Origin of the sequence: Campylobacter sp. JH23 (assembly GCF_017846595.1) — a bacterium.
GTDB classification, from domain to species: Bacteria; Campylobacterota; Campylobacteria; order Campylobacterales; family Campylobacteraceae; genus Campylobacter_D; species Campylobacter_D coli.
Window position 1 is genome coordinate 129,507 of record NZ_JAEQBP010000004.1, and the last position, 115,343, is coordinate 244,849.

Annotated in this window: 113 protein-coding genes (2 of these 113 cut by a window edge); 75 read left to right on the top strand and 38 right to left on the bottom strand. The window is 31.1% G+C overall.

Annotation, left to right across the window (positions count from 1 at the left end; all coding sequences use genetic code 11):
• From metF to luxS, 5 genes are all read right to left on the bottom strand, one after another.
• On the bottom strand, positions 1-758 hold the 5' portion of the coding sequence (metF, locus tag KAR88_RS05070; protein WP_192801300.1) for a methylenetetrahydrofolate reductase [NAD(P)H]. Its footprint begins 91 nt before the window's first position; only the first 758 of its 849 coding nucleotides appear in the window; the start codon lies at positions 756-758; its stop codon lies beyond the left edge, outside the window.
• A gap of 9 nt (positions 759-767) precedes the next feature.
• The gene (metE, locus tag KAR88_RS05075) at positions 768-3,032 is read right to left on the bottom strand and encodes a 5-methyltetrahydropteroyltriglutamate--homocysteine S-methyltransferase (RefSeq protein WP_057037217.1); all 2,265 of its coding nucleotides are present in this window, start codon (positions 3,030-3,032) and stop codon (positions 768-770) included.
• A gap of 22 nt (positions 3,033-3,054) precedes the next feature.
• Positions 3,055-3,825 (bottom strand): MetQ/NlpA family ABC transporter substrate-binding protein, encoded by a 771-nt coding sequence (locus KAR88_RS05080; protein WP_002781303.1) that lies wholly within the window; start codon positions 3,823-3,825, stop codon positions 3,055-3,057.
• Positions 3,826-3,838: 13 nt separating this feature from the next.
• Positions 3,839-4,831 carry an isopenicillin N synthase family oxygenase gene (locus KAR88_RS05085; RefSeq protein ID WP_002829553.1) on the bottom strand — a complete coding sequence of 331 codons (993 nt, stop codon included), beginning with the start codon at positions 4,829-4,831 and terminating at the stop codon, positions 3,839-3,841.
• A gap of 315 nt (positions 4,832-5,146) precedes the next feature.
• Positions 5,147-5,641, bottom strand: a complete 495-nt coding sequence (gene luxS, locus KAR88_RS05090) for an S-ribosylhomocysteine lyase (RefSeq protein ID WP_002786475.1) — start codon at positions 5,639-5,641, stop codon at positions 5,147-5,149.
• 114 nt (positions 5,642-5,755) lie between these two features.
• Here luxS and gatB point away from each other — a divergent pair, with 114 nt between their 5' ends.
• Genes gatB through KAR88_RS05105 form a run of 3 tightly spaced genes read left to right on the top strand, consistent with a single transcriptional unit; the run spans position 5,756 to position 9,263 of the window.
• On the top strand, positions 5,756-7,174 hold the full coding sequence (gene gatB / locus KAR88_RS05095) for an Asp-tRNA(Asn)/Glu-tRNA(Gln) amidotransferase subunit GatB (protein WP_002786474.1): 1,419 nt from the start codon (positions 5,756-5,758) through the stop codon (positions 7,172-7,174).
• Positions 7,174-8,073, top strand: a complete 900-nt coding sequence (locus KAR88_RS05100; RefSeq protein ID WP_002777349.1) for an NAD(P)H-dependent glycerol-3-phosphate dehydrogenase — start codon at positions 7,174-7,176, stop codon at positions 8,071-8,073. Before gatB ends, KAR88_RS05100 begins: the two co-directional genes overlap by 1 nt.
• Before the next feature lie 8 nt (positions 8,074-8,081).
• Complete coding sequence (locus tag KAR88_RS05105) at positions 8,082-9,263, top strand: metal-dependent hydrolase (protein WP_002786473.1); 1,182 nt, start codon at positions 8,082-8,084, stop codon at positions 9,261-9,263.
• 2 nt (positions 9,264-9,265) lie between these two features.
• On the opposite strand, the gene KAR88_RS05110 is transcribed toward KAR88_RS05105, so the two are convergent.
• Complete coding sequence (locus KAR88_RS05110) at positions 9,266-10,792, bottom strand: inorganic phosphate transporter (protein WP_002777345.1); 1,527 nt, start codon at positions 10,790-10,792, stop codon at positions 9,266-9,268.
• A 143-nt stretch (positions 10,793-10,935) separates the two neighbouring features.
• On the opposite strand from KAR88_RS05110, the gene KAR88_RS05115 reads away from it, so the two are divergent.
• Positions 10,936-11,739: an inverse autotransporter beta-barrel domain-containing protein gene (locus KAR88_RS05115; RefSeq protein ID WP_002777344.1), complete on the top strand. Its 804-nt coding sequence runs from the start codon at positions 10,936-10,938 to the stop codon at positions 11,737-11,739.
• Here KAR88_RS05115 and KAR88_RS05120 read toward each other — a convergent pair.
• The gene (locus tag KAR88_RS05120) at positions 11,736-13,112 is read right to left on the bottom strand and encodes a cation:dicarboxylase symporter family transporter (RefSeq protein ID WP_002777343.1); all 1,377 of its coding nucleotides are present in this window, start codon (positions 13,110-13,112) and stop codon (positions 11,736-11,738) included. The two genes, KAR88_RS05115 and KAR88_RS05120, sit on opposite strands and share 4 nt — an antisense overlap.
• Positions 13,113-13,368: 256 nt before the next feature.
• On the opposite strand from KAR88_RS05120, the gene cetC reads away from it, so the two are divergent.
• The 17 genes from cetC (at position 13,369) to argS (ending at position 30,795) form a co-directional block, all read left to right on the top strand.
• Positions 13,369-13,863: an energy taxis response protein CetC gene (gene cetC, locus KAR88_RS05125; protein ID WP_002777342.1), complete on the top strand. Its 495-nt coding sequence runs from the start codon at positions 13,369-13,371 to the stop codon at positions 13,861-13,863.
• A 120-nt stretch (positions 13,864-13,983) separates the two neighbouring features.
• On the top strand, positions 13,984-15,363 hold the full coding sequence (gene cetA / locus KAR88_RS05130; RefSeq protein ID WP_002788358.1) for a bipartate energy taxis response protein CetA: 1,380 nt from the start codon (positions 13,984-13,986) through the stop codon (positions 15,361-15,363).
• A gap of 17 nt (positions 15,364-15,380) precedes the next feature.
• Positions 15,381-15,878, top strand: a complete 498-nt coding sequence (gene cetB / locus KAR88_RS05135) for a bipartate energy taxis response protein CetB (protein WP_002823048.1) — start codon at positions 15,381-15,383, stop codon at positions 15,876-15,878.
• 86 nt (positions 15,879-15,964) lie between these two features.
• Positions 15,965-17,824 (top strand): tRNA uridine-5-carboxymethylaminomethyl(34) synthesis enzyme MnmG, encoded by a 1,860-nt coding sequence (mnmG, locus tag KAR88_RS05140; protein ID WP_002784393.1) that lies wholly within the window; start codon positions 15,965-15,967, stop codon positions 17,822-17,824.
• Positions 17,824-19,092: an arsenic transporter gene (locus KAR88_RS05145; protein WP_002777331.1), complete on the top strand. Its 1,269-nt coding sequence runs from the start codon at positions 17,824-17,826 to the stop codon at positions 19,090-19,092. The genes mnmG and KAR88_RS05145 overlap by 1 nt, the downstream gene beginning before the upstream one ends.
• Before the next feature lie 89 nt (positions 19,093-19,181).
• Positions 19,182-19,685: a ubiquinol-cytochrome c reductase iron-sulfur subunit gene (gene petA / locus KAR88_RS05150; protein WP_002780564.1), complete on the top strand. Its 504-nt coding sequence runs from the start codon at positions 19,182-19,184 to the stop codon at positions 19,683-19,685.
• A 1-nt stretch (position 19,686) separates the two neighbouring features.
• On the top strand, positions 19,687-20,937 hold the full coding sequence (locus KAR88_RS05155) for a cytochrome bc complex cytochrome b subunit (protein WP_002794481.1): 1,251 nt from the start codon (positions 19,687-19,689) through the stop codon (positions 20,935-20,937).
• Positions 20,934-22,058 (top strand): c-type cytochrome, encoded by a 1,125-nt coding sequence (locus KAR88_RS05160; protein WP_002777327.1) that lies wholly within the window; start codon positions 20,934-20,936, stop codon positions 22,056-22,058. The genes KAR88_RS05155 and KAR88_RS05160 overlap by 4 nt, the downstream gene beginning before the upstream one ends.
• Positions 22,059-22,184: 126 nt before the next feature.
• Positions 22,185-23,348 carry a cyclopropane-fatty-acyl-phospholipid synthase family protein gene (locus KAR88_RS05165; RefSeq protein WP_002777326.1) on the top strand — a complete coding sequence of 388 codons (1,164 nt, stop codon included), beginning with the start codon at positions 22,185-22,187 and terminating at the stop codon, positions 23,346-23,348.
• A 116-nt stretch (positions 23,349-23,464) separates the two neighbouring features.
• The gene (gene rpsB / locus KAR88_RS05170; protein WP_002801001.1) at positions 23,465-24,256 is read left to right on the top strand and encodes a 30S ribosomal protein S2; all 792 of its coding nucleotides are present in this window, start codon (positions 23,465-23,467) and stop codon (positions 24,254-24,256) included.
• Complete coding sequence (gene tsf, locus KAR88_RS05175; RefSeq protein WP_192801384.1) at positions 24,256-25,329, top strand: translation elongation factor Ts; 1,074 nt, start codon at positions 24,256-24,258, stop codon at positions 25,327-25,329. Before rpsB ends, tsf begins: the two co-directional genes overlap by 1 nt.
• Before the next feature lie 9 nt (positions 25,330-25,338).
• Positions 25,339-25,974, top strand: coding sequence for an ABC transporter ATP-binding protein (locus KAR88_RS05180; protein ID WP_002825316.1), 636 nt, complete (start codon positions 25,339-25,341; stop codon positions 25,972-25,974).
• Positions 25,961-26,728, top strand: a complete 768-nt coding sequence (fliR, locus tag KAR88_RS05185; RefSeq protein ID WP_002825317.1) for a flagellar biosynthetic protein FliR — start codon at positions 25,961-25,963, stop codon at positions 26,726-26,728. Before KAR88_RS05180 ends, fliR begins: the two co-directional genes overlap by 14 nt.
• A gap of 55 nt (positions 26,729-26,783) precedes the next feature.
• Positions 26,784-28,337 (top strand): hypothetical protein, encoded by a 1,554-nt coding sequence (locus tag KAR88_RS05190; RefSeq protein WP_192801306.1) that lies wholly within the window; start codon positions 26,784-26,786, stop codon positions 28,335-28,337.
• Positions 28,334-28,951, top strand: a complete 618-nt coding sequence (gene gmk, locus KAR88_RS05195; protein WP_002777315.1) for a guanylate kinase — start codon at positions 28,334-28,336, stop codon at positions 28,949-28,951. Before KAR88_RS05190 ends, gmk begins: the two co-directional genes overlap by 4 nt.
• A gap of 1 nt (position 28,952) precedes the next feature.
• Positions 28,953-29,192: a twin-arginine translocase TatA/TatE family subunit gene (locus tag KAR88_RS05200; protein ID WP_002777313.1), complete on the top strand. Its 240-nt coding sequence runs from the start codon at positions 28,953-28,955 to the stop codon at positions 29,190-29,192.
• A 10-nt stretch (positions 29,193-29,202) separates the two neighbouring features.
• Positions 29,203-30,795: an arginine--tRNA ligase gene (gene argS / locus KAR88_RS05205; protein WP_002834620.1), complete on the top strand. Its 1,593-nt coding sequence runs from the start codon at positions 29,203-29,205 to the stop codon at positions 30,793-30,795.
• A gap of 17 nt (positions 30,796-30,812) precedes the next feature.
• Here argS and KAR88_RS05210 read toward each other — a convergent pair whose 3' ends face one another.
• Together KAR88_RS05210 and KAR88_RS05215 are read right to left on the bottom strand one after the other, a co-directional pair.
• On the bottom strand, positions 30,813-31,121 hold the full coding sequence (locus KAR88_RS05210) for a multidrug efflux SMR transporter (RefSeq protein ID WP_002777309.1): 309 nt from the start codon (positions 31,119-31,121) through the stop codon (positions 30,813-30,815).
• The gene (locus KAR88_RS05215) at positions 31,121-31,462 is read right to left on the bottom strand and encodes a multidrug efflux SMR transporter (protein WP_002777281.1); all 342 of its coding nucleotides are present in this window, start codon (positions 31,460-31,462) and stop codon (positions 31,121-31,123) included. The genes KAR88_RS05210 and KAR88_RS05215 overlap by 1 nt, the downstream gene beginning before the upstream one ends.
• 108 nt (positions 31,463-31,570) lie before the next feature.
• Between KAR88_RS05215 and KAR88_RS05220 the strand changes: the two genes are divergently transcribed.
• The 5 genes from KAR88_RS05220 (at position 31,571) to KAR88_RS05240 (ending at position 35,306) form a co-directional block, all read left to right on the top strand.
• A complete protein-coding gene (locus KAR88_RS05220) occupies positions 31,571-32,278 on the top strand; it encodes a YebC/PmpR family DNA-binding transcriptional regulator (protein WP_002791250.1) in 708 nt (235 codons plus the stop codon).
• A 9-nt stretch (positions 32,279-32,287) separates the two neighbouring features.
• Positions 32,288-32,770: a peptidylprolyl isomerase gene (locus KAR88_RS05225; protein WP_002825322.1), complete on the top strand. Its 483-nt coding sequence runs from the start codon at positions 32,288-32,290 to the stop codon at positions 32,768-32,770.
• 163 nt (positions 32,771-32,933) lie between these two features.
• Entirely contained in the window at positions 32,934-34,385 is a 1,452-nt protein-coding gene (locus KAR88_RS05230; RefSeq protein WP_192801305.1) for a DUF3373 family protein, read from the top strand.
• A 10-nt stretch (positions 34,386-34,395) separates the two neighbouring features.
• Positions 34,396-34,623 (top strand): hypothetical protein, encoded by a 228-nt coding sequence (locus KAR88_RS05235; protein ID WP_002822505.1) that lies wholly within the window; start codon positions 34,396-34,398, stop codon positions 34,621-34,623.
• Positions 34,624-34,703: 80 nt separating this feature from the next.
• Positions 34,704-35,306, top strand: a complete 603-nt coding sequence (locus KAR88_RS05240) for a DedA family protein (protein ID WP_192801433.1) — start codon at positions 34,704-34,706, stop codon at positions 35,304-35,306.
• Here KAR88_RS05240 and KAR88_RS05245 read toward each other — a convergent pair.
• Complete coding sequence (locus KAR88_RS05245; RefSeq protein WP_192801303.1) at positions 35,303-36,226, bottom strand: NAD(P)-binding domain-containing protein; 924 nt, start codon at positions 36,224-36,226, stop codon at positions 35,303-35,305. The two genes, KAR88_RS05240 and KAR88_RS05245, sit on opposite strands and share 4 nt — an antisense overlap.
• A gap of 65 nt (positions 36,227-36,291) precedes the next feature.
• On the opposite strand from KAR88_RS05245, the gene KAR88_RS05250 reads away from it, so the two are divergent.
• The 6 genes from KAR88_RS05250 to KAR88_RS05275 all read left to right on the top strand — a co-directional run bounded on the left by KAR88_RS05250 (position 36,292) and on the right by KAR88_RS05275 (position 41,218).
• Positions 36,292-37,068 carry a threonine/serine exporter ThrE family protein gene (locus tag KAR88_RS05250; protein ID WP_002822510.1) on the top strand — a complete coding sequence of 259 codons (777 nt, stop codon included), beginning with the start codon at positions 36,292-36,294 and terminating at the stop codon, positions 37,066-37,068.
• A complete protein-coding gene (locus KAR88_RS05255) occupies positions 37,065-37,559 on the top strand; it encodes a threonine/serine exporter family protein (protein WP_057032634.1) in 495 nt (164 codons plus the stop codon). Before KAR88_RS05250 ends, KAR88_RS05255 begins: the two co-directional genes overlap by 4 nt.
• A gap of 57 nt (positions 37,560-37,616) precedes the next feature.
• Positions 37,617-37,886: a zf-TFIIB domain-containing protein gene (locus KAR88_RS05260; RefSeq protein ID WP_002777256.1), complete on the top strand. Its 270-nt coding sequence runs from the start codon at positions 37,617-37,619 to the stop codon at positions 37,884-37,886.
• A 74-nt stretch (positions 37,887-37,960) separates the two neighbouring features.
• On the top strand, positions 37,961-38,902 hold the full coding sequence (czcD, locus tag KAR88_RS05265) for a CDF family cation-efflux transporter CzcD (RefSeq protein ID WP_002783007.1): 942 nt from the start codon (positions 37,961-37,963) through the stop codon (positions 38,900-38,902).
• Positions 38,892-39,095 carry a heavy-metal-associated domain-containing protein gene (locus KAR88_RS05270; RefSeq protein ID WP_192801302.1) on the top strand — a complete coding sequence of 68 codons (204 nt, stop codon included), beginning with the start codon at positions 38,892-38,894 and terminating at the stop codon, positions 39,093-39,095. The genes czcD and KAR88_RS05270 overlap by 11 nt, the downstream gene beginning before the upstream one ends.
• Complete coding sequence (locus KAR88_RS05275) at positions 39,095-41,218, top strand: cation-translocating P-type ATPase (protein WP_058001837.1); 2,124 nt, start codon at positions 39,095-39,097, stop codon at positions 41,216-41,218. The genes KAR88_RS05270 and KAR88_RS05275 overlap by 1 nt, the downstream gene beginning before the upstream one ends.
• Before the next feature lie 11 nt (positions 41,219-41,229).
• Here KAR88_RS05275 and KAR88_RS05280 read toward each other — a convergent pair whose 3' ends face one another.
• Together KAR88_RS05280 and rho are read right to left on the bottom strand one after the other, a co-directional pair.
• A complete protein-coding gene (locus tag KAR88_RS05280; protein ID WP_002787752.1) occupies positions 41,230-42,786 on the bottom strand; it encodes a DNA polymerase III subunit gamma/tau in 1,557 nt (518 codons plus the stop codon).
• 2 nt (positions 42,787-42,788) lie between these two features.
• Entirely contained in the window at positions 42,789-44,087 is a 1,299-nt protein-coding gene (gene rho, locus KAR88_RS05285; protein ID WP_002780613.1) for a transcription termination factor Rho, read from the bottom strand.
• 112 nt (positions 44,088-44,199) lie between these two features.
• Between rho and KAR88_RS05290 the strand changes: the two genes are divergently transcribed.
• Positions 44,200-46,563, top strand: a complete 2,364-nt coding sequence (locus KAR88_RS05290) for a heavy metal translocating P-type ATPase (RefSeq protein WP_134162853.1) — start codon at positions 44,200-44,202, stop codon at positions 46,561-46,563.
• Entirely contained in the window at positions 46,556-46,756 is a 201-nt protein-coding gene (locus KAR88_RS05295; RefSeq protein WP_002777240.1) for a cbb3-type cytochrome oxidase assembly protein, read from the top strand. Before KAR88_RS05290 ends, KAR88_RS05295 begins: the two co-directional genes overlap by 8 nt.
• A 29-nt stretch (positions 46,757-46,785) precedes the next feature.
• Here the strand turns inward: KAR88_RS05295 and KAR88_RS05300 are convergent, their stop codons facing one another.
• The gene (locus KAR88_RS05300) at positions 46,786-47,085 is read right to left on the bottom strand and encodes a cytochrome c (protein WP_002777238.1); all 300 of its coding nucleotides are present in this window, start codon (positions 47,083-47,085) and stop codon (positions 46,786-46,788) included.
• A 76-nt stretch (positions 47,086-47,161) separates the two neighbouring features.
• On the opposite strand from KAR88_RS05300, the gene KAR88_RS05305 reads away from it, so the two are divergent.
• The 5 genes from KAR88_RS05305 to KAR88_RS05325 are packed head-to-tail and all read left to right on the top strand — an operon-like array spanning position 47,162 to position 52,076.
• On the top strand, positions 47,162-47,725 hold the full coding sequence (locus tag KAR88_RS05305; protein WP_002820231.1) for an HAD family hydrolase: 564 nt from the start codon (positions 47,162-47,164) through the stop codon (positions 47,723-47,725).
• Positions 47,722-48,675, top strand: a complete 954-nt coding sequence (rfaD, locus tag KAR88_RS05310; protein ID WP_002796912.1) for an ADP-glyceromanno-heptose 6-epimerase — start codon at positions 47,722-47,724, stop codon at positions 48,673-48,675. Before KAR88_RS05305 ends, rfaD begins: the two co-directional genes overlap by 4 nt.
• Positions 48,668-50,053 (top strand): D-glycero-beta-D-manno-heptose-7-phosphate kinase, encoded by a 1,386-nt coding sequence (rfaE1, locus tag KAR88_RS05315; protein ID WP_192801871.1) that lies wholly within the window; start codon positions 48,668-48,670, stop codon positions 50,051-50,053. Before rfaD ends, rfaE1 begins: the two co-directional genes overlap by 8 nt.
• A complete protein-coding gene (gmhA, locus tag KAR88_RS05320; protein WP_002780618.1) occupies positions 50,050-50,610 on the top strand; it encodes a D-sedoheptulose 7-phosphate isomerase in 561 nt (186 codons plus the stop codon). Before rfaE1 ends, gmhA begins: the two co-directional genes overlap by 4 nt.
• An 11-nt stretch (positions 50,611-50,621) precedes the next feature.
• Positions 50,622-52,076, top strand: a complete 1,455-nt coding sequence (locus tag KAR88_RS05325) for a hypothetical protein (RefSeq protein ID WP_052779191.1) — start codon at positions 50,622-50,624, stop codon at positions 52,074-52,076.
• Here the strand turns inward: KAR88_RS05325 and waaF are convergent.
• Positions 52,059-53,003, bottom strand: coding sequence for a lipopolysaccharide heptosyltransferase II (waaF, locus tag KAR88_RS05330; protein WP_052779190.1), 945 nt, complete (start codon positions 53,001-53,003; stop codon positions 52,059-52,061). The two genes, KAR88_RS05325 and waaF, sit on opposite strands and share 18 nt — an antisense overlap.
• 58 nt (positions 53,004-53,061) lie before the next feature.
• Between waaF and KAR88_RS05335 the strand changes: the two genes are divergently transcribed.
• Positions 53,062-53,877, top strand: a complete 816-nt coding sequence (locus KAR88_RS05335) for a glycosyltransferase family 2 protein (protein ID WP_052779189.1) — start codon at positions 53,062-53,064, stop codon at positions 53,875-53,877.
• A gap of 18 nt (positions 53,878-53,895) precedes the next feature.
• On the opposite strand, the gene KAR88_RS05340 is transcribed toward KAR88_RS05335, so the two are convergent.
• The 3 genes from KAR88_RS05340 to KAR88_RS05350 form a co-directional block, all read right to left on the bottom strand.
• The gene (locus KAR88_RS05340; RefSeq protein WP_002796922.1) at positions 53,896-54,312 is read right to left on the bottom strand and encodes an adenylyltransferase/cytidyltransferase family protein; all 417 of its coding nucleotides are present in this window, start codon (positions 54,310-54,312) and stop codon (positions 53,896-53,898) included.
• Positions 54,313-54,314: 2 nt separating this feature from the next.
• Entirely contained in the window at positions 54,315-55,364 is a 1,050-nt protein-coding gene (locus KAR88_RS05345; protein WP_002804034.1) for an asparagine synthase C-terminal domain-containing protein, read from the bottom strand.
• A gap of 118 nt (positions 55,365-55,482) precedes the next feature.
• Positions 55,483-56,664 carry a CDP-glycerol glycerophosphotransferase family protein gene (locus KAR88_RS05350; RefSeq protein WP_192801332.1) on the bottom strand — a complete coding sequence of 394 codons (1,182 nt, stop codon included), beginning with the start codon at positions 56,662-56,664 and terminating at the stop codon, positions 55,483-55,485.
• A 127-nt stretch (positions 56,665-56,791) separates the two neighbouring features.
• Here KAR88_RS05350 and KAR88_RS05355 point away from each other — a divergent pair, with 127 nt between their 5' ends.
• Complete coding sequence (locus KAR88_RS05355) at positions 56,792-57,991, top strand: glycosyltransferase family 8 protein (RefSeq protein ID WP_002797725.1); 1,200 nt, start codon at positions 56,792-56,794, stop codon at positions 57,989-57,991.
• Here KAR88_RS05355 and KAR88_RS05360 read toward each other — a convergent pair.
• Genes KAR88_RS05360 through waaC form a run of 4 tightly spaced genes read right to left on the bottom strand, consistent with a single transcriptional unit; the run spans position 57,988 to position 62,495 of the window.
• The gene (locus KAR88_RS05360) at positions 57,988-59,040 is read right to left on the bottom strand and encodes a glycosyltransferase family 4 protein (protein WP_002791222.1); all 1,053 of its coding nucleotides are present in this window, start codon (positions 59,038-59,040) and stop codon (positions 57,988-57,990) included. The genes KAR88_RS05355 and KAR88_RS05360 overlap by 4 nt on opposite strands.
• Positions 59,037-60,590 (bottom strand): glycosyltransferase, encoded by a 1,554-nt coding sequence (locus tag KAR88_RS05365; RefSeq protein ID WP_134191438.1) that lies wholly within the window; start codon positions 60,588-60,590, stop codon positions 59,037-59,039. The genes KAR88_RS05360 and KAR88_RS05365 overlap by 4 nt, the downstream gene beginning before the upstream one ends.
• Positions 60,587-61,474, bottom strand: a complete 888-nt coding sequence (locus KAR88_RS05370) for a lipid A biosynthesis lauroyl acyltransferase (protein ID WP_002786301.1) — start codon at positions 61,472-61,474, stop codon at positions 60,587-60,589. The genes KAR88_RS05365 and KAR88_RS05370 overlap by 4 nt, the downstream gene beginning before the upstream one ends.
• Complete coding sequence (gene waaC, locus KAR88_RS05375; RefSeq protein WP_002787741.1) at positions 61,467-62,495, bottom strand: lipopolysaccharide heptosyltransferase I; 1,029 nt, start codon at positions 62,493-62,495, stop codon at positions 61,467-61,469. The genes KAR88_RS05370 and waaC overlap by 8 nt, the downstream gene beginning before the upstream one ends.
• A gap of 64 nt (positions 62,496-62,559) precedes the next feature.
• Here waaC and KAR88_RS05380 point away from each other — a divergent pair, with 64 nt between their 5' ends.
• The 17 genes from KAR88_RS05380 (at position 62,560) to pssA (ending at position 81,481) form a co-directional block, all read left to right on the top strand.
• Positions 62,560-63,351: a 3'-5' exonuclease gene (locus KAR88_RS05380; protein ID WP_031263840.1), complete on the top strand. Its 792-nt coding sequence runs from the start codon at positions 62,560-62,562 to the stop codon at positions 63,349-63,351.
• A gap of 56 nt (positions 63,352-63,407) precedes the next feature.
• On the top strand, positions 63,408-64,394 hold the full coding sequence (galE, locus tag KAR88_RS05385) for a UDP-glucose 4-epimerase GalE (RefSeq protein WP_002787739.1): 987 nt from the start codon (positions 63,408-63,410) through the stop codon (positions 64,392-64,394).
• Positions 64,388-66,088 carry an ATP-binding cassette domain-containing protein gene (locus KAR88_RS05390; RefSeq protein WP_002787738.1) on the top strand — a complete coding sequence of 567 codons (1,701 nt, stop codon included), beginning with the start codon at positions 64,388-64,390 and terminating at the stop codon, positions 66,086-66,088. Before galE ends, KAR88_RS05390 begins: the two co-directional genes overlap by 7 nt.
• On the top strand, positions 66,085-67,161 hold the full coding sequence (locus KAR88_RS05395; protein ID WP_002787737.1) for a glycosyltransferase: 1,077 nt from the start codon (positions 66,085-66,087) through the stop codon (positions 67,159-67,161). The genes KAR88_RS05390 and KAR88_RS05395 overlap by 4 nt, the downstream gene beginning before the upstream one ends.
• Entirely contained in the window at positions 67,154-68,083 is a 930-nt protein-coding gene (locus KAR88_RS05400; RefSeq protein ID WP_002777213.1) for a glycosyltransferase family 2 protein, read from the top strand. Before KAR88_RS05395 ends, KAR88_RS05400 begins: the two co-directional genes overlap by 8 nt.
• Positions 68,071-69,168, top strand: coding sequence for a glycosyltransferase (locus KAR88_RS05405; protein ID WP_002777212.1), 1,098 nt, complete (start codon positions 68,071-68,073; stop codon positions 69,166-69,168). The genes KAR88_RS05400 and KAR88_RS05405 overlap by 13 nt, the downstream gene beginning before the upstream one ends.
• 3 nt (positions 69,169-69,171) lie before the next feature.
• A complete protein-coding gene (locus KAR88_RS05410) occupies positions 69,172-71,316 on the top strand; it encodes an STT3 domain-containing protein (RefSeq protein WP_002780646.1) in 2,145 nt (714 codons plus the stop codon).
• A gap of 11 nt (positions 71,317-71,327) precedes the next feature.
• Complete coding sequence (gene pglA, locus KAR88_RS05415) at positions 71,328-72,458, top strand: N,N'-diacetylbacillosaminyl-diphospho-undecaprenol alpha-1,3-N-acetylgalactosaminyltransferase (RefSeq protein ID WP_002777209.1); 1,131 nt, start codon at positions 71,328-71,330, stop codon at positions 72,456-72,458.
• Positions 72,451-73,053, top strand: coding sequence for an undecaprenyl phosphate N,N'-diacetylbacillosamine 1-phosphate transferase (gene pglC / locus KAR88_RS05420; protein ID WP_002777206.1), 603 nt, complete (start codon positions 72,451-72,453; stop codon positions 73,051-73,053). Before pglA ends, pglC begins: the two co-directional genes overlap by 8 nt.
• On the top strand, positions 73,040-73,627 hold the full coding sequence (gene pglD, locus KAR88_RS05425; protein WP_002780649.1) for a UDP-N-acetylbacillosamine N-acetyltransferase: 588 nt from the start codon (positions 73,040-73,042) through the stop codon (positions 73,625-73,627). The genes pglC and pglD overlap by 14 nt, the downstream gene beginning before the upstream one ends.
• Before the next feature lie 154 nt (positions 73,628-73,781).
• A complete protein-coding gene (gene pglE / locus KAR88_RS05430; protein ID WP_002777202.1) occupies positions 73,782-74,942 on the top strand; it encodes a UDP-N-acetylbacillosamine transaminase in 1,161 nt (386 codons plus the stop codon).
• Between the two features lie 2 nt (positions 74,943-74,944).
• Complete coding sequence (pglF, locus tag KAR88_RS05435; protein ID WP_002777199.1) at positions 74,945-76,717, top strand: UDP-N-acetylglucosamine 4,6-dehydratase (configuration-retaining); 1,773 nt, start codon at positions 74,945-74,947, stop codon at positions 76,715-76,717.
• A gap of 214 nt (positions 76,718-76,931) precedes the next feature.
• Positions 76,932-77,324, top strand: a complete 393-nt coding sequence (locus tag KAR88_RS05440; protein ID WP_002777196.1) for a chemotaxis response regulator CheY — start codon at positions 76,932-76,934, stop codon at positions 77,322-77,324.
• A 13-nt stretch (positions 77,325-77,337) separates the two neighbouring features.
• Entirely contained in the window at positions 77,338-78,186 is an 849-nt protein-coding gene (locus KAR88_RS05445) for a 50S ribosomal protein L11 methyltransferase (RefSeq protein WP_002777195.1), read from the top strand.
• Positions 78,186-80,132 (top strand): ATP-dependent zinc metalloprotease FtsH, encoded by a 1,947-nt coding sequence (gene ftsH, locus KAR88_RS05450; protein ID WP_002780655.1) that lies wholly within the window; start codon positions 78,186-78,188, stop codon positions 80,130-80,132. Before KAR88_RS05445 ends, ftsH begins: the two co-directional genes overlap by 1 nt.
• Positions 80,132-80,746 (top strand): phosphatidylserine decarboxylase, encoded by a 615-nt coding sequence (locus tag KAR88_RS05455; RefSeq protein ID WP_002790132.1) that lies wholly within the window; start codon positions 80,132-80,134, stop codon positions 80,744-80,746. The genes ftsH and KAR88_RS05455 overlap by 1 nt, the downstream gene beginning before the upstream one ends.
• 9 nt (positions 80,747-80,755) lie before the next feature.
• The gene (pssA, locus tag KAR88_RS05460; protein ID WP_002777189.1) at positions 80,756-81,481 is read left to right on the top strand and encodes a CDP-diacylglycerol--serine O-phosphatidyltransferase; all 726 of its coding nucleotides are present in this window, start codon (positions 80,756-80,758) and stop codon (positions 81,479-81,481) included.
• Here the strand turns inward: pssA and KAR88_RS05465 are convergent.
• Positions 81,478-82,275, bottom strand: coding sequence for a ferritin-like domain-containing protein (locus KAR88_RS05465; RefSeq protein WP_002783701.1), 798 nt, complete (start codon positions 82,273-82,275; stop codon positions 81,478-81,480). The genes pssA and KAR88_RS05465 overlap by 4 nt on opposite strands.
• A gap of 163 nt (positions 82,276-82,438) precedes the next feature.
• Between KAR88_RS05465 and KAR88_RS05470 the strand changes: the two genes are divergently transcribed.
• Both KAR88_RS05470 and KAR88_RS05475 read left to right on the top strand, forming a co-directional pair.
• On the top strand, positions 82,439-82,795 hold the full coding sequence (locus KAR88_RS05470) for a methionine-R-sulfoxide reductase (protein ID WP_002782179.1): 357 nt from the start codon (positions 82,439-82,441) through the stop codon (positions 82,793-82,795).
• Between the two features lie 3 nt (positions 82,796-82,798).
• Entirely contained in the window at positions 82,799-83,437 is a 639-nt protein-coding gene (locus KAR88_RS05475; RefSeq protein ID WP_002777185.1) for a MarC family protein, read from the top strand.
• A gap of 85 nt (positions 83,438-83,522) precedes the next feature.
• On the opposite strand, the gene aat is transcribed toward KAR88_RS05475, so the two are convergent.
• Genes aat through sstT form a run of 13 tightly spaced genes read right to left on the bottom strand, consistent with a single transcriptional unit; the run spans position 83,523 to position 95,751 of the window.
• Positions 83,523-84,176 carry a leucyl/phenylalanyl-tRNA--protein transferase gene (aat, locus tag KAR88_RS05480; RefSeq protein WP_002777184.1) on the bottom strand — a complete coding sequence of 218 codons (654 nt, stop codon included), beginning with the start codon at positions 84,174-84,176 and terminating at the stop codon, positions 83,523-83,525.
• Positions 84,151-86,268, bottom strand: coding sequence for an AAA family ATPase (locus KAR88_RS05485; protein ID WP_002777183.1), 2,118 nt, complete (start codon positions 86,266-86,268; stop codon positions 84,151-84,153). The genes aat and KAR88_RS05485 overlap by 26 nt, the downstream gene beginning before the upstream one ends.
• Positions 86,265-86,555, bottom strand: a complete 291-nt coding sequence (locus tag KAR88_RS05490) for an ATP-dependent Clp protease adaptor ClpS (protein WP_002777182.1) — start codon at positions 86,553-86,555, stop codon at positions 86,265-86,267. The genes KAR88_RS05485 and KAR88_RS05490 overlap by 4 nt, the downstream gene beginning before the upstream one ends.
• On the bottom strand, positions 86,555-87,160 hold the full coding sequence (locus tag KAR88_RS05495) for a TlpA disulfide reductase family protein (RefSeq protein WP_002777181.1): 606 nt from the start codon (positions 87,158-87,160) through the stop codon (positions 86,555-86,557). The genes KAR88_RS05490 and KAR88_RS05495 overlap by 1 nt, the downstream gene beginning before the upstream one ends.
• Positions 87,161-87,169: 9 nt before the next feature.
• Positions 87,170-87,622 (bottom strand): SsrA-binding protein SmpB, encoded by a 453-nt coding sequence (gene smpB / locus KAR88_RS05500; RefSeq protein WP_002777180.1) that lies wholly within the window; start codon positions 87,620-87,622, stop codon positions 87,170-87,172.
• Complete coding sequence (locus KAR88_RS05505; protein WP_002843227.1) at positions 87,619-88,389, bottom strand: 4-(cytidine 5'-diphospho)-2-C-methyl-D-erythritol kinase; 771 nt, start codon at positions 88,387-88,389, stop codon at positions 87,619-87,621. The genes smpB and KAR88_RS05505 overlap by 4 nt, the downstream gene beginning before the upstream one ends.
• Positions 88,386-88,613 carry a carbon storage regulator CsrA gene (csrA, locus tag KAR88_RS05510; protein ID WP_002777178.1) on the bottom strand — a complete coding sequence of 76 codons (228 nt, stop codon included), beginning with the start codon at positions 88,611-88,613 and terminating at the stop codon, positions 88,386-88,388. The genes KAR88_RS05505 and csrA overlap by 4 nt, the downstream gene beginning before the upstream one ends.
• Positions 88,607-89,425, bottom strand: a complete 819-nt coding sequence (gene truB / locus KAR88_RS05515) for a tRNA pseudouridine(55) synthase TruB (protein WP_002777177.1) — start codon at positions 89,423-89,425, stop codon at positions 88,607-88,609. The genes csrA and truB overlap by 7 nt, the downstream gene beginning before the upstream one ends.
• Entirely contained in the window at positions 89,422-91,482 is a 2,061-nt protein-coding gene (locus KAR88_RS05520) for a UvrD-helicase domain-containing protein (protein ID WP_192801281.1), read from the bottom strand. The genes truB and KAR88_RS05520 overlap by 4 nt, the downstream gene beginning before the upstream one ends.
• On the bottom strand, positions 91,479-91,916 hold the full coding sequence (locus KAR88_RS05525) for a hypothetical protein (protein WP_002777175.1): 438 nt from the start codon (positions 91,914-91,916) through the stop codon (positions 91,479-91,481). The genes KAR88_RS05520 and KAR88_RS05525 overlap by 4 nt, the downstream gene beginning before the upstream one ends.
• A complete protein-coding gene (locus tag KAR88_RS05530; RefSeq protein WP_192801280.1) occupies positions 91,916-93,631 on the bottom strand; it encodes a M3 family oligoendopeptidase in 1,716 nt (571 codons plus the stop codon). The genes KAR88_RS05525 and KAR88_RS05530 overlap by 1 nt, the downstream gene beginning before the upstream one ends.
• Positions 93,632-93,640: 9 nt before the next feature.
• Positions 93,641-94,522 carry an aspartate carbamoyltransferase catalytic subunit gene (locus KAR88_RS05535; RefSeq protein ID WP_002777170.1) on the bottom strand — a complete coding sequence of 294 codons (882 nt, stop codon included), beginning with the start codon at positions 94,520-94,522 and terminating at the stop codon, positions 93,641-93,643.
• A 5-nt stretch (positions 94,523-94,527) separates the two neighbouring features.
• The gene (gene sstT, locus KAR88_RS05540; RefSeq protein WP_002777168.1) at positions 94,528-95,751 is read right to left on the bottom strand and encodes a serine/threonine transporter SstT; all 1,224 of its coding nucleotides are present in this window, start codon (positions 95,749-95,751) and stop codon (positions 94,528-94,530) included.
• Between the two features lie 151 nt (positions 95,752-95,902).
• Here sstT and metK point away from each other — a divergent pair, with 151 nt between their 5' ends.
• Together metK and KAR88_RS05550 are read left to right on the top strand one after the other, a co-directional pair.
• Complete coding sequence (gene metK, locus KAR88_RS05545) at positions 95,903-97,102, top strand: methionine adenosyltransferase (protein ID WP_002777165.1); 1,200 nt, start codon at positions 95,903-95,905, stop codon at positions 97,100-97,102.
• 211 nt (positions 97,103-97,313) lie between these two features.
• Positions 97,314-97,472, top strand: coding sequence for a hypothetical protein (locus tag KAR88_RS05550; RefSeq protein ID WP_002782163.1), 159 nt, complete (start codon positions 97,314-97,316; stop codon positions 97,470-97,472).
• On the opposite strand, the gene KAR88_RS05555 is transcribed toward KAR88_RS05550, so the two are convergent.
• The 3 genes from KAR88_RS05555 to KAR88_RS05565 all read right to left on the bottom strand — a co-directional run bounded on the left by KAR88_RS05555 (position 97,469) and on the right by KAR88_RS05565 (position 100,959).
• Positions 97,469-98,659 carry a hypothetical protein gene (locus tag KAR88_RS05555; protein ID WP_023890823.1) on the bottom strand — a complete coding sequence of 397 codons (1,191 nt, stop codon included), beginning with the start codon at positions 98,657-98,659 and terminating at the stop codon, positions 97,469-97,471. The two genes, KAR88_RS05550 and KAR88_RS05555, sit on opposite strands and share 4 nt — an antisense overlap.
• 77 nt (positions 98,660-98,736) lie before the next feature.
• On the bottom strand, positions 98,737-99,498 hold the full coding sequence (locus tag KAR88_RS05560; protein WP_002803772.1) for an SDR family oxidoreductase: 762 nt from the start codon (positions 99,496-99,498) through the stop codon (positions 98,737-98,739).
• Positions 99,499-99,639: 141 nt separating this feature from the next.
• A complete protein-coding gene (locus tag KAR88_RS05565; RefSeq protein ID WP_002783373.1) occupies positions 99,640-100,959 on the bottom strand; it encodes an apolipoprotein N-acyltransferase in 1,320 nt (439 codons plus the stop codon).
• Between KAR88_RS05565 and yajC the strand changes: the two genes are divergently transcribed.
• The 13 genes in view from yajC to thiD are tightly spaced (at most 9 nt apart) and all read left to right on the top strand, a layout consistent with a single transcriptional unit that may run on beyond the window.
• Positions 100,932-101,204, top strand: coding sequence for a preprotein translocase subunit YajC (yajC, locus tag KAR88_RS05570; protein ID WP_002777154.1), 273 nt, complete (start codon positions 100,932-100,934; stop codon positions 101,202-101,204). The genes KAR88_RS05565 and yajC overlap by 28 nt on opposite strands.
• Positions 101,197-102,777: a protein translocase subunit SecD gene (gene secD / locus KAR88_RS05575; protein ID WP_002799251.1), complete on the top strand. Its 1,581-nt coding sequence runs from the start codon at positions 101,197-101,199 to the stop codon at positions 102,775-102,777. The genes yajC and secD overlap by 8 nt, the downstream gene beginning before the upstream one ends.
• The gene (secF, locus tag KAR88_RS05580) at positions 102,777-103,748 is read left to right on the top strand and encodes a protein translocase subunit SecF (RefSeq protein ID WP_002777148.1); all 972 of its coding nucleotides are present in this window, start codon (positions 102,777-102,779) and stop codon (positions 103,746-103,748) included. Before secD ends, secF begins: the two co-directional genes overlap by 1 nt.
• A gap of 9 nt (positions 103,749-103,757) precedes the next feature.
• Positions 103,758-106,190 carry a leucine--tRNA ligase gene (gene leuS, locus KAR88_RS05585; protein ID WP_002786348.1) on the top strand — a complete coding sequence of 811 codons (2,433 nt, stop codon included), beginning with the start codon at positions 103,758-103,760 and terminating at the stop codon, positions 106,188-106,190.
• Complete coding sequence (gene lptE / locus KAR88_RS05590; protein ID WP_002777144.1) at positions 106,187-106,699, top strand: LPS assembly lipoprotein LptE; 513 nt, start codon at positions 106,187-106,189, stop codon at positions 106,697-106,699. The genes leuS and lptE overlap by 4 nt, the downstream gene beginning before the upstream one ends.
• On the top strand, positions 106,683-108,086 hold the full coding sequence (locus KAR88_RS05595; RefSeq protein ID WP_038847409.1) for a hypothetical protein: 1,404 nt from the start codon (positions 106,683-106,685) through the stop codon (positions 108,084-108,086). Before lptE ends, KAR88_RS05595 begins: the two co-directional genes overlap by 17 nt.
• Positions 108,058-109,245 (top strand): Mur ligase family protein, encoded by a 1,188-nt coding sequence (locus tag KAR88_RS05600; protein WP_038852022.1) that lies wholly within the window; start codon positions 108,058-108,060, stop codon positions 109,243-109,245. The genes KAR88_RS05595 and KAR88_RS05600 overlap by 29 nt, the downstream gene beginning before the upstream one ends.
• Positions 109,232-110,134, top strand: a complete 903-nt coding sequence (locus tag KAR88_RS05605) for a M23 family metallopeptidase (RefSeq protein ID WP_002777140.1) — start codon at positions 109,232-109,234, stop codon at positions 110,132-110,134. The genes KAR88_RS05600 and KAR88_RS05605 overlap by 14 nt, the downstream gene beginning before the upstream one ends.
• Positions 110,071-110,466, top strand: a complete 396-nt coding sequence (locus tag KAR88_RS05610; RefSeq protein ID WP_002791735.1) for a polymer-forming cytoskeletal protein — start codon at positions 110,071-110,073, stop codon at positions 110,464-110,466. The genes KAR88_RS05605 and KAR88_RS05610 overlap by 64 nt, the downstream gene beginning before the upstream one ends.
• Positions 110,466-113,402, top strand: coding sequence for a DEAD/DEAH box helicase (locus KAR88_RS05615; RefSeq protein WP_002787911.1), 2,937 nt, complete (start codon positions 110,466-110,468; stop codon positions 113,400-113,402). Before KAR88_RS05610 ends, KAR88_RS05615 begins: the two co-directional genes overlap by 1 nt.
• Positions 113,403-113,405: 3 nt before the next feature.
• Positions 113,406-114,167, top strand: a complete 762-nt coding sequence (locus KAR88_RS05620; RefSeq protein WP_025431509.1) for an ATP-binding protein — start codon at positions 113,406-113,408, stop codon at positions 114,165-114,167.
• Entirely contained in the window at positions 114,164-114,847 is a 684-nt protein-coding gene (locus KAR88_RS05625; protein WP_192801295.1) for a 3-methyladenine DNA glycosylase, read from the top strand. The genes KAR88_RS05620 and KAR88_RS05625 overlap by 4 nt, the downstream gene beginning before the upstream one ends.
• Positions 114,847-115,343: the 5' portion of a bifunctional hydroxymethylpyrimidine kinase/phosphomethylpyrimidine kinase gene (thiD, locus tag KAR88_RS05630; RefSeq protein ID WP_002786353.1), read on the top strand. The gene runs 316 nt beyond the window's last position; the window shows 497 of its 813 coding nt (coding positions 1-497); the start codon lies at positions 114,847-114,849; the stop codon falls past the right edge of the window. Before KAR88_RS05625 ends, thiD begins: the two co-directional genes overlap by 1 nt.

Here is a 115,343-nt window from a genome sequence, read left to right on the forward strand (position 1 = left end):
CCATCCACCCCGCTAGTAATCAAATCTACAATTTGATCTATGGCATAAGCAATTCCAGCATCTTCTAAGGCTAAAGTATTGTTTTCGTATTTTTCTAAAATTTTGGCAAATTTAGGTGGAATTTTAGCTCCGCAAAGCTGTGAAATTTTTAATACTTGTCTTTTGTTTGTAATAGGCATAATGCCTGCATAAATAGGAATATTAATACCCGCTAAAGCACAATTTTGCTTAAAAGTGTAAAAATCTTCATTATCGTAGAAAAGTTGAGTGATGAGTTTGTCTGTGCCTGCATCAACTTTATTTTTAAGATGGTGTATATCTTCTATAAAATTTCGAGATTCGTTGTGTTTTTCAGGATAACAAGCCGCATAAATTTCAAATTCTCCTTGCTTTTGGATAAAAGAGATCAAATCACTTGCATAAGAAAAATCTTTACTTTTTTCCAAATCATTACATACATCCCCTCTTAAAGCAAGAATTTTATCAAGTTGTCTTTCTTTGCATTCTTGAAGTATGCTTATAATTTTTTCCTTACTAGAATGAATGCAAGGTAGGTGCACTATGCTAGGAATTTTATATTCTTCTTGAATTAAGCTTGCTGTTTCTAGGGTATTTTTTGAATTTATAGAGCCGCCAGCACCAAAAGTTACACTGATGAAGTTAGGACTTAATTGTCCTAAATCATCTAAAATTGCATTAAGATTCTTAATGTTTTCATCTCTTCTTGGTGGAAAAATTTCAAAAGAAAAGCTACACATAAAACCCCCTTATAATTTCTCTCTTATTTTTTGTGTGGCAATAACTAAATTTTTAAGAGCAGCTACAACTTCTTCATAACCCCTTGTTTTAAGTCCGCAGTCTGGATTGATCCAAATTTGCTCTTTAGGCAATTTGTTAAGAATTTTTTCTATGGTTGAGCTTATTTCTTCCACGCTAGGCACCCTAGGGCTATGTATATCATAAACTCCTGGTCCAACTTCAGTTTGAAAGTTAACAGCTTTTAGGGTATCTAAAAGATTGAGATTTGATCTTGAAGCTTCAAAAGATATTACATCTGCATCCATTGCATCAATTTCTTTTAAGATATCGCTAAATTCGCTATAACACATATGGGTATGAATTTGTGTTTTGGTTTTTACTCCGCTATGTACAAGATTGAAAGCAGGAATCGCCCAATCTAAATATTCACTATGCCAATCGCTTTTTCTTAAAGGCAGTTTTTCTCTTAGAGCCGCTTCATCAATTTGTATGATTTTAATGCCCGCATTTTCAAGATCTAAAACTTCATCTCTTAAAGCTAAAGCTATTTGCTCGGTGCTTTCTTTTAGGCTGATGTCTTCTCTTGGGAAAGACCAATTGAGTATAGTCACAGGACCTGTTAGCATACCTTTTACGATTTTTTTACTCAAGCTTTGAGCAAATTTAGACCATGCTAGAGTGATAGGTTTTGTGCGTGATACATCGCCCCAAATTACAGGTGGTTTTACGCATCTTGTTCCATAGCTTTGAACCCAGCCATTTTGAGTAAATAAAAAGCCTTTTAAATTTTCTCCAAAATATTCCACCATATCATTTCTTTCAAATTCCCCATGCACTAAAACATCAAGTCCTATTTCTTCTTGAATTTGGATACATTCTTTAATTTTTTGTTGATTGAATTCAGTATAGTTTTGCGCTGAAATTTTTTCTTGTTTAAAAGCAAGACGATTAGAGCGTACATCAGCACTTTGAGGAAATGATCCTATGGTTGTGGTTGGTAAAACAGGAAGTTCTAAAAATTCTTTTTGAATTTGGATACGCTCTTTAAATTCAGGCTTTCTTACAAAATCTTCTTTTTTTAGAGTTTGAAGTCTAGCTTTTACTTTTTCATCTAAACGATTAGGAATATTTTTAAAGAGTTCTTGATTGGCTTTAAAAAGAGGATTTTCTTCATTGCTATTTATGATAGCTTTTAAGTCTTGTAATTCTTTAAGTTTTTCTTTTGCAAAAGAGAAAAGTTTAAGATAACTTGAATCTAATTTAGTTTCAAATTCTGTGCTATAAGGAACGTGCAAGAGTGAACACGAGGTATTTATAACTATATTTTGAGTGTATTTTTGAAGTTCTTTGATAAGTTTTAAGCTTTTTGCGTAATCATTAGCATAGATATTTTTACCATTTACTATACCTGCAAAAAGTATTTTGTCGTTAGCAAAACCATGTTTTTGGATTAAATTTAAACTTTCTTTGCTTTCTACAAAATCAAGCCCCAAAGCATCAAAATCACTTTCTAGAAGTTTAGTATAAATATCTCTTAAATCTCCAAAATAGCTTTGAAGCAAGATTTTAACTTCTCCCTTGTGTTTTAAAAGTTCTTTGTAAAATTCTTCAAATAAAGCAATATCTTCTTGATTTAAATCATAAACTAAATAAGGTTCATCAAGTTCTAACCATGCTACCCCTAATGAATTAAGCTTTTTAAGAAGTTCAATGTATGCTTGTAAAAGCTTGTCTTTAGCGAGTTGTTTAGTATTTTCATCTTTAAAGGCTATGAGTTTAAAGAGGGTAAAAATTCCCACTAAAACAGGTTTTGTTTCTATGCCAAGCTCTTTTGCTTCAAGGTATTCTTTAAAAATTTTATCTCCACTTAAAGCTATAATACTTGCATCATCACACTCAGGTACTAAATAATGATAGTTTGTATTAAACCATTTTTTCATTGCTAGAGCTATGGTATCTCCATTTTTTCCTTGATAACCACGACTTTGTGCAAAATACTCATCTAAAGGATCTAAATTTAAATCTTTATAGCGTTTTGGAGTGATATTAAAAAGCACAGCCGCATCTAGTACATTATCATACAACGAAAAATCATTGCTAGGAATGAAATCAATCCCCGCATTTTGGATATCTTTCCAATGTCTAGCTCTTAAATTTTTAGCAGTTTCTAAAAGCTCTTCTTTAGAACTTTGAGCTTTAAAATATTTTTCAATAGCAAATTTTAATTCCCTATTTGCACCTATTCTTGGGTAAGAAATGATTGAATTTTTCATATTGTTCTCCTTTGTTGTTAAATTAAAAAGTAGGGATTAAAGCACCCTGATATTTTTCTTCTATAAAATTTTTAACTTCATCACTTTGTAAAGCTTTGACTAAGGCTTTGATTTTATCAAGCTCTTCATTTCCTGCTTTAACGGCGATGATATTGCCATATTCGCTATATTTATTTTCTGTATAAAGCCCGTCTTTTATAGGATTTAAGCCCGATAAAATTGCAAAATTACTATTGATAAGAGAGTAATCTACATCATCTAAACTTCTTGTAAGTTGGGCATCTTTTAATTCTACAAATTTAAGATTTTTAGGATTTTTTACGATATCCAAAGGCGTAACAAGTTCGCTATCTTTAATCTCGATTAATCCCGCACTTGCTACTATGCGTAAAGCACGACTTTCATTTGTAGGATTGTTAGGTATTGATATACTTGCCCCTGTTTTAGGTTGAAATTCTTTATGTTTTTTAGAATATACCGCCATAGGTTCGATATGAATACTAGCAACTTTTACAAGATGAGTGCCTTGTCTTTGATTAAATTCTTTCAAATAAGGTTCATGCTGAAAATAATTTGCATCAAGTTCGCCATTTTCCACCATAATATTAGGAATCACCCCATCATTAAATTCGTAAATTTTTAAATCATAACCTTGCTTTTGAAGAGTAGGTTTGATAAACTTTAAAATGTCTGCATGTGGGACAACTGAAGAACCTACTTTAAGTTCTTCATTAGCCCAGGCAAAGCCTGTAAAAAGAGTTGCTATGCAAAAAGCTTTTGCAAATATAGTCATTATTCCCTCCTTTTTATGCGAAACTGAATTTTTCTATTAAATCGCTGTGATAAATGCGTGCTACATCAGGATGTGAGCGTATCATTCTTTTAAAATAGTTGCTAGCAACATTTCTTAAAAGTGGATTTTTTGGATCTGTATCCACGCCCTTGCTTTCTTGGACAAGTTCAGGATTTAATGGAAAAATAGGAATATCTTTATCAAGCTGCACTCCAAGGAAATAAGCTATACTAAAGCGTTCTTTAGGGCTTAAATTTACTCGGTGTATAGTAGCTTTTAGATAACCATTAGTGGCTAATTCTAAAAATTCTCCTATATTAACCACAACACTACCTTCAAGTGGAGGAACACTAATCCATTGATCGTCTATGAAAGCCTCAAGTCCGTTTTGCTCTTCTTGAAAAACAAAGGTAATAAGTCCACCATCTTTGTGTGGTCCTACTCCTCGAGAGGCATCTTTGGAGCTTTTTGGATAGTGTATGATTTTACAATGTTCATAAGAATTTTCACCATAGAGTTTACCAAAGGCATCGCTAGGCAGATCAAGAGCTTCGGCAAATGCTTGTAAAATTTTTAAACAAGCGTTTCTTGTTTGTTCGTGCCAAGCTAAAAATATTTCTTTAAGTTCAGGAATTTCATCAGGCCATAAATTTGGACCTTCTAATCTTTGCCATAGGGGCGAATTTAAATCCCATTTTAAAGCTTTTCTTTCTGTGCCTATGTCAATTTGTTCTCTATAATCTTTTTCTCCAGCAGTATATTCAAAGCCTTCGCTTGTATAACCTCTAAATTGAGGCGAATGCACCATGGAAATAAGTTCTTTAGAGCTTCTAGGAAGATTGAAAAAATCTTTACTAAGTTTAAATAATTTTTCATTTAAATTTTTATCGATACCGTGATTGATAAGATAAAAAAAACCTACATTTGAAGTAACTTCTCTTAGATTTTTAAGAAAGGCACTTTTGTCTTTTTCATAAATCTTTAAATCAAGTACAGGTAAATTCATTTTCTCTCCTTAAAATTATATTTAAGGATAAGAAGATATCTTAATGTTTAGATTTTGTTTCGTAAGATTTAACTAAAAATTAGGATTTTAAGTTGTGTTTTGAAAAAAATAAACTTTTTGACTTTTCTACACATTATATCTCCTTATCCACCTTTTGGGCCTTTGGAAACATAATGTTAAAGCCAAAGGACGCACTAGATATTACACATCTGGCACATCAGTTTCATTTTTTCTCCTTAGAAAGTTAAATTCTGCACATTGTATAAAAAAATATATTAAAAAAAGCTTAGTCCTTAGAAATTTAAGGACTAATTTTTAGATATTTTCAAGTTTTAATTCTTCGTTGTTCATTATGCCTATGGTAGAATTTAAAACTTTTTGTGCAATTTCTTTTGCTTCATCCAAAGAATGCATAGCACAAGTTCCACATTGATAGATATTGAGTTCAGGAATTTGACTTTGATCGCTCACATTTAAAATATCTTTCATTGAGGCTTCCCAAGCTTTAGCAACACTTTTTTCATCAGGTGTGCCAATTAAACTCATATAAAAACCTGTGCGACATCCCATAGGCGAAATGTCGATGATTTCAACCAAATCCGAATTTAAATGATCTCTCATAAAACCTGCAAATAAGTGTTCTAGTGTATGCGTACCTTTTTCACTCATGATGTCTTTATTGGGTATGCAAAAACGCAAGTCAAATACGCTAATATCATCGCCTTTTGGTGTCTTCATTGTTTTAGCTAAACGCACAGCGGGTGCTGGCATTTTGGTATGATCTACTTTAAAACTATCAAGTAATGGCATTTTAACTCCTTTGTATATAAATTATTTTATAGATTATAACATTTAAAAATAATATTTAAAGCCTTTCTAAAAGAAAAAAGGATAAAATAAAGCATTAAAATTCAAGGAAAATCAATGTTTGAAGTAGTTATAGGACTTGAAGTACATACTCAACTAAACACCAAAACAAAAATATTTTGCTCATGCGCAACTTCTTTTGGAGAAGCTCCAAATACAAATGTTTGTCCCACTTGTTTGGCTTTACCGGGTGCTTTACCTGTTTTAAATGAAGAAGCGGTAAAAAAGGCCATCGCTTTTGGGAAAGCGGTAAATGCTACTATAAACAAAAAAAGTGTTTTTAATAGAAAAAATTATTTTTATCCAGATTTGCCCAAAGCTTATCAAATTTCACAATTTGATATTCCTATAGTAGAAAAAGGTGAGCTTTTTATCAATATAAATGGCGAAAATAAACGCATAGGTATTACAAGAGCGCATTTAGAAGAAGATGCGGGTAAAAATATCCACGAAAATAATTATTCTAAAGTAGATTTAAACCGCGCAGGAACTCCTTTGCTTGAAATTGTAAGCGAACCTGAACTTAGAAGCAGTGATGAAGCAGTGGCGTATCTTAAAAAACTTCATTCTATCATACGTTTTTTAGATATTTCTGATGCAAATATGCAAGAGGGAAGTTTTAGATGTGATGCTAATGTAAGTATAAGACCAAAGGGCGATACTAAGCTTTACACTAGAGTAGAGATTAAAAATCTTAATTCTTTCCGTTTTATCCAAAAAGCTATAGAATATGAGGTAAAAAGACAAAGTGAGGCTTGGGAAGATGGAACTTACGAACAAGAAGTAGTTCAAGAAACCAGACTTTTTGATACAACAAATTTAGTTACAAGAAGTATGCGTGGTAAAGAAGAAGCGGCAGAATATCGCTATTTTCCAGATCCTGATTTGTTGCCTGTTTTATTAAAAGATGAGTTTTTGGATATTAAAATCCCTGAACTTCCTGATGAGAAGAAAGCACGCTTTATAGACGAGCTTGGTATAAAAGAAAGTGATGCTGAGGTTTTAATCAGTTCTTTAGAAATGAGTCGTTTTTTTGAAAGTTTGATTGCTTTAAATTTAAATCCTAAGCTTTGTGTAAATTGGTTAAATACTGAACTTATGGGACTTTTAAAAGGGGAATTAACGATAGAAAATTCCCCAGTAGATGCGATCAAACTTGGTACCTTAATCAAACGCATAGAAGAGGGTGTGATCAGTGCAAAAGCAGCAAAGGATGTTTTAGCTCATGTTTTTGAAAATCCAGATATGGATATTGATGAAACGATTGAAAAGTTAGGGCTTAAGCAGGTTAGCGATGATTCAGCTATCGAAGCAGTAATTGAGCAAATTTTAAATGCCAATGCTGATAAGGTTGCAGAGTATAAAAGCGGGAAGGATAAGCTCTTTGGTTTCTTTGTAGGGCAGACTATGAAAGAAGGTAAGGGAGCCTTTAATCCTAACAAAGTCAATGAAATTTTAAAAGCAAAGTTGGGCTGATGAGCAAAATTGCAATCATCGGCGCAGGAAAATGGGGCAGTGCTTTATACAGTGCTTTAAGTATTAATAATACTTGTTTTATGACTTCTCGCACACAGCGAGATTTGCCTTATTTTGTGAGTTTAGAGCAGGCTTTGAATTGTGAATATTTGGTTTTTGCTTTAAGCTCTCAAGGAATTTATTCTTGGCTTAAACAAAATTTTGTTAACAAGGGTCAAAAAATTCTTATCGCTTCTAAGGGTATAGATACTTCAACTTGTAAGTTTTTAGATGAAATTTTTAGCGAATTTATAGATAGAGATAAGCTATGTGTTTTAAGCGGTCCTTCTTTTGCAGCCGAAGTAATGCAAAATCTTCCTTGTGCTTTAGTTGTAAGTGGGATAAAAGAAGAATTATGTAAAAAATTTGCAAGTTTTTTTCCAGATTTTATTAAAGTATATACAGATGATGATGTGCGCGGTGCTGAAATTTGTGGCGCTTATAAAAATGTTTTAGCCATTGCTAGCGGTATAAGCGATGGTTTAGGACTTGGAAATAATGCAAGGGCTTCTTTGATTTCTAGAGGTCTTATTGAAATGCATCGTTTTGGTAAATTTTTTGGAGCTAAGGAAGAAACTTTCTTGGGGCTTGGGGGCGCAGGAGATTTATTTTTAACTGCAACTAGTGTACTGTCAAGAAATTATCGCGTGGGTTTGGCTTTGGCAAAAGAAAAAAAACTCGATGATATTTTACAGGAATTAGGTGAGGTGGCAGAGGGGGTAAAAACAGCCTATGCTATAGCAAAGATTTCAAAAGATAAAGCAATTTATACACCTATTGTAAATGAAATAGTACAGATCTTGCAAGGAAAAAATGTTAAACAAGCAGTACAAAATTTATTAAAAACAAAGGATAATTAGGAGTTTCAATGCTGATTAAAAATGCTAAAATTTATGGTGAAAATTTACAAGATCTTTTAATTAAAGATGGAAAGATAGTAAAAATAGGCGCAAATTTAGACGATAATGATGAAGTATTAGATGCTCAAGGAATGACTTTATTGCCATCCTTTGTAGATTTATGTGTAAATTTAAAAAATGATAAATTCTCCCTAAGCAATCTAGAACTTTTAGAAAAGGAGTGTTTAAGAGGAGGGGTTGGTGCTATAATCTTGCGTGATTGCATGGATTTTGATGAAGAAAGCTTTTCGCTTTTTTTGCAGAATTTAAAAACTAGAAAGATTCAAATTTTTCCAAGTATTTGTGCTTTAGACAAACAAGGCAAGCTTAAGAATTTAGCTACGCTTTTTAACAAAGGTGCACATGCTCTAGAACTTAAGAGTTCGAGTAATGCAAATATTTTGCGTGTAGGTATGCAATATGCTTTAATGAAAGAAAAAAGTATTTTTGTAAAATGTCATGATGAGAATTTTGATGATAATGGCGTGATGAATGATTGTGAGACAGGTTTTGAATTAGGTCTTGCAGGCATGAGCGCAGTAGCTGAAAGTAGTGAAGTAGCAAAGATTCAAGAAATAGCTAAATTTTATGGTGTTAAAGTGATTTTTGATCTGCTCAGTCTTAAGCGTTCTATAGAGCTTTTAGAGGATGAAAATTTAAAACTTATCAGCATACATCATTTAATCAAAGATGATAGTGCATGTGCTGGATTTAATACAGCAGCAAAACTCAATCCACCTTTAAGAAGCAAAGAAGATAAAGAAAGTTTGAAACAAGCTTTAAAACAAGGAAAGATAGACTTCTTAAGTTCTTTACATAGCGCAAAGTCTATTTCTTTAAAAGATCTAGCTTTTGATGAGGCGGCTTTTGGCATTCATAGTGTATGTGAATTTATGAGCCTTTGTTATACTTTTCTTATCAAAGAAGATCTTCTAACTTGGCAAAATCTTTGCAAAGCAACAAGCCAAAATCCAAGTGAATTTTTAGGTTTAAATAGTGGAATTATAGAAGTTGGTAAGGAAGCAAATTTGGTTCTTTTTGATCAAAATGAAGAAATTTCTGCTCCAAAAAGCTCACTTTATGCAAATGACAAACTTTTTGGAAAGGTTAAATTACATCTTGTAAAGGGTGAAAAAATAATTTTAAATTAAGCTTAAAGTCCTAAGCTTAATTTAAATCCTAGGAATACAAGTGCTGCCATTATCCCAGCGGCTGGCAAAGTAATAATCCAAGCTAAACCTATAGGTTTCATCATCATCCAATTTGCATTTTTATTATATACCCCTATACCCAAAACTGCACCGATTAAAATATGTGTTGAGCTTACTGGAATTCCAAATTGAGTTGCTAAAAGTATGACTATACTTGCTCCAAGTTCTGCACTAAATCCTGTGGTAGGGCGTATAGAAGCTAGCTTAGAACCCACAGTGGTAATTACTTCTTTTCCTAAAAACCAAAGTCCTATAACCAAAGCGACTCCAAACATAGCTAGAGCAGCAAAAGGTACGGGAGAATTTGCATTGATAGTACCGTTTTTAAGAACATCTAAAATCGCAGCAAAAGGGCCAATAGCATTAGCTATATCATTAGCCCCATGAGAGAAAGCAAAACTAGAAGCGGTAAAAATTTGAAACCAAGCAAAAAGTCTATCGGTCGTTTTGTTTAATTCGGTTTTTTTAACAATCTTTACTATGGCAAAGGTTACAACATAGCTTATGGTTCCTACAATTCCTATAATCCAAAAATTTTGCAAAATATCTAAAGTGCTAACATTATTTAAACCTTTAAATAAAAACATAGCAGCAATTATAGCAGCTCCAATGCAAGCGATAATAGGCATATGTGTTTTTAAAACAGAATAAATATCTATATTTTTTTCTTTTTCTTTAAATTCTTTGATTTGATTTTTATAGAAGCTATTTTCTTGTCCTTCATCCTCTAAGGCTATGGCTGAGAGTTCTTTGATTTGCTCTTCCATACTTTTGGTTTTAAGATTTAAAAAATAATTTTCTTTAAATTTCTTTCTTTCTTTTTTTAAATTTTTTAATTCTTCGCCAAGTTTCTCTGAGGGTTTGAGTATTTTTTTATCTATATAAGAGTAGATGATATAAGCTACAAGTCCTCCTAAAAGAGGTGAAATCACCCAAGATACAGCAATCCTTACTATTTCGCTCCATTTAACCATGGATAAGGTTTGTGATCCATCAAATTTTAAAAGCCCCATCATGATACTAGCTCCAACTATACCACCAATGATACTATGTGTAGTAGATACAGGCAAGCCTTTTTTTGTGGCGATAAAAATCCAAACACCCGAGCTTAAAAGAGCGGCTAGCATGATAGCAACAAAAAGCATAGGATCAAATTGTTCAGGAAATATAACTATTCCACTGCGTATAGTTTTGGTTACTTCAGCCCCTGCAAAAATAGCACCGCTGAGTTCAAAAACAGCTGCTATGATCAAAGCTTGTTTTATGGTTACGGTTTTAGCTCCCACACTAGTACCAAAAGAATTTGCTACATCATTTCCGCCTATGTTAAATGCCATAAATATGCCAAAAATGGAAGCGAGTATAAAGAGTATGAGTTGGTGCTGGGAGATATAGCCAAATCCCCAAATGATAAATGCGATTACGCTAATGGTAAAGATGATAAATGCGATAAGATTATCTTTTTGCATAAAGTTAAGCCTTTTTTAACTTTAATTATACCCTTATAATCCTGAATTTGCAAATTTTAGAGCTCTTATTCTCTGTAGCTAATTTTTATTTATTTTAATTTTCTATAATGAAAAATAAATAAATTATAATTTTAGGAAAAGTGATGAAAAGTATTTTATATATGCTTATACTTTTTTTCTCTTTGCTAAATGCCGATGAGTTAGATAATGCCTTAAAAAATAATCAAAATAAATGGCAAAAATTTAATTATCAAGCTACCCAAAAAGCACCGACAATAAAGGAAGAAAATATTGATTTTAAAAGTGCTTTAAATGGTATATTATCTAATGTATTAGAAAATAAAAATGGTATTGATAAAACGGATGGAAATTTAGATTTTCAAAATGAAAATGTGCAAATTAAAAATTTAAACTCGCTTTATGAGGGGGAGAATAATTCTTTGCTTTTTCAAAAAGAATTTTATGCTACACAAGATAGTTATAATTATTCAGGTGGTTTAATCAATCGTTATGAGAAAGATGATTTTTTATTGGGTATAAATGGCTTTATTGATGGGCAAAAAGAGCAAAAAGAAAGTAAAAGCTTTGGAGCTGAATTGGGTTATTATCAATTTGTAAAAGCTTATAGTAATTATTATGTTCCAAATGAAGCAGATGAAAATTTGCAGTTTGGAGTAAGTTTTACTATACCATCTTATAGTGCTTTTATCTTTGATATCAGCAAGGATAGTGAGAAGATAAATTATCAAGTGTCGTATTCGCCCTATAGTGTTTTGAGTTTAAAAATATTACGCCGTGATTTTAGTGCAAATGAAGCTATTGACGATACTGTTTTGCAGGTGGGTTTTAGTTTCAATTTTAATGAGAGCTTTGTGAAGCAACTTAGAAAAAAGGATAATGCCTTGCAAGAAGTTAATCGTTATGACTTCTTGCAAAGGGTGCGTTAATGCATACCAGCATTGTGGAATTTTTCTGGATTATCTAGAGCGTAGCGGAATTTTCCCCAGTCAATTTGCTTATCCCATATTGCTACGATTAAAGCTGCAACTGAATTTCCACAAAGATTTCCAACCGCTCTCATTTCTGACATAAATTTATCAACCCCTAAAAGAACTCCTATCGCAGCTACAGGTAAAACTTGTGCTAAAGTTGCATTTGCTTCAGAAATTTCCATATTGCCTAAAGCGGCTAGAGTACTTCCAAGAACAATAAATCCTGATCCTGTAACACCTACTGCACCTTTTGAAGCTATCATCAAGACTATTAGAATACTTATTTCATGAGCTAAGCTTAAATTTACATTGAAAGCTTGAGCTAAGAAAATCAAACTCATAGCTAGGTATATATTGGTACAATCAAGATTAAAACTATAACCTGTTGGTAAAACAAGTCCGACAGTGGCCTTAGAAAGACCTGCTTTTTCAAGTTTTCTCATCAAAGGAGCAAGAGCGGATTCGCTAGAGCTTGTTGCAAATACTATAAGTACTTCTCTAGAAATAAAGCGCATAAATTTAAATATATTGACTTTTGCAAAATAACAAATTAAACCTAAAATTCCAAAAATAAAAATAAGACATGATACAAGCATAACTAGTAATAAATATGCAAGATTAATTAAAGAGCCTAAACCGTATTGGGCTATAAGTACCGCCATAGCCGAAAAAGCAGCAACTGGACTAAAATACATGATAACTTGTAAAATTTTAAAGACAAAGTTTTGAATTACTTCAAGAACTCTTTGAATAGCTTGTCTATCTTCTATTCTCATTAAAGAAATAATAAGAGCTGTAATGATAGCAATAACTAAAACTTGCATAGTTTTGCCCTCGGTAAAAGGAGTTATGATATCCCTTGGCATAGCATCTTGTAAAATATGCATGATCTCTGAACTTGCACTTACTTCAGTTGTTTGAGAAATGTATTTTTGCACGCTTGTAGTATCAAGTTGTTTTGGATCAAGATTCATCCCGTGACCAGGTTGCATTATGTTTGCCATAAAAATACCTAAAGCAAGCGCTAAGGTACTTACAACTTCAAAATAAATAACTGCTTTAGCACCTATACTTCCAACTTTTTTAAGGCTTTCAAGGCTAATGATACCTAAAACTAGGGTAACAAAAATAATAGGACCAATAAGAACTTTTAAAGCGCTTATAAAATAATCAACTCCAGGTTTACTCGCTATAGCCATTTCTTTATTTACATAGCCAAGCACAATGCCTGCAACAATACCTACAATAACCCAAAAACCCAAACTTTTAAACATGCGTTTATATAATGGAGGTTTTCTTTCTGCAAAGGTTTGACTTAAAGTTTCCAAAATAACTCCTTATAATTCCACTTTTAGAGATTAAGTTAATTCTAAAAGTTTAGCAAAAAATAAATAGAACATAGTTTAAATAATTAAAACAAGTTTTTAGTAAAATCAATTTTTTTAATCGTGTTACTAAATTTCTCAATTATTATGATTTTATTTATCTCATTAAATATCATAATTAATTTATTTATTTTTTATTATAAATAAATTATAATAATTTGAAATTATATTTAAAATTTTAAGGAATTAAAATTAAACTATGGAAGAAATATTCTTAGCAAAAGATGCTCTTATCACATCCAAGACTGATCTTAAGGGAAATATCATTTATGCCAATAATGACTTTTTAAAATACGCAGGTTATAAAGTTGATGAACTTTTGTATAAATCTCATAATATAGTAAGACATGAAGATATGCCACGCACTGTATTTAAATGTCTTTGGGATTATATTCAAAAAGGAGATGAAATTTTTGCATTTGTGAAAAATAAAGCCAAAGATGGTAATTTTTACTGGGTTTTTGCAAATGTAAGTGCTTCATTTGATGCTAATGGAAATATCATCAATTATTATTCTGTTCGTCGTGCACCCAATAGAAAATCTATTTCTATAATTGAAGAAGTTTATAAAATTTTACTTGAAAAAGAGAAAAAATCAGGTATTAATGCTGGAGTTTCAGCTTTAATGGATATTGTAAGTTCTTATAAAATGACTTACAATGAGCTTATTTTTAACTTACAAGAAAATAATTAAAATAAGATATATCTAATCTTTATTATTATATAATCTTCTACTAAAAATTAAATCAGTGCATCGTTAAAGTATTGTTTTGATTTATGATTTCAAAAAATTTTCAATAAAAGGGGTAAATTTATGGTGAAAAATGGATTATTATTAACTATTTTTCTAAGCATTATTGGTATTTTAGGTGCTATTTTTTTTCATATTTATGTTGGAGTGATAATTTTTATTTTAATCGCTGTTTTAATGATTTATTTGTTTAGACAACACAAAGATGAGCAAATAATGATAGATAAACTTTTGGTTCTTTGTAGAGAGTTAAAAGAGGGTAATTTCGACAATAGAATCATCTATGTAAAAACAAAAAGCAAAAAATTAGCCGAAATAGCAGATAATCTTAACAATACTATTGATGGGCTAGAAGCTTACTTAAGGGAAATTAATACGTCTATTTCTTGTTCTCAAAAAGGTGAATTTTATCGCAAGGCTTTACCTGAAGGTTTAAAAGGAATTTTTGCTCATAATATCGAATTTATAAATAAAGCTTTAGCAAACATAGAAGTGACAGCAAGATCTACTTTTAAAAATGCTTTATCAAGAACTTTAATGGATTTAAGCCTTGGAAATCAAAATAAAGATATGTCTCAAATTTCTAGCTCATTAAATCAAGATATTAGTATGATGAAAAATGTATATGATACAGTTGATGCCATTTCTCATACAGCTACAGAAAATGGCTCAGAAGTGGATTCTTTACAAAGTGCTATGGGTTCTTTAATGGATGTTGTAAATTCAAGCAAGGAAACAGTGCAAACTTTTGTGGCTAATTCTCAAAATATCACTTCAGTGGTTGAAGTAATACGTGATATAGCTGATCAAACCAATCTTCTAGCTTTAAATGCTGCTATTGAAGCTGCGCGTGCAGGAGAGCATGGTAGAGGATTTGCTGTTGTGGCTGATGAGGTTAGAAAATTAGCAGAAAGGACTCAAAGATCTACAAGTGAAATTTCTATTGCAATTCAGACTATGCAACAAGATTTTGTAAATATCCAAAGTGGCAGTGAGCAAGTTTTTAACATTGTTAGTGAATCTGAAGAAAGAATTAATAAATTTTCTCAAGCTTTTAAACGTCTAGAAGAAAATAGTAGTGCTCTTGGTGTTAATTTTGGATCCTTTGCAAAGAGATTGATTTTATCTGTGGTTAAAATCGATCATATTCTTTATAAATCAAATATATATTTAAATTTAAATGGGGCTCAAAATTTCAATCTTGAAAGTGTAGATCCAATTTCTAATCTTTGTCAAGATGAGAGAGCTCAAGGTGTTATTAATGAGCTTAGTTCTGAAACTGAGTTAAATTTAGCTAAAGAATTTATAAAAGATAACGCTAAAAAAGCAATAGAAGAATCAAGTCAAGATTATATCGATCAAAAAGCTTATGATGCGATTGTAAATGATATTAAATCACTAGAGCAAAGAAGTGCTGAAATCTTAGCAAAATTAAAAATATAAATTAAGAGGGTGGGAAAATGTCAAGAGAAATTTTTTTGCAAGAAGATAGTTTAATTACTTCTAAAACAGATTTAAAAGGTAGAATAGTTTATGCAAATGATGATTTTTTAAAATATGCAGGTTATACCATGGGTGAAGTTTTAAATAAACCTCATAACATAGTAAGACATGAAGAGATGCCAAAAACTGTTTTTAAATATTTATGGGATTATATGAGAGAGGGTAAGGAAATTTTTGCTTACGTAAAAAACAAAACCAAAGATAATAATTATTATTGGGTTTTTGCAAATGTAACTCCATCAATAGATATTAATAATAATATCATAGGCTATTATTCCGTTCGTCGTATGCCAAATAAAAGCGCTATTTCTACGATAGAAAGCCTTTATAGTGATCTTCTAAGAGTAGAACAACAACAAGGTTTAAATAAGGGTGTTGAGATGCTTAAAAATTTTTGCAAAGATGCAGATAAAACTTATAATGAGTTAATTTTCTCTCTTCAAGAAACTAGATAATTTTTTGTTAGACTTAAAACGAGTTTGTTTTAAGTCTAAGTATTATATAATCTTTCTTTTAATAATTCACATTTTTAAGGCAAAATATGTTTGATGTCATTGTTATAGGTGGCGGACATGCGGGTGTTGAAGCAAGTGCTGCTGCTGCTAGAATGGGTAAAAAAACCTTACTTTTAACTACATTGATTGAGCAAATAGGAGCAGCAAGTTGTAATCCGGCTATAGGAGGGCTTGCAAAAGGACATTTGGTAAAAGAACTTGATGCCATGGGTGGTCTTATGGGTGAAATCACCGATGAAGCAGGGATACAATTTCGCATTTTAAATGAAAGTAAGGGTGTTGCGGTGCGAGGAAGTAGGGCGCAAATTGATATGGATAAATATCGTATCGTTGCACGCAATAAGCTTTTAAAGCTTAAGAATTTAGAAATTTCTCAAGAGCAAGTATGCGAATTGATTTATGAAAATGGTAGCGTTGTAGGGGTTAAAACCAATCTTCAAAATACTTATGAAGCGAAGAAAGTGATCTTAACTACAGGGACTTTTTTAAACGGACTTATCCATGTGGGGGAAAATAAACTTACAGCGGGTAGGGTAGGGGAGCTTGCCTCTGTGAATTTGGGTCAGAATTTATTAAGTACTAGCTTAAAAATGGGTAGACTAAAAACAGGGACTTGCCCAAGAGTGGATGCTAAGAGTATTGATTTTGATGTATTAGAAATTCAATACGGCGATCAAAACCCTAAAGCTTTTAGCTTTAGAACAAAAAATTTTAATCCTATACAACTTCCTTGTTATATCGCACGCACTAATACAACTACACATGAGATTATTAAGAATAATTTTTATCGTGCTCCACTTTTTACGGGACAGATTGAAGGTGTGGGGCCAAGATATTGTCCTTCTATAGAAGATAAAATCAATCGTTTTAGCGACAAAGAAAGTCATCATCTTTTTATAGAGCCTCAAACTATCGATGCGACGGAGTATTATATTAACGGTTTTTCTACTTCTTTACCTTATGAAGTACAAACTCAAATGTTACGCTCAGTAAAAGGTTTTGAAGAGGCTAAAATTACACGCTTTGGCTATGCTATAGAATATGATTATATAGAACCAACGGAGCTTTATCATACTCTAGAAACAAAAAAAATTAAAAATCTTTATTGCGCAGGACAAATTAATGGCACTACAGGATATGAAGAAGCAGCGGCTCAAGGTTTTATGGCAGGAGTGAATGCTGTTTTAGCTTTGGATAATAAAGAACCTTTTATTTTGCGTAGAGATGAAGCTTATATCGGTGTTTTGATTGATGATTTAGTCATTAAAGGCACAAAAGAGCCTTATAGAATGTTTACTTCAAGGGCTGAATTTAGACTGCTTTTAAGAGAAGAAAATGCCATCGTAAGACTTGGAAAGTATGGTAAAGAGTTGGGTCTTTTAGAAGATGAGTCTTATCAGTTTATAGAAAATATTCGTTTAAATACTCAAAAAGGACTTGAATTACTTCTTGAAAAAGAATTTACTCCAAATACTGAAAATAATGCCTTTCTAGCGAGTATAGGAGAGGAAAAAATCACTTCCATAGTCAATTTGCAAAAAATTGTCGCAAGATCGAGTTTTGATATAGAAAAGCTAAAAAAATTAAATACGATTTTTGAGAATATGGATGAGTATTCTTTAAGAGAAATTTTAAATGAGGCTAAATATTATCATTATATCGCTATGCAAAAATCACAAGTTGAAAAAATGAAAAATTTAATTGATATGAAAATTCCAAGTGATTTTGATTTTACAAGTGTGAGTGGATTGAGTAATGAGGTTGTAGAAAAACTTCAAAAACATAAGCCTTTAACGCTTTTTGCAGCGAGTGAGATCAGTGGGATTACCCCTGCGGCTTTAGATATTTTACAAATTTATATAAAAATGCAAAAGAAAAAATCTTAATGCTTGCCAGTGTAATTTTTATAATTACCTTGATTTTACTTTTTTGGCGTCCGTGGAATTTGCCTTTATGGTTGATTGCTATTTTTGGGGCTTTGTTTGCATTTATTTTTAAGCTGGTTAATTTAGAGGATGCTTCTTTTGTTTTTGATCTTGTTTGGGATAGCTCCTTAACACTTGTGGGCTTGATTATACTTTCCTTTAGCTTGGAAGTGTTAGGGTTTTTTAGCTTTATAGCTATAAGAATTTTGCGCCTTTCAAAACTTAAAAATTCTCATGCAATTCACACTAAAAAATTAATGCTTTTTATGCTCGCTTTTGTTTTTTGTCTTTCGGCTTTATTTGGAAATGATGGAGCTATTTTAATCATTACGCCTATTGTACTTGCGCTTTTTTCAACTCTTAAAAATTATAAAGAAAGCGCTATCTTAAGTGCATTTTTACTCAGTGTTTCTTTTTTGTGCGATGCAAGTTCAAATGCTTTAATTATCTCAAATTTGACAAATATTATTACAGCTAATTATTTTAATCTTGATTTTTTAGAATTCGCTAAGACTATGTTTTTGCCTAATTTATTTGTGCTATTGTCTACTATTATAATGGTATTTTTGATTTTTGCAAAAATATTACCTAAGGGGCTTGAAATCAATATTTCATCAAATGATTGTATTTCGGTAAAGCTTTTTATTTTTTGTGTTATTTATTTAATATTTTTTGTATCAAGTTTTTTTATAGGAGAAATTTATAACTTAAATGCTAGTTTTTTTGCTGTAAGCGGCGCTTTACTCTTTTGGTTTTTTGTTTGTTTTTTAAAAAAAAGAGAGGCATTGAAAATTATCAAAAATGTACCTTGGGGTATTTTTGCTTTTAGTTTTGGACTCTATATGGTGGTTTTTGCCTTACATAAAGTTGGAATCAGCGATATTTTAATTTTTATCTATGATATTTTGGCTCAAAATGCAATTACTGCTATTTTTGGAACAGGGTTTATCTCGGCTTTTCTTTCTTCTGTATTTAATAATCTGCCTATGGCATTGATTGGCGATTTGGCTTTAAAAAATTTTCCTCAAAGTATGGTTTATGCACATCTTTTAGGAGTTAATATAGGACCAAAACTTACTCCCATAGGTTCTTTAGCTACCTTGCTTTGGTTGGGACTTTTAGCAAAAAAAGGTATAGAAATTTCTTTTTGGAAGTATTGTAAATTTGGTTTTTTAATCACTTTACCAGTACTTACTTGTTCACTTTTTGCACTTGTTTTACAATATTAAAACAAAACTTAGTAAACAAAGAAAAAATTTATTTTATTTTAGATACACTAATAATTTGGTTAAAAATAAAAAAACGAAAGGACAAAGTTATGGCTACATCTGAAAGTAGACGAAGCTTTATGGGTTTTGCATTTGGAACAGTAGCTGCTGTAGGCGGTGTTTTTTCACTTGTTGCGGTGAAAAAAACTTGGGATCCGCTTCCAAGTGTTAAAGCTGCGGGTTTTACTACAGTAGATTTATCAGGAATGCAAGATGGAGAGCTTAGAACTATAGAATGGCGTAAAAAGCCTATTTTTATCTTAAAAAAAGATCCAAATATGGAAAAGGATACAAAGCGAGATGTTGTGGTAGATAATGCTGCATATACTGTTGTTATAGGACTTTGTACTCATTTGGGTTGTATTCCTGCTTATCACGCAAGTGAGCAACTTTTTAAATGTGCCTGTCATGGTGGTGAATTTGATACAAGTGGAAAAAATACCTTTGGGCCTCCTCCAAGACCTCTTGATATACCTCCTTTTAAAATAGATGGAACCAAACTTGTTCTAGGTGAAGAAGGTCCAGAATACAAAAAAATGACGGAGGAAGCTTAATATGGCGCATATTAGAAAGGCTAATGGGCTAGTGGATTGGCTTGATCAAAGACTAGCAGTACATAAATTACTTGATGTTTTAATGGTAAAATATTGGATTCCAAAGCAAATCAATTTTCTTTGGGCAATGGGAGTTATTTTAACTACTCTTTTTACTGTGCTTTTTATTACAGGGCTTTTGCTTGTTATGTATTATAAGCCTGATACTGCTCTTGCTTTTGATAGTGTAAATAAAACTATCATGCAGGAAGTGGAATATGGTTGGCTTTGGCGTCATATGCACGGTGTTGCCGCTTCGGTTATCTTCTTAATTATCTATATTCATATGCTAACAGGAATTTATTATGGTTCTTATAAGCGTGGTAGAGAGATGATTTGGGTAAGCGGTATGCTACTTTTTGTAGTATTCTCTGCCGAAGCTTTTAGTGGATATATGCTTCCTTGGGGACAAATGAGTTATTGGGCAGCTCAAGTTATTACTAATCTTTTTGGTGGAATTCCACTTATTGGACCTGAGCTTGTTATTTGGATTCGTGGTGATTATGCAGTTTCTGATCCAACTTTGACAAGATTTTTTATGCTTCATGTATGTTTACTTCCTATAGTAATCATTGCTATCATAGCATTCCACTTTTATTCTTTAAGAATTCCTCATGTAAATAATGAAATTGCTGAAGAATTAGATTTTGATTTAGAAGCTGAAAAATACATGGCAGGTGATACAAAAGGTTCTAAAGTAATTCCTTTTTGGCCAGGATTTTTATCTAAAGACTTTATGTATATTTGTCTTTTTATGATTTTCTTTTTCTATTTGGTAAGTTTTAAATTTAGTTTTGCAATGGATCCTATCAACTTTGATCCAGCTAATGCACTTAAAACCCCAGCACATATTTATCCTGAGTGGTATTTCTTGTGGAGTTATGAAGTTTTAAGAGGATTTTTCTTTGATATTGCAGGTATTAAAGCTTTTGATATAGGTTTGGCTGCTTTTGGTATCGCACAAATTATTTTCTTCTTGCTTCCTTGGCTTGATAGAAGTGATGTAGTTAAACCTGCTCATGAACGACCTTTATTTTTTATTTGGTTTTGGGTATTGCTTATAGATCTCATAGTTTTAACTATTTATGGAAAATTACCTCCAACAGGTGTAAATGCTTGGGTTGGTTTTTATGCTTCTATAATATTTTTACTTTTATTTATAGTCGTTTTACCTGTAATAACTATCATGGAAAGAAAAGGAGCTAAGCAATGAGAGAGCTAAAAATATTTTTAGTAGTAGTAGTTTTTACTGCTCTTGTTTATTGGGGAGTTGAGCCTTATGCTCACTCTGTAATGAAACCCCATGTTGCTCCTGCTAATTTTGATTATGCAGCAGAAGATACAGCTTATGCTAAAGGTATTATAGCAGAAAAAGAAATAGCTTTAGAAGATGCGAAAAAATCAAATGACGCAAAAAGAATAGAAAGTGCTCAAAAAGATCTAGATAAGGCTAAAGAAAATTTAGCTAAAGTAGAAGAGCTTTGGGCAGATGTTGCAAAAATTGATTTTACTAAAGGAAACGCCGCAAAAGGCAAGGAGTTCTTTAATAATAATTGTTTTGCATGTCATGGCGTTAAAGAAGATGATATAGCAGCAAATATTACAGATTCTTCTTTAGGTGTAATTCCACCAGATCTTAGCTCAGCAGGTGTTATTTTTGATGAGAAGTTTTTAGCTGCTTTGATCATGAATCCTGCTCTTGCTTTGAAGGTAGATCATAAATTTGGTGATGCTTTCATTATGACTGCTTACAATAGTGAGGTTTCAGGAGATAGTGAAGAGCTTGTAAATGCAAATATAGCCGATGTTATTGCTTATTTAAAAGAAGTAGGTCTTAAATTTGAAGCTAAGGAAAATGCTACAATTAAACAAGAGGCAGAGCTTAAGTACTCAAAAATTGAAGACGCTAACGAGAAATCAGCTTTAGTTGAAAAAGAAATTGCTTTTGCTAAAGATAAAAGTACTTTTATAGAAGCTTGTGGTCGTTGTCATGATATTAAGTATGATAATTTCTTTACCCCATCTAACCATAATGACTTGGCAAATTATTTAGGTTCGGTTCCACCTGATCTTTCTATGATGATTAGATCTCGCGGGGAGCAATACTTGCATGATTTTATCAATAATACTCAAAAACTTCTTCCAGGAACTGCTATGCCAAGAGTAGGTTTAACAGAAGATGCACAAGTTAAAGTTGTTTCTTATCTTGAAAAAGTGGGCGATAGCAAAAAAGAAGAAAGAGAAAGCACAGGAATTTATATAATGATATTCTTTGTAATTCTAAGTATTTTTGCTATAGGCTGGAAGCGTTCTGTTTGGTCTAAACTACATTAATATTATAAAATTTTTGCCACTATTTTACATCTGTGGCAAAAATCCTTCTTTTCTTCGATTTTATTAAATTTTAAACCTAATTAAGAGATACTATCAAATAATAATTTTTATTAATTGGAGTATATCATGCTTGAAAAACAAATGATTAAATTTATTCTTTCAAAATGGAATTATGGAAATTTTAGAATTGTATTTTGGGATCAAGAAGAATTTTATGTGGGCAATCAACCTGCTAAATTTTCTTTAATTTTCAAAGAAAAAATACCTTTGTTAAAATTATTTAGTGATACGAGTTTAGTTTTTGCAAAACATTATATGGAGTCCAAGTTAGAAATAGAGGGTGATTATGATGAAATAGCTAAAGTTTTGTATTATTTTTCCAATAAACGTTTTTTAAAAAATAAAGAAGATATCTTGAGTAAAATAGCCCAAAAAGAAGAAAGTAAAAACATCAAAAGTCATTATGATATAGGCAATGATTTTTATAGGCTTTGGCTTGATGATACGATGAGTTATTCTTGCGCTTATTTTAAGACTTCTAGCGATACTCTTTATGAAGCTCAAATCAACAAAATAGAGCATACTCTTAAAAAACTCGATTTAAAACCTAACGAAAAGCTTTTGGATATAGGTTGTGGTTGGGGTTGGCTTTCTATTATGGCGGCACAAAAATATGGAGTTAAGGTTGTTGGAGTTACTATTTCAGAAGAGCAATGCAAGAAAGCCCAAGAAAGAGTAAGAGAGCTTAAGCTTGAAGATAGAGTGGAGATAAGACTTCAAAATTATCAAGATTTAGAATTTGAGGATTATTTTGATAAGGTTGTTTCAGTGGGAATGTTTGAACATGTGGGTAAAGAAAATTTAGGACTTTATTTCATGAAGGCAAAACAAGTATTAAAACCAGGAGGTTCTATGCTTTTGCATTCAATTTTGGCAATGTTTGAAGGAAAAACTAATGCTTGGATAGATAAATATATTTTTCCAGGAGGTTATTTGCCATCGTTAAGAGAGGTTGTAAGTGCTATGAGTGAGTGGGATTTTCATCTTCTTTTGGCAGAAAGCTTGAGAATACACTATGCTAAAACTTTAGATATATGGAGTGAGAATTTTAATCAAGTATTACCTCAAGTCAGAGAAAAATATGATGAAGAATTTGTAAGAATGTGGGATCTGTATCTTCGTTCTTGTGCTTCTGCATTTCGCGTTGGAAGTGTAGATTTGTTTCAATTTTTAATTACGAAAGAAATCAATAATAATCTTAGCCTTACTAAAGAGTATATTTATAAGTAAATACTAAACTTAAATTTGATATAATTTTAGCTTCATTTCACACGCATCAAGTCCTTTTAGCTTGTTTTATAGATAAGGGATGCGGAGGAATAAAGCTAAATTATAAGGAGAAACTCATGGTAAGTATGAGAGATTTATTGGAATGTGGTGTACACTTTGGACACCAAACAAGACGCTGGAATCCAAAAATGAAAAAATTTATTTTTGGTGAGAGAAAAGGTATTTATGTAATAGACTTACAAAAAACTTTGAGATATTTTAGATATACCTACAATATCGTTCGCGATGCTGCTGCTGAAGGAAAAACTATACTTTTTGTTGGTACAAAAAAGCAAGCTGGTGGAGCGATTAAAGAATACGCTGAAAAATGCGGTATGCCTTATGTAAATCATAGATGGCTTGGCGGTATGATGACAAATTTTGGTACTATTCGCCAATCAATTAGAAAATTAGAAGTAATTGAAAAAATGGAAGAAGATGGAAGTATTAAGCTTTTAACTAAAAAAGAGGCTTTAATGCTTACAAGAAAAAAAGAAAAATTATTAGCTTATTTAGGTGGAATTCGTTATATGAAAACTCAACCTGATATGATTTTCGTTATAGATACAGTAAAAGAAAAAATTGCAGTTCAAGAAGCAAATAGATTAAAAATTCCTGTAGTAGCTCCACTAGATACAAACTGCGATCCTGATCTTGTAACTTATCCTATCCCAGGAAATGATGATGCAATTCGTTCAGTTCAACTTTTCTGCCAAGAAATGGCTGAAGCTATCAATGAAGGAAAAGCATTAAGAGAACAAGATGGTGAAGCTTTACCAAGTGAAGAAAAAGAAATCACAGAAGAAGAGAAAAAAGAAGTTTTAGACGAAGCAATGAGCGAAGAAGATTTTAATGGGGAGCAAGAATAATGGCTGAAATTACTGCTGCAATGGTAAAAGAACTCCGCGAAAGCACAGGCGCGGGGATGATGGATTGTAAAAATGCTTTAAGTGAAACAAATGGAGACTTTGACAAAGCAGTTCAACTTTTAAGAGAAAAGGGTTTGGGTAAAGCCGCTAAGAAAGCTGATAGACTTGCTGCTGAAGGTTTGGTAAGTGTTAAAGTAAGTGATGATTTTACAAGTGCAACGGTAAGTGAAATTAATTCAGAAACAGATTTTGTGGCTAAAAATGATCAATTTATCGCATTAACAAAAGATACGACAGCACATATACAAAATAATAGCCTACAAAGTGTTGAAGAACTTCATTCTAGTACAATCAATGGCATAAAATTTGAAGAATATTTAAAAAGTCAAATTGCAACTATCGGTGAAAACTTAGTTGTAAGAAGATTTGCTAGTTTAAAAGCAGGTGCAAATGGTGTAGTAAATGGGTATATCCATACCAATGGTCGTGTGGGTGTTATCATCGCTGCAGCTTGTGATAATGCTGAAGTAGCAAATAAATCAAGAGATTTCTTAAAACAACTTTGCATGCATATAGCTGCTATGAAACCAAGCTATTTAAGCTATGAAGATTTGGATATGGAATTTGTAGAAAATGAATACAAAGCTTTAGTCGCAGAGCTTGAAAAAGAAAATGAAGAAAGACGCAGACTGAAAGATTCAAACAAACCAGAGCATAAAATTCCTCAATTTGCAAGCCGTAAACAGCTCAGCGATGCAATCTTAAAAGAAGCTGAAGAAAATATAAAAGAAGAGCTTAAGGCTCAAGGCAAACCTGAGAAAATTTGGGACAATATTATCCCTGGTAAAATGAATAGCTTTATAGCGGATAATTCTCAACTTGATAGCAAACTTACTTTAATGGGTCAATTTTATGTAATGGATGATAAAAAAACTATTGAACAAGTGATTGCTGAAAAAGAAAAAGAATTAGGCGGAAAAATCAAAATAGTTGAATTCATTCGTTTTGAAGTAGGAGAAGGTTTAGAAAAGAAAACCGAAGATTTTGCTGCTGAAGTTGCTGCACAGCTTTAAAGTATTAAAATGGAATTATTAAGAGCGGAAAATTTAGGTCATAGCTTTGATTATCCGCTCTTTGAAAATTTAAATTTTTCTTTAAATCAAAAAGATTGTATTGCTATACAAGGCAGTAGTGGCTGCGGAAAATCCACTCTTTTGCATATAATTTCTTCTTTATTAAAGCCAAACAAGGGCGAAGTTTTTTTTAAGGGTCAAAATCTTTACAAGATAAGTGAAAATGAAAGACTGAAAATTCGTCGTTATGACTTGGGCATCATTTTTCAAACCCATTATCTTTTTAAAGGTTTTTCAGCTTTAGAAAATATAGAACTTGCTAGTGTTTTATCAAACCAAGATTTAGATGAAAAAATCTTAAAAAAACTAGGTATTCATGAGCTTTTGAAACAAAAAATAGGTAAATTAAGCGGAGGTCAGCAACAACGCGTAAGCATAGCTAGAGTGCTTTGCAAAAAACCAAAAATTATTTTTGCCGATGAGGCTACGGGAAATTTGGATTTTGATAATGCTAAAAATGTTATAGAGCTTTTGGTTTCTTATGTCAAAGAAAATGATGCCGCTTTATTTTTTGTTACTCATGATTCTAAACTTGCTCAATTTTGTGATAAGACTTATATTTTAAATACCAATGGAATTTGTTAATTATTTAGGAGATAAAAATGTAGCCACCTTTATGTTGCTCTTTGCTAGAATGAGTGGACTTGTAGTATTTTTTCCTTTTTTTTCTCATAATTCTATCCCTATGATTATCAAAACTACTTTTGCATTATTTTTAACAATGTATTTATTCCCTTTAGCAAAACTTGAAATTTTGCATTTAGATAGTTTTTTTATTATACAGCTTTTAAGTGAAATTGTTTTTGGAATGATAGCAGGGCTTATGCTGCAGATTGTTTTTGCTATTGTTATGATGGCGGGCGAGCAGATAGCTTTTACTATGGGATTTACTATGGCAAGCGTTTTAGATCCAAGTTCTGGAACAAATATGCCTATTACTTCTCAAATTTTGCATTTGATTGCTTTATTATTTTTTCTTGCTTTTGATGGTCATCATTTAATGCTTTTATTTCTAAGTCATTCTTTGGGTTATATAAATCTTGGCGGTTTTTATCCTCATGAAAATTTAATGCATTATCTAAATATGGGGATGTTGAATATTTTCATTATAGGTTTTACGATGAGTTTTCCAATACTTGGAATTTCTCTTTTGGCAGATACTATTTTTGGGCTTTTAATGAAAACTATGCCACAATTTAATCTTTTAGTAATTGGTTATCCTATCAAGATAGCTTTAGGATTTGTAGTTCTAATAGCTATTTTGCTTGTGATGATGCAATATTTTAAAGATTTGATTTTGGAGGTTTTTACTCATATGCAAACTCTGTTTTTCGCCTAAGCAAAGGATAAATGAAAATGTTATAGAATAGCAATTATTTTTAAGGATTAAAGTGATGAAAATTTTACTTTTGAATGAAAACCCTGTTGTATCAAGACTTATAAGCTTGAGTGCAAAAAAAATGTCTTATGATTTTGAGGAAATTAATGCCTATGATGAAAATTTAGGTCATTATGATGTGATTATAGTTGACAGTGATACACCTGCTCCTTTGAAAATTCTTAAAGAAAAATGCGATAAATTAATTTTTTTAGCGCCGCGTAATCAAAGTGCGGATATTGATGCCTTAATTTTGCATAAACCATTTTTACCTACAGACTTTTTAAATTTACTCAATCAAGAAAATCTTAAAATCGCAGATGACACTATTTTGCCAATCGAAGAAGCTGAAAATCCTTACGCTAATATCAGTTTAGATTTAGATGGTTTAAATTTAGATGACTTGCCTGATGAAAATACTGAAGATACGCAAGAAAATAAGCTTTCTATGGAAGAAAATTTAGAATCTTTAGCTTTAGATGACATGGAAGAAGAAACAAACCAGAAAGAAATTGCTAGTGAAAATACCGATAAAGAATTAAATTTAGATGATTTAAGTCTTGATGAAGATCAAGAAGAGAATGAAGCGTCAGAACAAACCACAGCTAATTATATAGAGGAAAAAAATGAAGATGAGCAAGCTTTGGAAGTAGCATTTCAAGATGATATTTTAGATGATAAAACTAGCGAAGAAAATAAAGAAGAATTTGAAATTCAAGAGCAAGATACACAAGAACAAGATGCAAACCAAGATGAACAAGATAAAATAGAAGATACTCAAGAACTTGAAGATCAAGTTGATAATTTAAATGATGACTTAGTGCAAGATAATGAAAACTCTGAAGCTCAAGAAGCAATTGTAAATAATAATTTAGATGCAGAAGAAGCTCAACCGGAAGTACTAGAAGATGCAGAGGAGCCTAGTAAAACTCAGTTGCAAGATTTTATTACAGATGATTTTCCTATCGTTGAAGAGCAAGAAAGAAAAATCGATTTTGATGATATTCCAGAAGATGCTGAATTTTTAGGTCAAAGAAAAGAAGAGGATGAAGCTGTAGAGGATTTCTTGCCTGTTGTAGAAGATCAAGAAAATTTAAATGAACATGATGATTTTGAAGAAATGAGTAGCTTAAGCACTCAAGATCAAATCAAAGAAGAGTTAGCACAACTTGATGAGCTTGAATACGATATTGATAGCGATGATAGTATTAAGGTTTTAGAGGATTTTAAAGAAGAGCCTATTTTAGACGATAAAGATTTGCCAAATAATGATGAGGAAATCGTTGTTCCAAAATTACAAATCAATGATTTTGATAGTTTAAAAGAAAGCGATATACAAGAAGCTTTAGGCGAAGAAATATCTACTTTAGAGGATAACAAAAGCGAGAAATTAAAAATCAAAGAAGATCAACTAGCAAGTGAAGCAGGTGAAGAAATTGTTAATGAATTAAGCCAAAGTATAGCAGGGGCTATCACTTCAAGCATTAAAGATGATACCTTAAAAGCAGCACTTAAGGGTATGAATATGAATATAAATATTAGCATTAGTTTTAATGAGGATAAAAATTGAGTGCTTTTATATTGTTGGTTTCAGGGCCAAGTGGAGCTGGAAAATCCACTCTTTTAAAAAAGCTTTTTGATGAATTTCAAGAAGAGCTTTATTTTTCTATTTCTTCGACAACACGCTTACCAAGAGAAGGTGAGCAACATGGAGTGGATTATTATTTTATCACGCATGATGAATTTCAGCAAGGTATAGATAAAGAGCAGTTTTTAGAGTGGGCTAAAGTGCATGAAAATTTTTACGGCACTTCGCTTGAGCATACACAAAATGCTTTAAATGATGGAAAAATAGTTGTTTTTGATATAGATGTACAAGGTTTTAAGATAGTCAAAAAGAAAATGGCTGAAAAAATCATTTCTGTTTTTATCACTACAAAAAATAAAGATGAATTAAAAAAAAGACTTATTAAGCGAAATACTGATACAATATTGCAACTAGAGAAGAGATTGCAAAATGCAAGTGATGAAATGAAAGAGCTTAATGAGTATGATTATTTTATCATTAACGATAAGCTAGAGGAAAGTTACGAAGCATTAAGAGCAATTTTAATTGCCCATAAGTTTAAGACTAAAGGGCAAAATCTAGAGCAAATTCAAAATATTTGGAACAAAGGAGAATAAAATGGGTGGTTGGTCAAGTCCAAGTCATTGGTTAATTATTTTATTAATTGTTGTATTACTTTTTGGAGCCAAAAAGATACCAGAGCTTGCAAAAGGCTTGGGTAAGGGTATTAAGACTTTTAAAGATGAAATGAGCAATGAGGATGAAGCAGCAAAAAATGCGCATAAAATCGAAGAAAAGCAAAATACAACCAATCATGCAAATACTGATGCAAATATAGATGAAGTAAAAAAATCTTAAGGCTTAGTTTTTGAAAAATATTATTTTTAATGAAGTTAAAAAAATTTTAGAGTGCGATTTTGCACTTGAAAATCCAAAGGATAAAAATCTAGCTCATTTTGCTACCCCTTTGGCTTTTTCTTTAGCTAAAGAATTAAGAAAATCGCCTATTTCTATAGCAAATGAACTAGCTGCTAAATTTCAAGAACATAGCTATTTTGATAAGGTTGAAGCACTCAATGGATATTTGAATTTTAGATTATCAAAAACCTTTTTAAATGAGCTTGCAAATAAAGCCTTACAAAATCCAAATGAATTTTCCAAAGGAGAGGATAAAACTGAAAGTTTTTTGCTTGAATATGTCAGTGCTAATCCTACAGGCCCTTTACATATAGGGCATGCAAGAGGTGCGGTTTTTGGTGATACCTTAACAAGACTTGCAAGACATTTGGGCTATAAATTTAATACAGAATACTATGTCAATGATGCGGGTAATCAAATTTATTTACTAGGGCTTTCTATTTTACTAAGTGTGAAAGAAAATATACTTCATGAAAATGTTGAATATCCAGAGCAATATTACAAAGGCGAGTATATAGCGGATTTAGCAAAAGAAGCTTTTGAAAAATTTGGTAAAGAATTTTTTAGCGAAGAAAATATCCCTAGTTTGGCTGATTGGGCAAAAGATAAAATGCTTGTTTTGATTAAACAAAATTTAGAACAAGCAAAGATTAAAATTGACAACTATGTAAGCGAAAGATCGTATTATGATGCTTTAAATGCAACTTTAGAATCTTTAAAAGAGCATAAAGGAATTTACGAGCAAGAAGGTAAAATTTGGCTTGCTTCGTCTTTAAAAGGAGATGAAAAAGATCGTGTTATTATCCGTGAAGATGGCCGTGGGACTTATTTAGCAGCGGATATAGTTTATCATAAGGATAAAATGAGTAGAGGCTATGATAAATGTATCAATATTTGGGGAGCAGATCATCATGGTTATATCCCTAGAATGAAAGCTGCGATGGAATTTTTGGGATTTGACTCTAATAATCTTGAGATTATTTTAGCACAAATGGTTTCCCTACTTAAAGATGGAGAACCTTATAAAATGAGTAAAAGAGCAGGAAATTTTATCTTGATGAGCGATGTGGTTGATGAGATAGGAAGTGATGCTTTGCGTTATATCTTTTTGAGTAAAAAATGCGATACGCATTTGGAATTTGATATTAGTGATTTGCAAAAAGAAGATAGTTCTAATCCTGTGTATTATATCAACTATGCACACGCTAGAATTCATCAAGTGTTTGCTAAAGCTGGTAAAAAAATCGATGATGTAATGAAAGCTGATTTACAAAGTTTAAATCAAGATGGCGTAAATTTGCTTTTTGAAGCTTTGAATTTAAAGGCTGTTTTAAACGATGCTTTTGAGGCTAGAGCTTTGCAAAAAATTCCTGATTATCTTAAAAATTTAGCTGCAAATTTTCATAAATTCTACAATGAAAATAAAGTTGTAGGCTCTGCAAATGAAAATGATTTGCTTAAATTATTTTCTTTGGTTGCTCTTAGTATTAAAACCGCATTTTCTTTAATGGGTATTAAAGCAAAAAACAAAATGGAACATTAAAACAGCATTTTGCTGTTTTAATAATTTAGCAAAAATACTGCTATTATCACGATAATGATACCTAAAATTCCTATTTTGTTTAATTTTTCTTTATATAAAATCCATCCACCAAGACAAGTTCCTATGATGCCTATAGCACCCCAAGTTGAGTAAGCTATGCTTAAAGGAACATATTTTAAAGAAAAAGAAAGTAGAAAAAAAGCAAGTATAGCATTGACAATCGCAGCTAAGCCCCAAATTTTATTCTTAAAACCATCTGATTTTTTTAGCAATAAATTCGCTACGATATCTAACAATGCCGATAGAACAATAATAAAAATATACATTATTCTTTAACCTCGCCTATATTAATCATGATAATTCCAACGATAGAAAGAACAATGCCTAGAATTTGAGTTAAGGTTAAACTCTCTTTAAAAACTATAAAAGAAACTAAAAGTATAAGAATAATCCCTAAAAGTTCCCATACAGCATAGGCTATGCCTACTTGAATTTTTTTAATCGCCTTGCCCATAAAAAAATAAGAAAAAGCTATAAATAAAGCCATAAATATATAGCCTAAAATTTGATTTTCCATTTTTAAAAAACTAGTACCTAAAACTTCAAATACAATAGCAGCAATCAAGAAAAACCAAGCAACAAAAAGTTCTTTTTTTGCGATATTCAAAAAGCTTCTCCCTAAAAATAAATGGTAAAATCATACCATTTAAAGCTTTAATTAGCCTTTTTAGTTTATACTTTTAAGTTTAAAAATCTTTAAAGAAAGTGAGAATTTATGGGACGAGCGTTTGAATACCGAAGAGCTTCTAAAGAGGCTAGATGGGATAAAATGAGTAAGCTTTTTCCTAAGCTTGCTAAAGCCATACAAGTAGCTGCTAAAGAAGGTGGCACTGATCCTGATATGAATCCAAAATTAAGAAGTGCTATAGCCACAGCAAAAGCAAATAATATGCCAAAAGATAATATAGATGCGGCTATTAAGCGTGCGAGTGGAAAAGATAGCGCAGATATTAAAAACATTCATTATGAAGGAAAAGCTGCACATGGAGCTTTGGTTATAGTTGAATGTATGAGCGATAACCCTACGCGCACCGTGGCTAATGTTAAAGCCATTTTTAGCAAAAATGGTGGAGAAGTTTTACAAAATGGATCTTTAGGCTTTATGTTTACTAGAAAAGCGGTTTTTCATCTTGAAAAATTTGCAGGAGATTTAGAAGAATTAGAACTTGATTTGATCGATGCAGGGCTTGAAGAATTAGAACAAAATGAAGAAGAGTTAGTAATTAGCGGTGATTATACTGCCTTTGGTGAGCTAAGTTCTGCTATAGAGACTAAGGGTTTAGTTCTTAAAAAAGCAGGACTTGAGTATATACCAAACAATCCTGTAAGCTTTAGCGAAGAACAGCTTAGCGATATAGAAAAACTTTTAGATAAGTTAGATGATGATGATGATGTTCAAGCTGTTTATACAAATATAGATTAAGGAGAAATAATGATAAAAACAATCGACACAAGCAAAGTAAATGAATACAAATTTGCTCTTATAGAAACTGAAAAAGGCACAATGAAATTAAAACTTTTTGGTAATGAGGCTCCGCAAACGGTTTGTAATTTTGCTACTTTGGCTAATGAAGGGTTTTATAAAGATTTAAATTTTCATCGTGTGATCCCAAATTTTGTCATACAAGGAGGTTGTCCACACGGCAATGGTGTAGGTGGGCCTGGATATGAAATCATTTGCGAATGTGATGATCAAGAGCATAAACATGAGCGTGGAACTTTATCTATGGCACACGCAGGACGCGATACGGGTGGTTCTCAATTTTTCATTTGTCACAGCCCTCAAGCTCATTTAGATGGGGTTCATACTGTTTTTGGGCAAATTGATCCAAAAGATGAAGAAAGTTTAGAAGTTTTAGACTCTATACGCCAAGGAGATAAAATTTTAGACATAAAAATTTGCGATAAAATTTAAAAATTTAAAATTTTAAAACTTTTTTGAAACTACAATATTTACAAAGCTAGTCATAAGTTTGACTAGCTAAAAATGATTAATGTATAATTTTTTTTTAAACTTTTTTTTCTATAATCACAATTTTAATTTGCTAAATGTAACAAAATTACAAGGAGTTATGATTATGAAAACTAAGTTTCCACTTATTTTAAGTGCTTGTCTTCTTTCATCTTCACTTTTTGCTAAAAATACAGATGATGAGATAACCAAGCTTCAAAAACAGCTTGCACAAATTCAAGCTGAACTTGCACAAATCAGAAAAGAAAGGGAAGCTCAAGCTAAGCAAAATGAAGCTGTAAAAGCTGAACTTGCTGATCTTAATGATAGAGCCGATGAAACAGAATTCCAAGCTGCTTTGAGCAAGGTTAAATTTGGACTTGAGTTTTCAACAGCAGTTTCAAATACAAACTATAAAGTTAGCGGACAAGATTATAGTGCTAATAACAAATGGATGAATGAGCTTCATTTAAATATGAATGCTGATATTAATGATAAAACCAAATTCTATGGTCGTTTATCTATGGCTAAAAATTGGTCTCAAATGGGTTGGAGTGGTACTCCTTATGACTTAGATGCAGGAAGAAACACAAGATCAAGCGGGCCTGTACTTTATGTAGATAGAGCTTATCTTGACTACTACATCACACCTGAATGGATTGCAACCGTAGGAAGACAACCAGGAACCGATGGCCCAGGAAGTAATCTTAGAAACAATGCTTTAAGACAATCAACTTATCCAGCCTTAGCGATTAATGCTCTAGGTGATGCAGCAGTGATCACTTATAAGCCTGAAAGTTTGCAAGATCATAAAGTAGCTATCCGTGCAGCTTATGGTAAAACCTATCAATGGGATGAAGAAGGCAAGGTAAGAGACTGGATGAGTGATCAAAAAGATGCTGATGCAAATCTTTACTATGCTGCAGTAGAAGGAGAGCTTCCTATAGAAGGTATGGGAGATAATTTAATATTATTTAATATTGCATATTTAAGCGATTTTGCTTTGCCACTTAACAATGGTCCAATTGCTTTACCTGGTACTGGTAGCGGTGCTACTACTATTCTTGATGATGATGGTGTGGTAAATTTAGGAGATTTAACTATAGCAAATCTTCATTTTGAAAATTATAAAGCTTTTGGAACAAATTTTAATTATTTTCTATCTTTAGGTTATTCTCACGGGAACAACAATCAATTAAGCCCTACATTAAGTGCAATTATTAAAGGGCAAGGTTATGGTAATGGTAAATTTAATGAAGAAGATGGTTATGCTGTGCATGTAGGCGGACGCTATGATTTTACCAAGGCTTTAAAAGTAGGGTATGAGTTCTTCTGGGGAAGTAGATACTGGTATACTATGAGCCGTCCAAGTATCAACGATCCACTTAATATAAGAATGACAAGAGGAACAGCACATGATTTTTATGTGATTTATCAACTTGATAGATATCAATTCTTACGCTTAAGTTATGCTAATATCCAAAATATTTGGGGTAATCGTGGCTTGCCATTTGGTGGAGCGAAAAAAGATAAAGCAAGAGCTGATAATATCATGTTAATGTATAATGTAAAATTCTAAGGAGCAAAAGATGAGAAAAATACTTTTTGCAAGTTTATTACCTATCATTGCTTTGGCTGATTGTGCAAGTTTGATGGCAAAATACGAAGCTCCAGAGCCAGAGTCAAAAACAATGAAACAAGTTGAACGCTGGATTAATAAAAAAGTTAGCGATCCAGCTGATGCTGCTGTTTTAAAAGAGTGTATGATCGCTCGTGCAGCGGACAATCCAAATCAAGTTTCGGTTGCAGGTAAATAAAAAAAGCGGTGTAAAACCGCTTTTTACTGTTTAATCTTTTAAGCTACAATTTTTTAAAATTTTCTTCAAATAAGGCTAATATGCAAGAAATCATTTCTTTTATTGTTGAGACGGCTAGTGCTTGGGGGTATTTGGGTATTATTATCCTAATGACCTTAGAGAGTTGTTTTATACCTTTTCCAAGTGAAGTTGTTATGATACCTGCTGGATATTTGGCACATAAAGGTGATCTTGATATCACTCTTTGCATACTTAGTGGGACTTTAGGTTCTGTTTTAGGAGCTTTGATTAATTATTATATTTGCTTTTTTTGGGGTAAAAATTTTGTATTAAAATGGGGTAAATATTTTGGTATCAATGAAGCTAAATTTGCCAAATTTGAAGAATTTTTTAATAAACACGGAGAATTTTCCACCTTTACTTGTAGGCTTTTGCCAGGAATTCGTCAGTATATTTCCATGCCTGCGGGTTTGGTTAAAATGAAACTTGTTAATTTTGTGCTTTTTACTGCACTAGGTAGTGCTATTTGGGTAAGTATACTCGCATTTTTGGGTTATTATATAGGAGAAAATGAAGAATTGATTAAAGCTTATCTGACTCAAATTCTTATTGTTATAATTATTTTTATAGTTTTGGCAAGTTTAATTTATATAAAAATAAAAAAGCCTTTTAAAAAGGCTTAAATTTTATCTTTTACGCTTTGTATGGCGTTTTTGATTTGTTGTTTTGAATTTTCTAATTTTGTTTTTTCTTTTTCATTGAATTTTAATTCAAAAACCTTTTCTATACCATCTTTTCCTATGATAGCAGGCAATGAAAATGCTAAATCATCAAAAACCACACTTACAGGATACAAGCTTTTTCTATCTTCTAAAACAGCTTTAGCTAAATTTGCACAAGAAGTTCCTATGCCAAATTCGGTTCTTCCTTTGCGTTTATAGATAAAATACCCCTCATCAACAACTGCTTTTTCGATATTTTCTATATCTAATTTTTTACCCATCTTATCGCAAAATGTTAGTAAATTTTGCCCTAAAACACTAGCCGTAGAAAGGGCGGCAAATTGCGAATCCCCATGTTCTCCTATCATATAAGCGGTGATATCTTTAGGATTAAGATCTAAATCTTTGGCTAGAATTTTTTTAAGTCTAGAGCTATCAAGATTGGTTCCACTTCCAAAAACATGATTTTTAGGTAAAGAGCTTAGAATTTGAGTATAATAAGTAATCGTATCATTTGGATTTGTAGCAACGATATATTTACCCTTAAAATTTGCATGTTTTAAATTTAAAACAATATCCTTAAGCTCGGTGATATTGTTTTGAAGCTCAACTAAACGACTGGATAATTCTTTTAAATTTTCTTTTCTGAAAGCTAGGATGATAATATCACAACTTGCTAGTTGTTCTAAATTTGTAGCATGAATTATTCTCGTATAAGAAGAATGAATCGCAGACATATCTTCTAAATCTCTTGCGTGTGCTAAGGCTAAGTCTTGCTTGATATCATATAAATAAAGTTCGGAGCAAATATTTTGCACAACAATATTATAAGCACTTGCTGCACCCACAAAACCCAAACCCACAATACCGATTTTTGACATTTTATTTCCTTTGCTTTGAAATTTTGTTATAATTATATAAATTTGATTTTAAAGAAATTATAAATATGCAAAAGCCTGATATTCAAAGTTTAACAAATTTTCTAATCGACTATACCAAAACACTTTTAAGCGCAGGAACCTACACAGCTAGAGTTGCTAAATGCGTTGGCAGGATAGCTCAAGTTTATGGATACGAGATCAATATTAATTTCTTTTTTCACCATATCACTTTAAATATTGTAGATATTGAAGATAATTCCATACAAAGAACCTATGTAATACCCAATCATCATGCTCATATTAATTTTAAACTTATTTTTGAATTAAGTGCTTTAAGTTGGGCCATATACGATCACAAATACGAACTTGAAAAAGCAAAATCAGCCTTTAATGCTATAAGTATTCAAAAAAAACATTCTTATATCTTAAATCTTTTATTTGTTTCTATAGCTAATTCAGGTTTTTGTAGACTTTTTGGCGGGGATTTTGGCGCAGGGGTTTTGGTATTTTTTGCGACTTTTTTAGGACTGCTTTTAAGATTTGCCCTTACTAAGATAAAAATAGATTTAAGAATTCAATACATTCTCTGCTCTTTTGTTTCTTCTTGGTTTGTATTTTTGGGTTTAGATATGGGCTATACAAATACTTCTGATGCAGCACTTGGTTCTAGCATCTTATATCTTATACCGGGGGTATTTTTTATCAATTCTATAATCGATATATTAAAAGATCATATTTTAATGGGTTTAAGTCGTATTATCAGCGTAGCTATTTTAATTTGCTGTATCGCTCTTGGAATTTATATGACTCTTAGTATTTCAAAATTTGGGATTTTACAATGATTGAATTTATCTTAAAAGATATGTTTTTTGCTGCTATGGCTGGGTTTGGTTTCGCATATGCTTGTAATCCTCCTTTAAAAACTCTTATTTTATCTGCACTCTTAGCGGCCATTGCTCACGGACTTCGCTTTACCTTGATAGAATATTTTCATTTTGAAACTTTGGCAATTGCAACTTTTGTAGCTTCTTTTTGCGTGGGTTGTTTGGGTATTGTTTTGGCTAAGATTATTAAAACCCCTGCTGAGGTTATTGCTTTTCCTGCGCTTATTCCTATGATACCTGGTATTTATGCTTATAAGGCTATTTTATATCTTATCTCTTTTATACGCAGTGATGATTTAAAGGCTAAGTCTGAATTTTTGGTGCAGTTTTTTGATTATTTTTTTACCACACTTTCGGTAACTTTGGCTTTGGCTATAGGGGTAAGCGTTACCTTGCTTATATTCTTTGAGCAAAGTTTTATGATGACAAGGCATGCTAAAAAGCATTGATTTTTGTTTAATCTTTCTTATTATAATTTTGAAAATTTTATAAAAAAGGAAAAATACATGTTGTGTCCTGTTTGTAATGTTGATTTGGTAATGAGCGATAGAAGCGGAGTTGAGATTGATTATTGTCCAAAGTGTCGTGGTGTTTGGCTTGATCGTGGAGAACTTGATAAAATCATAGAACGCAGCACTCCTAATACGGCAAGTTTTAACCAAGCTCCAAGACAAGAGCCTAGATATAATGATCATTCTTATAGTCACCAAAGCCACGATCATTATTACAAAAAGAAAAAAAGAGAAAGCTGGCTAGGCGAACTTTTTGATTTTTAATTTTTATGAAAAATATAAATCTTTATATCCTTTTTAGTTTAATATCTTAAAATATCAAGCAAAAAGGATATAAAATGTATGAATTTTTACTACACGAACCCTTAGCGAATAAATCTAAACATAACCACGAAGATCACTCTCATGAACATCATCATGCTGATGCAAGGAGTGTGGATAAAAAAATATTGAAAATTTCTCTTTTGATGACTTTTTCAATGATGCTGGTTCAATTTATATACTCTTTACTTTCTAATTCTCTTGCGCTTTTAAGTGATACTTTGCATATGTTTTCAGATGTTTTTGCTCTAACACTTAGTTTTTTAGCTATTATCGCTATAGAAAAATGGCAGGATCATCAAAAGACTTTTGGTTATTTTCGCTTAGAAATTTTGGTCGCATTTATCAATGCTTTAACCATCATTTTATCTGCGATTTTTATTATCTATGAAGCCATAGAAAAACTTATAAATCCAAGCAGTATTGATGCTAAAACTATGATTATAGTAGCTGTTTTAGGTTTTTTAGTCAATGCTATAAATGCTTTTATGATGTTTAGAGGCGCAAATTTAGAAAATGTCAATATGAAATCAGCCTTTTTGCATATGATGAGCGATTTGTTGGGTTCTTTGGTGGTGATTATAGGTGGTATTGCTGTATATTTTAGTGGCATAGTTTATATAGATACGATTTTAGCTATTATTTTATCGCTCTTACTTTTAAGATGGTCTGTAACACTTCTTAAGCAAAGTGTAAATGTTTTACTTGAAACCTCTCCTGTGGATATAGAAGAGGTAAAACAAGCTTTGCTTTTAAATTCTAAAGTAGAAGAGGTGATTGATTTGCATATCACACAAATTACCAATAAAATGTTAGTAGCTTCTATGCATTTACGAGTTAATATCGATGATTTAAAAGAATTTGAACAATTATCTTATGATTTGTCGCATGATTTGTTACACCGATTTGAAATAGGGCATATTACCATTCAACCTTTAAGGAGTAAAAATGAAATTTAAAGTCGTAAATATCAATTGTCAAAATTGTGCAAATTTGATTAAAAATTCTTTAGAAGATATTTTTGGAGAGATCAAAATAGATCTTGATGCAAATCCCTGCACACTAAGTTTGAATTTAGATAGCTCAAGAGAAGAAGAATTTAAAAAAGAACTCAGTGAGCTTGGTTTTGAAGTTTTAGAAAAGATTGAATAATGCAAGAATTTCGTGTAAAAATAGGCAAAATGACTTGCGTAAATTGCTCTAATGCCATAGAGCGCGCTTGTAAGAAAATACAAGGAGTGAGTGATGCAAGCGTTTCTTATGTGAATTCTAGTGGAGTGTTTTTGCTCGAAGATGAGGCAAGGAGTCAAGATGTGATTGAAAAAATTCAAAGTCTTGGCTTTGAGATTTTAGAAAATGAGCAAAATTTGGAAGAATACCGTAAAAAAGAACTCATCTCCTTGCGTAAAAATTTGCTTTTAAGTATAGTTTTAAGTGCTTTGATCATGTATTTTGAAATGTTTGACACAAGCTTTTTAAGTCAAAATATGCAAATGCTTCTAAGCTTTTTTGCGATTTTTTATTGCGGTAGGACTTTTTTTTCTCATGCGATTAAGGGTTTAAAAAATTGGAATTTAGATATGAATACCTTAATCGCTTTAGGCTGTATCAGTGCCTTTGCTTACTCTTTTTGTATATATTTAAATCTTTTTGAAGATGAAAAGCACCTTTATTTTAGTGGTGCGGCCATGATTATAAGTTTTGTGCTTTTGGGTAAATTTTTAGAGACAAATGCTAAATTTAAGGCTTTGAATTATCAAAAAAGACTCAATGAAATTGATATAAAAAAGGCTAAAATTTTAAACGAAGCAGGGGAGCTTAATGAAATTTTAAGTGCTTTTGTTAAAAATGGAGATATTATAGTAGTAAGAGAGGGTGAAAGCGTAGCAGTTGATGGGGTAGTGATCCAAGGTAAGGCCGAGATTGATACGAGTTTTTTAAGCGGAGAATTTTTGCCTAGCAGTGTAAGAGTTGATGATGAGATAAAGGCAGGCTCTATACTTTTAAATGGAAATTTACATATAAAAGCAAGTAAAAAGGCTATGGATAGCACTTTAGAACAGATCAAAGATCTTGTCTTTAAAGCAGGAAATGTCAAAACTCCTTTGGAAAATTCAGTCGATAGAATTTCTAGATATTTTGTCATCACAATAATCGCTTTTGCCTTGGCAGTTTTTGTATTTTGGAGCTTTAAAGTAGGCGTAAGTGAAGCTTTTTTACACGCTTGTGCAGTCCTTTTAATCTCTTGCCCTTGCGCCTTAGGGCTTGCAACTCCTATCGCTTTAATCACCGCTCAAGGTGCGGCGATGAAAAATTTTATCCTAATCAAAAACCCTGCTGCTTTAGAAAATTTAAATAAAATCAAGACAGCTTTTTTTGATAAAACAGGCACCTTAACGCAAAATAGTTTAGAACTTTTTAGGCACAATTTAAATGCTAAAGATTTTCAAATGCTAGCCTTAATCGAAAGTTCAAGTTCTCATCCTATCGCTAAGGCTATCTTTGAAGCTTCTAAGATAAAAGCTCAAATTCTAAAAGGAAGTAGTGAAATTTTTATAGGCAAGGGTGTAAAATACATAGAAGAAAATAAAGAATACTTGCTAGGAAATTTAAAATTTATGCAAGAGAGTGGAGTAAAAAATTTAGAAAAGGCAGATGAATTTTTACAGAGTTTAAAAGAAGAAGCTTTAATTTGTGTGTATTTTGCTAAAAATGGTGAGTGCTTAGGGGTGCTTACTCTAAAAAATACCTTAAAAGAAGGGGCTAAAGAGCTTATAGAGGATTTTAAAAAGCAAAAAATTCAAAGCATTATTTTAAGTGGAGATAATGAAAAAAGCGTACAAAGTGTCGCAAATTTATTGGGTATTGCTGATTTTAAGGCAGGATTGTTGCCTGAAGAAAAATTGCAAATCATTAAAGAGCATAAGCAAAATTCACTTTTTGTAGGAGATGGGATTAATGATGCAGCTGCTTTAAATTTAGCAAGTGTGAGTATGAGTTTTAAAGAAGGAAGTGATTTAGCTAAAAATGCTGGAGATTTTATACTTATGAAAGATGATTTAAGGCTTATTTCTTGGTGTTTTAAGCTTGCTAAAAAGACAAAAAATATTATTAAGCTCAATCTTTTTTGGGCGTTTTTTTATAATATTCTTTGTATTCCCATAGCCGCAGGCTTTGTGCCTTTCATCACTTTAAGTCCTCATTTAGCAGCACTTGCAATGTGTTTTAGCTCACTTTGTGTAGTGCTTAATTCTCTAAGACTTAGAAAAGTCTAAGCTTTAGAGACTTAGTTTTCTATTTTGGGTTCGCCAAAATATTCTCTTAAAGCTTCTTTTGTATCCTCTTGAGGATCAAATTTCTTTGCTCCTTGTTTTAGCTCATTAAAAGAAGAGTGAAGATCTATTTTTTTAGGAGCTTGTGCTTCATTATTTTGTTGAGGCAGTTCTTGGGTTAGGGATTGTAATTTGCTCTCATCTATAATGATTGCTTTTTGCACGACAATTTTAGCATTAGAGCCAAAATGATTTCTAAAAAGTTCTTGAATGAGTTTAAAGCCCTTATTAAGCTTATCGCGGTTACTTCCTTGCGCATTTGAACTAATAGTTAAAATTTCATTTTCATAACTTATAAATTGAGTGCTTTGTTTAAAGCATTCTCCAAGTTCATAATCTCTATCGTAGATTTTTTCAAGTAAAATTTCGTATGCATTTTTAATCGTTGAAGATTTTTGAATCTCTAATACTATAGGGGTTTTCACCTCTTGTTTTTCTAGATTAGAATTTGTATTTGTAAGGTTTTTTTGAATTTCATTAATTTGCGTATCGATTTCTTTTAAATGACTTGCTTCCATCATCATAAAAGCCATCACACAAAGCGTAAAGCCATCATCATCACAGATGAGATTTTTTGCTCTTGCTAGGATACGGAAAAACCTTTCATAAATGAGAGTTGAAAATTCACTGCTTTTTGCAAAAAAACTTTCTTTTAGATAAAAAAGCATTTCATCGATCACGCTTGAGGCTTCATAGTCTTTAAGCTCTTCTAAAAAATCAAAAACTCTATCCTTGTTTTTGGTTAAAATGGCATGGTAAAATTCTTTGATTTTAGCAGGATCTAAAAAACCCAACATATCAGTAATCTTACTCGTGCTTATATCATTTTGGCAAAAGATAATAGCTTGATCAAGCAAGGTAAGAGTATCTCTTAAAGAGCCATTTCCACTTCTTGCGACAAATTTCAAGGCTTCTTCTTCAAATTTGACATTTTCCTTGTTTAAAATTTCTTTTAAATGATTTAAAATTTCATTTTGTGGAATTTGTTTGAAGCGAAAATGTTGTGTCCTTGAAAGCACGGTAGCGGGCAATTTCAAAGGATCGGTGGTCGCTAGGATAAATTTCACATAGCTTGGAGGTTCTTCTAGTGTTTTTAAAAGTGCATTAGCAGCTTGAGGTGTTAGCATATGCACTTCATCGATGATAAAGATTTTAAATCTTGCCATAGAAGGGGTATATTTAGTTTGTTCAATAAGAGCTTGTATGTCTTCTAGCCCGCGATTGCTAGCGGCGTCCATTTCTATGATGTCTATATGTTTACCTTCAAGTGCGGCAAGGCATTGTTTGCAAGTTCCACAAGGAGTATCACTTGGGCCATTATCACAAACTAGAGCTCTAGAAAAAATTCTGGCACTTGAAGTTTTACCGCTTCCGCGTAAGCCTGAAAAGAGATAAGCATGAGCTAGGCGATTGTGATTTAATGCATATTTTAAGCTTGTACTGACTGTTTTTTGTCCTATGAGTTCATCAAAGGTTTTAGGTCTGTATTTAATCGCTAAGGCTTGAAGCATCTCTACTCATTCATAATAGATAAAAGTTCTACATTGTCTTTAGTTTTTAACATTTTTGAATAAAGAAATTTAAGCGCTTCGATATCATCCATTTGAGAAATCGCTGAACGAATAGCCCAAATTTTTTGTAGTTCTGCCACTCCTTGTAAAAGTTCTTCTTTTCGAGTTCCAGATTTGATGATATTAATCGCAGGATAAATTCTTCTATCTGAAATATTTCTATCTAAGACTATTTCGCTATTACCCGTTCCTTTAAATTCTTCAAAGATCACATCATCCATTCTTGAACCTGTGTCGATAAGTGCAGTTGCTACTATGGTCAAAGATCCGCCATTTTCTATATTTCTTGCTGCACCAAAAAAGCGTTTAGGTTTATGAAGTGCATTAGCATCTACCCCACCACTTAGTACCTTTCCACTGCTTGGAGTTGCAGTGTTATAAGCTCTAGCAAGCCTTGTGATACTATCTAGCAAAATGATAACATCTTTGCCTGTTTCTACCATTCTTTTTGCTTTTTCGATAACTAGTTCTGCCACGCGAACATGATTATAAGCAGGCAAATCAAAAGTAGAGCTAAACACTTCACCCTTTACACATCTTTGCATATCAGTAACCTCTTCAGGTCTTTCATCGACTAAAAGAACGATTAAATGCATTTCAGGATGATTTTTAGCAATCGCACTTGCTAGCTCTTTCATAAGTTCTGTTTTACCCGTTCTTGGCGGTGCTACGATGAGTCCGCGTTGTCCTTTACCTATAGGGGTAAAAAGATCTAAAATTCTTCCAGTTAATTTCATAGCATCGTATTCGAGTTTGATTTTTTCTGTTGGAAAAATAGGAGTTAAGTTATCAAATAAAGGTCTTTCTTTAGCTTCTTGCAAAGGCAAATAATTAATCGCTTCTATTTTCAAAAGAGCATAGTATTTTTCCTGATCCTTAGGCTCTCTAACTTGTCCAGTTACTATATCGCCCACGCGTAGAGCAAATTTACGAATTTGTGAGTTTGAAACATAAGCATCATTGACACTATCGCTTAAATTTGAATCCATACCCCTTAAAAAGCCATAACCTTCTGAAGAAATTTCTAAAATTCCTGTAAAAAGGATAAAACCACCCTTTTTGGTTTGGGCTTTTAAAATTTCAAAAATGAGTTCTTGACGGCGAAATTCTCTAGGATTTTCTATCTCGCATTCATTAGCTATTTTAACTAGGTTTTCTAAGTCAAGTAGTTTTAAGTCTTCAATTTTATAACCCTCCACTGGAATGTGGGTTCTTTGATGTTGTTTTTTTTCTTTTTCCATAAGTCCTCGCAAGAAAGCAGTAATTTTGTAGCAAATTAAAACCGTGATTTTAGTAAAAAAATATACTTTTTGTCAAATTTGTCTATAATTATAAAAAATATTTTTTTAAAGAATGATTATGAAATGTGAACATTGTAGACTAGATTATCAAAAATCTCAAATGATAGAAGCTAAGGGTAAATTTTTTTGCTGTAGGGGCTGTTTGAGTGTTTGGGAAATTTTACATGAAAGTGGCTTAGATGAATTTTACGAAAGATTGGGCAATAACGCACTAAAGCCAGTTAGCTTGGAATTTTCTAACAAAAATTATGATGAGTTTATCACCAAAACCAAAGAGGGTTTTAGCGAAATTTATCTCATGATACACGGCATAGAATGCTCCGCTTGTGTTTGGCTTAATGAGAGAGTTTTAACCAAACAAGAAGGAATTTTGGAGTTAGATATCAATCATCTTTCCCATAAAGCACGCATTGTTTTTGATGAACAAAGTGTTTCTTTGGCGCAAATTTTAAATCTTATCGAAAGTATAGGATATAAAGCCAGTGCTTATGATCCATCTAAAAATTCCAAAAAAGCAGATTTGATCAAGCGAGAATTTTACTCTAAGCTCATAGTTGCCATTGCTTGTGTGATGAATATCATGTGGATAGCAGTAGCAAAATATGCGGGATTTTTTAGCGGTATGGATAGGGATATTAAAGATATTTTAAATTTTGCTGAATTTATCCTTTGCTCTCCTGTGCTTTTTTATACAGGTTCAAATTTTTATAAAAGTGCTTTTAAAGCTCTAAAAATGCGTAGTTTAAATATGGATAGCTTGGTTATAAGCGGAGCAAGTTTGGCTTATGGATACTCTTTATGGGCGATGTTTTTTAGAGTAGGCGAGGTGTATTTTGATTCTGTGGCTATGATTATTTGCTTTGTTTTTATAGGTAAATATCTTGAAATGTTTAGCAAAAAACGCGCTTTGGATACAGTAGATGGCCTAAATGATTTTTTACAAAATGAAGTTTTGGTTTTCAATGGCAAAGATTTTGAGCCTAAAGATGTTCAAAAGGTCAATATCGGAGATAGGATTTTACTTAAAAGTGGGGATAAAATTCTCATAGATGGAATTTGCAAAAAGGGTGAAGCAAGTATCGATACTTCTTCTTTAAGTGGCGAAAATGAGCCTTGCTTTGTGGGCGTGGGTAGTGTTGTAAATTCAGCTTGTATTGTGCTAGATGGAAGTATAGAATATGAAGCAAATAAGCTTTATAAGGATTCTAAATTAAATCAAATCATAAGGCTTTTGGAATTTGCTAGCACCAAAAAAGCTAGACTTGAAAGCTTGGTTTCTCAAATTTCTGCTTATTTTTCTCGTACCATTTTAACTCTTGCCTTGCTTTGTTTTTTCTTTTGGCTGTTTTATCATCAAGAAAGTGTTGAAATTTCACTTGTTCATGCGATTTCTGTTTTAATCATTGCTTGTCCTTGTGCTCTAGCTTTAGCTACTCCAGTAAGCAATCTTATCGCTTTGGGTCAGGCTTTAAAAAGAGCGATTTTATTTAAGGATTCAAGCGTGGTTGAAAAACTTTCAAAATGCGATATAGCAGTATTTGATAAAACAGGAGTTCTTACTCAAACCCAATTAAAAATAGCTGAAGTTTTTTTAGATGAAAGGCTAAATTTAAATGAGTTTTATAGCTTTGTATCGCTTTCAAATCATCCTATTGCTAAAAGTGTAGCGCAGTTTTTACAAGATAAAAATGCAAGGCTTTTAAATTTGGATTTTAAGGGTTTGAGCAATATTCAAGCAAAGGGCATTAAAGCTTGTCTTGATAATACTTTATTTTTGGGCGGAAGTTCGAAATTTTTAGAAGATAATGGGATAAAATGTAAAAAAGAATTTAACAATTCTCATTTTATCTTTGCGCGTGATAATGAAATTCTTGCTTATTTTGAATTTTCAAGCGTATTAAGAGAAGGTGCTAAAGAGCTTATATCTTATCTTAAACAAGCTAAGATTGATACGATGATTTTAAGTGGAGATAATGAAAGAGCGGTTGAAAAAATTGCCAAAGAATTAGGAATTACTTCTTTTTATGCTTCCTGCTTGCCTCAAGATAAAATGCAAGCAATTGAAAATTTAAGTCATAAGAAAAAAGTTTTATTTGTAGGCGATGGAGTCAATGATGCCTTGGCTTTAAAATATGCTGCTGTGGCAATATCTTTGCGAGAAGGGAGTGATTTGGCGATTGAAAATAGTGATATTTTGCTTTTAAAAAATGATTTGCTTTCTTTAAAATACGCCATTAAGCTTTCTAAGGATACTTATAAAATTATCAAGCAAAATTTAATCCTTTCTTTAGCTTACAATGCTTTTACCATACCTTTGGCATTTTTAGGTTTAATTAATCCTTTAATTGCAGCGCTTTCTATGTCTTTTAGTAGTATAATGGTGATTTTAAATGCTTTAAGGATAAAAAATGAATAGTGTAATCATGATGATGATAGGGGTTTCAATACTGGGTTTTTTTATTATACTGGCTACCTTGCTTTGGGGGATAAGGACTAAACAATTTGATGATGATTATAAATTTACTACTCTAAATGATGATGAGGATGCTTTGCGCGATGCTATAGAATTAGAAAAAAGAAAAAAAGAAGCTTTAGAAAAGAGAAAATAAAGGCTTTCTAAATTTTGAAAGCCTTAAAATTATAAAGTTTCGATATAAGCTTCGATAGCTTTGAAATCTTCTTCAGTTAAACCTTTAAGGTTGATTTTCATGATAGCGCCTTGTCCATAAGCATTTCTTTTACCTTCTGAGTATTCTTTCATATATTGAAGTCTTTCAGCTGAAGAGATGCTTTTTAATGCTGGAACTTTATTTAGATAAACTTTATCTGCTTTTGCGCCGTGGCATACTGCACATTTTTTAAAAAGTGTAGCTCCATCTGCGGCGAAAGCTGATACGCCAAGACATGCTAAAGCGGAAACTACTAATAATTTTTTCATTATATTCTCCTTGAAAAGTTTTAATACATAATAATTATATATTTTTAACTTTAACATTTTTCTTAAAAATATCAAAATGTTTATTTTCTTTAATTTGAATTATATTATAATATATTCTATGAAAAGAAAAGCGTTATTTTTAGATAGGGATGGCATTATAAATATAGATAAAAAATATATCTATAAAATTCAGGATTTTGAGTTTTGTGATGGAATTTTTGAGCTTTGTAGATATTTTTTAGCGCAAAAATACTTGCTTTTTGTAGCCACAAACCAATCAGGCATTGCAAGAGGATATTACACCCAAGAAGACTTTTTTAAGCTTTGTGATTTTATGCTTAATGAATTCTTGAAAGAGAATATAAAAATTGATAAAATTTATCATTGTCCTCATTTGGAGGGTTGTGAGTGTCGCAAGCCTAAGGCAGGGATGCTTTTAAAAGCTAGGGAAGAATTTGATATAGATATGGATAACTCCATTTTTATAGGGGATAATCTTAGCGATATGCAAGCTGGAAAAAATGCACAAATTGGTACTTTGTGTTTGGTAAATGAAGAAGAAAAAGAAGGCGATTTTTTTAGACAATTTAAAAATTTAAACGAACTTTTAGATTTTTTCAAAAAAAAGGAAGATAGATGAAAATAGCAATCACAGGAGGCGCAGGTTTTATAGGTTCACAACTTGCCTTAAATTTACAAGATGAGCATGAAATTTTAATCATCGATAAAATGCGTAGTTATGCGACTTTTGAAAATGGAAATTTACAAAGTTTTGGGCACTTTAAAAATTTACTTGATTTTAATGGTGAGCTTTTTGTGGGTGATATTAACGATGAAAAGGTTTTAAAAAAAATCGAAGATTTTAAACCCGAAGTGATTTTTCATCAAGCAGCGATTTCAGATACAACGGTTTTTGATCAAACTAAGGTTTTACAGACGAATCTTAATACTTTTAAAGATTTTATAGAACTCAGCATAAAACTTCACGCAAAGCTTGTTTATGCTAGTTCAGCTTCTGTTTATGGCGATGCAAAAAGCCCACAAACCGTAGGCAAGGATGAAGAGCCTAAAAATCCTTACGCATTTTCCAAATTTATGATGGATAAGCTAGCTAAAAATTACTACGATAAAGCCCATTTGGTAGGACTTAGGTATTTTAATGTTTATGGTAAGGGTGAGTTTTATAAAAATAAAACCGCTTCGATGGTTTTGCAATTTGGCCATCAAATTTTAGCAGGAAAAAATCCGCGTTTATTTGAAGGAAGTGATCAAATTTTTAGAGATTTTACTTATATTAAAGATGTTATCAGTGCAAATTTAATCGCTCTTGAATCAAAATGCGGGGTTTATAATGTAGGAAGTGGAGTAGCAAGAAGCTTTCAAGATATAGTAGATATTTTACAAAAAGAACTTCATACAAATTTAACTTGCGAGTATATCCCTAATCCTTATGCAAAATCTTATCAATTTCATACTCAAGCAAAATTAGATGAAACTTGGGACTATAAGCCAAAATTCAGTTTAGAAGAGGGTATAGAGGATTATTTAGAAGAAATCAAAAGACTTTTTGAAAAGGAAGTAAATGCTTGAATTTTTAAGTGAGCAAAATCCAAAAATTCTTATCATAGGGGATTTTATGGTGGATAATTATACTTGGTGTGATTGTTCGCGTATAAGCCCTGAAGCTCCTGTTTTAGTAGCAAAAACATTAAAAGAGGATAAAAGACTAGGTGGAGCGGCAAATGTTTATGCAAATTTAAAAAGTCTAGGAGCAGATGTTTTTGCACTTGGTGTCGTGGGCGATGATAAGAGTGGGAAATTTCTAAAAGAAAATTTAAAAGGGGAATTTTTAATCCAAAAAGGACGCAAAACCCCTTTTAAAAATCGTATTATGGCGCACAATCAGCAAGTTTTAAGACTTGATGAAGAGGATACGAGTGCGATTTTGCTAGAAGATGAGCTTGTAGAATTGTTTAATAAAAGAATTAAAAATTTCAAAGCTGTGGTTTTAAGTGATTATGCAAAAGGAGTTTTAACACCTAAAGTCTGCAAAGCTTTTATCCAAAAAGCAAATGAGCTAAATATACCTATCTTAATCGATCCTAAAGGAAATGATTTTAGCAAATACAGCGGTGCAACACTTTTAACACCCAATAAAAAAGAAGCTCTAGAAGCTTTGAAATTTGAGAATTTAGAGGGTGAAAATTTAGAAAAAGGTATTAAAAAATTAAAAGAAGATTTTAGTTTGCGTTATTCTATCATCACGCTTTCAGAAGCAGGGATCGCTCTTTTTGATGAGAATTTGCGCATAGCTCCTGCTAAGGCTTTAGAAGTTTATGATGTAACCGGAGCAGGCGATAGCGTCATCGCTGTTTTGGCTTTTTGTTTGGCTAGCGGAGTGGAAATTTTTAAAGCTTGTGAGATCGCAAATGAAGCAGCGGCTATCGTAGTGAGTAAAATAGGCAGCGTGAGTGTGACCTTTGATGAGATGAAAAGTCTTAAACGCGTAGGTTTTGAAAAAAAGATCAAAACCAAAGAAGAGCTTTTAAAGATTTTGGAACAAAGCGATAAAAAGATCATTTTTACAAATGGTTGTTTTGATATCGTGCATTTTGGACATATAAAATATCTTGAAAAAGCAAAAAGATTGGGCGATATTTTAATCGTTGGTTTAAACTCTGATAAAAGTGTAAAAAGGCTTAAGGGTGAAGATCGTCCTGTAAATTCAGAATTTCAAAGAGCTTGTATGTTGGCAGCTTTTTATTTTGTAGATTTTGTAGTGATTTTTGATGAAGACACACCTTTAGAACTTATAAGCTTTTTAAAGCCTGATATTTTGGTTAAAGGAGCTGATTATAAAGATAAGCTTGTTGTAGGTTCAAATTTGATTTCAAGAGTTGAATTAATCGATTTTGAAGAAGGATTTAGTACGAGTAAGATTATAGAAAAGATTAAGGATAAAAAATGATAAATTTAGTAGAAAAAGAATGGCAAGAACATCAAAAAATCATTCAAGAAAGTGAAATTTTAAAAGGACAAATCGCTAAAATAGGCGAGCTTTTATGTGAATGTCTTAAAAAAGGTGGTAAAATTTTAATTTGCGGAAATGGTGGAAGTGCAGCTGATGCACAGCATTTTGCAGCTGAACTTAGTGGGCGTTATAAAAAAGAACGCAAGGCTTTAGCAGGTATAGCGCTTACAACCGATACTTCAGCGCTTAGTGCTATAGGAAATGACTATGGTTTTGAGTTTGTTTTTTCAAGACAAGTAGAAGCCTTGGGAAATGAAAATGATATTTTAATAGGCATTTCAACCAGTGGAAAAAGTCCTAATGTCCTAGAAGCATTTAAAAAGGCTAAAGAGTTAAATATGCTTTGCTTGGGGCTTAGCGGTAAAGGAGGCGGAAAGATGAATGAGCTTTGCGATCATAATCTTGTCGTGCCAAGTGATGATACGGCTAGAATTCAAGAAATGCATATCTTAATCATACACACGCTTTGTCAGATCATAGATGAGGGTTTTTAATAAGGATGTAAATGAAGAATATAATTTTAATAGATGCTCCTGGAGAATGGGTGGAAACTATTTTAGGGTTAAATATTAATATTTCTCTTATAATTACAAATCAAACTTCAAATATCAAGAAAAAATTTGGCAATGTTATAGAAAATATTTTTCCTAGAGATGTTAAAAATAAAGAATTTAATTCGGTTTATTTTTCGAATTACAACTTAAGCTATGAAGAGCTTGAAAAATATAGATCGACCCAGATTAAAGTTGAGCATTATTTACGTAGATTTTTAGTTAATGATGGTCTAATTCAATATTATTATCACATGGCTTTGGCATATTGGCTTGATTTTTTTAGTAAAAAGTCTATTGACATGGTTTTTTTAGGTACTGTTGAACATGGAGCTTTTTGGGATAGCATACTTATAGATATTGCTAAAAATTTAAATATTCCTATATTTATTATTTCTTATTCGGCTGGAGTAAGTATTAGTAGTGATAATGGAAATGAGGATATTGATATAAAACATATAGTACATTACAATAGTTTAAATTTTATTGATTTATCGAATATTGAAAATATAAAACGAGATGAAGATAAAGTGAGTATAGAAAAGTACATACATTTACTTAAACATACTCATAATAAGAGTTCTTCTTCTAAAATTATTTTTAAGAGTCCAATAAAATATTATTTTAATACAAGGATTAAAACATTATTTAGTACATGGTTATATTACTTAAGCACTTCTATGATTAAATACAATATAGAAAATAAAAAAGATAGTTTTATGCATCTAAGTAAAAGAGAGATTTTAAAACAATCATCTTTTATAGACTTATTGAGAAAGGTGTATTGTAATATTTCTAGAAAGTTTAATTTAAGTGGTGAGAAATATATCTATTATCCTTTACATTTGGATCCAGAGGCATCTATAATGGCTAGAAGTATTTTAACTTCACAAATTTTTATTATACAGTGGATATCTAGCGTGTTGCCTAAGGATTGGAAGTTATTGGTTAAAGAGCATCCGCACCAATTTTTTATTTATGAAAGACACAGATTTTATCTAAAAAATATTAATTATTATAGAGATTTTTCTTTTTATTCTCAAATTAAAGATTTACCCAATGTAGAATTTGTGGATATAAATATTTCTTCAAAAGAATTGATTGAAAAATCCCAAGCTATTGCTTCGATATGCGGATCTTCTTTAATAGAAGGGATTGCCTATAAAAAACCTATTTTAGTTTTTGGTAAATCTTTGAGTTTTGTCGAGTTGCTACAGGATTCTTTTGTAATTAAAGATAGAGAAGGATTGAGATATGCCATTGAAAAAATCAAAAATGGATTTACACCTCAGTATAGTGATTTGGAATTAATTATAAATAAATATACTTTTTTGAAAAATTCTAGAGCATTTGATAATAAAGATTTTTTTTCAAGTATTTTTAAGTATTTATTAAGTATCAAATTTTAATTTTTCTAAAACCATTTCAGGCTTTAAATCTTTCATGCATTTGTGGTGTTTTAAAGGGCAGATTTTTTGCATACAAGGCATACAAGCTAGATCTAAGTGTACTAATTTTGCGTTTTCATTTTGCCAAGGTGAAGTTTGAGTAAATTTCGTAGGGCCAAAAATAGCCACGGTTTTTACCTTATAAACCGCACTTATGTGCATAGGGCCACTGTCATTTGTGATGAAAAGATCGCAAAAAGCGATATTTTGACAAAGGGTTTTGATGGTAGTTTTGTTGCAAAGATTTTTCACTTTTATGTTTTGTTCTTTTAAAATTTGATAAATTTCATTACAAAGTTCTTGTTCGGCTTTTCCTGCGCCAAAGATTAAAATTTCATGACTTTGGCTGAAATTTAAAGCCACTTTAGCAAAATAACTCGCATCCCATCTTTTAGCGCTTCCAAAGCTTGCTCCAGGGTTTAAACCTAAGATTTTTTTGCCATTTTTTAAAACAATAGGATTTTGAAATTTTAATTTAAAAGGGAGTTTTAAATCCTTAGAATGAGCTTTGATATCTAGTGAATTTTCTATAAAATAAAGGTATTTTAAAACTTGATGTTCTTCTTTGTGCTTATTTTTGTCAAAAAAATATCTTTGTCTTGTTTTAAGAATATGCAAGATAATCTTAGAAGAAAACGCAGATCTAAAAGTGAAGCTAAGATCGATTTTATCAAGTTCTTTACGTAAAGATAGGGCTTGTTTATAGCGAGATTGTTTATTTTCTATGATGATTTTAGAATTAGGAAATTCTTTAAAAAGTGCTGTGGAAACCAAAGATCCATAAAGGATAAATTGAGCATTTTTAAAATGTTCTTTTATAGCGTATAAAGCAGGCGAAGCCATCACTGCATCGCCTAGCCAAGTGGGAAGATGTATAAAAATTTTCATAAATTTCCTAAACTTTGATAAAATTCTTTTTATTATTTTAACAAAATTTAGGAAAAATATGCCACAACTTTCGATCATAATCCCGCTTTTTAATTCTTGTGATTTTATCTTAAGAGCTTTACAAAGTTGTATAAATCAGACTTTAAGAGATATTGAAATTTTAGTTATTGATGATAAAAGTGAAGATGAGAGTGTAAAAATAGCCTTAGAATTTGCTAAAAAAGATGAGAGAGTGAAAATCTTTCAAAATGATGAAAATTTAGGCACTTTTGCGACTAGAAATTTAGGAGTTTTAAAATCTAGAGCTGATTTTATCATGTTTTTAGATAGTGATGATTTTTTAGCTTTAAATGCTTGCGAAGTGGCTTTAACCAAAATAAAACAAGGCTTTGATTTGCTTTGTTTTGATGCTTTTGTACATAGAGTTAAAACCAAACAATTTTATCGCTTTAAACAAGATGAAGTTTTTAATCAAAAGGAATTTTTAGAATTCTTAAGCAAACAAAGGCATTTTTGCTGGTCGGTTTGGGCGAAGTGCTTTAAAAAAGATATCATCTTAAAAATTTTTGAAAAAGTTAAAATCGATGAGCGTTTGAGTTACGGCGAAGATGTGCTTTTTTGTTATGTTTATTTTATGTTTTGTGAGAAAATAGCTGTTTTTAAAACTTGCATTTATCATTATGAATTTAATCCAAATGGAAGATATGAGAATAAAAATCAAGAAATTTTAAATCAAAATTATCAAGATAAAAAGAAAAGCAATGAAATTATAAAAAAACTATCAAAAGAGTTTTTACATGATGAATTTCATCAGAAATTATTTGAAGTTTTGGAGAGAGAAAAGGAAGGAATTATTAAAAGACTTACAATTTAAAAAACTTAAGATATATTTTTATTGTCTTAAGTTTTTTAGCGTTTCGTTGATTAAAGTAGAGCTTGTGCCTTTGGTATAAGGAAAATAAATAACTCTTACATTAACTTTTTTAAATTTTTCTTCCATAATATTCCAGTTTGGTGTATTAAACCAATCATCACCTACAAATAAAACATCAAAATGAAGTTTTTCCCACATTTGATATTTGTCTATATTTTCTTGCGGGATTGCAGCATCGACATATTTAATACTTCTTACAATTTCAATGCGTTCAGAAAAAGGGATTACAGATTTTTTATTTTTATATTGCACTAATTCATCTATAGTAACTCCAACAATTAGTTTGTCACACAATCCTTTAGCATTTTTTAATAAATTGAGATGACCTATATGAAACAAATCATAAACACCTGAAGTATAGCCTAAAGTTGTCATTTTTATAATTCCCCTTTATCGTACATATTTAAAAAAGTTTCAAGACAATAAACAAGCCATTTTTGGTCTCCTGTAAGAATGTTAATATTTTCTGTTTTAAATTCTTTGCGTTTTGGTACATAGTTTTTTAACCATTGCTCTGTTGCTCTCGGCATAGGAATTTTATCTGGAATATTAAGGTTTGGATAGCGTTTGGAAAAAAGCTCCCTTATTAGATATTTAGGTTCACCATTTCTAATTCTTTGCAAATCAAGTGGAAATGCTAATTTCATATGTGAGTAAGGATCTAAATAATGAATATTTTCTTTTTCAAATGCATGCATATAAGAGGTATAAGATTCTATGTCCATTATATCTTTCATAAAAGCCATGAAGTCTATTTTATTGTTGTCGAGTTTGTATGGTTTATATACATCAGAAACATCTATATAATCTTTTAAGATCATTGAGGGTTCAATTGAGTTATAGCGTTTTATAAAAGAATCATAATCCCAATCTTGAGATAATAACTTATCCATTCCTCCAAAAACATAATCAGCTCCATCACCTACAATTATTCTTTCTATTCCTGCTTGTTTAGCAATCTTGCAGGCTTTAACAAGTTGTACTTCTATAGAGTGAAATGGTGTTTTATTGTATTGTAAAATTTCTGGGGTTAATTTTTCAAAGTCTTCCCAATACATTTCTATAATTTCATGATCAAGACAATAAGCATCTGCGTATTTTTTTGCCTGAGATGTTTCATCTATTGCACCATTGGCTATACATTTAAAGGTAAAAACCTTTGTGTTTTTAGGTAAATAAGATGCAAGAATAGCACTATCAATTCCTCCAGATAAAAGCAAAGCTGTTTTATTTGGTATATAAAAATCTTCAATTGTTTTTTTGATAACTTTTTCGATGTCTGTTATATTAAAAATTTCATATAATAAATTTTCTTTTTGTTGAAAGGTTTTGTGTTTTAACCCTTCAAAAAAATTAATATTCTCGTTTTTTATAAATCTAAAAGCTACATAATGACTCATGCAATAAATTTTATCAATTTTATTCATTTTGTTAACTCCATTTTGATAAAGTCCATTATACACTGTGTTGCATAAGGGTGATTGAACCTGATGTTTTCTTTTGCAAATTGTATCCTTTTTTCTTTTAAAAAATCCATATTTTTTATTACAATATTATCAATGAAATCAATAATATCTTTTTCTGTTTGAGCCATGTAAAGATGTTCAAGAACTTTTTTCCATTATTGGTAAATTCGTGATCTATTTGTTGTTTATTTTGAAAAATAAAACATTCAGGTTTATCTAGATATAAATATTCAGCAATAAAAGATCCACAATCGTGTATTAAGGCATCTGAGCGAATGAAACTTTCAAAATAGTCACCACCATTTTCATAACTAACATTAGCATAATTTGTAAGAGTGTGAATGTAGTTTTTAATTTGTTCTTTGCTCCATATTTTATTGTTTTCTAAATTAATAAATAGTAGCGGATGTGGTCTAAATATAAAATCAACATTAGGGTATATAGTAGGTAATTTTAAATAAAAATCGGAAAATCTTAAAAAATTAGATAATTGTAGTGCAAAATCTTTTTGAACAGTATGATGGGGAGCTAAAATGATTATGGGTTGCGTTTTTTTACTTAATTGGTTTTTGTTGTTTAAGCTATCCATTTTTGAATATCCAGAAAGTTTAAGATTCTTTACTTGATGCATTTGATGCTGTTTAATTGTTTGTAGAGTGTTATTATTTTCTACAAATATTTTCCAAAATAAACTATATTCAATTGAGCTAAAAATTTTGAGATTATATTGTAAAAATCCAGTATAAGAGTATGGAATATGAAAAGTTAGGGAATGTAAAGCGCAATATTTAATTTGATAAAATTTATGAGTTGCTGAATCATAAGGATTTGAAAAACAAATCAAATCCATTTCTTTTCCAAGATCTTCAAAAGTTTTTGAGCTGAAATTATATGACAAAAATACATTTGTGTAGATAGAACTAAAGGTATTGTAGGTTTTAGTCATTTGAAAATACATATTTTCCTCGCCTTTTGTAATATCTGGAATAACAATTAAATGTGTATTGAATAAAGAATTTTTATTCATATTCTCAAATAATGTTTTGGCGGGAAAAATGCTATCATACATAACAAAAAAAGCTATATTTAGTTTTGATATTTTCTTTGATTTTATTTTTTGTTGAATATCAAATTGTGTTTGTTGAATTTTTTTAATATATGGTATATATAAAAGATTTTCTATTTTTTGTCTTATTTTTTTTCGAATTTTTCTTATGGGAATCCAAAAAGTAAAAAATTTTGCAATTTTGCCTCTTGTCAATTTTAGCCTTTGTGGTATAATGCAATTTTATAAAATTATAGCAACATTATTATAATAAAAATTTTAATAGTTTTAAAAATTTTTTGAAATAGTTTTTATATTTTGAAGCTTTAAGAAAGTAAAATAAATGTATAATATTATATTTAGTGCTGATGAAAATTATATAAAATATACTGCAGTATTAATTACTAGCATTATTAAAAATACTGATGCTAATAACGACTTTTTAAATAATATTTATCATTTTCATATATTAAGCGATTTTTTAAGTGATAGCATAAAAGAAAAATTAGATAAATTACAAAATGGGCTAAGTAAGATTTATCCTTGTAAAATATCAATTCACATTATGAAAGATGATGAATTTAAAAATTTTCCAAGTTCAGGTGCTGCACATAGTTTAAAACTTCCTTATTATAGATTGAAATTTATTTCTTTGTTTGATGATAGCATTGATAAGTGTTTGTATTTGGATTCTGATATGCTTTGTATGTGTGATATTAGAGAGCTTTTTTGCATAGATTTAAAAGATAATATTATAGCAGTAGTAGGTGATCCAGGAAGCAAGAAAGCAAAAATTAAATTTATAGAAAATGGTAAAAAAAGAGTTTTAAAATTTGATGAAAATTATTTTAACTCAGGATTTTTGTTAATTAATGTTAAAGAATATAAAAAAGCTTTTATTGAGCAAAAGTGTGAAGAATTAGCTAAAAATTGCGTTTATATTAAAGCAGCTGATCAGGATTTATTAAATGCAACTATTTCCAAGGATAAAATTTTAAAACTTGATTTTGCTTATAACTTTAATATTATCACACTTTTATATACTGTATGCAAAGATGAAAAGAAAAATAGATTAAATTATACAAGAAAAGAATTTATTCAAAGTATGAAAAATCCAAAAATATTGCACTATGGTGAAAAGCCGTGGAGATTTTTACATTCTTATAAAGATTTTTATGGAAAAAATATTAATGATTATTGGTGGGATATAGCAGAGGTAACACCTGTTTTTAAAGAAGAATTATTAAAACAAAAAAAAGAAATAAAAGATTATTTACTTTATGCAGGACTTGGTTATACCTTATATTATTTTTGTAAAAAATATCAAATATTTAGTATAAAAAAACTTCTTAAAACAGATAAGGATAAAGAGTTAATGGAGTTCGCAAAAGATTTAAATGATGAAAAATATGGGCTTTATTGTATGCTTGGAGAAATGGTTTTGTATGCTAGAAAGCATCAAAAAGGCGTAATTAATATTATTTTAAAATCATATAAAATGATTAAAATGTATGAGAAATACGCCCACAAATCAAAATTTTAAGAATTGATAAGTTTTATCCATTTTTTCATAATTACTTCTTTGCTAAATTCTTTTCGCACTTTTTCTTTGGCATTTTTACCAAATTTTTTTCTCAAATCTTCATCCTGCATTAAAATTTGAAGTTTATTTGCAAATTCTTGCAAATTTCCATCTTCTATCAAAAAGCCACTTCTTTTATTATCTATAATTTCTTTGGGTCCTGTTTTTACATCAAATGAAATACTAGGAATAGAATAATTTGCACTTTCTATTAGCACCATACCAAAACTTTCAAAATAACTGGTCATAACATAAATACTTGCTTTCAAGTATTCTTCTTCTATATTTTTATTAAAAGGTAATAAAACAATAGAGTGTTCCAATTTTTTTGTTTTGATTTTGCAAAATAATTCTTCTTTTAGAGCACCATCTCCAACAATATGAAGCTTCCATTCTTTGAAACTTTGATTTTTTTGCACTATTTCCCAAATATCAACGAGTCTTAGAAAACCTTTTTGGTCTTCTTTGGTTATTCGACCTATACTTAAAATTATTTTTTGATTAAGAGTGGGAGTTTTATTTGTGATTGTTGGTGTAAAATTAGGTATATAAGAAACATTGTTGTGGTATTGTTTCCAAATTGATAGTTCGTGTAATGATAAAATTATTAAGTTGTCAAAAAAATTATTTCTTAATTGGTAGCGTTTAAAAATCTCATGAATGAGTTTTATATGCTTAGTATTTTTATTTTTAAAAAAGGGAAATTGAGAACAGTTATTGTAAATCATAATATCCGCATATTTGTATTTTTGCTTTAAAATATAGCTTTCATAGTATTTATAGTAGAGCTTATAAAAAGGTTTTTTAAAGACTTTACTTCTTGAGATTATGTGAAAGAAGCTTATTTGTATATTTTTATGCACTTCATAAGCTAAATTTTCTTTACTCTTATAAAAACTTAAAATTTCTACACTATAACCTAATTCATTAAAGGCATTTGCAAGATTGCAAACAACTCTTTCAGCACCACCTCCTATAGTAATATCGCCAATGAGTAAAACTATTTTCATATGTTCTTCCAAGAAATCTTTTTGTTTTTAATAGTATCTAAATAAATTTGATGATTGCTTTCAAGCATTTTTTTGCTATTTTCTTTGTGATAAATATGATAAGCAATAGCTTTAAATTTTAAGCGTCTAAAAATGCCTTTATTAAATAAAAATCTAGCTACAAATTCACTATCTTCTCTACCCCAACCAATAAAATTTTCATTAAAACCATCAAGCTCATCAAAATCAGTTTTAAAAAAACTCATATTACAGGTTTTACTGCCCCTTACTATTTCCTTGGTATCAAAAAATTTTTGCTCTATTTTTGAAAATTTATAGATAATTTTAGCTAAAAAAGAATTTTTAGAACTTTTAAAATCTTTTTTATTAAAAGCTAAACTATAATTATTGTTTTTTAAGATTTCTTCGCTTTCATTTTTATTTAAAATTACTCTTGAACCTTGTAAAATTACTTTGCGTTTTGCAAATTCTAAATGATTTTTTACAAAGTCTTTTTCTAAAATCATATCACCATCAATTAAAATTATATATTCACTTTTAGAAGCTTTAATAGCATTATTTCTACTTTTTGCAGCACGAAAACCCTCATCTTCTTGCCAAATATGTTTTAATACACAAGGAAAATCTTTTTGATATTCTTCAATAAGCCTTGCTGTATCTTCTTTGCTACCATCATCTGCGATTAAAACTTCATTGGGTAAAAAGGCTAGATTTTTAACACTATCAAGCACTAATTTAAGGCGTTCTTTTTGATTATAAGTTGTTATTATTAAAGCGCAAGTTTTTGGCTTTTGCTTTTTTAGCTCATATAGTTTCATATATTTAAAAAAAGCTCCCAAACCATTACATACACTTATGATAAAGCCTTTATATCCGTAAAAAATTCCTTTTTTTAAAACATAATTTCTAAAAAAAGTCCAAAACCCACGCACCAAAGCCTTGCAAATTCCACTTTCTTTGTGTAAATTTTGCAAAGCCCAAAGCTTGGAGTATTTTTGAAGTTTGTCAAGCAAGTCATCAATACTTTCAAAAGCAAAATGCCTTAGTCCATTTTTAAGATAAATTTTGTGAGTATTTGGGTATAAGATCAAGCTTTCATGGACTAAGTTTTCATTAAATTTTGTATGTTTTTTATTAAACACTCTTAAAACATGATCAGGCCACCAGCCACAAGCTTTTATCCATTCTCCTTTGTAAAGGTTTTTGCGCGTTAAAGCTAGGATATTTTGCTCTTTAAATTCAAGTTTTTTTAATTCTTCTTTGGCTTCGTTTTCTAAAATCTCATCCGCATCTATGTTTAAAATCCATTCATTTTTAGCATGGCTTAAAGCAAGATTTTTTAAAGCTCCAAAGCCTATAAATTTGCTTTCGTAAATGTATAAATGCGTAAAATCTTTTTGAAATTCTTTGGCAATTTTTAAGGTATCATCGGTGCTTTCATTGTTTAAAAGTATGATTTCTCCAAATTCTTTTAAAGAATTTAAACATTCAAAGAGGGTATTTTGAGCATTTTTAACTATGATGATAACGCTTATTTTTTCAAGATTCATTTGATACCTTTGTAAAGTTTTTCATCATAGCTTGCAAAACGACGATGAAAGAAAAAATACTCATCAGGCTTAAATTGGATCATTTCTTCACAAGTTTTTGCTTGGTATTTTGTAAGTTCTTCTAGGCTAGAGTTTAAAGGATCAAGGGTTTTGAAAAATTTAATGTGAAATTTTTCATCCTCTCCTTGATAAATATAAGCAGGTATGATCAAAGCTCCTGTTTTTTTGGCTAAGATGCTAGCTCCTGCTTGATAATTTACTCTTTTACCAAAAAAATCAAGCCTAACCCCTTCATTATCGGTGCAATTTTGATCTGTAAGTATGCCAAGTGCACGCTTGTTTTTAATAGCACTTAACATTTTTCTAAGTCCACCTTTTTTATCGATAAGCTCTATGTCAAATTGAGTGCGATTTTTAGCTAAAAGTTCGGTCATTCTTTGACTTTTGAGTTGTTTACCCACTATGGAAATCGCTCCAAATTTAGCAGCATAAGCAAGACTTAAAAGCTCCCAATTTCCATAATGAGCAGTAGCGAAAATCACCCCTTTTTGCTCCTTTAAGGCTTGGGTTAAAATTTCTTCATTGTCAAAGACGACTTTAGCTAAAATTTTTTCTTTACTTGTGTTTTGGTTTTTAATGCAATCTAATCCAAATTTGGCAAAATTATTATAAATTTTAAAAGCAAGTTCTTTTCTTTCATTTTCATTTTTATAGGGAAAGCAAAGTTTTAAATTTATATCTATGATTTTTCTATGTTTTTTATCGAGTTTAAAAACGATCTTTGAAACACAAAAAGCAAGGAAATTTAAAATAAAATGAGGCATAGTATAGACTAAAAATTTAAGTATATAATAAGCACTAAGGTAAAGATAATCTTTATTCATCTCCGAAAAGTTCCTTGACAAGTTTTAAGATATCCTCTTCTTCGATAGTACTTATACAAAAGTCGCTTTTATCAAGATGTTTTGCATTTGTGATTTTTTTACCTGTATCGATAATTTTATTGATATTGGTTTTAAAAGCATTGCGGTAGCTTGGCGTTGCACCAAAGATGGTTATAGAAGGCCTATTTAAAGCAAAAGCTAGATGCGTTGGGCCGCTATCATTTCCTATGATTAAATCCATGGATTTTGTAAAAACTATCAATTCTTCAAGACTAAATTTAGGAGCTATTTCTATATTGTCTTGACTTATAGCGCCTAGCTCTATGACTTCTTTAGCAAATTCATATTCTTTAAGATTGCCCCAGCCTAAGAAAATTTTTATTTCAGGAAATTCTTTGATGATGAGTTTGCAAAGTAGTGCAAGCTTGGTTTTAGGATAGATTTTATTTTCTTCACTTGATCCCACATGGATGAGTATGTTTTTTTTATTTTTTGTAAGTTGCATTTTTTCGCTTAAGAGTTGTTTTAATTTTTCATCCACGCTAAAAACATCTTCTTTAAAAGCTAGATCTTTAGGATCAAAATACTTATTCAGCATGAAAGAAGTTAGACCCAGATATCTTACAAAAACATTTTCATTATAATCTATGTTTAATTTTTGGTTGTAAAAATTATGCGCAAAGCTTTCTTTAAGGCTGTTTTTATCAAAACCAAAATTATTTCTACTTAAAATTCTACTCACAATAGCCGATTTTACAAGCCCTTGAAGATCCATAACCGCATTATAATTATTTTTTCTAGCCTCTAAAAGTATTTTTAAACTTTGAATGATTTTTTTGTCCTTTAGAGGCAAAGCATAAAGTTTATCGATTAGGGGATGATTTTTGAGTATGCCTTCAAATTTTTCATCCACAAACCAATGAATTTCTATATCTTTTTTAAATTTTTTGATAAATTGTAAAACCACAGCACTTTGGATAATATCCCCAAGGGCTGATAAACGAATGATTGCTATTTTCATTAAAACCTAAAATTTTTAAATTTTTGCTATGATTTTAGCAAAATTATTTGAAAAAAGGTTAAAAATGATGAAAAATGAAGGTTATATTTGCATTTTTGATTGTGAAAGCATCCCAGATACGGATTTAATTCACAAAACTTTGGCTTTTGAAGGAGAAGATTTAGAAGTAAGCTTAAAAGCGCTAGAGTGGCAAAAAGAGCAAAGCGGAAGTGAGTTTTTACCCTTGCCTTATCATAAGATCGTAAGCATTTGCGCAGTTATTAGCGATCATTATGGAAAATTTATAAAAGTAAATAAAATCGATGGAGAAAATGAAAAAGAAATGATCCATAATTTTTTTGCTTTCATTGAAAAATACGAGCCAAAATTAGTCAGTTTTAATGGTAAAAATTATGATATGCCTTTACTTGTTTTAAGGGCTTTAAAATACAATATCAAAGCGGCTAATTATCTTGATACACAAAGTGATAAGTGGAATAATTATAAAACTAGATTTTCAGAATTAAAACATTGTGATTTGTTTGAAAGTTTTGGTTCGACAAGGGGTTTAAAGCTTGATACGATTTGTGCTATGGCAGATTTACCAGGTAAATACGATGTGCATGGCGATGAGGTGATGAAGCTTTATTATGAAGATAAGATTGAAAAAATTCACGAGTATTGCGAAAGTGATGTTTTAAACACCTATATGCTTTTTTTAAAATACGAATTGATCAAGGGTAATGTAAGCGATGAGGATTATGCTTATTTTTTAAATTCTATGAGTGAATTTTTAAAAGCAAAAAAAGCAAATCGTGCCTATGTGGAAATTTTTTGTAAAGCTTGTGAAAATGAAATTTCTAAGATGAAAATTTAATCGTTAAAATAAATATATTAAAATTGATTTTTAATTTTAAATCATCGAGGTAAAAAATGAAAATTCTTATTAGTGGTGGTGCAGGTTACATCGGCTCTCATACTTTAAGGCAGTTTTTAAAAACAAATCATGAAATTTGCGTTTTAGATAATCTTTCTAAGGGTTCTAAAATTGCTATTGATGATTTGCAAAATATAAGAGAATTTAAATTTTTTGAGCAAGATTTAAGTGATTTTGAAGGCGTAAAAGCACTTTTTGAAAGGGAAAAATTTGATGCAGTGGTGCATTTTGCAGCGAGTATTGAAGTGTTTGAAAGCATGCAAAATCCTTTAAAATACTATATGAATAACACGATTAATACAACCAATTTAATCCAAACTTGTATCCAAACAGGGGTGGGTAAATTTATCTTTTCTTCTACAGCAGCTACTTATGGCGAACCTACAACCCCTGTTGTAAGCGAGAATAGTCCTTTAGCACCTATCAATCCTTATGGACGCAGCAAGCTTATGAGTGAAGAGGTTTTGCGTGATGCAAATATGGCTCATCCTGAATTTAAATACTGTATTTTAAGATATTTTAATGTTGCAGGTGCTTGTATGGATTATAAATTAGGACAGCGCTATCCTAAAGCGACTTTGCTTATCAAAGTAGCAGCAGAATGCGCAGCAGGAAAACGCGATAAGCTTTTTATATTTGGTGATGATTATGATACAAAAGATGGCACTTGTATAAGAGATTTTATCCATGTAGATGATATTTCAAGTGCTCATTTGGCGGCATTGGATTATCTAGAAAATAATGAAAGCAATATTTTTAATGTGGGCTATGGTCATGGTTTTAGTGTAAAAGAGGTTATTGATGCGATGAAAAGAGTAAGTAGAGTGGATTTTAAAGTCGAGCTTGCCCCACGCCGTGCAGGTGATCCTTCAGTTTTGATTTCTGATGCAAGCAAGATTAGAAATCTTACTTCTTGGCAGCCTAAATTTGATGATTTGGATCTTATTTGCAAATCTGCATTTGATTGGGAAAAGCAGTGCTAAAAAAAATATTTTTTATTTTGAGTAAAGAGGATAAAAAATTTTTATTCTCTTTACTGCTTTTTTCGGTTTTTATTTCTTTTATAGAAAGTTTTGCTATTTCTTTAGTGATGCCTTTTATTACTTTGGCTAGTGATTTTTCTTATTTTGATAGAAATAAGTATTTAATCCAGCTTAAAGACTATCTTGCTTTACCTGTTTTTGAGATTATAGTTTATTTTGGTGTTGTGCTTATTGTCTTTTATGTTTTGCGCGCTTTGTTAAATAGTTATTATTTTCACCTCTTAGCCCGCTTTTCAAAGGGTAGGTATCATACTATCGCTTATAAAGTTTTTGCAAAATTTTTAAATACAGATTATGAAAATTTTACTCAAAAAAATCAATCCGAAATTCTAAAGTCTATTACCGGAGAAGTTTACAATCTAAGCACTATGATTTCATCATTTTTGCTGATGATGAGTGAAATTTTTGTCGTGCTTTTACTTTACACTCTCATGCTTTTAGTAAATTATAAAATCACTTTATTTTTAAGTCTTTTTATGATTATAAATGCTTTTATCTTGATCAAAGTTCTTAGTCCTATCGTTAAAAAAGCAGGTCTTAAACGCGAAGAAGCGATGAAGAATTTTTTTGAAATTCTTAATACAAATTTAAATAATTTTAAATTAATAAAGCTCAAAACCAAAGAAGATGGCGTTTTAAATCTTTTTAAAACTCAAAGCGAGATTTTTGCTAAGGCAAATATCACCAATGAAAGCGTAAGTGCCATGCCAAGAATTTATCTTGAAGGGGTTGGCTTTTGTGTACTTGTTTTTATAGTGGTTTTTTTAGTATTTAAAAATCAAAGCGATATATCCGGAATTTTAGCGACTATTTCCATTTTTGTTTTAGCGCTTTATCGCTTGATGCCAAGTGCAAATCGTATCATTACAAGCTATCATGATTTACTTTATTATCGCTCTTCTTTAGATATTATTTATCAAATTTTAAAGCAAAAAGAAGAGAGTTTGGGTGAAGAAAAAATTGATTTTGATAAAGAATTAAGACTAGAAAATTTAAGTTTTGGATATAAAGACAAAAAGAATTTATTTACTTGTTTAAATTTAAGTATAAAAAAAGGCGAAAAGATCGCATTTATAGGAGAAAGTGGTTGTGGAAAAAGCACTTTAGTGGATATAATCATAGGACTTTTAAGTCCTAGAGAGGGTAGGGTGATTGTAGATAAAAATGAATTAAATATGAAAAATGTTAAGAATTATCGCCAAAAAATAGGTTATATCCCGCAAAATATCTATCTTTTTAATGACAGCATTGCTAAAAATATCAGCTTTGGAGATGAAGTAGATGAAGAAAAACTTCAAAGGGTGATTAAGCAAGCTAATTTAGAACATTTTGTGAAAAATTTACCCCAAGGAGTGCAAACAAAAGTAGGCGATGGTGGGAGTAATTTAAGCGGTGGACAAAAGCAACGCATAGCCATCGCAAGAGCTTTGTACCTAGATCCTGAAATTCTAGTTCTTGATGAGGCTACTTCTGCGCTTGATACTGAAAGCGAAGCAAGGATTATGGATGAAATTTATAAGATTTCTAAAGACAAAACCATGATTATTATTGCGCACCGTCTTTCAACCATCACGCGTTGTGATAGCATCTATCGTTTAGAACATGGCAAACTTTTTAAGGAGGATAAAAAGTGAAAATAACTTTTATCATAGCCACTTTAAATTCAGGAGGTGCTGAGCGTGTTTTAGCGACTTTAGCAAATGCGCTTTGCACTCAGCATGAAGTAAGTATCATCAAATTTCATGTGGGCGATTCTTTTTATAAACTTGAAGAAAATATCAAACTTATAACTTTAGAGCAATTTAGATTTGACACTTTATATCATAAAATCGCAAGCCGTTTTAAAAAATATCTGGCATTAAGAAAAGCTTTAAAAGAAAATGAAAGCGATGTTTTTATCTCTTTTTTAGATACGACAAATATTGCTTGTATTTTTGCTAAGATAGGATTAAAAACCCCATTAATCATAAGCGAACATAGTAATGAAGCTTATTTAAAATCTAAAATTTGGCGTTTTTTAAGACGCTTGAGTTATCCTTTTTGCGATGCTTTGACCGTGCTTGGAAGTAGTGATAAAATTTATTATGAAAAATTTGTAAAAAGGGTAAAACTTTTGCCTAATCCTTGTCATTTTAGCACAGAAATTTCTTTAAATGAGCATTTTGAAAAAGAAAATTTGGTGCTTTTTATAGGTCGTTTAGATCAAAATAAAAACCCTCAAATGTTTTTAAAAGCCATAGTGCATTTAGATAAAAAATTGCAAGAGGATTATGAATTTGTTGTGGCTGGTGATGGGGAATTAAGACAAGAGCTTGAATATAAGGCAAAATCTTTAGGCATAAGAGTGAAGTTTTTAGGGCGTGTTGAAAATGTAAAAGCGCTCTATGAAAAGGCTAAAGTACTTTGTCTTTGTTCTTTTGTTGAGGGTTTGCCAACGGTTTTGATCGAGAGTTTGTATTTTGAAGTGTGTAGAATTTCAACTTCTTATTATAATGGAGCTAAGGACTTAATTAACGATAATAAGGATGGATTTTTAGTGGGTTGTGATGATGAAATAGCTTTGGCTAGAAAGCTTGAGCTTGTATTAAAAGATGAGCAACTAAGAAAAAATATCGTTATAAATGCTAAAAAAAGATGTGAAGATTTTGAAATTTCTCATATTAAAAAGCAATGGCTTGAGCTTATTGATGAGGTTAAAAATGCCTAAACTTTCTGTTATAGTTCCTACTTTTAATCGTTCTTCATTACTTCAAAAGGCAGTTCAGAGTATCTTAAATCAAGACTTTAAAGACTTAGAAATCATTATAAGCGATGATAATTCTAGTGATGATACTAAAAGCGTTGTAGAGAATTTGCAAAAAAGTGATAAACGCATTAAGTATTTTTTAAATCAAAACTACAAACAAGGCCCTAATGGCAATAAAAACAATGGCTTGGATAAAGCAAGTGGTGAATTTATAACCTTTTTAGATGATGATGATGAGCTTTTACCCTATGCTTTGGGTGTTTTAATGCAAAAAGTAGATGAGGGTTATTCTCATGTTTTTGGAAATTGCCTTATAGAAAAAGAAGGAATTTTAAGTGATGAGTTTAGCGGTAGAGGTTTGCAAAAAGAGGATGAAATTTCTAAGAAAGATTTTTTAATGCAGCGTTTTAGTGGGGAATTTTTTTCTGTTTTTAAGGCTTCTTTGCTTAAAAATAAGCGTTTTAACGAGGAATTTTATGGCAACGAAGCCACGCTTTGGGTGAATTTATACGAAGAAAAAAGTTTTTATATCCATAAAGCTTTTAGAATTTATCGTGTTTTTAGAAAAGATAGTGTCACGCTAGGAGCGAGTAAAAATGCTCATAGGGTGCATTTGGGGTATTTAGAGCTTGCGAAAATTTTAGAAAATGAGTTAAAAGCTTCTGGGGATGATGATTATAGAAAAACTTGTGCGAGTTATTATAAAATGGCAGCGTATTATGCAAAATTAAGTGCAAATTATAAAGCACTTTATCATTGTTTGTTTAAAAGTTTGAGCATTAAAATCAATGCTCCTGCTTTGATATTACTTACTTTAAGTATAATTCCAAGTAAAATGATTGAAAAACTATCAAAAATTCGGGTGGCTTTATGCAAAAATTAGCGATTTTTATTTATTCTTTAGGAAGTGGGGGTGCTGAAAGAGTAGTGGCAACTTTACTTCCGATTTTAAGTTTGAAATTTGAAGTGCATTTGATTTTAATGAATGATAAAATTTCTTATGAAATTTCTGAATGCAAAATCCATTTTTTAGAGCGTTCAAAACCTAGTGAAAATCCTATTTTAAAATTTTTAAAACTTCCTTTTTTAGCTTTAAAATATAAAAAACTTTGCCAAAAATTAAATATCGATACAGAATTTGTTTTTTTAAATAGGCCTAATTATATTGCATTGATGGCAAAAATATTTGGCAACAAAACTCGCCTTGTAATCAACGAATGTACCACTCCAAGCGTGATGTATGCTAAAAACAATTTCAATTCTTTAGCCAATAAACTTTTGATTACTTTGCTTTACCCAAGGGCTGATTTGATTTTGCCTAATTCTAAGGGAAATTTAGAAGATTTATTGTGTAATTTTAAAATTGACAAAGCAAAATGTGAAATTTTATACAATGCTATAGATTTGGAAAAAATAGAACAAAAAGCACTTGAAGATATAAGCTTAAAGGATAAATTTATTTTAAGCGTGGGAAGGCTTGATGAGGGTAAAAATCATGCCTTGCTTATCCGTGCTTATGCGAGATTAAAAACAGATTTAAAGCTTGTGATTTTAGGCGAGGGAGTGCTAAAAGATGAGCTTTTGGCTTTGATTAAAGACTTGAATTTAGAAGATAAAGTTTTGCTTTTGGGCTTTGATAATAATCCTTACAAATATATGTCTAAGTGTGAATTTTTTGCTTTTGCTTCTGTGTTTGAGGGTTTTTCAAATGTTTTAATCGAAAGTTTAGCTTGTGGCTGTGCGGTGGTTTGCACTGATCATAGAAGTGGTGCAAGAGAGCTTTTTGGAGATGATGAATTTGGACTTTTAGTAGAAGTAAATAATGAAAATTCTATGTTTATGGGCTTAAAAACAATGCTCGAGGATGAAAATTTAAGAAAAGCTTATAAGAAAAAGGCCAAGGATAGGGCTCTTGATTTTGATAAAGCAAAAATCGCACGCAATGCTTTAAAATATTTATTAGGATAAGATATGTTAAAAAAAGAATACTTTAAAAACCCAACTTTTATTTTATTGGCTTTTATAATTTTAGCGTATGTCTTTAGTGTTTTATGTAGGTTTTATTGGATTTTTTGGGCAAGTGAGTTTAATGAATATTTTTTCAATAACGAGCTTATGATTATCTCAAATGATGGATATGCTTTTGCAGAGGGTGCAAGAGATATGATAGCGGGTTTTCATCAACCTAATGATTTGAGTTATTATGGTTCTTCGCTTTCAACGCTCACATATTGGTTTTATAAAATAACTCCTTTTTCTTTAGAAAGCATTTTTATATATATCAGTACTTTTTTATCTTCTTTGGTGGTTATACCTTTGATTTTGATTGCTAATGAATACAAACGCCCTTTAATGGGGTTTGTTGCAGCATTGCTAGCCAGTATAGCTAATAGCTATTATAACCGCACGATGAGCGGATATTATGATACTGATATGCTTGTTATAGTTCTTGCAATGATGATAGTTTTCTTTATGATAAGGCTGATTTTGAAAAAAGATTTATTATCTTTAATAACACTGCCTTTGTTTGTAGGAATTTATCTTTGGTGGTATCCATCAAGCTATACTTTAAATGTTGCTTTACTAGGACTTTTCTTTATTTATACCTTGGTTTTTCATATAAAAGAAAAAACGCTTTATATGGCTATTATCCTAGCTTCTATCACACTTTCAAATATAGCTTGGTTTTATCAAAGCGCCATCATTGTCATACTTTTTAGTCTTTTTGTTTTGCAAAATAAGCGTTTTAGCTTTGCTTTGCTTGGAATTTTAGGTTTGGCAACTTTGGTATTTTTGATACTAAGCGGTGGAATTGATCCTATACTCTATCAACTTAAATTTTATATTTTTAGAAGTGATGAGAGTGCAAATTTGGCTCAAGGTTTTATGTATTTTAATGTAAATCAAACCATACAAGAGGTAGAAAGTATAGATTTAAGTATTTTTATGCAAAGGATTAGCGGAAGCGAGCTTGTATTTTTTGTATCTTTAATCGGCTTTATTTTCCTTGTTAGAAAACATAAAAGTATGATTTTGGCTTTGCCGATGTTAGCTTTAGGATTTTTAGCACTTAAGAGTGGACTTCGTTTTACTATTTATGCAGTACCTGTTTTAGCACTTGGATTTGGTTTTTTAATGAGTCTTTTGCAAGAAAGAAAACAAAAAAACAATAATACCTATTGGTGGGCCAATATAGGCGTTTTTATTTTTACTTTTTTAAGTTTAATTCCTATGTTCTATCATATCAACAATTATAAAGCACCAACTGTTTTTTCTCAAAATGAGGCTACGAAATTAGATGAGCTTAAAAAAATTGCACAAAGAGAAGATTATGTAGTAACTTGGTGGGATTATGGATATCCTATTAGGTATTACAGCGATGTTAAAACTTTGGCTGATGGGGGTAAGCATTTAGGCAAGGATAATTTTTTCCCATCTTTTGTTCTAAGTAAAGATCAAGTGGCTGCTGCAAATATGGCAAGACTTAGTGTAGAATACACAGAAAAAAGTTTTTACGCCCCTTTAAATGATATTTTAAAAAATGATCTTTTACAAGCCATGATGAAAGATTATAATCAAAATAATGTGGATTTGTTTTTAGCTTCGCTTTCCAAGCCTGATTTTAAAATCAATATGCCAAAAACACGCGATGTGTATATCTATATGCCAGCTAGAATGTCTTTGATTTTTTCAACTGTGGCTAGTTTTTCTTTTGTGGATTTGGAGACAGGTGAGATAAATAAACCTTTTACTTTTAGTGCAGCTTATCCACTTGATGTTAAAAATGGAGAAATTTATCTTAGCAATGGTATTGCATTAAGCGATGATTTTAGAAGTTTTAAAATAAATAATAGTACTATATCCGTAAATAGTATCATAGAGATTAATTCTATCAAACAAGGTGAATATAAAATCACTCCTATTGATGATATGGCTCAATTTTATATTTTTTATCTTAAAGATAGCACCATACCTTATGCTCAGTTTATTTTAATGGATAAAACTATGTTTAATAGTGCTTATGTGCAAATGTTTTTCCTTGGAAATTATGATAAAAATTTGTATGATTTAGTGATTAATGCTAGAGATGCAAAAGTTTTTAAACTCAAAATTTAAAGGTTTTTACAATGAGAGTAGGCTTTTTAACTCACGCAGGAGCAAGTATATATCATTTTAGATTGCCTATAATTAAAGCTTTGATTGCAAGAGGAGATGAGGTTTTTGTCATAGTGCCACAAGATGAATATACTGAAAAATTAAAGGCTTTAAATTTAAATATCGTTGTTTATGAGCTTTCAAGAGCGAGTTTAAATCCTTTAATTGTTTTTAAAAATTTTTTACATCTTAAAAATGTTTTAAAAAACTTAAATTTGGATCTTTTGCAAAGTGGAGCTCATAAGAGCAATACCTTTGGTTTAATAGCTGCAAAATATGCCAAAATTCCTTATAAAATCGGTCTTGTTGAGGGACTTGGATCTTTTTATATAGACAAGGGTTTTAAAGCAAATTTAGTGCGTTTTGTTATCAATACTCTTTATAAACTTAGTTTTAAAATCGCTGATTCTTTCATCTTTGTAAATCAAGCTAATGCGGATTTTATGCGAAATTTAGGACTTAAGGAAAATAAAATTTGCGTGATTAAATCCGTGGGTATCAATCTTAAAAAATTCTTTCCTATGAGAGTGGAGCAAGAAGCTAAAAAAGCTTTTTGGCAAAATTTAAAAATTGATGAAAAGCCTATTGTTTTGATGATAGCTAGGGCTTTGTGGCATAAAGGTGTAAAAGAATTTTATGAAAGTGCAGAGTATTTAAAAGATAGGGCAAATTTTGTTTTAGTGGGCGGAAGAGATGATAATCCTTCTTGTGCGAGTTTGGAATTTTTAAATTCAGGCAAGGTTTTTTATTTGGGTGCTAGAAGTGATATAGTGGAACTTTTGCAAAATTGCGATATCTTTGTTTTGCCAAGCTATAAAGAAGGATTTCCAGTAAGTGTTTTAGAGGCGAAAGCTTGTGGCAAAGTTATTGTAGTAAGTGATTGTGAGGGTTGTGTTGAGGCAATTTCAAATGCTTATGATGGGCTTTGGGCTAAGACCAAAGATAGTAAAGATTTAATAGAAAAAATACAAGTTTTATTAGAAGATGAAAGTTTAAGAATCAATCTAGGTAAAAATGCAGCTAAGGATGCTTTACAATACGATGAAAATGTTATCGCGCAGCGTTATTTAGAACTTTATGATAGGGTGATTAAAAATGTATGAGAAATGGATAAAAAGAATTTTTGATTTTGTTTTGGCTTTGTTTCTTTTGGTGCTTTTTTCGCCTCTTATTTTAATCACTGCTTTGCTTTTAAAAATAACTCAAGGTAGTGTGATTTTTACTCAAAATCGTCCAGGTTTAAATGAAAAAATTTTTAAAATTTATAAATTTAAAACCATGAGTGATGAAAGAGATGAAAAGGGCGAGCTCTTAAGTGATGAGTTGCGTTTGAAGGCTTTTGGGAAGATTGTTAGAAGTTTAAGCTTAGATGAGCTTTTACAGCTTTTTAATGTATTAAAGGGTGATATGAGTTTTGTGGGTCCAAGACCTCTTTTAGTAGAATACTTACCCCTTTACAATGAAGAGCAAAAACTCCGCCATAAAGTGCGTCCTGGTATCACAGGATGGGCACAGGTAAATGGTAGAAATGCGATTTCTTGGCAAAAAAAATTTGAACTTGATGTGTATTATGTAAAAAATATTTCTTTTCTACTAGATTTAAAAATCATGTTCTTAACAGCCTTAAAGGTTTTAAAAAGAAGCGGAGTAAGCAAAGAAGGTCATGTTACAACGGAGAAATTTAATGGCAAGAACTGAAAAAATTTACATTTATGGTGCGAGTGGACATGGGCTTGTTTGTGCTGATGTCGCTACGAATTTGGGCTATAAAGAATGTATTTTTTTAGATGATTTTAAGGGTAAAAAATTTGAAAGCTCTTTGCCAAAATATGATATTTTCATAGCTATTGGAAATAATGAAATAAGAAAAAAGCTTTTTAACCAAATTTCAGACAGTGGCTTTAAGATCGTAAATCTTATCCACAAAAGTGCGATTATTAGCCAAAGTGCGGATATAGCAGAAGATGCTGGAATTTTAATAATGCCTTATGTGGTAGTAAATGCAAAAGCAAAAATCAAAAAAGGCGTGATTTTAAATACTTCAAGCGTGATAGAGCATGAATGTGAGGTGGGTGAGTTTTCCCATATAAGCGTTGGGGCTAAGTGTGCAGGAAATGTCAAAATTGGCAAAAATTGTTTTTTAGGGATTAATTCTTGTGTTTTGCCAAATTTAAGTTTGGCAGATGATAGCATTTTAGGGGGTGGGGCGACTTTAGTGAAAAGTCAAAGCGAAAAGGGTGTTTTTGTGGGAGTGCCTGCAAAAAGAATGTAGATATTTTAATCCTTAAAAAGTTACTTTTAATCTTAAGATATAATAAAAATAAGCTTTGATCGCAAAAGAATTTTTAATGTTTGATACTTAGTAAATTATTTTAGATAAAATACATCATCTTAGTAAAATCACTGTTTATAATAAAGGATAAAAAATGAGGTTTTTTCTTTCTCCTCCGCACATGGGTGGCAATGAGTTAAAATATATAGAAGAAGTATTTAAAAGCAATTATATAGCTCCTTTGGGCGAATTTGTAAATCGTTTTGAAGAAAGTGTTAAAGATTACGCTCAATGCGAAAATGCTTTGGCGCTAAATTCAGCTACGGCCGCTTTGCACTTGGCTTTAAGAGTAGCAGGAGTGGAGCAAGATGATATTGTTTTAGCTTCATCTTTTACTTTTATTGCTTCAGTGGCTCCTATTTGCTATCTTAAGGCAAAACCTGTTTTTATTGATTGTGATGAGACTTTTAATATAGATATTGATCTGTTAAAGCTTGCTATTAAAGAGAGCGAAAAAAAACCAAAAGCCTTAATTTTAACTCATCTTTATGGCAATGCGGCCAAAATGGATGAGATCGTCCAAATTTGCGAAAAAGAAAATATTATTTTAATCGAAGATGCCGCCGAGGCTTTGGGAAGTTTTTACAAGGGTAGGGCTTTAGGAACTTTTGGAGAATTTGGAGCTTATTCTTATAATGGAAATAAAATCATCACCACTTCAGGCGGTGGTATGCTTATAGGTAAAGATAAGCAAAAAATCGAAAGAGCGAGATTTTACAGCACTCAGGCAAGGGAAAATTGTTTGCATTATGAACATTTAGATTATGGTTATAATTACCGCTTGAGTAATGTTTTAGGCGCTATTGGCGTGGCGCAAATGGAAGTTTTAGAACAAAGAGTGCTAAAAAAAAGAGAAATTTATGAGTGGTATAAAGAATTTTTAGGTGATAGTTTTGTCTTTTTAGATGAGCTTGAAAATTCAAGAAGCAATCGCTGGTTAAGCACGGCTTTGATTGATTTTGATAAAAACGAAATGAATGCTTATCAAAAATGTATAGAAATTTCGCAAAAAGACTTGATTTTGCATCCAAAAATTTCAAAACTTATAACAGATTTGCAAAAAGAGCAAATTGAAACACGCCCACTTTGGAAAGCTATGCATACTCAAGAGGTTTTCAAAGGTGCCAAGGCTTATGTAAATGGCAATAGTGAGTTATTCTTTAAAAAAGGGATATGCTTGCCAAGTGGCACAGCGATGAGTAAAGACAATGTGCGTGAAATTTCAGAACTTATTATCAAGAGCGTAAAGGCTTGATGATGGATTTTTATAAAAGCAAAAGGCTGATTTTTTTCTTATGTTTTGATGCATTTTTGTTTATACTCTCTATATTTTTAGCTTTTTCTTTGCGTTTTAGCGGGGAAATTCCTAGTATTTTTTATGAGGGTATGATTAAAGCGGGACTTATTTTACTGGTTTTAAAAATAGCTTTTTTATTTATTTTTAGAATTTATAAGGTGGCATGGCGGTTTTTTTCCTTAAGTGAAGCAAGAAAGATATTTTTTGCTTTGGTTTTGGCTGAAATTTGTTTTTTGTTGATTTTTTATTTTTACGATGATTTTTTCAATCCTTTCCCGCGTTCGGTTATAGGTATTGATCTTATTCTTTCTTATATGTTTGTAGGCACTTTAAGAATTTCTAAAAGAATGCTTATAGACTTTAAGCCTTCCCGCGCAAAAGAAGAAGAAACTCCTTGTATAGTGGTGGGTGCTACTTCAAAGGCTTTGCATTTGCTAAAGGGAGCAAAGGAAGGCTCTTTGGGTCTTTTTCCTGTGGGTGTTGTAGATGCTAGAAGAGAGCTTATAGGAACATATTGCGATAAATTTATCGTTGAAGATAAAAGTAAAATTAAAGATTATGTCAATGAAGGTGTTAAAACTGCTATTATAGCTTTAAAACTAGATCAAGCTGAGCTTAAAGCTTTGTTTGAAGAGCTTATTGCTTATGGAATCAGTGATGTTAAGATTTTTTCTTTTACAAGAAATGAAGCAAGAGATATCAGCATAGAAGATTTGCTTGCTAGAAAACCTAAAGATTTAGATGATAGTGCTGTGGCTTCATTTTTAAAAGATAAAGTAGTTTTGGTAAGTGGCGCAGGCGGAACTATAGGAAGTGAGCTTTGTAAGCAGTGTATTAAATTTGGTGCAAAACATCTTATAATGCTTGATCATAGCGAATTTAATCTTTATAAGATTAATGAAGATTTAAGCTTATATAAAGAAAAAATTACCCCTGTTTTGCTTAGTATTTTAGACGAGCAAAGTTTAGATGAGATTATTAAGGAGTATAAGCCTGAATTGATCTTGCATGCAGCTGCTTATAAGCATGTGCCTCTTTGTGAGCAAAATCCGCATTCTGCTGTGCTTAATAATATCGTAGGTACTAAAACTCTATGCGATGTAGCTAAAAAAAATAAAGTAAAAAAATTTGTTATGATAAGTACAGATAAGGCGGTACGTCCAACAAATATCATGGGATGCACTAAAAGAGTATGTGAGCTTTATACCTTAAATTCGAGTGATGAAAATTTTGAAGTTTCTTGTGTGCGCTTTGGAAATGTTTTAGGATCAAGTGGAAGTGTGATACCTAAATTTAAAGCTCAAATTGCAAATAATGAGCCATTAACCTTAACTCACCCTGATATAGTGCGTTATTTTATGCTAGTAAGTGAAGCAGTGCAGCTTGTTTTGCAAGCTGGAGCTATCGCAAAAGGAGGTGAGCTTTTTGTGCTGGATATGGGCGAGCCGGTTAAGATTATGGACTTGGCTAAAAAAATGCTTATTCTATCCAACCGAGAAGACTTAGAGATAAAAATCACAGGTTTAAGACGTGGAGAAAAGCTTTTTGAAGAATTGCTAATCGATGAGAATGATGCAAAGACAGAATATGAGAGTATTTTTGTTGCTAAAAATGAAAAGATGGATATTCAAATTTTAAATGATTATATTAAAAAATTGCAAGATTGCCAAAATATAGCTGAAATTTTAAAAGAAATAGTTCCTGAATTTAATCATAATAAAGATGGTAATTAATATTATTTTAATATATTAAAGTTTGATTTTACTGAAATTCTTTATGAAATTTTGGATTAAAAAATTAAAAAACAATCATTTTTATAAAAAAAATTAAACAAAAATATAGTAAAAAATGCTATAATTCACTTTTAAAATTTTTTAGAAACTTGATTAATAAGGCTAAAAAGGATACAATATATAAAATTTATGAAAATTTTGAAAGGACGAAATTGTGAAATTGTTAGTTGTTGATGACAGTTCTACTATGAGAAGGATTATAAAAAATACCCTAACAAGACTCGGACATAATGATGTTCTTGAAGCTGAACATGGAGTTGAAGCTTGGGATTTACTTGAAAAAAACGAAGATATTAAAATTCTAATTACTGATTGGAATATGCCTGAGATGAATGGCTTAGAGCTTGTTAAAAAAGTAAGAGCAGAAAAAAAATATGAAGATATGCCTATTATTATGGTTACTACCGAAGGGGGCAAGGCTGAGGTGATTACTGCCTTAAAAGCAGGGGTAAACAATTATATAGTTAAGCCTTTTACTCCACAAGTATTAAAAGAAAAACTTGAAGATGTTTTAGGTACCGGCAACGGAGACTCTGAAGCTGAGTAATTTTTAATAATTAATGCAAAAATTTTATTATGAACTGTTTCTTGAAATTCAAGAGCAGTATAAAAATTTATTTCTTGATTTTGTTTTCGATTTGGGTGTAGACGCTATAGAAGAAAAAGATAATGGTATTTATATACGCTCGGAAGAAAATTTAGAAGAGCTTGCTTGGGCAATTGAAATTTTTGCCCAAAAATTAAGTCAAAGATTCAATTTAAAAGAAAATATTATACTTCATAAAAGCATTGAAAAAAAAGAAAATAAAGACTGGGTGGAAGAATATAAAAAAGGAATAAAGCCCATTTTAATTGATAATATTTATATTCATACTACTTGGCAAGAAGAAAAAGAAAATTATCTTAATATTAAAATCAATCCTGCTTTAGCTTTTGGTTCTGGGCATCATGAAAGTACTTATGGCTGTGTAAAATTTCTACAAAAATTTGCTAAAAATAATTCAAGATCTTTAGATATAGGCTGTGGAAGCGGTATCTTAGCCATTGTTATGGCAAAATTAGGATGCAAAGTTGAAATTTGCGATACTGATGATTTGGCTATTGAAAGTGCCTTAGACAATGCAAAGTTAAATAATGTAAATTTCGCACAAGCTTGGCATGGTTCTGTAGATAAGGCAGAGGGATTATATGATTTGGTGGTTGCAAATATAATTGCTGATGTGATTTTGATTTTAGAAAAAGATATTAAAAAGCATTTAGAAGATAATGCTATACTTATCTTATCTGGAATTTTGGATAAGTATAAAACAAGAGTAAAAGAAAAATTTCAGGATTTAGAGCTTATTGATGAAATGCAAATCAATGAATGGTGCTCTTTGGTATATAAAAATAAAACAAAGGAAAAATGATGAATAATAACAACAATGCTCCTAACAATAAGGGTAATCCGCAGGGCAATAACTTTTTCAACAAGAATCCAATTTTTATTTTTGCGATTTTTGCTATTGTTATGATAATTGTCTTTAAGGGATTTTTTGATGGCAATGGATCTTTAGGTGGTGCTTTAAATGGAACTGAGGTTAGCAAAAATGTACCTTATTCTGAACTCAAAAAACTTATTGAAAGTGGACAGATCAATCAAGTAAGTATAGGACAAACTACTATAAAAGCAGTTTCTAGTGCTCAAAATACAGTCTATACTACTAAAAAAGTTAATGATCCTGAATTTGTAAGCTTGCTTGATAGTAAGAATATTGCTTATGGAGCTTATTCTGAAACAAATTGGTTTACAGATATTTTATTTTCTTGGGTTTTGCCTATATTTATTTTCTTTGGAATTTGGATGTTTTTGGCAAGTCGTATGCAAAAAAACATGGGAAGTTCTATACTTGGTATAGGCAGCTCTAAAAAACTTGTAAATTCAGAAAAACCAAAAGTTAAATTTAACGATGTTGCGGGCGTAGAAGAGGCAAAAGAAGAAGTTAAGGAAATAGTAGATTTTTTAAAATATCCAGAAAGATACATTAAGCTTGGTGCAAAAATTCCAAAAGGTTTATTGCTTGTAGGACCTCCGGGCACAGGAAAAACATTATTAGCAAAAGCAGTAGCGGGTGAAGCTGATGTGCCATTTTTTAGCGTTTCGGGTTCATCTTTTATAGAAATGTTTGTGGGTGTGGGTGCTTCTCGTGTGAGGGATTTATTTGAAAATGCAAAAAAAGAAGCTCCTGCTATTGTTTTTATCGATGAAATTGATGCCATAGGTAAAAGTCGTGCCGCAAGCGGTATGATGGGTGGCAATGATGAAAGAGAACAAACTTTAAATCAGCTTTTAGCTGAAATGGATGGTTTTGGGACTGAAAGTTCTCCAGTAATTGTTTTAGCAGCTACTAATAGACCTGAAGTTTTGGATGCGGCCCTTTTAAGACCGGGAAGGTTTGATCGTCAAGTTTTGGTTGATAAGCCTGATTTTAAAGGTAGATGTGATATTTTAAAAGTGCATATGAAAGATGTGAAAATTTCTCCAAAGGTTAAAGTAGAAGATATAGCGCGTTTAACCGCAGGGCTTGCGGGAGCTGATCTTGCAAATATTATCAATGAAGCAGCGCTTTTAGCAGGTAGGGATTCGAAAAAATATGTAGAACAAAATGATCTTGTAGAAGCTGTTGAAAGAGCTATAGCTGGCCTTGAAAAGAAATCACGTCGCATTAACGACAAAGAGAAGAAAATCATTACTTATCACGAATGTGGACATGCTTTAATTGCTGAAACTACAAAGGGTGCAAAACGCGTTAGTAAGGTTTCTGTGATTCCTAGAGGGCTTGCTGCACTTGGTTATACACTCAATACGCCTGAAGAAAATAAATTTTTAATGCAAAAGCATGAGCTTATTGCCGAAGTTGATGTGCTTTTGGGCGGGCGTGCTGCAGAAGAGGTATTTATAGGCGAAATTTCTACCGGTGCAAGCAATGACCTTGAAAGAGCAACAGATATTATCAAGGCTATGATTTCAATGTATGGTATGAGTGAAATTGCAGGCTTGATGGTGCTTGAAAAGCAAAGAAATACTTTTTTAACAGGTGGCCAAACTATAAAAGATTATTCTGAAAAAATGGCTGAATCTTTAGATGATTATGTTAAAAAGACTTTGGATGAGCGTTATAAAGATGTTAAAGACACTTTAAATACTTATAAGGGTGCGATTGAAACCATGGTTGCAGCACTTTATGAAGAAGAAACCATAGAAGGTGCTAAGGTAAGAGATATTATCAAAAGTTATGAAAATGAAAACAATCTTCCTACGCGTTTGCAGGAAATAAACGAAGAACATAAAGAAGAAAGCAAACAAGCAGAGTAATGGGAAAATATATTACTAAAGAAGGACATTGGTTTATAGCTATAGTTTTTATCTTATTTGTTATTTGTTGGATATTTTATAGCTTTTCTGTCCTTCTTTTTTTATTTTTATTGGTACTTTTGTTTATTTTTAGAATCCCAAATCGTGTAAGGGTATGCAATGATAGTAAGGCTATATTATCACCTATTGATGGCAGGATAACTAGAATAGAAAATACATTTGATAAATATTTAGGTGAAAGTGTTGAAATAAGCATTAAAAATGCTTTTTATGATGCTGGAGCTTTTTACACTCCTTTTAAAATGGATATTAATGATATTGCGCTAAAGCATGGACTTTTTTTATGCAGCGAATTAAAAAGCGCTAGAATAATGAATGAAAATGTAAGTATTTTTGCTTCAAGTAACGGATCTAATGTTGTTTTACGGATATATGCAGGCTCTTTTGATAGAAAATTGAAGCTTGATAATTTATCTCATAGCTTGACAGTTGGAGATAAAATGGGTTTTTTAATTAATGGAACCATAAGTATTTTATTGCCAAGAGATACACGAATTCATGTAGGACTTGGAGACGAGTTAAAATCAGGTTCTTTATTAGGCTACTTAGCTTAAGGATAAAAAATGAACAATAATAAATCACAATTTATTTATATTTTACCCAATCTTTTTACAGCAGCTTCAGCGTTTTTGGGTGTAATTTCTATAATCGCCTCTATACAAGGCAATTATTATATGGCTTTATTGTATATTATTTTTTCTTTAATATGTGATGGTCTTGATGGTCGTGTTGCAAGGCTTACAAAGACTACTTCTAAATTTGGCATTGAATTTGACTCTTTGGCCGATCTGATAGCCTTTGGCGCCGCACCGGCCATATTTTTTTATATGGTTATTGGCTCTGAATTTGGAAGATATGGCTCTTTAATAACTGCTTTTTTTGTTGTTTTTGGAGCAATACGCCTAGCAAGATTTAATGTCACTACAGGAACTTATGAACCATCTGTTTTTATAGGACTTCCTATACCTACTGCTGCTGTAGTAAGTGCTATTTGGACTTATAGTTATTATTATTATGATTTTTTAAGAGCATATGGAATCATTTTTTTAATCTTGCAAGCGATTTTAGGCTTGCTAATGGTTAGCAATATACGCTATCCAAGTTTTAAAAAGCTAGATTTTAATAGATCAAGTGTTTTAAAGGTTTTGATTATCTTAATTATTGTTTTTTCTTTTTTATATCTTTATCCACTTGAAAGTTTAGTAATCTTAGCAAGTTTGTATGTGATTTATGGGATAATAAGAGCGATTTATACCCTTATTTTTTCTAAATTTAAGATGAAAGCTTAAGCATAGAATTGAGCTATAGCCTCACATTCTGCTTTGCTAAATCCAGCCTTTATTCTTGCTTCGATATTAAGTTTTTTACCTGCTAGGGAAAATTGATTAAACATTTTACAAAGTTCTATAAAATCATAATTGTTTTGATTGGAAAATTTCCACCAGTTATCACCCTTGCTTACATGTTTTATTTCATCATTTAAGATAATATGCAAAACATCTTTTAAAAGACTTTTTATGGGATGGTTTGAGCTTTCAAGTTTTGCTACTACAAAAGGATTTGCATCAAGCCCCTTGGCTTCTAACCCTCGGTGAACCACTCCCATTCTTAAACTCAAACAATCTTTTGTGGCTTCAAGCGCGGCTTCTAAGTTATCATGAATAGCAAAATCCCCATATTTATAACCTAGCTCATCTAATGCTGCATTTAAAAGCTTGAAATGTTTGATTTCTTCATCGGCAACTTCTAGCCAATCGATATAAAATTGTTGAGGCAGATTTTTAAAACGATAACTTGCATCTAAGGCTAAATTGATAGCACTAAATTCTATATGCGCAATGGAATGAACAATCTTTGCTAAAGAATGGGTAGAATTTACAAATTTAGGGCGTCTAATGCGAGTAGGGTGCAATAATTTTAAAGCAGGGTTAATATTTGTCTTAAAAATACTTCCTTGCTCGTGATTAAAAATGAATTTTTGGCTTTTAAAATCATCATAAAATATAGCAAAATTTTCAAATTTGTTATCAAGATTTTGCTCATAGAGTATTTTTTCAAGTTCATTAAAAAATTCTTTTTGCATTTTAAGTCTTTCTAAAATATTTTTTTGATTTTAATATATAAAACTAAATTTTTACTATAAAAAATTCAAACTAAAGCTTTTTTGGAAAATACATTTTGATAAAAAATAAAATTTGCTATAATTCTTAAGTAGTAATTTAGAACAATTTCATCAAGGATAAACTATGAAAAAATTAAACGAAGAAGAAGCTAGGGTTATTTTAAACAAGGGCACTGAAGCTCCTTTTAGTGGTAAATATAATAATTTTTATGAAAAAGGGATCTATCTTTGCAAGCAATGCGGGTCTAAGCTTTATAGATCTGAAGATAAATTCAAGTCAGGTTGTGGATGGCCAAGCTTTGATGATGAAATCAAAGGGGCTATTAAAAGACTTCCTGATAAAGATGGCATTCGCACGGAAATTGTATGTGCAAATTGCAATGGCCATTTAGGCCATGTATTTGAGGGAGAGGGTTTTTCTGCTAAAAATATTAGACATTGTGTTAATTCCATCTCTTTAGAATTTGTAAAAGGTGAATAATAAATGTTTTCAAATGTAGGCTCTGAGCTTTATTTAATGTTTTTTGCGGGCATAACATTATTGGCTGTGTTAAATCCTTTTGGTAATTTAACGCAATTTTTAGCCATGAGCGATGGCCTACCTTTAGCCCTTAGAAAAAAACTTTTTAGAACTATACTTTATACAGCATTGGCTATTGTGCTTGCTTTTTTATTTTCAGGACCTTTGTTTATGAATTATATTTTTAGGGTTTCTTTAGATGATTTGAGAGTTTCTGGGGGTTTGGTTTTAATTATAATGGCTATTAAAAATTTATTATTTTCAACCAAGCTTGCAACTCAAAGTTTTGATTCTTATCAAGAAGCAAATGAGAAAGAAATTTTACGCCAAAGTTTAATACCTATGGCTTTTCCAATGCTTGTAGGTCCTGGAACCTTAGCTAGTGTGATAGTGATTTCAGAGGATGGTGGATTGGATATAGCTTTTGGAGGTGTGATAATAGCTTTTATTTTTATGTTTGCACTTTTTCATTTTGCTGCTACGATTGAAAAAATTGTTGGAAAGCTTATTTTACATGTCTTTTCGCGTATCGCTCAGGTTTTTATTGTGGCGATGGGGTGTAAGATGATTATAATAGGTATCAAAAATATATTTAACATTTGATTAGACAATAAAAAGTTGATATGAATGCAAATCACAAGCTAATGATAATCAAAAATTAAAAAATAAGTATAAAAATGAAGAGAAGTTATATTTGATTGATTAAGGTGCTAAAATTTGTAAATCCACTTTCTTGATCACATTTTTCTTTTAAAATATTTAAAAATATTTTTCTTTCGATATTTTTAGCTCCCATAAATTCTAAATGTTTATTATAAACTTGACAATCTATGACAAAATCATAGGGTTTAAGAAGCTTGCAAAGTTTGATTAAAGCTATTTTTGAAGCATTTTTTCTAAGGCTTACCATACTTTCTCCAAAAAAAACCTTACCTATAATCAGTCCATAAATTCCCCCAATTAATTCTTTATCCTCATAAAGTTCTAAAGTATGAACGTATCCTTGTTTAAAAAGCTCATAGTAATTTTCTATAAACTCATCATCAATCCAACTTTGAGGACGCGTGTTGCGACACAAATGGATAAGGCTTAAAAAATCATAATCAAGTTTAATTTGATAAAGATTGATAAATTTTTTCATATTTTTTTGGATATGAATTTCGCTGGGATTTAATACACATCTAGGATCAGGGCACCACCAAGTAACGGGTTTGTTGGTCCATGGAAAAAGCCCAAAACGATAGGCTTTTAAGATAAAATCAGGTTCTAGTTTTTGACTTAAAAAAACGGGTGCGTCTTTGGGCGCATCCATAAGTTTAGAATATAAGATCGAGCTTTCCATTTTTATTAAGCTTGATTTTAGCTATCCCACCTTTTTTAAGTTTTCCAAATAAAATTTCATCACTGATTTTTTCTCCGATTTCTTCGGAAATAATGCGTTTTAATAATCTTACTCCAAATTCTTTATTGTAGGCTTTTTTCGCTAAGTATAGCTTAGCTTTTTCATCAGCAACTAATTGGATATTTTTAAGATTTTTAGAAATTTCATCTAATTCTTTTTGAATGATTTTAACAAGCACAGTATCATCTAGATCGTTAAAATGAAGAATTTTATCAATACGATTGATAAATTCAGGTGCAAAAAAATCTTTAATAGCACGGTTGCTTTTTTCTTCATTTTTGCTTAGGAATCCAAGCTCATTGCTTTCTTTTAGCCCTAAATTTGAAGTCATGATTATAATAGTATTTTTAAAGTCAGCTTTAAGGCCACTATTGTCTGTAAGCTCTGCATTATCAAAGATTTGCAAGAAAGTATTGCTTAAATCAGGATGAGCTTTTTCTATCTCATCAAAGAGGATAAGACTGAAAGGATTTTTTCGAACCGCATTGCTTAAAAGTCCTCCATCTTCATATCCCACATATCCTGCAGGAGAACCTATGAGTTTGCTTATGCTATGTTTTTCTGCATATTCGCTCATATCAAAACGCTCTAAATTTAAACCTAAAAATTCTGCTAAAACTTTGCAAAGTTCAGTTTTTCCAACTCCGCTAGATCCTGTAAATAAAAATACTCCTCGTGGGGTATTTAAATTTTTAAATCCTGCAAAACTTTGTTTTAGGGTCGCAACAAGCTTGTCAATCACTTCATCTTGACCAAATATTTTTGCCTTTAAATTAAGACTTAGATTCATCAAGGCTTTATTTTGATCAAATTCAAACATTTTATGATGATGAGTCATTTTGGCTAAAACTTGTTCTAAATCTTTAATATCGGCATTTTTTTTAGTTTTTGCCTTAAGAACATAAGAAGCTCCAAGCTCATCGATAAGATCTATAGCACTATCAGGAAGGTATTTATCGCTGAAAAATTTCTTGCCCCAAACAATAGCTTGCTGAAGGACTTCATCACTAATTTTAATCTTATGAAAATCCTCATATTTGCTTTTTAAACCTTGTAAAATTTGAAAAGCTTCTTCTTGGCTTGGTTCATCTACATTGATTTTAGCAAAACGGCGACTTAAGGCTTTGTTTTTATCAAAAGTATTTTTATATTCCATAAAAGTGGTTGCACCTATACATTTTAAAGTGCCATTGCTTAAGGCTGGCTTGAGTAGATTAGAAAAATCTGTATGTGATTCTCCAGTTGCTCCAGCTCCAACTATGGTGTGAATTTCATCTATAAATAAGATAGCATTAGGAAGTTTTTGAAGTCCTTCTAAGACTTCTTTGATTCGTTTTTCAAAATCGCCACGATATTTAGTCCCTGAAAGCAATCCTGCTATATCTAGGCTAAAAATTTTAGCATTTTGCAAATTTTTTGGAACTTTTTTTTCAGCAATGGCCAATGCAAGTCCTTCAACTATCGCAGTTTTTCCAACTCCAGCTTCTCCGATTAAAATAGGATTGTTTTTCTTGCGTCTTGATAGGATTTGTATAATGCGCTCAAGCTCGAATTTTCTTCCTATTAAAGGGTCTATTTTACCTTTTTGCGCCAAAAGCGTTAAGTCGCTTGCGTAAGAATTTAAATTTTCTATTTCGCTATTTTGTTTAAAATCTTGAATTTTTTCTAAATTCATACCATGTTTTTGTAAAAGAAAGCTCGAATATGTCCTATCATCTTGGATGAGTTTTTCTAAAAAATCAATGATTTTTATTTCATTTTTATGATTAAGAATTTCATCTAAAACTATAGAATTAACAGGTTCGATTTCTTGATCCAAACTTTGGTTTTTTTCTGCTATATAATTTTTAAGTTCACTTTCTAAAAGTTCAAATTCGGCATCTGCGAGTTCTTCAAATATTGATTTAAAATCTGAACTTAGTTTTAATATAGCAAAAAGCACATGCTCACAAGTTGTAAATTCATGACGATTGATAGTGCTTAAATGTTTAGCATTATCAAGGTATTTTTGTAAATTTTCTTGATATTTCATTCTTCTTCCACTCTAGTTTGTAAAGGAAAATTTGCCAATTTAGCAGCATCAGAAACTTTTTTTTGCTTTGAAAGTGCAATTTCTTGAGTGTAAATTCCACAAATTCCACTGCCATTAAGATGAACCTCTAACATAATTTTATTAGCTGTTTCAAAATCATGGTAGAAAATATTGATTAAAACTTCAATAACAAAGTCCATCGTGGTTACATCATCGTTTAATAATATAACCTTAAACATTTTAGGCTCTTTAAGCTTACTTTTTTCTAATACTTTTAACTTTGGCATTATTTTTCTTTATAAATTTTATCTAAATCATCTTGTATAAAATCTGTTGGAATTTTACCTAAATAAAAATTTGTTGAAGTGTTACTATCCCAATAATTGCTAAGATTTTGATAAATTCCATTTTTCATTACTACTTTAAAAGGCAATTGCTCCATGCTTTGATAATCTATATCTTTTAAAATTTGAGCAATAATACGATCATTTTGCGAATCATTACTTAAGAAATAATAAGCTCCATAATCATCAGCAAATTTTTTAACCGTTTCATCACTTACATCTTCAAAATGTGTTAGCCCCATGATAATAAATTTATTTGAGTTATTTTTCCAAAGTTTGCTAAGCTCTAAAGCTTCTTCTTTGCAAGGAGCGCAAAAAGTTCCAAAAAAATCAATCATCAACACTTTATCTTCCTCGCCTTCAACAATGAAGCCTTTATCGGTTCGAATTAAGGTTTTAGCTCCTCCATTTACGCTATTTAATACAATCTTATCGCCTTTGCTGTATTCTTCAAACATAAAATCATTTTGTATGTCTTCTTGGTGCGAGCAAGCGCTTATAAAAAAACCTATAATGATAAAAAATGACAATATCGTTTTCTTTTTCATACTAGTCCTTTATTTGTAATTTTTCATAGCAGATCTTGCTTCCATATCTGCTTGTTTTTTCTTTAAACTTTCGCGTTTATCGTGCAGATTTTTTCCTTTGGCTAAGGCTAGCGTGGCTTTAACTTTGTTTTTATGGTTAAAATAGAGTTCTAAGACTACCAAGGTGTATCCCTCAATACTAACTTTGCCTAAAAGCTTATCTATTTGTTTGCGGTGCATTAAAAGTTTTCTAGCAGCTCTTTCTTCATGTTTATAATAAGAATGCGTAGTGCTAAGGTGCGATATATGAGCATTTAGCAAAAATAATTCACCCTTAATAATACGCACAAAAGAGTCTTTTAAATTTGCCCTTCCAGCGCGTAAAGCCACGACTTCACTACCCTTTAAAACCACTCCTGATTCAAAGCGTTCTATAATGCTATAATCAAATAAGGCTTTTTTATTTCTAGCAATGACTTTCATTGATGTACCTTAAAAACACTACTTCCGCTTCCACTTAGGAAAAAACCTTGTTCTAAAAAAAGAAACATTTTAGGATATAAAGTTACACAAGGAGTAAATAAATCATTAAGCCGGGTATTTTTAAAAGTTTCTAAAAGTTCTTTCGTGTTTAAATCTTTGTAAATTTTAGCTTCAAGAATGTTTTTTTCAAAATCAATTTCCCCTTTATCAAATTCATCATAAACTTTTTTAGTTTGACAAGATACTTCAGGAAAAACCCATTCTAGGCTCGGTATAGTATCATTAAATTCTTCTATGATTTCACCACATCCGCTTACATTAGCACTTTCAAAACCACTCAAGAAAAAAGCAATATCACTGCCTAGTTGAGTGCTTAATTCTATAAGTTTTTGAGTGCTTAATTTTAAGTTTAGTTCTTCATTAATTAGCATTAAAAAACTTGCGCAATCACTACTACCTCCCCCAAGTCCTGCACATGTGGGGATATTTTTGATTAATTTTAAGCTTTTGGTTTTAAAAAATTCTTCTAATTTATTTTGATAGCCATTTTGACAAAGTAAATGATAAGCTTTTGTGATGATATTATCCTCGCAATTAAAATTGCTAATGATTTCAAAACCTTTAGGAGAATTAGAGCTTTTTTCAACGATATGAATTTCATCAAAAAGGTTTTTTAAAAGTATAAAGCGAGATTCTAAAAGATGATATCGTCTTTTATCAAATCCGACAAGTTTTAAAAAAATATTTGCTTTAGCATATGCTTTCATGGGATCAATTTTTTGCTTAAATCATCTAATTTAACATCGTTTTTTACCACAGAATGTAAATTCTCATCTTTGATTTGAGTAAGGAGTTCTTTTCTTAAAATCATTAGAGATTTTGGAGCATCGATGCCTATTTTGGCATATCCTTTTCCAGTTTGAACGATTTTGATTTCAATTCCTTCACCAATAACAATACTTTCATTTTCTTTTCGCGATAATATTAACATTTTTCAACCTTATTTAAAAGATATTCTACTTTATTTTCTTTAATATTTATAATACTAAAATACTTTTTATTTTCTATATAATAAAAACCCTCATCTTGAAATTTTAATTCTTCCAAGGATATTTTAGTGCCATTTTCAAGTTTTGTTAAATCTTTAATGAAATTGGGCTTTAAATTTAGATATTCTAACACATTTAAGCTTTTTTCGTGATTATAAAAAAATTCTCCCTCACGGGTGCGCTCAAGAGAACTTAAAGTGGCATTAATACCTAATTTTTTAGCAAAAAGCTCACAATAAGATCTTATATAAGCTCCTTCGCTAACGCTTAATTCAAGCTGTAAAAAGGGATGAGTATAATGTATGATTTTGCAAGAGAAAATTTCCATTATACAAGATTTTAACTCTATATTTTCACCTCTTTTGGCAAATTCATAAGCTCTTTTACCTTCTATTCTTTTAGCACTAAATTGCGGTGGAGTATAAGAAATTTTTCCTAAAAGTTCCATTTTGATTTGTTCTAAGAGTTTAATGTCAAAAGCTTTTATAAGCTTTATTTCTTGTATGTTTTTATTATCAAGACTTAGAGATTTAACCCCAAGCCAAAGTGTTGCTTGGTATGTTTTTGGAGTTTTTTTTAAAAATCTAAAAAGCTTAGTGTATTGCCCAAAGGCGACTATTAAAACTCCTTTGGCAAAGGGATCTAAGGTTCCTGAATAACCTGCCTTTTTATTTTTATATCTTTTTTTTATCTGACCTAAAAAAGCATTAGAACTCATTTCTGCGGGTTTAAAAGCAACAAAAATTTTATTCATACGGCTTTTTCCACAAAACTTGCCATAATAATGCGTTCTATCCCGCCAAAATTTATGGTAAGTTTTTCTTCTTTTGCGCTTTTATTGACACTAATAACGCGTCCTATGCCAAAAATTTTATGTTTGACTAGATCTCCTTTATGATATCCTTGTTCGGTTTTGTTTATAGAGATTTTTTCTGTTAATTGACTTTCTTCTAAAAAACGACTAGAGTCTAATTCCGTGCGACTTCCTCGGTAAAAACGAGATTTTGCAATGCTTAGCGATAGACATTTTTTAGCGCGAGTGATAGCCACATAAGCAAGGCGTCTTTCTTCTTCTATATCGCTTTCATTCAAAGGAAAAAATCCTTCTTCAAGTCCTACTATAAATACATGATCAAATTCCAAACCCTTGCTCGCATGCACACTCATAAGATATACACATTCTCCCTCAATCCCATCTTGATCGCTTAACAGTGAAATTTCACTTAAAATATCTTCTAGGGTTGTTTGTGGTTCTTCTTTTATTTTTTCTTTGATGCTTGCATAAAATTCATCAATATTTAATACGCGCTCATCGCCATCCTCTTGAAGAGCGTAAAATTCTTTAAGAGCAAAAAGTTCTTCAAATTTTTCAATCATTTTTTTTAAATCAGAATATTCTCTAAGTTTGTAAATATTTTGTATGAATTTTTTTGCCTCATTTTGTGCTTTTTTAAGAGAAAAAATTCCCACACTGCCATCGCTTTCGCACAATGCTTCAAAGAGTGAAATTTTTCTTTTTTGTGCATAATCTTCTAAATTTTGTAAAGCTTTTTCACCTATGCTTCTTTTAGGCCTATTGATAATGCGTTTAAAGGATAAATCATCATTAGGGTTGATTAAAATTCTAAAATAGCAAATGAGATCTTTGATTTCAAGTCTTTCATAAAAACGCATTCCGCTTAGCAATTTATAAGGAATTTTTTCCTTCATAAAGGCTTCCTCTATGGATCTTGAAAGAGCATTGATACGAAATAAAACAGCAATTTCTCCAGCATAAATGCCCGAATTTAAAAGCTCTTTGATTTTTTTAGCCACCAATGCACTTTCGATTTTTTCATTATCTGAACTTAGAATTTGAATATCTTCACCCTCATCTTTTGTGCAAAGTAGGGTTTTTCCAAGACGTTTTTTATTGTGTGATATTAGGTTATTAGCAGCTTTTAAAATCATACCCACAGAACGATAATTTTGCTCTAATTTAACAAGTTTTACATTTGAAAATTCACTTTGGAAATTTAAAATATTTTCTATCTTTGCACCACGCCAACTATAAATGCTTTGATCATCATCCCCTACAACGCATATATTTTCATGAACGCAGCAAAGATTTTTAAGAATTTTGTATTGTAAAGCATTGGTATCTTGATATTCATCGACTGTGATATAACGATAAAAAGAGCTTTGCTCTTTGGCGAAATTTTGATCATTTTCCAAAAGAATATTGGTCAAAAGTAAAAGATCATCAAAATCTACGAAATTGTGCTTGAGTAAATATTCTTGATAGTTTTGATAATAAATAGCAATTTTTTGCAAGGCTTGGTGTTTGATTTCATTATCTTTTAACAATTCTAGATCATTAAATACATCTTGAACACTTTTACTTTCATTTTTAAAGTGCGAGATAAACTGAAGAATTTGATGAGGGCTAGTTTTATCATCATTAATGAGTTCTTTTAAAATTTTTTTAGAATCATCATTATCGATGATAATAAAATTATTTTTTCTTCCTAATCTTTCTATATGGAGTTTTAAAAACAATAAGCCAAATTTATGAAAAGTGCAAAGTAAAGGATTTTCATTGCTATTAAGAAGGCTTAAGGCTCTATTTTTCATCACACTTGCAGCCTTGTTTGTAAAGGTTAGGGTTAGGGTATTGATAGCAGGAATTCCAACTTCCCCAATCATATAGGCAAGACGCGTTGTAATTGTTTTGGTTTTTCCACTACCTGCACCTGCTAGTATAAGCATAGGGCCATCGATATGACTTGCAGCCTCTTTTTGACTTTCGTTTAAACCTGTAAATAAATTCATTTTTTGAAAATGTCTTTGTTTTTAGGGTTGTTTAAAAAGATATTTTTGGATTTTTGTGACTTTGTATTATCTTTGCGTTTGTAAAAACTAAAATTAACAAACAAAACACTATTTTCAACTTGAATTTGAGTAATTGCTCCAAGATCTACTTTAACATAGCTAGCAAAATCATCAGGACCAAAACCTGCATGAAATTGTATATGATCTTTTTCTAATTGAATGGACTCAAAAGTATATCCTCCAAGGACAAATAATGCAAAAGGATTTTGTTTAACATCCAAATTTTCAGGCAACACAGGATCAAAATCAATAAAATTTGTATTAGCCACTATAGAAAATTCTATATTTTCTTGGATTAAGATTGAAAGTAAATCATAGCAATTTTTTTGCATTAAAGCAATGAAATTTTCATTTTCAAGAATTTTTTCTATCATTATTTTAGCCTCATAAATTCATCGATAAGTTTTTTGATTTCTACTATACCTATTTCCCAAAAGCTTTTATCTTCTATATCAAATCCAAACATTCCCACAAGTTCTTTTGGACTCACGCTTCCTCCAAGAGAGAGCATTTTGATATAAAGTTCTTTAAAATTGCTACAAGCATTGCTCTTGTAAAGCCCATAAAGCGCGAGTACTAAAAGCTGGGCATAAGCATAAGCATAACAATAAAAAGGGCTATGGATAAAATGAGGAATATAACTCCACCAAAGGGCATAATTTTTACTTAGTTCCACGCTTTCACCAAACATTTTTTGAGATTCTTCCATCCAAATTTGAGAAATTTCTTCACTTTTTAGCTCATTTTCATTAACATGAATGCGTCTTTCAAAACAAGTGAAATTAATCTGTCTATAAAGAGTGGCAAAAATATCTTCGATTTTTGCAGCATAAAGCGCTAACAATTCTTCTTTTTTGAGCTTGTTTTTAACATAATCAAATACCAACATTTCAGCAAACACTGAAGCAGTTTCAGCTGTAGTTAAAGGAGTATTTTGATTTAAAAAAGAAACATTATAAGAAAGTTTTTGATGTATGGTGTGTCCTAACTCATGAGCAAGCGTAAAAAGATCGCGCCTTCCATCTGTATAATTTAGCAAGATAAAAGGATGAGTATCTGGGGTAGCTGAATGTGAAAAAGCACCACTTTGTTTTTTATCTTGTGGATAAACATCTATCCAACCCTTTTTAAATGCTTCTTTTGCAATATCTCCAAGAACAGGAGAAAAATCATAAAAAGCATTTAAAATGATTTTTTTACTTTCCTCAAAACTGAATTTTGCCTCTTTGCCAATGGGTGCATAACGATCATAATCTTTAAGTTTGTTAAAGCCTAAAATTTGTTTTTTTCTTTTATAGAAATTAGATACGAGGTAAAAATGTTTTTGCGTGGTTTGAATCAGCGAATCAACACTTTGTTGGGTGATTTGATTTTGCAAGTGCCTTGGAGTTTCTGCGCTTTCATATCCGCGTAATTTGCAGATATTGTTTAATTCTGTTTTGATCATATTGAAAATAAAAGTGAGTAAATTTAAATTTTTATCAAGAGCTTTGGTAAATTTTTTAGCGGCTTTTTTTCTTATTTTTCTGTCATTATTGTAAAGCTTGCTTAAAATTTCTTCCTCGCTAAGCTTATTGCCTTCGAAAGGAATTTTTAATGCAGTCATGCTTTCATCAAATAATCTACTAAAAGCATTAGCTCCTGTGTTTGAAAGATAAAGCATTATGCGTTCTTCTTTTTGGCTTAGATTATAGCGTTTATTTTGAAGAAGATTTTGCAAGTAAAAATCATAGCCTTTGCAAAATTTAATCAATTCTTTAGTTTTTTCTTCACTAAGTTCACAAAATTCTAATTCAAAAAATAATAAATTTTCTTCTATTTTTTTACATTCTTGTTCATATTTAGCATAAAAAGAACCCTTGGAGCTATCCTTAGCAAAGCATAAATAAGCATAAGTCATAATTTTTGAGAGTATTAAATGTAAATGTTCGTATTCTTTTAAAGCGTTTAGAAAATCATCAGGGTTTAATTTATCTAAAGTAGTAGAATAATTTTTTTTGAATTCTTTAGATTGTTGAATATAGTTTTGCGTTGTGTTTTCTAATTCATCTTCGTTTTTAAACAATACTCCCAAATCCCAAGTTAACATATTTTCTCCTTAGCTTTCTAAAATCAATTTTTTTAAAACAGCCATTCTGATAGCAACGCCATTTTTAACTTGTTTTAAAACTAAAGCTCTTTCATCATCCATCACTTCATCGCTTATATCGATATTTCTATGTACAGGGCCAGGATGGAGCAAGATGAGTTTTTTATCTTTAATCAAATCAAGCTTGATACAAAAATCATTTGCATAATCTTTTAAAGAACCATAAATGATTTTATTATGTCTTTCTGTTTGTGTTCTTAAGCTCATTATAATATCGGTTTTTGAGATTAAATCTTCATTTAAAGAATAAGATTTTTTTAAAGGTGAATGAGGCATAAAATGGGGCGGTGCCACAAAGGTGATATCTAAACCAAATCTTGTTAGAAGCTCAGCGTTTGAAGAGGCAACTCTTGAATTTTTAATATCTCCTACGATTAAGATTTTTCTACCCTTGATATCACCTTTAAAATGTTCATAAATTGTAAAAAGATCAAGTAGGGCTTGAGTAGGGTGTGCATGTTTGCCATCTCCACCATTTACAACAGGACAATGCATATGAGAAGCTAAAATATGAGGTACTCCTGAATTTGCATGTCTTACTATGATAGCATTAGGACTCATAGCGTCTAAATTAGTCGCTGTATCATAGAGTGTTTCGCCTTTACTAGAGCTCGATCTTGAAACATCAAGGCGTAAAATTCTAGCTCCTAGTCTTCTTGCGGCACTTTCAAAGGATGAGAGTGTACGCGTGGAATTTTCAAAGAATATCGTTGTAACACTTTTGCCTTCGAGTAAGGTTCTAGGTTTTTCATCTAAAAAATTTCTTGCTTCTTCAAAAAGCTCCATTATTTCATCATTAGTAAAATCTTTTGTTGTGATGAGATGCCTCATTGTATTTACCTTATATCGTAATTTAACTCATCTTTAGAACAAATAGCACTAAATAAAACATCTGTTGAGCTATTTAATGCCGTTTCAACACTATCTTGTACTACGCCTATGATAAACCCTATTGCAACTACTTTCATAGCGATATCATAGTCTATGTTAAATAAAGAGCAAGCTAAAGGGATAAGTAAAAGCGAACCGCCCGCCACGCCACTTGCGCCACAAGCTGCAAAAGTAGCAATAATGCTTAATAAAAAGGCTTGCAAAAAACTTACTTGTATGCCAACGCTATGTGCGGCGCTAAGGCTTAGTATAGCTATGGTTACTGCTGCACCTGCCATGTTTATGGTTGCTCCAAGAGGGATGGAGATACTATAAAATTCTTTATTGATTCCAAGTTTAGCACAAAGTGCCATATTTACAGGAATATTTGCAGCTGAGCTTCTTGTAAAAAAAGCAAAAAAAGCGCTGCGTCTTAAGCAGATAAAAATCAAAGGAAAAGGATTTTTTCTAGTATAAATGAAAACAATTAAGGCATTGATTACAAAAGCAACAAAAAGCATAGTAAGTACAAGCAATACTAAGAGTTTTGCGTAGCTTAACAATCCTTGTGCTCCTGTTTGTGCCACAGAATTAGCCACCAAACCAAAAATTCCAAAAGGAGCGAGTTTTACTATAAATTTAACAATTTTTAAAACCCCTTCATTGATATCTACAAAAATTTGTTTTGCTTCTTGCGAGCAATTTTTCAAAGCTATACCACCGCCTATCGCCCAAGCTAAAATTCCTAAATAATTTCCACTTGAAAGTGCATTGATAGGATTATCTACTATATTTAAAAGTAAATTCTTAAAAATTTCATTTAAATGCATAGGAGAAGTATTTTCTGCTTTTTGAACTCCTTCTAGGACTAATTCCACAGGAAACATAAAACTTGCAATCACTGCACAAGCTGCTGCTAAAAAAGTTCCTACAATATATAAAATGACAATATTTCTTATCTTAGAACTACTTTGAGAAAAATCTCTCGTACAAATCGAAGTTAAAATGAGTATAAAGACAAGAATAGGAGCTATAGCTTTTAAAGCATTGGTAAATAAAACTCCCAATAAATTGACAACTTCAGCTATTTCCTTAGAGCTTATTCCTACGAGTATGCCTAAAATTATACCTGCGCAGATTTGAAGGATTAGACTACCTTTGGCGTAGCTTTGAACTAGTTTTGAGAACATAAGAACCTTTATTATTTTGAAATTTGATGCAATATATCGGACTTGATTTTAACGAACTTTTGCTTAATTTTAGTGAATTTTTTAAAGCATTAAGCTTGAATAAATTTATTTGAGTTAGAATTGTAACTCATTTTTTATGAAAGGACTTTTTATGTATCTATTCACTTCAGAAGTCGTAAGCGCAGGTCATCCAGATAAATGCGCTGATATAATCGCTGATACAATAGTGGATATACTCTTGAAAAATGACAAAAATTCAAGGGTGGCGAGTGAGGTTTTTGTCGCAGGAAATAAGGTTGTGATAGGAGGAGAAGTTAAATCAAATCACAAGCTTAGTAAAGCTGATTACGATAATTTAGTTAAAGATGTTTTGAAAAATATAGGCTATGATGGAGCAGGATATTTTAGTAAAGAACAATGTTTGCATCCTGATGAAGTCGATGTTATGGTATTTTTAAATGAGCAAAGCCCTGATATTAATCAAGGTGTAGATCAAGAAGATGGTGAAACAGGTGCTGGAGATCAAGGTATTATGTTTGGTTTTGCAAGTTGTGAGGCTAAAGAGTATATGCCAGCAGCTATAAGCTACGCAAGAGCGCTTTGTGATAAGGTTTATGCTTATGCAAAAGCTCATCCGCAAGAGTTGGGTGTAGATATTAAAACTCAAGTGACTATTGATTATGGTACAAAAGCTAATTTTGAAAATTGTAAACCGCAAAGTATTCATACTATCGTTGTTTCTGTACCTTGCGTTGAAAGTATGAAAATAGAGGATTTAAGAGCTTTAGTAAATAAATTGATCCTAGAAAGTGATTTACCAAAAGAACTTTTTAATCCTGAAAAAACTAGAATTTTGATCAATCCAACAGGAAAATATGTCAATCACTCTTCTTTACATGATAGTGGTTTAACAGGAAGAAAACTTATAGTGGATAGTTTTGGAGGATATGCTCCTATAGGAGGGGGTGCGCAATCTAGCAAGGATTATACCAAGGTTGATAGAAGTGGACTTTATGCGGGCAGATGGCTTGCTAAAAATATAGTCGCAGCAGGACTTGCTAAAAAATGTATAGTTCAACTCAGTTACGCCATAGGTGTTGCTAAACCTACTTCTGTAAGTGTAGATTGTTTAGGAACCAATACAGGGGTAAATGATGATGTTTTAAGTGATTTTGTAATGAAAAATTTCTCTTTAACCCCAAATTGGATTCGTGATAAATTTGGTCTTGATAAACCTAGCAAAGATACTTTTCTTTATGCTGATGTAGCAGCTCGTGGACAAGTAGGACAAAAGGATTATCCTTGGGAAAAACTTGATGCTATAGATCAATTTAAGACTTTAATTAAATAAGCCTTGTTTTTCAAGGCTTATCATACTTTAAATTTCATCTTAATATAAAACCAATTTAAAATTCAAACTTCATCAATAGACTTATTGAGATTGTAAAAGAATATATAGGCAAAAGTATCCACGATACAAGGTATGATAGTCCATTTCTTATGAATATGAAAAAGACAGAAAAAGCTTATTTGTAATCGCAGAAAGAAAAACAGACAAGCGATTGTTTAAATATCTAATAAGAGATTTTAAAGATTTAAAGGCTTTACAAAAAGCAAAGGATAAAGCCGAAGAGTTATTTTATCTTGATAGTGAGATGGTTGAAAACTCTAAAAAAATGCAAGGGATATTAAAAGGCTTGATAGATAAAAATAATTCTTAAGCCTTAATATCTATGCTTTTTGGTGCAGAGTTTAAAGAAAGAATTTTATTAAATTCTCCTGTATCATCATCGCTAAACTTCATACCAAAAAGAATTTCTAATTCATCGCTTGTGCTAAATTTACCTTCTAATAGTTTTTTTACAAGCTCGTTTCTTACATTATCATCTTTGTAAGTTTCTTTGTTTTTACTTTCTGCTTGTATAGGTTTAAAAGGCTTTTCTTTGTCTTCTTCTGAAGTTTCTTTGTTATTTGTATTTTTTAAAGGATTGCTATAATCTACACCTTTTGCCTTTTCTGTTTCTTCTAGTGATTTTACAAACTCATCGTGCCTTTGTTTAAAATCAAGATATTTAGTTTTAAATTCTTCTAGGCTCATATTAGAATTAATAAGCTTATTGTATTCATCTCCTAAATTCTCAATAGTTTTTATTAGTTTATCATCTCCTAAATTTTTAGCTCTATTTATATAATTCCATATTGATAAACTATCTCCCATAGGATTGCCCCAGCCATCTTGCTCGTAGGAATATTTTAAGGGATTTTTATTCATAAAGGACAAAAATTCTTTTATTTTATTGTTGTCCGTATCGCTATTAAGTCCAGCTAATTTACCCAGTAAGGTTGTTTGTCCTTTAATTGTGCTAAGATTATTTATAAAAAACGCAATTAAAGCACCACCTTTAGATATTTTGTTATCATGTATTTGATATTTATTAGAACCCAAATCCGCTATATTTTTATCAGCAAGCTTCCAAATGAAAGCATTATCGCTTTGTAATTCTTGCCAATAATTTACCCCATCTTTTTGGGATAGATTTTTTAAATCCTGTTCTTGAAAGCTTTCTCCTAATCCCTTATCTTTAACAAAAGAAGAAAAAGAGTTATAAGCATCTCCTATTGTTTTGGCAATGTCTATTTGAGAGTAAAAAGGTTGTCTTTTAATAAAGTTATTTACAAAATTATTTAAACCATCTGCATAAATCTTATAATCTTTTGGCAAGCCTGCTGCTTCGTTAAAATCACTTGTAAAAAAGCCCTCTTTATCTACGCCATAGCCTAAAATTTTATCTACTGCTTGTGATTTATCACTTACAAGGTTATTATTTGCTATGACATTAGATGATTTTGTATTTGAGGTATTATTTGTGTAATTGTAGTTTGAATAAGAATTTATACCATTAATCATTTTTGCCTTCCTGTAAGTAAAGTTTTATTTATAAGATAAATCGGCAAAAATGATTTTTTCATAAGTAAAAATTGTATTTAATGAGGAATTCCTGCTGTTAATCCACCATCAATCAAATAAAGTCCACCAGTTATAAAACTTGCCTTTGGACTTGCTAAAAAATAAATCAGCTCGGCTACTTCATTGGCTTGTCCTACTTTTTTTAAAGGATATTTTTCTGCTTCATTTTGCCAATAAAAATCTGTATTTCCACCATGTGTAATGTTGGCAAAGTCTTGAAATAATCTCTCTGCCATCGGTGTTTTGATAGTTCCTGCACATACAGCATTTACTCTAATTTTTGGTGCTAAATCTAAGCTTAAAGATTTTGTTATTTGTCCTAAAGCACCTTTTGTAAGTCCGTATGCAAAGCTATTTGGCTTTCCTACAAAACATTGGTCAGAGGCATTGATTACAATACTTCCGCCTTCTTTTTTCATATGAGGAATGGCGATCCTCATGGTGTTTACATAGCCATAAATATTGGTTTGAATAATCAAATCAAGCTCCTCATCGCTAATATCAAGAATGGTATTGCAGCGATGAATTCCTGCATTTAAAGAAATTACATCAAAATTTCCAAATTTTTCTAATGCTCTAGCGACAGCATTTTTAATATCTTCTTTATTTTTTGTATCTCCTGCTATAAATAAGACATCTTTTAAATTATTCGCTATTTTTTGTCCTTCTTCTTGATTGATATCCATAAAGGCTACTTTATAGCCTTCATTATGAAATTTATGTACACAAGCATTGCCAATACCAGTAGAGCCTCCTGTAATAAATACAACTTTATCCATAGCATTATCTCCTTTTGTAAATTATAAAGAAATTATTAAAACATATCTAATTTTAAAATATCTTAAAATTAAAATTTAATGATTAATTTTTTTGAGAGCTTGTGTATTTAATATAATTTTTTGCACAAAGATAAAAATTTTTTAACTTTTATCTTGCTTGTTAAAATAATTTTTAATCTTTTGCACAAATTTTTCTTTAGGTTTGATTACACCACTTTCCTTGCCATTTGTGGCATGGTATACACTAACTCCATATTTGCTTGCATAAAATTGCATGAGTAGTTTTTGTAGTTTGTATTCGCTAGAATAATTAAACCAAGCATTATTACTTATGGCTATAATAATTTTTGAATTTTTATAATTTTGTTCTTTTGTAGCTTCGTAACAAATAGCATTGGTAATGATTTGATCATTGAGTTTGTATTTGCTTTGTAATGGTCCTTGATCAAATTCTGCTATATTGGGCAAGAAGTATTTTTGTATTGTTTTTTTGAAAAATGGAATTTCTTCCCCAAAAGGTACTAAAAAATGTTTATTGAGTATATAGCTATTACCTCCTTTAAAAATATATGTACTATTGTAAGTTTTACCCTCTTGTATGTTAAATGCTCCAGTTATGATGATAATTTGGTATGATAGCTCTTTTAGCATTTTTTCGTATAAGGTGTTTTTGAGATTAAATGCAAAAGCGGTTTCTGGCAAGATGACGAGCTCTTTTTTTTCATTGATGGCTTGAATAATTTCTTTGATTAGATTGTCTGAATTTACAGATACATTTTCTTGAAGGAATTTTTGATCTTGAGATATATCTGTAGAGATAAGCTTATAGGATAGATTTAGCTCTTCTGATTTTTTTTCATCGTATTGAAAGCCTATAAAAAATATAATTAAGAGAATAGCAATTTTATAATATCTTGAAATATAATTTTCATGAATAATATATGCTAGTAAAAAAATACAAATAATACCACGATAACTTGGGTCAAAAAAACCATATACAGTATAAACTCCCCAATTAAGCCAATCAAAGCCTAAAGGATGAATAAAGCTTAAACAAAAAATTCCGCAAAGGCGTAAAAAATCGAATTTAAATAAATAACAAATTCTAAAGAGTATTCCATAAACTATACCTATAAGGATAATAACTATAGGTACTAAATAATTTAAGTCAAAATAAATCGAAGAAAGTCCTATCCACCAAAACCAAAGTATCCCTACAAAAAATCCTATCCAAAAATATTGCTTAGGACTTTTGCTTTTTAAAAGCAAGACTAAGCCCCAAATTGCAAGAAATGAACTGATCGCTTGGGTAAAAATATTTTCAAAAAAAGATAAATAAATACAATTTGAAAGCAAAAATGCTATAAAAAAGACTTTTATTATTTTAAAAATGGTAGAATTAGTGTTTAATTTTTTTGGAATAAAGGAAAAATATGGCAGAAAATTCAATTTTAACTTCATTGTTACCTCTTGTTGTGCTATTTGCAATTTTTTATTTTTTGGTTATAAGACCACAACAAAAACAAGCAAAAGCACATAAACAAATGCTTGAGTCTTTGCAAAAAGGAGATAAAATCATCACTAATGGCGGACTTATTTGTGAAGTCGTAAAACCAGAGGACGATTTTATCAAAGTTAAGCTTAATGAAGACAATGTTACTGCAAAAATTTCAAGAGAATTTATAGCAAAGAAAATTGATGCGTAATTCTAAAATCACTTATCGATTGGTTGTTTTTATTGCGGTATTTATTTTTGGAGTTGTTTTTTCACTCCCTTCTTTTTTGCAATCCGAGCGAGGAGTGAAAATCAATTTAGGGCTTGATTTACAAGGCGGACTTTATATGCTTTTGGGTGTAGATAATCAAGAGGCTGTAAAATCTAAAATCAAATCCGTCGCTTCTTCTTTGAGTTATTCTTTTAACAAAGAGAATATTTTAAACGATGGATTAAATATCCATGATGATAGTTTGGATTTTACTTTATTAGATAATGCAGATATAGTTAAGACTGAGAATTTGCTTAAGGAAATTAATGGACTTAATGTGCAAAGAGAAGATATGCATTATACAATTTCTTTTACCTCAGAAGAGGTTAAAAGTATAGAGAATTTTGCTCTTTTGCAAGCAGTTGAGACTATTAGAAATCGTTTGGATCAATTTGGCTTAGCAGAACCAACGGTTGCAAAACAAGGCGAAGATAAAATCTTAGTCGAATTGGCAGGAATTAAAACCAAAGAGGATGAACTAAGGGCTAAAGAGCGCATTACTAAAGCAGCTCATTTGCAACTCATGGAAGTGGATGATTCTAAAATGAGTCAAGCTTCTAATATGAGTGATGCTGAAGCGGCAAGCTATGGGCTTGTTTTAGTTCCTGATTCTAGAAATCCAAATTTAAAATATCCTTTAAAAAGCATTCCTATTTTAGATGGTTCTATGCTTACAGATGCTAGAGTAGGGCTTAGTGATACGAGTAATTATCCTGTTATTAATTTTACTTTAAATGCTGAAGGTTCTAAGAAATTTGCTGATTATACAGGAGCAAATGTTGGAAAGCGTTTGGCTATCGTGCTTGATAATAAAGTATATTCTGCTCCATCGATTAATGAACGCATAGGCGGTGGAAGTGGTCAAATCAGCGGGGCTTTTACTCAAGAAGAAGCACGAGATGTGGCTGTGGCTTTAAGAAGTGGGGCTTTACTGGCGCCAGTTAAACTTTTAGAGCAAAGAAGTATAGGTCCATCTTTGGGTGCTGATAGTATTAAAATGAGTATGATAGCTCTTATAGGTGCTTCGATTTTTATCGTGGTATTTATGGTGCTTTATTATGGTATGGCAGGAATTTTTGCAAATATTGCAATGCTCGTTAATGTTTTGGTTGTTGTGGCTGTAATGGCAATGTTTGGTGCAACTTTGACTTTACCAGGTATGGCAGGACTTGTTTTAACTGTAGGTATGGCTGTTGATGCCAATGTTATCATTAATGAGCGTATCAGAGAGCTTTTGCGCGAGGGTGCAAATATCAAAGCAAGTATAGAGCAAGGTTATAAAAATGCTATGAGCGCGATAATAGATTCTAATATCACCTCTCTTGTAACCTCTATAGCACTTTATGCTTATGGAACAGGTGCTGTTAAAGGATTTGCAGTGACTTTAGGAATTGGTATTGTTGTTTCTATGATTACTGCTATTTGGGGAACGCATGGAATGTTTGATTATTCTATGCGCCGTATTGAAAAAAGTAATAATACAAGATTTTGGTTTGGTTATAGGAGAAAATAATGCAGTTTTTTAGCGAAAAGAAAATTTATGATTTTATGAGAATGCGTTTTGCTGCAATTTCTCTTTCTATCGTTTTATTTTTTGGGTCTATTTATTTGCTTTGGGATAGGGGTTTGCAATTTGGTATTGACTTTAGTGGAGGTACTTTAATCCAGCTTAAATACGATACAGCAGCTCCCATTCCTCAAATTCGTGAAATCTTAGAAAAACAAGGCAGTTTTCAAAATTTATCCGTAACTGAATTTGGAAGCAAAGAAGAGATTACTATCCGTTTTTTAGGAAGCAATGATAGCTTAGGTAGTGATATAGGAGAGCATATTAGCACCCTTTTAAAAGATACGGGTAAATTTGAAGTGCGTCGCGCGGATGTTGTGGGTCCAAAAGTGGGCGATGAGCTTAGAAATAAAGGTATTATGGCTATCATTGTATCCTTAGTAGCGATTTTAATTTATATCGCAATACGCTTTGAATGGCGTTTTGCATTAGCGGCAATTATTAGCGAAATTCACGATGTTGTGATTACTTTAGGGGCGATTTCATTGTTTAAAATCGATGTAAATTTAGATACCTTGGCTGCGGTTTTAACAGTGCTTGGATATTCTTTAAATGATACAATCATCATTTTTGATAGAATTAGAGAGGGAATTAAGACGAGTAAAAAAAGCGAGCTTGCTCCTATTATTAACGAAAGTGTTTCAGCAACCCTATCTAGAACGGTATTAACTTCAGGTCTTACTTTGGCCACTGTTGTCATACTTTATTTTTTTGGCGGAGAGATGATACAAGGATTTTCTTTGGCTTTGATAGTGGGTATTGTTGTAGGAACTTTAAGTTCTATTTTTGTAGCTAGTCCGACTTTACTTTGGTTTAAATTCAGTGTTATTGATTTTAGAAATAAAGAGCTTGAAAAACTTAAAAGAAAGCAAGAAAAAGAACGCAATCGTGCAATGTATGAAAAAGGAACGGTTTAAAGGAATATTATGGCTTATGATGCAAATTTAATAGAAAAAAGATGGCAAGAAATTTGGGACAAAAATGAGTATTTTGAACCCAAAGATGATTTAACCCTACCTAAAAAATATATTTTATCTATGTTTCCTTATCCAAGTGGTCGTATACATATGGGACATGTGAGAAATTATAGTATAGGTGACGCTATTGCTAGATATTATCGCAAGATAGGTTATAATGTTTTACATCCTATCGGTTTTGATAGTTTTGGTATGCCCGCTGAAAATGCAGCTATTAAGCACAAAATTCATCCAAAATCTTGGACTTATGAGAATATAGCCTATATGAAAAATGAACTTTTTTCTTTAGGATTTTCTTTTTCAAAAAAAAGAATGCTTGCAACCTCTGATCCGCTTTATACAAAATTTGAACAAGAATTTTTTATCAAAATGTATGAAAAAGGTTTGATTTATACCAAAGAAGCGAATGTAAATTGGTGCGAGCAAGATCAAACCGTTTTGGCAAATGAGCAAGTAGAAGATGGAAAGTGTTGGCGTTGTGGACATGAAGTGGTTCAAAAAAAGATGCCAGGGTATTATGTAAAAATTACAGCCTATGCAGAGGAACTTTTAAGCGAACTTGAAAATTTAAAAGATAAGTGGCCTTCTCAGGTTTTAACCATGCAAGAAAATTGGATAGGTAAAAGTGAAGGTTTGGAATTTTCTTTAAATTTAGACAAAGAAAGCTTGGAAAAAACAAAGACACAATCTTTTGAAGTTTTTACTACTCGCGCAGATACTATTTATGGTATTTCTTATGTAGCTTTAGCACCTGAACATAAAATTGTGCAAAATTTAATACAAGCAAATTGTTTAGATGATGAAAAAGTAGAACAAATTAAAAATATGCAAAAACAAAGCGCTAGGGAAAGACAAATAGCTGATAAAGAAGGGTGTTTTTTAGGAATTTACGCTATCCATCCTTTGACTCAAGAAAAACTCCCTGTTTGGGTGGCAAATTTTGTTTTAGCTGATTATGGTAGTGGGGCTGTAATGGCTGTTCCAGCTCACGATGAGAGAGATTTTGAATTTGCTAATAAATACAAACTTGAAATCAAGCAAGTGATTGAGTGTGAAGATGCACAGCTTCCTCATGTTCAAAAAACAGGAAAGCTTATCCAAAGTGGTGAATTTAATGGGTTTGATTGCAATGAAGTAAGAGCGAGAATTATTTCAAAATTTGAAGATGAAAAGTTAGGAAAAAGGGTTATTAATTTTAAAATTCGCGACTGGGGAGTTTCTCGCCAAAGATACTGGGGTGCTCCTATACCTATGGTAAAATGCAAAAATTGTGGGATTGTGCCTCAAAAAATTGAGAATTTACCTATTACCTTGCCTGAAGATATTCAAATCACAGGAGAGGGCAATCCGCTTGAAAAACATCCTATTTGGAAAAATTGTACTTGTCCAAAATGTGGACAAGAAGCACAAAAAGAAAGCGATACTTTGGATACTTTTTTTGAAAGTTCATGGTATTTTGCACGCTTTGCAAGTGATGAAAAAACATGGCAAGAAAAGGCTTTGGATAAAGAAAGTGTGAAGTATTGGATGAATGTTGATCAATATATAGGTGGCATAGAGCATGCCATTTTACATTTGCTTTATGCAAGATTTTTTCAAAAAGTTTTAAAAGATTTAGGCTATTTAGAGGATAATGAGCCTTTTGCTAGACTTTTAACTCAAGGTATGGTTTTAAAAGATGGTGCCAAAATGTCTAAATCCAAAGGAAATGTAGTCGATCCTGATGATATTATCAATAAATACGGAGCCGATACTGCAAGACTTTTTATCCTTTTTGCTGCACCTCCTGCTAAAGAACTTGAATGGAATGATGATGCGGTTGAGGGGGCTTATAGGTTTATTTGTAGGCTTTATGATAGGGCTCAAAATGTAAGAGCTGGGGAGCTTTTAGAATTTAAGCATGATGATTTAAATAAGGAAGAAAAATACGCTAGATTGAAAGTGTATGAAGCTTTGAAAAAATCTTTTGAAGTTTATACTCAAAGCTTTGCTTTTAATACCCTAATCGCTGCTTGTATGGAAGCGCTTAATGCTTTAGCTCCTTGTAAAAATGAAGCTTTAGAACAGGAAGCTTTTTATATTATCTTAAATATTTTAGAACCTATTATTCCTCATGTGTGCTTTGAATTAAGTGATAAGCTTTTTAAATGTGAGAATTTTAAGGTTTTAAATTTAAAAGAAGAAGTTTTTGTAAAAGATAGTTTAAATTTAGGCATCAGCGTAAATGGCAAAAAGCGTGGAGAAATTGAAGTTTCAAGCTCGGCAAGTCAAGATGAAATTTTAGAGCTAGCAAAGCAAAAAGTTTCAAAATGGCTAGAGGGTAAAAACATAGTTAAAGAGATTTATGTAGAGGGAAAACTGGTAAATTTGGTGATAAAATGAAAGGAATTTTATTTTTTATCGTAGCTTTGTTTTTAGGGGCGTGTGGTTATGTTCCAACTTCAAAAGTAGCGGATAATATTTTTGATGATAAAGTATATGTGAATGTGGAATTAAGCCTTCAAGATCCTAGAAACAGTATTTTCGTAGCCGATACGCTTAAAGAGATGGTTATTTCAAAATTGGGACGAAGATTGGCTTTAAAACATGAGGCAGATGATGTGATCAATGTTAGGATGAATAATCTTGAATTTATCCCTTTAATCTATGATCAAAATGGTTATGTTGTAAGCTACAAAGCCAAACTTAATCTAGAATTTAAAGTGGTATTTAAGGATGGTAGCGTCGAACATTTTAATACAAGTGGAAGCTATAATTTTGATATATCACCTAACAGTATTATCAGTGATACAGCGCGCTACGAAGCTATACGCTCAGCTTCTAGCGAAGCTTTTGATGAATTTATTTCAGTAATAGCTATCAAGGGACAAAAGCGTGCTGCCCAATATTAATGAAATAGCAAAAGAAACTTTAATCACACTTAAGGATAGAAAGCTTCGTCCTACCCCTGAAAATTATACAGAAATTTTTGAAGAGCTTTCTAAAAAATATGGTTTAATAAGCTCAAATAAAGCCAAGCTTGAAAAATATAAAGCTTTGCTTTTACCAAACTATCAACAAGAGTTAAATTCTAAATCCATCCGTACTTTAGAAGAATTAATAAGCTTTTTAATCTCCGCATTAAATAGACAAAATGGAAAGCAATTTAGTGAATTTTTCGATTTTTTGGCTACCTTATCTAAAAGTTTGCAAGTAAGTAAAGATAAAAAAATCAGAGACTTGGCTAAAATTACTTCTATTAGAATTTCAAAAACTATGGACAGCGAAAGTATTTATTTGCTTTCTAAAAAATGGAAAGAATTTGAAAAAAATTATAACGAAAATGATTTAGAAGGCGGATTAAGAAGATATGGCATCGCAAAATATGATGATTTTGATACCGTGGTTAAAAAACTTCTAAATAAGTTAGAAGAAAGGAGTTTAGAAGTTTTTGCTGAACTTTTGGCCTCTTGTTTGAATCCATCTTTGGTTGAGGATCTTAAAATTCATGGTTTTGTACAAAATTTACTTCAAAAACCCTTTCTTTTAAGTGAAAGCGGTTTTAAAAATGAACTTTTAGAATTTGTCAATCGTCGTGTGATGGTTGATAATATGTATGTGCAAAAAAATTTAAATTTTTTTAATGATAACTTGAAAAAGATTTATGAGCTTTTTATGCTGTTAAACAAGTCCAATGAGCAAAATATGGATTTTATAAATACCTTAAAACCCGATAAACAAGGGGAAATAAAACTTAGTTTTGAACTTTTAAAACAAAAATTTATACAACTTAATGAGAGGATTAATTCTTTAAATGCACAAATTGAATTTACGCAAAATTTAGAAGAGCGTGAATCTTGGAGTGTTTTAAAAGAGCTTGAGAGATTGGATGAAAATTACAATAAATATAAAGTTAATTATTCTTTAGCATTATTTTCTATAAAAAATTATCGTTTTATTATGGAAAGGTATGGGGTAGGTAGCTTAAATGAAATTTTTGTGCGTTTTAAAAAAATTTTAAAAGATAATTGCTCTGAATTTGATGAGCTTTGGATGATAGATGAAAAGAGTTATCTTATTATTTCACCTGGAAGAAATAAAGAAAAAGTGGCACAGCTTGTCCGAGAAAATTTAAAGACTATTGAAAATTTTCGTTTTATTTATAAGCAAGATATTATTACTCCAAAAATTACCACAGCTTATTTGGATAAGCAAAGTAAGCCCCATGCTAATATTTTAGAAGAATTAATGAATCAAATTTCAAATTTAGATGAAAGAAACAATGCAAAAGATCAGTAAGGTTGATGAATTTTTAGTACAAAAAAGTACAAATTATGACAAGATCGATCGTTTTGTTATGTTTAGAATGTATGAAAAATATAAAACAAATTTTTCGATTAAACCCATTGTGCATATTATAGGAACCAATGGAAAAGGAAGTACGGGTAGATTTTTAACCCAGCTTTTAGAAGGCTTGGGTTTTAAAGTGGGGCATTATACCAGTCCGCATATTTTTGAATTTCGTGAGCGCTTTTATAAAAATGGAGATATTGTTAGCGAAAATGATTTAGAGCTCGCGCATGAAAATTTGTTAGATATTTTTAAGGATAATTTAAAAAAACTTAGCTATTTTGAATATGCTACTTTTTTAGCAGTCGAGCTTTTTAAAGATTGTGATTATGCGATTTTTGAAGCAGGAGTTGGGGGTGAATATGATGCAACTTCTGTTTTTGATAAAAGCTTGAGTATTTTTACAAAGGTGGGATTTGATCATACTCAAATTTTAGGAGATAGTTTAGAAAAGATTGCTAGAACAAAATTTAAAGTTATGGCAAAACAAGCTTTGATTTCAAGCGAGCAAGATGAAAGAGTTTTGCAAATGGCTCAAAAAATAGCATTTTTAAAAAATACAAAATTATATTTTTCATGGCAGTTAAAGGATGAAAATTTAATGCAATTAAATGAGTATGTTCAAAAATACGATTTGCCTGAATTTTTAAGACACAATTTAATTTTAGCCTTAAATGCATTAGAAATATTACTTTCTAAAGAAAAACTTAGTCAAGCTTTGTTAAAATTAGGAAAATTAAATTTAAAGGGACGCTGTGAGCAAATTGCGCCCCATTTGTATGTGGATGTGGGTCATAATGTTATGGCTGCTAGCGCCCTGTGTAAAAAATTTAGTGGCGAAAAGCTTGTTTTAATCTACAATTCTTATCTTGATAAAGATATTTTTGAGATTTTAAAAACATTAAAGCCTATTATTGATACAATAAAAATATATAAATATGTAAGTTTAGAAAGAAGATTGGCTAATGATAAAATTTATCAAGTTGCCAATGCTTTAAATCTTAAGTGTGAAGAATTTGTTTCTTTAGATGAAAAGAAAAAAACTTTAGTTTTTGGTTCTTTCGCTTTAGTCGAAAGTTTTTTAAAGGAGTGGAGTGATAAAAAATAAATTTACCATCACTATTACAGATATTAATGGTTCAAGGCATTTTTATTTAAATCAGATCATTAAAAAAATCGTTCTTTATGTAGTAGCTTTTATATTTTTGTTTTTAATTTTTAGCGGTTTTTATATTAAATATCTTGATAGCAAACTGAGTGATATTAGTACTAAAAGAGAAGAGCTTTTAGCAAAAAGCAAGGAATTAGAACTTGCTAATGCGCAAATGCAAAAAAATGTTGAAGAAAAAGCAAAGCAATATGCAGCTATAGAAGATAAGATTGCTTCTTTTGAAGAAGCTTTGGGCTTAGAAGCTGAAAATAATCTTACTATTACAGATAGGCTTGATAATTTAAAGCTTACAAATGAGCAGCAAATTGGGATTTTAGGACAAATTCCTAATGGATGGCCTATTGAAAATAAAGGCGTTACGGGAAATTTTGGATGGAGGGAACACCCTCTTTTGAAAAGAAGAGAATTTCATCCAGGTATTGATTTAAGAGCAGCGATAGGTACGCCTATATATGCACCTGCTAGTGGGGTGGTTGAGTTTTCAGGATATAGTGACAATGGTTATGGGTATAATGTGATTTTGCTACATAATTTTGGCTTTAAAACTGTTTTTGCTCATATGGTGAGAAAAGATGTTGTTAAAGCAGGCCAGTTTGTCAATAAGGGGCAACTGATAGGCTATACTGGCAACACAGGACTTTCAACAGGTCCGCATTTGCACTATGAAGTAAGGTTTATTAATAAAACCTTAGAACCTTTATATTTTTTAAATTTAGAAAGAAAAAATATGAATGAGTTTTTTAATCAAGAAAGGAGAGTTCCATGGCAATCTTTAATAAAAGCGGTAACGGCACAGCACTTAGCTCCAGTTCCGAAACAACAGTAATTTCATCAGGTGCTAGAATAGAGGGTGAATTTTATTTTGCTTCTATGCTTCATGTGGATGGAGAGCTTAATGGTATAGTGCATTCTGAAAGCATAGTAGTTATAGGAAAAAATGGGAATTTAAAAGGTGAGCTTAAGGCTGATAAGATAGTTGTTAATGGCTGCTTTGAAGGCGATTTGGAGGCAGATAGCCTTGAAATTTTAGCAGGTGGCGTGGTTAGCGGGAATATCAGCATTAAAGACTTAGCTATAGAAAATGGCGGTCGTTTTAATGGGACTAGTAAAATAAAGCAAGAAGAGCCTGTAAGGTTGTTAGAGAATAGCTCAGAATAATGCAAGCAAATTTTTTTGAGTATTTACAAGATTCAAATATAGCACAATTAGTGCTTTGCGAAGATGATAAAGAATCTTTTTTGCTTTCTCAAGTTGCTCTTTTTAAGGATCTAAAAACCTTTGTTTTACCTGATTTTAGAGCTGAATTCGGAGATGATTTAAGGGCTTTTTCCAAGGAGCTTTTTGAGCTTTGCAAGGTTTTAAATGCTTATCACAAGGAAAAAGATACTAAAATTCTTATTTCCCCTTTGTCTACCATACTTAAAAAATTACCCGGTCAAAAACATTTAAAAAATTACAAACTTTCTAAGAAAAATGTTTTTAATTTAAGTGAATTTAAAAATGAGCTCAACAAGCTTGGATATGAATTTGTGGATATGGTTCAAGATAAGGGTGAGGTAAGTATACGCGGAGAGATTATTGATATATTTTGTATCAATGAAGAATTACCTACTAGGGTTTTGCTTTTTGGAGATGAGTTAGAAAGCATTAGAAAATTTGATCCTATGAATCAAAAATCATTTCCCAAAGAATATGAAGAACTTGAAATTTGTCCTTTTTTGACATATTTTTCTGAGGAAAATTATGAAAATTTTAAAGACAAATTAGAAAATTTCAATAGCGATGTTTTGATTAATGATATTAATTCTTTAGGATTTTGGTGTATTGATGATTTTTGTGATTATTTAGAACTTGATTTTATAAGTATCAAAAAATTCAATCAAGAAGAATGGGATAAAGATCTTAGCAAAATCAATGCTAAAATTATACCCCAAGCCTCTGTTTATAAGGATTTAAAAAGTTCTTACAATAAAGACTTCTTTTCTTTGCAACAAAATAAAAAAATTACGATTTTGGCTAAAAATGAAGCTTTGTTTAAGGCTTTAGAGCTTGAAAATACACAAAATATTTCTTTTCAAAAAAGCGATTTGATCCTTAATTTAATTAGCAATCAAGAACTTATCATCTCATTAAATCATAAAGAAAAACAAAAATATAAGCGTAAAGCAAATTTGATTATAGATGAGTTAAAAATTGGTGATTTTATCGTTCATGAGGATTATGGTGTGGGTAAATTCTTAGGTCTTGAAATGATTAGCATTAGTGAGGCTAAGAAAGAATTTGTTGCCATTGAATATCAAAATAGCGATAAACTTCTTTTACCGGTTGAAAATCTTTATATGATAGATAAGTATTTAGGAGCTAGTGGAGGCATACCGCTTTTAGATCGCTTGGGAAAAATGACTTTTATCAGGCTAAAAGAAAGGCTAAAAACCAAGCTTTTGGCTATTGCTTCTGAGATTGTTATTATGGCGGCTAAAAGAGCTTTAATTAAACCAAAAGAAATCAAGATAGATTATGCAGATCAAGCTTATTTTGTTTCAAAAGCTGGATTTTCTTATACACAAGATCAAAATAAGGCTTGTGAAGAAATTTTAAACGATTTTGAAAACGGCAAAGTGATGGATAGACTTTTAAGCGGTGATGTGGGTTTTGGTAAAACCGAAGTTGCGATGAATGCTATTTATCCCGTGGTAAAAAGCGGTTTTTGTGCTTTTTTCTTTGCGCCTACCACGCTTTTATCTCATCAGCATTATAAGAGTTTAAAAAAGCGTTTTGAGCCTTTTGGCATTGAAGTTTTTAAACTGGATCGCTTTACAAGCACTAAAGAGAAAAAAACTTTAATGTTAAATTTAGAACAAAACAAAGCCTGCGTGGTGATTGGCACCCACGCACTTTTAAATGTAGAATGTGAAAATTTAGCCCTTGTTATCATTGATGAGGAGCATAAATTTGGAGTAAAACAAAAAGAAAAATTAAAAGAATTAACCCAAAATTCTCATCTTTTATCTATGTCTGCTACTCCTATACCAAGGAGTTTAAATCAAGCTTTAAGCTCTATAAAATCTTATAGTGTTTTACAAACCCCTCCAGAAGATAGGCTTGATGTTAGAACCTTTGTGAAAGAAAATGATGATGCGCTTTTAAAAGAGGCTATAACAAGAGAATTAAGACGCGGCGGACAAATTTTTTATATACACAATCATATTGCAAGTATAGAGCAATGTAAAAAACATTTACTTGATTTATTTAAAAATTTAAGGATTTTGATTTTGCATTCTAAAATTGATGCGAAGATTCAAGAAGAAGAAATGCTTAAATTTGAAAACAAAGAATACGATTTACTTTTAAGCACTTCTATTGTTGAAAGCGGTATTGATCTGCCTAATGCAAATACTATGATAGTCGAAAGAAGTGATAGATTTGGAATGGCTGATTTGCACCAATTACGCGGCCGTGTAGGCAGGAGTGATAGGCAGGGGTATTGTTATTTTTTAGTTGAAAATAAAGAAGAACTTACTCAAGATGCACTTAAGCGTCTTGTTTCTTTAGAGAGTAATTCTTATTTAGGAGCAGGTTCAGTTTTAGCTTATCATGATCTTGAAATTCGCGGAGGTGGAAATTTGCTAGGTATCGATCAAAGCGGACACATAGAGCAAATTGGACTTAGCTTGTATCTTAAAATGCTAGAAGATGAGTTAAATGCACTTACTAAAAAAGAAAGCTTTGAAGAGAAAAAAATAGACTTAAAACTTACCATCAATGCTTTTTTAAATTCAGAACTTATCAATGAAGATCGTTTAAGATTGGAGCTTTATCGTAGACTTAGTAAATGTAAAAATATAGATGAAGTCTATGAAATTGAAGGTGAAATCGAGGACCGCTTTGGAAAACTTGATCTTTATACGAAGCAATTTTTAATGCTGATTATAATTAAAATTTTAGCTTTGGGGAAATTTAAAACCATAAGCAATTTTGAGCAAAATATACAATTTGTAAAGATCAATGATGAAAAAGAGTTTATTAAAGCAAGAAGCAAAGATGATGATGATATTATAGAAGCAGTTTTAACGCATTTAAGGAAAGATAAATAAATGATTGACTGGGATAAAACTTATGCGGCAATTTATAGATCTAGAAAAGATTATTTAAAACCCATTATAGATCTTGATAATATCAGCTTAAATGATTTATTGGGCATGGAAGAACAAAAAAATGTCCTTTATCAAAATACTTTAAATTTTATCCATAATAAAGGAGCAAATCACGCACTTTTATGGGGTGCTAAGGGTACGGGTAAATCAAGCTTGATTAAGGCTATTTTTAATGAATTTAAAGACAAAGGCTTAAGGCTTGTAGAGTTAGCTAAAGATGATTTATTTGCTTTAGTTGATATTATCGATGAGTTAAGAGAACAGCCTTTTAAATTTATATTATTTTGTGATGATTTTTCCTTTGAAAAAAACGATGATAGTTATAAATTTTTAAAGCCCTTGTTAGAGGGTAGTATAGAAGCACCTCCGCAAAATATTATTATTTATGCGAGTTCTAATAGACGCCATTTATTAAGTGAAAGTATGAGTGATAATCAAGGAGTTCAAGTTGCTCATACAGAGCTTCATGCAAGCGATGCGGCTGAGGAGAGATTGAGTTTAAGCGATAGATTTGGCCTTTGGCTTAGTTTTTATCAAGGAAATTTAAACGAGTATTTAAAGCTTGTTGATTTTTATTTTAAAGATATAAAATGCGATAAAGAGCTTTTGCATAAAAAAGCAAAAGAATTTGCAAATTTAAGAGCAAGTAGAAGTGGAAGAACTGCAAAGCAATTTTATTTAGCCTTTAAGGAAAGTATTGAATGAATGGAGCTGATATTTTTAAAAAACTTCTTGCTTGCAATTTGGATTTTAAAGAATTTGATTGGCTTGAGAATCAAGGCTTGAGCGATTTTGAGCTTTTAATTTCTGTGATTTTAACCCAAAATACAAAATGGGATAATGTCTTAAAGGCGTTAAATAACTTAAAAAATGCGCGAATTTCAAGCTTAGAGCAGCTTTCAAATTTATCCAATCTAGAGCTTGCTACTCTGATAAAACCAAGTGGATTTTACAATACCAAAGCCAAACGCTTAAAAGAGTTAGCAAATAAGATTTTAGATACTTATAGCAATATAGAAAATTTTAAGAAAAATGTAGATCGAGAATGGCTTTTAAATACTAAAGGTTTAGGCTTTGAAAGCGTGGATAGCATTTTAAATTATCTTTGCAAAAGAGAAATTTTGGTTGTGGATAGCTATACGCAAAGATTGGCTACACATTTGGGTTATGAATTTGAAAATTATGAAGATTTAAGAGAATTTTTTGAAAGCGGCATAGAAAACGAGCAAGAAAATTTGTGTCAAATTTTAGAAAAAAAATACGAGCTTTTTGAACTTTATCAAATTTTCCATGCTGCGATTATTGCTTTTGGAAAAGTTGCCTTCAAGGGAGTAAAATTGACTTTAGAGGGTGAAAATTTGATTCAAAATTTAAAGGAAGAATAATGAAAGCAAAAGGAAGTGATTTAATTCCTGTATTGAGTATAGCTGGAAGTGATTGTAGTGGTGGGGCTGGCATACAAGCTGATCTTAAAACTTTTAGCGCTCACAATCTTTTTGGTATGAGTGTTGTTTTAAGTGTAGTGGCTGAAAATACTGCAAGAGTGATTTCAGTTCATGATATACCCGTTCAAAGTGTGGATGAGCAAATGCTTGCTGTTTTTGAAGATATAGTGCCAAAGGCGACTAAAATAGGAATGATAGGAACTTGTGAGTTGATGGAGTGTGTGGCTAGAAATTTAGAAAAATTCAAACCCCAAAATATAGTTATCGATCCTGTGATGTTTGCAAAAAATGGTTTTGCTTTAATGCCACAAGAAAATTGTGATTTTTTTAAAAAAACCATAGTGAAATTTGCAGATATTCTTACGCCTAATATCCCAGAAGCGGAATTTCTTTGCGATTTTAAAATAAAAAATGAAGAAGATATGATAAAAGCGGC

Bases quoted from the DNA above. Each gene is read 5' to 3' on its own strand.
- KAR88_RS05600 (WP_038852022.1), top strand. From the start codon at position 108,058: ATGAAAGAAACAATGCAAAAGATCAGTAAGGTTGATGAATTTTTAGTA.
- KAR88_RS05085 (WP_002829553.1), bottom strand. From the start codon at position 4,831: ATGAATTTACCTGTACTTGATTTAAAGATTTATGAAAAAGACAAAAGT.
- KAR88_RS05145 (WP_002777331.1), top strand. From the start codon at position 17,824: ATGCTTGCCAGTGTAATTTTTATAATTACCTTGATTTTACTTTTTTGG.
- KAR88_RS05345 (WP_002804034.1), bottom strand. From the start codon at position 55,364: ATGAATAAAATTGATAAAATTTATTGCATGAGTCATTATGTAGCTTTT.
- secF (WP_002777148.1), top strand. From the start codon at position 102,777: ATGCAGTTTTTTAGCGAAAAGAAAATTTATGATTTTATGAGAATGCGT.
- KAR88_RS05110 (WP_002777345.1), bottom strand. From the start codon at position 10,792: ATGCAAAAAGATAATCTTATCGCATTTATCATCTTTACCATTAGCGTA.
- KAR88_RS05105 (WP_002786473.1), top strand. From the start codon at position 8,082: ATGCTGATTAAAAATGCTAAAATTTATGGTGAAAATTTACAAGATCTT.
- KAR88_RS05535 (WP_002777170.1), bottom strand. From the start codon at position 94,522: ATGAGGCATCTCATCACAACAAAAGATTTTACTAATGATGAAATAATG.
- cetC (WP_002777342.1), top strand. From the start codon at position 13,369: ATGGAAGAAATATTCTTAGCAAAAGATGCTCTTATCACATCCAAGACT.
- rfaE1 (WP_192801871.1), top strand. From the start codon at position 48,668: ATGCTTGAATTTTTAAGTGAGCAAAATCCAAAAATTCTTATCATAGGG.
- cetA (WP_002788358.1), top strand. From the start codon at position 13,984: ATGGTGAAAAATGGATTATTATTAACTATTTTTCTAAGCATTATTGGT.
- KAR88_RS05615 (WP_002787911.1), top strand. From the start codon at position 110,466: ATGCAAGCAAATTTTTTTGAGTATTTACAAGATTCAAATATAGCACAA.
- fliR (WP_002825317.1), top strand. From the start codon at position 25,961: ATGGAATTTGTTAATTATTTAGGAGATAAAAATGTAGCCACCTTTATG.
- KAR88_RS05380 (WP_031263840.1), top strand. From the start codon at position 62,560: ATGATGAAAAATGAAGGTTATATTTGCATTTTTGATTGTGAAAGCATC.
- luxS (WP_002786475.1), bottom strand. From the start codon at position 5,641: ATGCCATTACTTGATAGTTTTAAAGTAGATCATACCAAAATGCCAGCA.
- KAR88_RS05080 (WP_002781303.1), bottom strand. From the start codon at position 3,825: ATGACTATATTTGCAAAAGCTTTTTGCATAGCAACTCTTTTTACAGGC.
- KAR88_RS05400 (WP_002777213.1), top strand. From the start codon at position 67,154: ATGCCTAAACTTTCTGTTATAGTTCCTACTTTTAATCGTTCTTCATTA.
- KAR88_RS05560 (WP_002803772.1), bottom strand. From the start codon at position 99,498: ATGGATAAAGTTGTATTTATTACAGGAGGCTCTACTGGTATTGGCAAT.
- tsf (WP_192801384.1), top strand. From the start codon at position 24,256: ATGGCTGAAATTACTGCTGCAATGGTAAAAGAACTCCGCGAAAGCACA.
- KAR88_RS05230 (WP_192801305.1), top strand. From the start codon at position 32,934: ATGAAAACTAAGTTTCCACTTATTTTAAGTGCTTGTCTTCTTTCATCT.
- KAR88_RS05455 (WP_002790132.1), top strand. From the start codon at position 80,132: ATGGGAAAATATATTACTAAAGAAGGACATTGGTTTATAGCTATAGTT.
- KAR88_RS05445 (WP_002777195.1), top strand. From the start codon at position 77,338: ATGCAAAAATTTTATTATGAACTGTTTCTTGAAATTCAAGAGCAGTAT.
- czcD (WP_002783007.1), top strand. From the start codon at position 37,961: ATGTATGAATTTTTACTACACGAACCCTTAGCGAATAAATCTAAACAT.
- KAR88_RS05355 (WP_002797725.1), top strand. From the start codon at position 56,792: ATGTATAATATTATATTTAGTGCTGATGAAAATTATATAAAATATACT.
- pglC (WP_002777206.1), top strand. From the start codon at position 72,451: ATGTATGAGAAATGGATAAAAAGAATTTTTGATTTTGTTTTGGCTTTG.
- KAR88_RS05610 (WP_002791735.1), top strand. From the start codon at position 110,071: ATGGCAATCTTTAATAAAAGCGGTAACGGCACAGCACTTAGCTCCAGT.
- KAR88_RS05180 (WP_002825316.1), top strand. From the start codon at position 25,339: ATGGAATTATTAAGAGCGGAAAATTTAGGTCATAGCTTTGATTATCCG.
- KAR88_RS05305 (WP_002820231.1), top strand. From the start codon at position 47,162: ATGTTTATTTTCTTTAATTTGAATTATATTATAATATATTCTATGAAA.
- leuS (WP_002786348.1), top strand. From the start codon at position 103,758: ATGGCTTATGATGCAAATTTAATAGAAAAAAGATGGCAAGAAATTTGG.
- KAR88_RS05255 (WP_057032634.1), top strand. From the start codon at position 37,065: ATGATTGAATTTATCTTAAAAGATATGTTTTTTGCTGCTATGGCTGGG.
- KAR88_RS05530 (WP_192801280.1), bottom strand. From the start codon at position 93,631: ATGTTAACTTGGGATTTGGGAGTATTGTTTAAAAACGAAGATGAATTA.
- pglE (WP_002777202.1), top strand. From the start codon at position 73,782: ATGAGGTTTTTTCTTTCTCCTCCGCACATGGGTGGCAATGAGTTAAAA.
- KAR88_RS05335 (WP_052779189.1), top strand. From the start codon at position 53,062: ATGCCACAACTTTCGATCATAATCCCGCTTTTTAATTCTTGTGATTTT.
- KAR88_RS05625 (WP_192801295.1), top strand. From the start codon at position 114,164: ATGAATGGAGCTGATATTTTTAAAAAACTTCTTGCTTGCAATTTGGAT.
- KAR88_RS05370 (WP_002786301.1), bottom strand. From the start codon at position 61,474: ATGAATAAAGATTATCTTTACCTTAGTGCTTATTATATACTTAAATTT.
- KAR88_RS05555 (WP_023890823.1), bottom strand. From the start codon at position 98,659: ATGATTAATGGTATAAATTCTTATTCAAACTACAATTACACAAATAAT.
- KAR88_RS05325 (WP_052779191.1), top strand. From the start codon at position 50,622: ATGAAGAATATAATTTTAATAGATGCTCCTGGAGAATGGGTGGAAACT.
- KAR88_RS05225 (WP_002825322.1), top strand. From the start codon at position 32,288: ATGATAAAAACAATCGACACAAGCAAAGTAAATGAATACAAATTTGCT.
- KAR88_RS05220 (WP_002791250.1), top strand. From the start codon at position 31,571: ATGGGACGAGCGTTTGAATACCGAAGAGCTTCTAAAGAGGCTAGATGG.
- KAR88_RS05405 (WP_002777212.1), top strand. From the start codon at position 68,071: ATGCAAAAATTAGCGATTTTTATTTATTCTTTAGGAAGTGGGGGTGCT.
- KAR88_RS05525 (WP_002777175.1), bottom strand. From the start codon at position 91,916: ATGATAGAAAAAATTCTTGAAAATGAAAATTTCATTGCTTTAATGCAA.
- KAR88_RS05210 (WP_002777309.1), bottom strand. From the start codon at position 31,121: ATGTATATTTTTATTATTGTTCTATCGGCATTGTTAGATATCGTAGCG.
- metE (WP_057037217.1), bottom strand. From the start codon at position 3,032: ATGAAAAATTCAATCATTTCTTACCCAAGAATAGGTGCAAATAGGGAA.
- KAR88_RS05155 (WP_002794481.1), top strand. From the start codon at position 19,687: ATGGCGCATATTAGAAAGGCTAATGGGCTAGTGGATTGGCTTGATCAA.
- KAR88_RS05495 (WP_002777181.1), bottom strand. From the start codon at position 87,160: ATGAAAAAGAAAACGATATTGTCATTTTTTATCATTATAGGTTTTTTT.
- KAR88_RS05470 (WP_002782179.1), top strand. From the start codon at position 82,439: ATGAAAAAATTAAACGAAGAAGAAGCTAGGGTTATTTTAAACAAGGGC.
- KAR88_RS05235 (WP_002822505.1), top strand. From the start codon at position 34,396: ATGAGAAAAATACTTTTTGCAAGTTTATTACCTATCATTGCTTTGGCT.
- pglF (WP_002777199.1), top strand. From the start codon at position 74,945: ATGGATTTTTATAAAAGCAAAAGGCTGATTTTTTTCTTATGTTTTGAT.
- KAR88_RS05260 (WP_002777256.1), top strand. From the start codon at position 37,617: ATGTTGTGTCCTGTTTGTAATGTTGATTTGGTAATGAGCGATAGAAGC.
- KAR88_RS05115 (WP_002777344.1), top strand. From the start codon at position 10,936: ATGAAAAGTATTTTATATATGCTTATACTTTTTTTCTCTTTGCTAAAT.
- KAR88_RS05475 (WP_002777185.1), top strand. From the start codon at position 82,799: ATGTTTTCAAATGTAGGCTCTGAGCTTTATTTAATGTTTTTTGCGGGC.
- rho (WP_002780613.1), bottom strand. From the start codon at position 44,087: ATGGAAAAAGAAAAAAAACAACATCAAAGAACCCACATTCCAGTGGAG.
- KAR88_RS05245 (WP_192801303.1), bottom strand. From the start codon at position 36,226: ATGTCAAAAATCGGTATTGTGGGTTTGGGTTTTGTGGGTGCAGCAAGT.
- KAR88_RS05340 (WP_002796922.1), bottom strand. From the start codon at position 54,312: ATGACAACTTTAGGCTATACTTCAGGTGTTTATGATTTGTTTCATATA.
- secD (WP_002799251.1), top strand. From the start codon at position 101,197: ATGCGTAATTCTAAAATCACTTATCGATTGGTTGTTTTTATTGCGGTA.
- pssA (WP_002777189.1), top strand. From the start codon at position 80,756: ATGAACAATAATAAATCACAATTTATTTATATTTTACCCAATCTTTTT.
- ftsH (WP_002780655.1), top strand. From the start codon at position 78,186: ATGAATAATAACAACAATGCTCCTAACAATAAGGGTAATCCGCAGGGC.
- pglD (WP_002780649.1), top strand. From the start codon at position 73,040: ATGGCAAGAACTGAAAAAATTTACATTTATGGTGCGAGTGGACATGGG.
- rpsB (WP_002801001.1), top strand. From the start codon at position 23,465: ATGGTAAGTATGAGAGATTTATTGGAATGTGGTGTACACTTTGGACAC.
- lptE (WP_002777144.1), top strand. From the start codon at position 106,187: ATGAAAGGAATTTTATTTTTTATCGTAGCTTTGTTTTTAGGGGCGTGT.
- KAR88_RS05490 (WP_002777182.1), bottom strand. From the start codon at position 86,555: ATGCCAAAGTTAAAAGTATTAGAAAAAAGTAAGCTTAAAGAGCCTAAA.
- KAR88_RS05190 (WP_192801306.1), top strand. From the start codon at position 26,784: ATGAAAATTTTACTTTTGAATGAAAACCCTGTTGTATCAAGACTTATA.
- KAR88_RS05240 (WP_192801433.1), top strand. From the start codon at position 34,704: ATGCAAGAAATCATTTCTTTTATTGTTGAGACGGCTAGTGCTTGGGGG.
- pglA (WP_002777209.1), top strand. From the start codon at position 71,328: ATGAGAGTAGGCTTTTTAACTCACGCAGGAGCAAGTATATATCATTTT.
- KAR88_RS05160 (WP_002777327.1), top strand. From the start codon at position 20,934: ATGAGAGAGCTAAAAATATTTTTAGTAGTAGTAGTTTTTACTGCTCTT.
- csrA (WP_002777178.1), bottom strand. From the start codon at position 88,613: ATGTTAATATTATCGCGAAAAGAAAATGAAAGTATTGTTATTGGTGAA.
- metK (WP_002777165.1), top strand. From the start codon at position 95,903: ATGTATCTATTCACTTCAGAAGTCGTAAGCGCAGGTCATCCAGATAAA.
- KAR88_RS05295 (WP_002777240.1), top strand. From the start codon at position 46,556: ATGAATAGTGTAATCATGATGATGATAGGGGTTTCAATACTGGGTTTT.
- KAR88_RS05250 (WP_002822510.1), top strand. From the start codon at position 36,292: ATGCAAAAGCCTGATATTCAAAGTTTAACAAATTTTCTAATCGACTAT.
- petA (WP_002780564.1), top strand. From the start codon at position 19,182: ATGGCTACATCTGAAAGTAGACGAAGCTTTATGGGTTTTGCATTTGGA.
- KAR88_RS05505 (WP_002843227.1), bottom strand. From the start codon at position 88,389: ATGAAAGCATATGCTAAAGCAAATATTTTTTTAAAACTTGTCGGATTT.
- smpB (WP_002777180.1), bottom strand. From the start codon at position 87,622: ATGAAAGTCATTGCTAGAAATAAAAAAGCCTTATTTGATTATAGCATT.
- KAR88_RS05200 (WP_002777313.1), top strand. From the start codon at position 28,953: ATGGGTGGTTGGTCAAGTCCAAGTCATTGGTTAATTATTTTATTAATT.
- waaC (WP_002787741.1), bottom strand. From the start codon at position 62,495: ATGAAAATAGCAATCATTCGTTTATCAGCCCTTGGGGATATTATCCAA.
- KAR88_RS05165 (WP_002777326.1), top strand. From the start codon at position 22,185: ATGCTTGAAAAACAAATGATTAAATTTATTCTTTCAAAATGGAATTAT.
- KAR88_RS05410 (WP_002780646.1), top strand. From the start codon at position 69,172: ATGTTAAAAAAAGAATACTTTAAAAACCCAACTTTTATTTTATTGGCT.
- KAR88_RS05565 (WP_002783373.1), bottom strand. From the start codon at position 100,959: ATGAAGTTAAAATTGAATTTTCTGCCATATTTTTCCTTTATTCCAAAA.
- KAR88_RS05100 (WP_002777349.1), top strand. From the start codon at position 7,174: ATGAGCAAAATTGCAATCATCGGCGCAGGAAAATGGGGCAGTGCTTTA.
- KAR88_RS05520 (WP_192801281.1), bottom strand. From the start codon at position 91,482: ATGAATTTATTTACAGGTTTAAACGAAAGTCAAAAAGAGGCTGCAAGT.
- KAR88_RS05290 (WP_134162853.1), top strand. From the start codon at position 44,200: ATGATTATGAAATGTGAACATTGTAGACTAGATTATCAAAAATCTCAA.
- waaF (WP_052779190.1), bottom strand. From the start codon at position 53,003: ATGAAAATTTTTATACATCTTCCCACTTGGCTAGGCGATGCAGTGATG.
- mnmG (WP_002784393.1), top strand. From the start codon at position 15,965: ATGTTTGATGTCATTGTTATAGGTGGCGGACATGCGGGTGTTGAAGCA.
- aat (WP_002777184.1), bottom strand. From the start codon at position 84,176: ATGGAAAGCTCGATCTTATATTCTAAACTTATGGATGCGCCCAAAGAC.
- truB (WP_002777177.1), bottom strand. From the start codon at position 89,425: ATGAATAAAATTTTTGTTGCTTTTAAACCCGCAGAAATGAGTTCTAAT.
- sstT (WP_002777168.1), bottom strand. From the start codon at position 95,751: ATGTTCTCAAAACTAGTTCAAAGCTACGCCAAAGGTAGTCTAATCCTT.
- KAR88_RS05485 (WP_002777183.1), bottom strand. From the start codon at position 86,268: ATGAAATATCAAGAAAATTTACAAAAATACCTTGATAATGCTAAACAT.
- KAR88_RS05300 (WP_002777238.1), bottom strand. From the start codon at position 47,085: ATGAAAAAATTATTAGTAGTTTCCGCTTTAGCATGTCTTGGCGTATCA.
- galE (WP_002787739.1), top strand. From the start codon at position 63,408: ATGAAAATTCTTATTAGTGGTGGTGCAGGTTACATCGGCTCTCATACT.
- yajC (WP_002777154.1), top strand. From the start codon at position 100,932: ATGGCAGAAAATTCAATTTTAACTTCATTGTTACCTCTTGTTGTGCTA.
- KAR88_RS05360 (WP_002791222.1), bottom strand. From the start codon at position 59,040: ATGAAAATAGTTTTACTCATTGGCGATATTACTATAGGAGGTGGTGCT.
- gatB (WP_002786474.1), top strand. From the start codon at position 5,756: ATGTTTGAAGTAGTTATAGGACTTGAAGTACATACTCAACTAAACACC.
- cetB (WP_002823048.1), top strand. From the start codon at position 15,381: ATGTCAAGAGAAATTTTTTTGCAAGAAGATAGTTTAATTACTTCTAAA.
- KAR88_RS05365 (WP_134191438.1), bottom strand. From the start codon at position 60,590: ATGAATCTTGAAAAAATAAGCGTTATCATCATAGTTAAAAATGCTCAA.
- KAR88_RS05275 (WP_058001837.1), top strand. From the start codon at position 39,095: ATGCAAGAATTTCGTGTAAAAATAGGCAAAATGACTTGCGTAAATTGC.
- gmhA (WP_002780618.1), top strand. From the start codon at position 50,050: ATGATAAATTTAGTAGAAAAAGAATGGCAAGAACATCAAAAAATCATT.
- rfaD (WP_002796912.1), top strand. From the start codon at position 47,722: ATGAAAATAGCAATCACAGGAGGCGCAGGTTTTATAGGTTCACAACTT.
- KAR88_RS05465 (WP_002783701.1), bottom strand. From the start codon at position 82,275: ATGCAAAAAGAATTTTTTAATGAACTTGAAAAAATACTCTATGAGCAA.
- KAR88_RS05270 (WP_192801302.1), top strand. From the start codon at position 38,892: ATGAAATTTAAAGTCGTAAATATCAATTGTCAAAATTGTGCAAATTTG.
- KAR88_RS05280 (WP_002787752.1), bottom strand. From the start codon at position 42,786: ATGCTTCAAGCCTTAGCGATTAAATACAGACCTAAAACCTTTGATGAA.